95 protein-coding genes, 2 tRNA genes and 1 riboswitch (1 of these 98 only partly in view) are annotated in these 99,440 nt (G+C 66.2%); of the genes, 52 read left to right on the forward strand and 45 right to left on the reverse strand.

Annotated features, from left to right (window positions below):
• The 13 genes from ruvA to ftsH all read left to right on the forward strand — a co-directional run.
• Positions 1-489: the 3' portion of a Holliday junction branch migration protein RuvA gene (ruvA, locus tag OSH07_RS18975; RefSeq protein ID WP_266340247.1), read on the forward strand. It extends 129 nt beyond the left edge of the window; only the last 489 of its 618 coding nucleotides appear in the window; its start codon lies beyond the left edge, outside the window; its stop codon occupies positions 487-489.
• A gap of 28 nt (positions 490-517) precedes the next feature.
• Entirely contained in the window at positions 518-988 is a 471-nt protein-coding gene (locus OSH07_RS18980; RefSeq protein WP_266340248.1) for a hypothetical protein, read from the forward strand.
• A complete protein-coding gene (gene ruvB, locus OSH07_RS18985; protein WP_266340249.1) occupies positions 985-2,019 on the forward strand; it encodes a Holliday junction branch migration DNA helicase RuvB in 1,035 nt (344 codons plus the stop codon). Before OSH07_RS18980 ends, ruvB begins: the two co-directional genes overlap by 4 nt.
• Positions 2,020-2,094: 75 nt before the next feature.
• Positions 2,095-2,562: a tol-pal system-associated acyl-CoA thioesterase gene (ybgC, locus tag OSH07_RS18990; RefSeq protein WP_266340250.1), complete on the forward strand. Its 468-nt coding sequence runs from the start codon at positions 2,095-2,097 to the stop codon at positions 2,560-2,562.
• A gap of 74 nt (positions 2,563-2,636) precedes the next feature.
• Positions 2,637-2,795, forward strand: coding sequence for a hypothetical protein (locus OSH07_RS18995; protein ID WP_266340251.1), 159 nt, complete (start codon positions 2,637-2,639; stop codon positions 2,793-2,795).
• Between the two features lie 11 nt (positions 2,796-2,806).
• Entirely contained in the window at positions 2,807-3,502 is a 696-nt protein-coding gene (gene tolQ, locus OSH07_RS19000; protein ID WP_266340346.1) for a protein TolQ, read from the forward strand.
• 3 nt (positions 3,503-3,505) lie between these two features.
• On the forward strand, positions 3,506-3,958 hold the full coding sequence (gene tolR / locus OSH07_RS19005; RefSeq protein ID WP_266340252.1) for a protein TolR: 453 nt from the start codon (positions 3,506-3,508) through the stop codon (positions 3,956-3,958).
• A 3-nt stretch (positions 3,959-3,961) separates the two neighbouring features.
• Positions 3,962-4,954, forward strand: coding sequence for a cell envelope biogenesis protein TolA (locus tag OSH07_RS19010; RefSeq protein ID WP_266340253.1), 993 nt, complete (start codon positions 3,962-3,964; stop codon positions 4,952-4,954).
• Positions 4,955-5,036: 82 nt separating this feature from the next.
• Positions 5,037-6,416, forward strand: coding sequence for a Tol-Pal system beta propeller repeat protein TolB (gene tolB / locus OSH07_RS19015; RefSeq protein WP_266340254.1), 1,380 nt, complete (start codon positions 5,037-5,039; stop codon positions 6,414-6,416).
• 256 nt (positions 6,417-6,672) lie between these two features.
• On the forward strand, positions 6,673-7,185 hold the full coding sequence (gene pal, locus OSH07_RS19020; RefSeq protein WP_266340255.1) for a peptidoglycan-associated lipoprotein Pal: 513 nt from the start codon (positions 6,673-6,675) through the stop codon (positions 7,183-7,185).
• A 153-nt stretch (positions 7,186-7,338) separates the two neighbouring features.
• On the forward strand, positions 7,339-8,301 hold the full coding sequence (gene ybgF / locus OSH07_RS19025) for a tol-pal system protein YbgF (protein WP_266340256.1): 963 nt from the start codon (positions 7,339-7,341) through the stop codon (positions 8,299-8,301).
• A complete protein-coding gene (gene tilS / locus OSH07_RS19030) occupies positions 8,288-9,628 on the forward strand; it encodes a tRNA lysidine(34) synthetase TilS (protein ID WP_266340257.1) in 1,341 nt (446 codons plus the stop codon). Before ybgF ends, tilS begins: the two co-directional genes overlap by 14 nt.
• A 137-nt stretch (positions 9,629-9,765) precedes the next feature.
• A complete protein-coding gene (gene ftsH, locus OSH07_RS19035; RefSeq protein WP_266340258.1) occupies positions 9,766-11,688 on the forward strand; it encodes an ATP-dependent zinc metalloprotease FtsH in 1,923 nt (640 codons plus the stop codon).
• An 81-nt stretch (positions 11,689-11,769) separates the two neighbouring features.
• On the opposite strand, the gene OSH07_RS19040 is transcribed toward ftsH, so the two are convergent.
• Positions 11,770-12,330: a cysteine hydrolase family protein gene (locus OSH07_RS19040; RefSeq protein WP_266340259.1), complete on the reverse strand. Its 561-nt coding sequence runs from the start codon at positions 12,328-12,330 to the stop codon at positions 11,770-11,772.
• A gap of 308 nt (positions 12,331-12,638) precedes the next feature.
• Between OSH07_RS19040 and glmM the strand changes: the two genes are divergently transcribed.
• Positions 12,639-13,982 carry a phosphoglucosamine mutase gene (glmM, locus tag OSH07_RS19045; RefSeq protein ID WP_266340260.1) on the forward strand — a complete coding sequence of 448 codons (1,344 nt, stop codon included), beginning with the start codon at positions 12,639-12,641 and terminating at the stop codon, positions 13,980-13,982.
• A 278-nt stretch (positions 13,983-14,260) separates the two neighbouring features.
• Positions 14,261-15,046, forward strand: a complete 786-nt coding sequence (locus OSH07_RS19050) for an outer membrane protein (protein ID WP_266340261.1) — start codon at positions 14,261-14,263, stop codon at positions 15,044-15,046.
• A 119-nt stretch (positions 15,047-15,165) separates the two neighbouring features.
• Here the strand turns inward: OSH07_RS19050 and OSH07_RS19055 are convergent, their stop codons facing one another.
• A complete protein-coding gene (locus OSH07_RS19055) occupies positions 15,166-15,288 on the reverse strand; it encodes a hypothetical protein (protein ID WP_266340262.1) in 123 nt (40 codons plus the stop codon).
• A 169-nt stretch (positions 15,289-15,457) separates the two neighbouring features.
• Here OSH07_RS19055 and OSH07_RS19060 point away from each other — a divergent pair, with 169 nt between their 5' ends.
• Together OSH07_RS19060 and serA are read left to right on the forward strand one after the other, a co-directional pair.
• Positions 15,458-16,630, forward strand: coding sequence for a phosphoserine transaminase (locus tag OSH07_RS19060; protein ID WP_266340263.1), 1,173 nt, complete (start codon positions 15,458-15,460; stop codon positions 16,628-16,630).
• 207 nt (positions 16,631-16,837) lie between these two features.
• The gene (gene serA / locus OSH07_RS19065; RefSeq protein ID WP_266340264.1) at positions 16,838-18,424 is read left to right on the forward strand and encodes a phosphoglycerate dehydrogenase; all 1,587 of its coding nucleotides are present in this window, start codon (positions 16,838-16,840) and stop codon (positions 18,422-18,424) included.
• Positions 18,425-18,684: 260 nt separating this feature from the next.
• Here serA and OSH07_RS19070 read toward each other — a convergent pair whose 3' ends face one another.
• Positions 18,685-19,614: a DMT family transporter gene (locus tag OSH07_RS19070; RefSeq protein ID WP_266340265.1), complete on the reverse strand. Its 930-nt coding sequence runs from the start codon at positions 19,612-19,614 to the stop codon at positions 18,685-18,687.
• Between the two features lie 146 nt (positions 19,615-19,760).
• On the opposite strand from OSH07_RS19070, the gene OSH07_RS19075 reads away from it, so the two are divergent.
• The 7 genes from OSH07_RS19075 (at position 19,761) to OSH07_RS19105 (ending at position 28,364) form a co-directional block, all read left to right on the forward strand.
• Complete coding sequence (locus OSH07_RS19075; RefSeq protein ID WP_266340266.1) at positions 19,761-20,273, forward strand: ClbS/DfsB family four-helix bundle protein; 513 nt, start codon at positions 19,761-19,763, stop codon at positions 20,271-20,273.
• Positions 20,274-20,407: 134 nt separating this feature from the next.
• Positions 20,408-22,063, forward strand: a complete 1,656-nt coding sequence (locus OSH07_RS19080) for a mucoidy inhibitor MuiA family protein (RefSeq protein WP_266340267.1) — start codon at positions 20,408-20,410, stop codon at positions 22,061-22,063.
• Positions 22,064-22,213: 150 nt separating this feature from the next.
• The gene (locus tag OSH07_RS19085; RefSeq protein WP_266340268.1) at positions 22,214-23,506 is read left to right on the forward strand and encodes an adenylosuccinate synthase; all 1,293 of its coding nucleotides are present in this window, start codon (positions 22,214-22,216) and stop codon (positions 23,504-23,506) included.
• A gap of 49 nt (positions 23,507-23,555) precedes the next feature.
• A complete protein-coding gene (locus OSH07_RS19090) occupies positions 23,556-25,427 on the forward strand; it encodes a hypothetical protein (RefSeq protein ID WP_266340269.1) in 1,872 nt (623 codons plus the stop codon).
• A gap of 27 nt (positions 25,428-25,454) precedes the next feature.
• The gene (gene yegS / locus OSH07_RS19095; protein WP_266340270.1) at positions 25,455-26,372 is read left to right on the forward strand and encodes a lipid kinase YegS; all 918 of its coding nucleotides are present in this window, start codon (positions 25,455-25,457) and stop codon (positions 26,370-26,372) included.
• Positions 26,373-26,424: 52 nt separating this feature from the next.
• Positions 26,425-26,530: riboswitch (TPP riboswitch) on the forward strand.
• Positions 26,531-26,594: 64 nt separating this feature from the next.
• Positions 26,595-27,392 carry an ABC transporter permease gene (locus OSH07_RS19100; RefSeq protein WP_266340271.1) on the forward strand — a complete coding sequence of 266 codons (798 nt, stop codon included), beginning with the start codon at positions 26,595-26,597 and terminating at the stop codon, positions 27,390-27,392.
• A 27-nt stretch (positions 27,393-27,419) separates the two neighbouring features.
• Entirely contained in the window at positions 27,420-28,364 is a 945-nt protein-coding gene (locus OSH07_RS19105; RefSeq protein ID WP_266340272.1) for an ABC transporter substrate-binding protein, read from the forward strand.
• Positions 28,365-28,601: 237 nt separating this feature from the next.
• On the opposite strand, the gene OSH07_RS19110 is transcribed toward OSH07_RS19105, so the two are convergent.
• The 3 genes from OSH07_RS19110 to OSH07_RS19120 all read right to left on the reverse strand — a co-directional run bounded on the left by OSH07_RS19110 (position 28,602) and on the right by OSH07_RS19120 (position 32,645).
• A complete protein-coding gene (locus OSH07_RS19110) occupies positions 28,602-30,410 on the reverse strand; it encodes an adenylate/guanylate cyclase domain-containing protein (protein WP_266340273.1) in 1,809 nt (602 codons plus the stop codon).
• A 183-nt stretch (positions 30,411-30,593) separates the two neighbouring features.
• Positions 30,594-31,511 carry an RNA polymerase sigma factor RpoH gene (gene rpoH, locus OSH07_RS19115; RefSeq protein ID WP_266340274.1) on the reverse strand — a complete coding sequence of 306 codons (918 nt, stop codon included), beginning with the start codon at positions 31,509-31,511 and terminating at the stop codon, positions 30,594-30,596.
• Positions 31,512-31,634: 123 nt separating this feature from the next.
• A complete protein-coding gene (locus OSH07_RS19120) occupies positions 31,635-32,645 on the reverse strand; it encodes an RluA family pseudouridine synthase (RefSeq protein WP_266340275.1) in 1,011 nt (336 codons plus the stop codon).
• On the opposite strand from OSH07_RS19120, the gene OSH07_RS19125 reads away from it, so the two are divergent.
• Positions 32,644-33,027 (forward strand): hypothetical protein, encoded by a 384-nt coding sequence (locus tag OSH07_RS19125; protein WP_266340276.1) that lies wholly within the window; start codon positions 32,644-32,646, stop codon positions 33,025-33,027. The genes OSH07_RS19120 and OSH07_RS19125 overlap by 2 nt on opposite strands.
• Positions 33,028-33,167: 140 nt before the next feature.
• A tRNA-Glu gene (locus OSH07_RS19130) sits at positions 33,168-33,242 on the forward strand.
• Between the two features lie 84 nt (positions 33,243-33,326).
• On the opposite strand, the gene OSH07_RS19135 is transcribed toward OSH07_RS19130, so the two are convergent.
• On the reverse strand, positions 33,327-34,229 hold the full coding sequence (locus tag OSH07_RS19135; protein ID WP_266340277.1) for a LysR family transcriptional regulator: 903 nt from the start codon (positions 34,227-34,229) through the stop codon (positions 33,327-33,329).
• Positions 34,230-34,321: 92 nt separating this feature from the next.
• On the opposite strand from OSH07_RS19135, the gene OSH07_RS19140 reads away from it, so the two are divergent.
• On the forward strand, positions 34,322-35,302 hold the full coding sequence (locus OSH07_RS19140; RefSeq protein WP_266340278.1) for an NAD-dependent epimerase/dehydratase family protein: 981 nt from the start codon (positions 34,322-34,324) through the stop codon (positions 35,300-35,302).
• 6 nt (positions 35,303-35,308) lie between these two features.
• On the opposite strand, the gene OSH07_RS19145 is transcribed toward OSH07_RS19140, so the two are convergent.
• Both OSH07_RS19145 and OSH07_RS19150 read right to left on the reverse strand, forming a co-directional pair.
• The gene (locus tag OSH07_RS19145) at positions 35,309-36,418 is read right to left on the reverse strand and encodes a coiled-coil domain-containing protein (RefSeq protein WP_266340279.1); all 1,110 of its coding nucleotides are present in this window, start codon (positions 36,416-36,418) and stop codon (positions 35,309-35,311) included.
• A 242-nt stretch (positions 36,419-36,660) separates the two neighbouring features.
• Positions 36,661-37,236 (reverse strand): DUF1134 domain-containing protein, encoded by a 576-nt coding sequence (locus OSH07_RS19150; protein ID WP_266340280.1) that lies wholly within the window; start codon positions 37,234-37,236, stop codon positions 36,661-36,663.
• 241 nt (positions 37,237-37,477) lie between these two features.
• Here OSH07_RS19150 and chpT point away from each other — a divergent pair, with 241 nt between their 5' ends.
• Positions 37,478-38,254 carry a histidine phosphotransferase ChpT gene (gene chpT / locus OSH07_RS19155; protein WP_266340281.1) on the forward strand — a complete coding sequence of 259 codons (777 nt, stop codon included), beginning with the start codon at positions 37,478-37,480 and terminating at the stop codon, positions 38,252-38,254.
• A 191-nt stretch (positions 38,255-38,445) separates the two neighbouring features.
• Here chpT and ctrA read toward each other — a convergent pair whose 3' ends face one another.
• The gene (ctrA, locus tag OSH07_RS19160; RefSeq protein WP_266340282.1) at positions 38,446-39,147 is read right to left on the reverse strand and encodes a response regulator transcription factor CtrA; all 702 of its coding nucleotides are present in this window, start codon (positions 39,145-39,147) and stop codon (positions 38,446-38,448) included.
• 456 nt (positions 39,148-39,603) lie between these two features.
• Between ctrA and OSH07_RS19165 the strand changes: the two genes are divergently transcribed.
• On the forward strand, positions 39,604-40,014 hold the full coding sequence (locus OSH07_RS19165; protein ID WP_266340283.1) for a flagellar export protein FliJ: 411 nt from the start codon (positions 39,604-39,606) through the stop codon (positions 40,012-40,014).
• A gap of 59 nt (positions 40,015-40,073) precedes the next feature.
• On the opposite strand, the gene OSH07_RS19170 is transcribed toward OSH07_RS19165, so the two are convergent.
• Both OSH07_RS19170 and OSH07_RS19175 read right to left on the reverse strand, forming a co-directional pair.
• On the reverse strand, positions 40,074-40,709 hold the full coding sequence (locus OSH07_RS19170) for a GNAT family N-acetyltransferase (RefSeq protein WP_266340284.1): 636 nt from the start codon (positions 40,707-40,709) through the stop codon (positions 40,074-40,076).
• Entirely contained in the window at positions 40,706-40,999 is a 294-nt protein-coding gene (locus tag OSH07_RS19175) for a DUF3572 domain-containing protein (RefSeq protein WP_266340285.1), read from the reverse strand. The genes OSH07_RS19170 and OSH07_RS19175 overlap by 4 nt, the downstream gene beginning before the upstream one ends.
• Before the next feature lie 95 nt (positions 41,000-41,094).
• Between OSH07_RS19175 and OSH07_RS19180 the strand changes: the two genes are divergently transcribed.
• On the forward strand, positions 41,095-41,466 hold the full coding sequence (locus OSH07_RS19180) for a response regulator (RefSeq protein ID WP_266340286.1): 372 nt from the start codon (positions 41,095-41,097) through the stop codon (positions 41,464-41,466).
• 320 nt (positions 41,467-41,786) lie between these two features.
• Here OSH07_RS19180 and rpmG read toward each other — a convergent pair whose 3' ends face one another.
• From rpmG to OSH07_RS19195, 3 genes are all read right to left on the reverse strand, one after another.
• Positions 41,787-41,954 carry a 50S ribosomal protein L33 gene (gene rpmG, locus OSH07_RS19185; protein ID WP_018181260.1) on the reverse strand — a complete coding sequence of 56 codons (168 nt, stop codon included), beginning with the start codon at positions 41,952-41,954 and terminating at the stop codon, positions 41,787-41,789.
• A gap of 87 nt (positions 41,955-42,041) precedes the next feature.
• Positions 42,042-43,256 (reverse strand): MFS transporter, encoded by a 1,215-nt coding sequence (locus OSH07_RS19190; RefSeq protein ID WP_266340287.1) that lies wholly within the window; start codon positions 43,254-43,256, stop codon positions 42,042-42,044.
• Positions 43,257-43,350: 94 nt separating this feature from the next.
• A complete protein-coding gene (locus tag OSH07_RS19195) occupies positions 43,351-43,800 on the reverse strand; it encodes a DUF983 domain-containing protein (protein ID WP_266340288.1) in 450 nt (149 codons plus the stop codon).
• 188 nt (positions 43,801-43,988) lie between these two features.
• Here OSH07_RS19195 and OSH07_RS19200 point away from each other — a divergent pair, with 188 nt between their 5' ends.
• From OSH07_RS19200 to dprA, 4 genes are all read left to right on the forward strand, one after another.
• Entirely contained in the window at positions 43,989-44,945 is a 957-nt protein-coding gene (locus OSH07_RS19200; protein ID WP_266340289.1) for an aspartate carbamoyltransferase catalytic subunit, read from the forward strand.
• Between the two features lie 7 nt (positions 44,946-44,952).
• On the forward strand, positions 44,953-46,275 hold the full coding sequence (locus OSH07_RS19205; protein ID WP_266340290.1) for a dihydroorotase: 1,323 nt from the start codon (positions 44,953-44,955) through the stop codon (positions 46,273-46,275).
• Positions 46,276-46,348: 73 nt separating this feature from the next.
• Positions 46,349-46,969 (forward strand): glycerol-3-phosphate 1-O-acyltransferase PlsY, encoded by a 621-nt coding sequence (gene plsY / locus OSH07_RS19210; RefSeq protein WP_266340291.1) that lies wholly within the window; start codon positions 46,349-46,351, stop codon positions 46,967-46,969.
• A 4-nt stretch (positions 46,970-46,973) separates the two neighbouring features.
• Positions 46,974-48,188 (forward strand): DNA-processing protein DprA, encoded by a 1,215-nt coding sequence (dprA, locus tag OSH07_RS19215; RefSeq protein ID WP_266340292.1) that lies wholly within the window; start codon positions 46,974-46,976, stop codon positions 48,186-48,188.
• A gap of 64 nt (positions 48,189-48,252) precedes the next feature.
• On the opposite strand, the gene OSH07_RS19220 is transcribed toward dprA, so the two are convergent.
• Positions 48,253-48,411 (reverse strand): hypothetical protein, encoded by a 159-nt coding sequence (locus tag OSH07_RS19220; protein WP_266340293.1) that lies wholly within the window; start codon positions 48,409-48,411, stop codon positions 48,253-48,255.
• 296 nt (positions 48,412-48,707) lie between these two features.
• Here OSH07_RS19220 and topA point away from each other — a divergent pair, with 296 nt between their 5' ends.
• From topA to OSH07_RS19235, 3 genes are all read left to right on the forward strand, one after another.
• Complete coding sequence (gene topA, locus OSH07_RS19225) at positions 48,708-51,494, forward strand: type I DNA topoisomerase (RefSeq protein ID WP_266340347.1); 2,787 nt, start codon at positions 48,708-48,710, stop codon at positions 51,492-51,494.
• Positions 51,495-51,760: 266 nt separating this feature from the next.
• Entirely contained in the window at positions 51,761-54,010 is a 2,250-nt protein-coding gene (rnr, locus tag OSH07_RS19230; RefSeq protein ID WP_266340348.1) for a ribonuclease R, read from the forward strand.
• Between the two features lie 99 nt (positions 54,011-54,109).
• Entirely contained in the window at positions 54,110-55,753 is a 1,644-nt protein-coding gene (locus OSH07_RS19235; RefSeq protein ID WP_266340294.1) for an acyl-CoA dehydrogenase family protein, read from the forward strand.
• On the opposite strand, the gene ruvX is transcribed toward OSH07_RS19235, so the two are convergent.
• Together ruvX and OSH07_RS19245 are read right to left on the reverse strand one after the other, a co-directional pair.
• Positions 55,732-56,259, reverse strand: coding sequence for a Holliday junction resolvase RuvX (gene ruvX, locus OSH07_RS19240; protein WP_266340295.1), 528 nt, complete (start codon positions 56,257-56,259; stop codon positions 55,732-55,734). The two genes, OSH07_RS19235 and ruvX, sit on opposite strands and share 22 nt — an antisense overlap.
• A gap of 10 nt (positions 56,260-56,269) precedes the next feature.
• The gene (locus tag OSH07_RS19245) at positions 56,270-56,884 is read right to left on the reverse strand and encodes a YqaA family protein (protein ID WP_266340296.1); all 615 of its coding nucleotides are present in this window, start codon (positions 56,882-56,884) and stop codon (positions 56,270-56,272) included.
• A gap of 167 nt (positions 56,885-57,051) precedes the next feature.
• Here OSH07_RS19245 and OSH07_RS19250 point away from each other — a divergent pair, with 167 nt between their 5' ends.
• The gene (locus tag OSH07_RS19250) at positions 57,052-57,753 is read left to right on the forward strand and encodes a metal-dependent hydrolase (protein WP_266340297.1); all 702 of its coding nucleotides are present in this window, start codon (positions 57,052-57,054) and stop codon (positions 57,751-57,753) included.
• 338 nt (positions 57,754-58,091) lie between these two features.
• Here the strand turns inward: OSH07_RS19250 and sciP are convergent, their stop codons facing one another.
• Complete coding sequence (gene sciP, locus OSH07_RS19255) at positions 58,092-58,367, reverse strand: CtrA inhibitor SciP (protein WP_026303994.1); 276 nt, start codon at positions 58,365-58,367, stop codon at positions 58,092-58,094.
• A gap of 327 nt (positions 58,368-58,694) precedes the next feature.
• Between sciP and mnmA the strand changes: the two genes are divergently transcribed.
• From mnmA to OSH07_RS19270, 3 genes are all read left to right on the forward strand, one after another.
• A complete protein-coding gene (gene mnmA, locus OSH07_RS19260) occupies positions 58,695-59,888 on the forward strand; it encodes a tRNA 2-thiouridine(34) synthase MnmA (RefSeq protein WP_266340298.1) in 1,194 nt (397 codons plus the stop codon).
• 9 nt (positions 59,889-59,897) lie between these two features.
• Positions 59,898-60,587, forward strand: coding sequence for a class I SAM-dependent methyltransferase (locus OSH07_RS19265; RefSeq protein ID WP_266340299.1), 690 nt, complete (start codon positions 59,898-59,900; stop codon positions 60,585-60,587).
• A 79-nt stretch (positions 60,588-60,666) separates the two neighbouring features.
• A tRNA-Met gene (locus tag OSH07_RS19270) sits at positions 60,667-60,743 on the forward strand.
• Between the two features lie 377 nt (positions 60,744-61,120).
• Here OSH07_RS19270 and OSH07_RS19275 read toward each other — a convergent pair.
• From OSH07_RS19275 to OSH07_RS19310, 8 genes are all read right to left on the reverse strand, one after another.
• Positions 61,121-61,387, reverse strand: a complete 267-nt coding sequence (locus tag OSH07_RS19275; protein WP_266340300.1) for a hypothetical protein — start codon at positions 61,385-61,387, stop codon at positions 61,121-61,123.
• 83 nt (positions 61,388-61,470) lie between these two features.
• Positions 61,471-62,307: a carbohydrate ABC transporter permease gene (locus tag OSH07_RS19280; protein ID WP_266340301.1), complete on the reverse strand. Its 837-nt coding sequence runs from the start codon at positions 62,305-62,307 to the stop codon at positions 61,471-61,473.
• On the reverse strand, positions 62,304-63,176 hold the full coding sequence (locus OSH07_RS19285) for a carbohydrate ABC transporter permease (protein ID WP_266340302.1): 873 nt from the start codon (positions 63,174-63,176) through the stop codon (positions 62,304-62,306). Before OSH07_RS19285 ends, OSH07_RS19280 begins: the two co-directional genes overlap by 4 nt.
• A 62-nt stretch (positions 63,177-63,238) precedes the next feature.
• Positions 63,239-64,318, reverse strand: coding sequence for an ABC transporter substrate-binding protein (locus OSH07_RS19290; RefSeq protein WP_266340349.1), 1,080 nt, complete (start codon positions 64,316-64,318; stop codon positions 63,239-63,241).
• Positions 64,319-64,552: a hypothetical protein gene (locus OSH07_RS19295; RefSeq protein WP_266340303.1), complete on the reverse strand. Its 234-nt coding sequence runs from the start codon at positions 64,550-64,552 to the stop codon at positions 64,319-64,321.
• Positions 64,553-64,671: 119 nt separating this feature from the next.
• The gene (locus tag OSH07_RS19300; RefSeq protein WP_266340304.1) at positions 64,672-65,424 is read right to left on the reverse strand and encodes an SDR family NAD(P)-dependent oxidoreductase; all 753 of its coding nucleotides are present in this window, start codon (positions 65,422-65,424) and stop codon (positions 64,672-64,674) included.
• 3 nt (positions 65,425-65,427) lie between these two features.
• Entirely contained in the window at positions 65,428-66,456 is a 1,029-nt protein-coding gene (locus OSH07_RS19305) for a tagatose 1,6-diphosphate aldolase (protein ID WP_266340305.1), read from the reverse strand.
• Positions 66,453-67,760: a carbohydrate kinase family protein gene (locus tag OSH07_RS19310; RefSeq protein ID WP_266340306.1), complete on the reverse strand. Its 1,308-nt coding sequence runs from the start codon at positions 67,758-67,760 to the stop codon at positions 66,453-66,455. Before OSH07_RS19310 ends, OSH07_RS19305 begins: the two co-directional genes overlap by 4 nt.
• 161 nt (positions 67,761-67,921) lie before the next feature.
• Between OSH07_RS19310 and OSH07_RS19315 the strand changes: the two genes are divergently transcribed.
• Positions 67,922-68,656 (forward strand): DeoR/GlpR family DNA-binding transcription regulator, encoded by a 735-nt coding sequence (locus OSH07_RS19315; RefSeq protein ID WP_266340350.1) that lies wholly within the window; start codon positions 67,922-67,924, stop codon positions 68,654-68,656.
• 75 nt (positions 68,657-68,731) lie between these two features.
• Here the strand turns inward: OSH07_RS19315 and OSH07_RS19320 are convergent, their stop codons facing one another.
• Both OSH07_RS19320 and OSH07_RS19325 read right to left on the reverse strand, forming a co-directional pair.
• Positions 68,732-69,493, reverse strand: a complete 762-nt coding sequence (locus OSH07_RS19320) for an SDR family NAD(P)-dependent oxidoreductase (protein ID WP_266340307.1) — start codon at positions 69,491-69,493, stop codon at positions 68,732-68,734.
• Positions 69,494-70,474: 981 nt separating this feature from the next.
• Positions 70,475-71,272, reverse strand: coding sequence for an IclR family transcriptional regulator (locus tag OSH07_RS19325; RefSeq protein ID WP_266340308.1), 798 nt, complete (start codon positions 71,270-71,272; stop codon positions 70,475-70,477).
• A 118-nt stretch (positions 71,273-71,390) separates the two neighbouring features.
• Between OSH07_RS19325 and OSH07_RS19330 the strand changes: the two genes are divergently transcribed.
• The 6 genes from OSH07_RS19330 (at position 71,391) to OSH07_RS19355 (ending at position 76,203) form a co-directional block, all read left to right on the forward strand.
• The gene (locus OSH07_RS19330) at positions 71,391-72,224 is read left to right on the forward strand and encodes a transporter substrate-binding domain-containing protein (RefSeq protein WP_266340309.1); all 834 of its coding nucleotides are present in this window, start codon (positions 71,391-71,393) and stop codon (positions 72,222-72,224) included.
• Between the two features lie 136 nt (positions 72,225-72,360).
• Positions 72,361-73,023 carry an amino acid ABC transporter permease gene (locus OSH07_RS19335; protein ID WP_266340310.1) on the forward strand — a complete coding sequence of 221 codons (663 nt, stop codon included), beginning with the start codon at positions 72,361-72,363 and terminating at the stop codon, positions 73,021-73,023.
• A 5-nt stretch (positions 73,024-73,028) separates the two neighbouring features.
• Positions 73,029-73,685: an amino acid ABC transporter permease gene (locus OSH07_RS19340; protein ID WP_266340311.1), complete on the forward strand. Its 657-nt coding sequence runs from the start codon at positions 73,029-73,031 to the stop codon at positions 73,683-73,685.
• 11 nt (positions 73,686-73,696) lie between these two features.
• Entirely contained in the window at positions 73,697-74,464 is a 768-nt protein-coding gene (locus tag OSH07_RS19345) for an amino acid ABC transporter ATP-binding protein (protein WP_266340312.1), read from the forward strand.
• A 95-nt stretch (positions 74,465-74,559) separates the two neighbouring features.
• Entirely contained in the window at positions 74,560-75,819 is a 1,260-nt protein-coding gene (locus OSH07_RS19350; protein ID WP_266340313.1) for a D-amino acid dehydrogenase, read from the forward strand.
• A 24-nt stretch (positions 75,820-75,843) separates the two neighbouring features.
• On the forward strand, positions 75,844-76,203 hold the full coding sequence (locus OSH07_RS19355; RefSeq protein WP_266340314.1) for a RidA family protein: 360 nt from the start codon (positions 75,844-75,846) through the stop codon (positions 76,201-76,203).
• A 416-nt stretch (positions 76,204-76,619) separates the two neighbouring features.
• Here the strand turns inward: OSH07_RS19355 and OSH07_RS19360 are convergent, their stop codons facing one another.
• The 6 genes from OSH07_RS19360 to OSH07_RS19385 all read right to left on the reverse strand — a co-directional run bounded on the left by OSH07_RS19360 (position 76,620) and on the right by OSH07_RS19385 (position 82,689).
• On the reverse strand, positions 76,620-76,919 hold the full coding sequence (locus OSH07_RS19360) for a putative quinol monooxygenase (RefSeq protein WP_266340315.1): 300 nt from the start codon (positions 76,917-76,919) through the stop codon (positions 76,620-76,622).
• Between the two features lies 1 nt (position 76,920).
• On the reverse strand, positions 76,921-77,856 hold the full coding sequence (locus OSH07_RS19365; RefSeq protein WP_266340316.1) for an ABC transporter permease: 936 nt from the start codon (positions 77,854-77,856) through the stop codon (positions 76,921-76,923).
• On the reverse strand, positions 77,857-79,422 hold the full coding sequence (locus OSH07_RS19370) for a sugar ABC transporter ATP-binding protein (RefSeq protein ID WP_266340317.1): 1,566 nt from the start codon (positions 79,420-79,422) through the stop codon (positions 77,857-77,859). It lies immediately after the preceding gene.
• Positions 79,419-80,585 carry a levoglucosan dehydrogenase gene (locus tag OSH07_RS19375; RefSeq protein ID WP_266340318.1) on the reverse strand — a complete coding sequence of 389 codons (1,167 nt, stop codon included), beginning with the start codon at positions 80,583-80,585 and terminating at the stop codon, positions 79,419-79,421. Before OSH07_RS19375 ends, OSH07_RS19370 begins: the two co-directional genes overlap by 4 nt.
• A gap of 126 nt (positions 80,586-80,711) precedes the next feature.
• The gene (locus tag OSH07_RS19380; protein WP_266340319.1) at positions 80,712-81,833 is read right to left on the reverse strand and encodes a substrate-binding domain-containing protein; all 1,122 of its coding nucleotides are present in this window, start codon (positions 81,831-81,833) and stop codon (positions 80,712-80,714) included.
• Positions 81,834-81,876: 43 nt separating this feature from the next.
• Complete coding sequence (locus OSH07_RS19385) at positions 81,877-82,689, reverse strand: sugar phosphate isomerase/epimerase family protein (RefSeq protein WP_266340320.1); 813 nt, start codon at positions 82,687-82,689, stop codon at positions 81,877-81,879.
• 184 nt (positions 82,690-82,873) lie between these two features.
• Here OSH07_RS19385 and OSH07_RS19390 point away from each other — a divergent pair, with 184 nt between their 5' ends.
• Together OSH07_RS19390 and OSH07_RS19395 are read left to right on the forward strand one after the other, a co-directional pair.
• Positions 82,874-84,226 carry an ROK family protein gene (locus tag OSH07_RS19390; protein WP_266340321.1) on the forward strand — a complete coding sequence of 451 codons (1,353 nt, stop codon included), beginning with the start codon at positions 82,874-82,876 and terminating at the stop codon, positions 84,224-84,226.
• A gap of 10 nt (positions 84,227-84,236) precedes the next feature.
• Positions 84,237-85,268, forward strand: coding sequence for a substrate-binding domain-containing protein (locus tag OSH07_RS19395; RefSeq protein ID WP_266340322.1), 1,032 nt, complete (start codon positions 84,237-84,239; stop codon positions 85,266-85,268).
• A gap of 186 nt (positions 85,269-85,454) precedes the next feature.
• Here the strand turns inward: OSH07_RS19395 and OSH07_RS19400 are convergent, their stop codons facing one another.
• The 10 genes from OSH07_RS19400 to OSH07_RS19445 form a co-directional block, all read right to left on the reverse strand.
• Positions 85,455-86,504 (reverse strand): Ldh family oxidoreductase, encoded by a 1,050-nt coding sequence (locus tag OSH07_RS19400; RefSeq protein ID WP_266340323.1) that lies wholly within the window; start codon positions 86,502-86,504, stop codon positions 85,455-85,457.
• 5 nt (positions 86,505-86,509) lie between these two features.
• Complete coding sequence (locus OSH07_RS19405) at positions 86,510-87,538, reverse strand: trans-3-hydroxy-L-proline dehydratase (protein ID WP_266340324.1); 1,029 nt, start codon at positions 87,536-87,538, stop codon at positions 86,510-86,512.
• A gap of 13 nt (positions 87,539-87,551) precedes the next feature.
• The gene (locus tag OSH07_RS19410; protein ID WP_266340325.1) at positions 87,552-88,718 is read right to left on the reverse strand and encodes a M20 aminoacylase family protein; all 1,167 of its coding nucleotides are present in this window, start codon (positions 88,716-88,718) and stop codon (positions 87,552-87,554) included.
• Entirely contained in the window at positions 88,705-89,709 is a 1,005-nt protein-coding gene (locus tag OSH07_RS19415; protein WP_266340326.1) for an ABC transporter ATP-binding protein, read from the reverse strand. Before OSH07_RS19415 ends, OSH07_RS19410 begins: the two co-directional genes overlap by 14 nt.
• A complete protein-coding gene (locus OSH07_RS19420; RefSeq protein WP_266340327.1) occupies positions 89,706-90,710 on the reverse strand; it encodes an ABC transporter ATP-binding protein in 1,005 nt (334 codons plus the stop codon). Before OSH07_RS19420 ends, OSH07_RS19415 begins: the two co-directional genes overlap by 4 nt.
• A 2-nt stretch (positions 90,711-90,712) precedes the next feature.
• Complete coding sequence (locus tag OSH07_RS19425) at positions 90,713-91,711, reverse strand: ABC transporter permease (protein WP_266340328.1); 999 nt, start codon at positions 91,709-91,711, stop codon at positions 90,713-90,715.
• A gap of 3 nt (positions 91,712-91,714) precedes the next feature.
• On the reverse strand, positions 91,715-92,554 hold the full coding sequence (locus OSH07_RS19430; protein WP_266340329.1) for an ABC transporter permease: 840 nt from the start codon (positions 92,552-92,554) through the stop codon (positions 91,715-91,717).
• 73 nt (positions 92,555-92,627) lie between these two features.
• Entirely contained in the window at positions 92,628-94,349 is a 1,722-nt protein-coding gene (locus tag OSH07_RS19435) for a hydantoinase B/oxoprolinase family protein (RefSeq protein ID WP_266340330.1), read from the reverse strand.
• 2 nt (positions 94,350-94,351) lie between these two features.
• The gene (locus OSH07_RS19440) at positions 94,352-96,373 is read right to left on the reverse strand and encodes a hydantoinase/oxoprolinase family protein (RefSeq protein WP_266340331.1); all 2,022 of its coding nucleotides are present in this window, start codon (positions 96,371-96,373) and stop codon (positions 94,352-94,354) included.
• 18 nt (positions 96,374-96,391) lie between these two features.
• On the reverse strand, positions 96,392-97,828 hold the full coding sequence (locus tag OSH07_RS19445) for an ABC transporter substrate-binding protein (protein ID WP_266340332.1): 1,437 nt from the start codon (positions 97,826-97,828) through the stop codon (positions 96,392-96,394).
• A gap of 506 nt (positions 97,829-98,334) precedes the next feature.
• Here OSH07_RS19445 and OSH07_RS19450 point away from each other — a divergent pair.
• Together OSH07_RS19450 and OSH07_RS19455 are read left to right on the forward strand one after the other, a co-directional pair.
• Complete coding sequence (locus OSH07_RS19450) at positions 98,335-98,958, forward strand: helix-turn-helix domain-containing protein (protein ID WP_266340333.1); 624 nt, start codon at positions 98,335-98,337, stop codon at positions 98,956-98,958.
• A gap of 289 nt (positions 98,959-99,247) precedes the next feature.
• Positions 99,248-99,440, forward strand: a 193-nt coding sequence (locus OSH07_RS19455) for a hypothetical protein (RefSeq protein WP_266340334.1), incomplete at its 3' end; no start/stop codon positions are given.

Genomic DNA, 99,440 nt, shown 5'->3' on the forward strand with positions numbered 1-99,440 from the left:
GCGGCCCAACTCGCCATCGAGACCTATGTGCGCGAGGACATGATCAAGCTGTTCGGCTTCGGCGCCGATGTCGAGCGCGAGTGGTTCCGCCTGCTGATGACCGTGCAGGGCATCGGCTCAAAGGTGGCGCTCGCCATTCTCGGCATCCTGAAGCCGGCCGACCTCGCCAACGCGATCGCCCTGCAGGACAAGGCGCAGATCTCGCGCGCGCCGGGCGTCGGGCCGAAGGTGGCGGCTCGCGTCATCGCCGAGCTCAAGGACAAGGCGCCGGCCTTCTCGACCGCCGACCCGACCTTCGTCGCCCTGCAGGAAGAACTGCACGACAAGCGCGCGCCGCAGGCGGTGGCCGATGCCGTCTCGGCGCTGACCAATCTCGGCTATGCCCAGCTGCAGGCGAGCGCCGCGGTGGCCGCGGCGGCGCGTTCGGCCGGCGAGGCGGCGACGACCGAAACGCTGATCCGCCTCGGCCTCAAGGAACTGGCGCGATGATCCGGACCGTCGCGGGGAGGGGGCTGCCGTGACCGGGATCCGCGCGGCGCTCGCCCGGCGCTGGCCGACCATCGTGATCTTCATGCTGCTGGGACCGGTCCTCTTCATGCTTTTCGACATGGCCTTCGAGCAGATGAGCCAGGATCCGGGGCTGACGCTTGCCCGTCTCGGCAACTGGATCGCCGAGGATGTCTTCTTCGTGCCCCGCTTCGTCTTCATGCTCGGCGCGTTGCCGGCGGCGGTCGTCGGCGCGCTGGTCGCCTGGCGCGATTCGCGCGGGCTCGCCTCTGGCCGCTGGATCGGCGGTCTCTCGGCCGGTTTCGGGATCGTCATCGGAATTTTCTTCGCCCGGAACCTCTTCATCTTCACGCCGCCGCCCTTGGGTGCTCAGCTGGCGATCGGGGCGCGGGCTTTCGTCAGCGTGGTCCTTGCCGGCTTCCTCTGCTACGGACTGAGCCGACCATTCGCGCGGCCGCTGTTGTCGCAGGAGGAACGATGAGCGACGGCCGCCTGATAGATCCGGAAATGCAGAGCGAGGATTTCGACCGCACGCTGCGGCCGCAGGTGCTCGCCGATTTCGTCGGCCAGCAGCAGGCGCGCGCCAACCTCTCGGTCTTCATCGAGGCGGCGCGCAACCGCAAGGAAGCGCTCGACCATGTGCTGTTCGTCGGGCCGCCCGGCCTCGGCAAGACGACGCTGGCGCAGATCGTCTCGCGCGAGCTCGGCGTCAATTTCCGCGCCACTTCGGGACCGGTGATCGCCAAGGCGGGCGACCTCGCCGCGCTCCTGACCAACCTCGAGGAGCGCGACGTCCTCTTCATCGACGAGATCCACCGCCTCAGCCCGGCGGTCGAGGAAATCCTCTATCCGGCGATGGAGGATTTCCAGCTCGACCTGATCATCGGCGAGGGACCGGCGGCGCGCTCGGTGAAGATCGACCTGGCCAAGTTCACGCTCGTGGCGGCGACGACGCGTCTCGGCCTCTTGACGACGCCGCTGCGCGACCGTTTCGGCATTCCGGTCCGGCTGCAGTTCTATACCGTGCCGGAGCTGGAGCACATCGTCTCGCGCGGAGCGCGGATGATGGGCATCGGCATGACGCCAGACGGGGCGACCGAGATCGCGCGCCGCTCGCGCGGCACGCCGCGCGTCGCCGGCCGGCTGCTCCGGCGGGTGCGCGATTTTGCCCTGGTCGAGGGACCGGGCATGATCACGCGCGAGGTGGCCGATGGCGCGCTTCTCAGGCTCGAGGTCGACGGCATGGGCCTCGATTCGCTCGACCGGCGCTACATGTCGACGATCGCGGTCTCCTTCGGCGGCGGCCCCGTCGGCATCGAGACGATCGCCGCAGCCCTGTCGGAGCCGCGCGATGCGATCGAGGAGATCGTCGAGCCCTATCTCATCCAGCAGGGTTTCGTGCAGCGCACGCCGCGCGGCCGCCTGCTGACGCCGCACGCGTTCCGCCATCTCGGCCTCGCCGTGCCGAACAGCGCCATCGCCGACGCGCCGCTGCTCGATCTCGACGACTAGATCGCATAAAGGCTCTGCGACGGTGACCGCCGCCGCGGCGCGGCGTCGCAGCAGCATGGACAGGAGCCAGGATCGATGAGCCAGGCAGGCACTCCCGAGGACTATCCCCATCTCGCAGGCCGGCACACGCCGGACGGCCATGTACTGCCGGTCCGGATCTATTTCGAGGACACCGACTTTTCCGGCGTCGTCTACCACGGCTCCTATGTCCGCTTCCTGGAGCGCGGACGCAGCGACTATGTCCGCCTGCTCGGCGTCCATCACAGCGAGCTCGACGCCGGCGAGACGGGCGAGCCGATCGCCTTCGCCGTCCACAGGATGGAGATCGACTTCAAGCGGCCGGCGCGCATCGACGACGTCGTCGAGGTGCTGACCCGGCCGAAGGAGGTTCGCGGCGCGCGAATCCTGCTCTCGCAGACGATCCGGCGCGGCCATGAGATCCTGGTCGAGGCCGTGGTGACGGTGGTTCTGGTCAATCGGGCGGGCCGGGCGCAGCGAATTCCGGAGAGCCTCGCGCTGCGCTTCGCTGCGGCGCCGAAATAACCATTGCTTAACCATACGGACACTATACAGAAGGCGTCGCGACAGCCGGGGCGAACTGGCGGAAACGCCCTCAAATGAACAAATTTGAAGGCGAGACACCAAGTCGGATTGTTGTGTTCGGCCCGATGCTTGCAGGACTGGTTCCGGAGTGGGGATGGGTGCCGGATGCGCGTCCTGTCCTCGCGCTTCGCGAGATGCGAGAGATCAACTCCGAGAGGTTGCAAAGCGAATGAATCCGGTCGACGTGGGCCAGGTAGCGCTCGACGCGCCGGCAAATATGTCGCTTATCGCCCTGTTCTGGCAGGCGCACATCATCGTCAAGCTGGTGATGCTTGGCCTGCTCGTCTCGTCGATCTGGAGCTGGGCGATCATCATCGACAAGGTTCTGCTGTTCGGCCGCGTGCGCCGGCAGATCGACCGGTTCGAGAAGGTGTTCTGGTCCGGCCAGTCGCTCGAGGAACTCTACCGCTCCCTTTCCAACCGTCCCGCCACCTCGATGGCCGCGCTCTTCGTCGCCGCGATGCGTGAATGGAAGCGCTCGTTCGAATCCGGCGCCCGCTCGCCGATGGGCCTGCAGATGCGCATCGACAAGGTGCTCGACGTGACGCTGTCGCGCGAGGCCGAGCGGCTGGAAAGCCGGCTGCTTTTCCTCGCCACCGTCGGCGCCGCCGGCCCGTTCATCGGCCTGTTCGGCACGGTCTGGGGCATCATGACCTCGTTCCAGGCGATCGCCGCCTCGAAGAACACGTCGCTCGCCGTCGTGGCGCCGGGTATCGCCGAGGCGCTGCTCGCGACCGCGATCGGCCTGTTCGCCGCCATTCCCGCGGTTATCGCCTACAACAAGCTGTCGAGCGCCGCCGGCAAGATCTCGTCGCGCCTGGAAGGCTTCGCCGACGAGTTCTCCGCCATCCTGTCGCGCCAGATCGACGAGAGGGCCTGATCCATGGGCATGTCGGTCGGCGGACGGTCGGGAGGCGGTGGACGCGGCGGACGCCGGCGTCGGCGCTCGACCGGCGTGATGAGCGAGATCAACGTCACGCCCTTCGTCGACGTGATCCTCGTGCTTCTGATCATCTTCATGGTGTCGGCGCCGCTGCTGACGGCCGGCGTGCCGCTCGACCTGCCGCAGAGCCAGGCCAAGGCGCTGACCGCCGACAAGGATCCGATCTCGGTCAGCGTCAACGCCGAGGGCAAGATCTTCCTGCAGGAGACCGAGATTTCGCTCGACGAACTCATGCCGAAGCTGAAGGCGATCGCCGCCGCCGGCTATGAGGAGCGCATCTTCGTGCGCGGCGACAAGACCAGCAACTACGGCGCCATCATGCGCGTGATGGGCGCCATTTCCAGCGCCGGCTATCACAACATCGGCCTCGTCACCGAGGCGACGGACGGCTGATTCATGCGCGCCGGGCTCGCCCTTTCCGCCGCTGCCCACCTCGCGCTTTTGGCCTGGGGGCTCATCGGCCTGCCCAGCAGCAAGCCGTTCGACGTGACCATGGTCGAATCGATGCCGGTCGACCTGGTGCCGATCTCGGAGCTCACTAGCCTGCAGAAGGGCAAGAAGACCGCCGAGGTCAAGAACAAGCCCTCGCCGAACAAGCCCTCCGAGAAGGAAGCGCCGAAGCCGTCACCGACGCCGCCAAAGCCGACACAGGCGACGACACCGCCGCCGCCGCCGCCTCCGCCGCCGAAATCGGAACCGACGCCGCCTACGCCGCCGACCCCGACGCCGCCCGAACCCGCGCCTGCGCCGCCCGAGCCGCCGAAGCCCGAGCCGCCGAAGCCGGCCCCCGCAGAGGCGAAGCCCGAGCCGTCGCCCGATCCCGCGCCCGCGCCGACGGAAGCGGAGGCCACGCCGCCGCAGCCCGCGCCGAAGCCGCGCGTGAAGCCGCAGCCGCCGAAGCCGGTCGAGACCGCGGAAGCGCCGAAGAAGCAGCCCGAGAAGCCCGCGAAGCAGCCGTCGCAGAGCACGACTTCGTCCGACTTCGACCCGGACCGCATCGCCGCGCTGCTCGACAAGCAGAAGCCGACGGGCGGCGAGACGCGCAGCCAGGAGCCGGAATCCTTCGGCGCCGAGGAGGCACGCAATCCGAGCGCGACGATGACCCAGAGCGAGATCGACGCCTTGCGCGCGCAGATCCAGCGCTGCTGGAACATACCGGTCGGCTGGACGGATCCGAAGGACGTGACCGTGACGATCCGCTTCAAGTTGAACCAGGACGGCACCGTCAATGGCGTGCCGTCGATCCAGCAATACCCGGCCAGCCAGTATGGCACGGTCGCAGCGGATCGAGCGGTCGGCGCCGTTCTCCAGTGCGGTCCGTACCAGCTTCCGGCCGAGAAATACGATCTCTGGAGCGAGGTGCAGATGCGATTCTCTCCGCAAGGATGAGGATCGCCTGCGTCACTGCTCTGCCGTTATCTTCGGTCACAACCGGACCAGCACAGACGTTTTGGATTACAGGAACAGCATCATGACGGTTCACGCCCTCGACAAAGGCGCCGCGGCCGCTCCGCGTCGCCTAAGCCGCACCTCTCTCGGAGCGGCCCTGCTTTTCGCCGCTGCCTTCGTGGTGGCGACCGTCCCGTTCACCCAGCGCGCCGAGGCCCTGATCGAGCTCGACGTCACGCAGGGCAATGTCCAGCCGCTGCCGATCGCGATCCCGACCTTCATCGGCGGGACCCAGGCCGACGCTCAGCTCGCCGCTGACGTCTCCGGCGTCATCGCCGCCGACCTGAAGCGTTCCGGCCTGTTCCTGCCGCTCGATCCGGCCTCGTTCATCGAGAAGATCAGCAATCCGAACCAGACGCCGAACTTCCAGAGCTGGTCGGTGATCAAGGCACAGGGCCTCGTCACCGGCGGCGTCACCCGCCAGTCGGACGGCCGCCTGCGCGCCGAGTTCCGTCTCTGGGACATCTATGCCGGCCAGCAGATGGCGGGCCAGCAGTTCTACACCACGCCGGAAAACTGGCGCCGCGTCGCCCACATCATCGCCGATGCGATCTATGAGCGCCTGACCGGCGAGCAGGGCTATTTCGACAGCCGCGTCGTCTATGTCGACGAGAGCGGCCCGAAGGACAAGCGCGTCAAGCGTCTCGCCATCATGGATCAGGACGGCGCCAATTCGCGCTACCTGACCCGCGGCAACGACCTCGTGCTGACGCCCCGCTTCAATCCCTCGGCGCAGGAAGTCGTCTACATGTCCTACGGCTCCGATCAGCCGCGGGTCTATCTGCTTAACATCGAGACCGGGCAGCGCGAGCTGGTCGGCAATTTCCCGGGCATGACCTTCGCGCCGCGCTTCTCGCCGGATGGCCAGCGCATCGTCATGAGCTTCGAGGACCAGGGCAACGCCAACATCTATGCCATGGACCTGCGCTCGCGCCGGACGACGCGCCTGACCAACTCCGCCTCGATCGACACCAGCCCGTCCTACGCGCCGGACGGCTCGCGCATCGTCTTCACCTCGGATCGCGGCGGCAGCCAGCAGATCTACGTGATGGGCGCCGACGGCTCCAACCCGCAGCGCATCTCGTTCGGCCAGGGCTCCTATTCGACCCCGGTGTGGTCGCCGCGCGGCGATCTGATCGCCTTCACGCGGCAGTCCTCGAACGGCTTCGCCATCGGCGTGATGAAGCCGGACGGCTCCGGCGAGCGCATCCTGACCGAGGGCTTCCACAATGAAGGCCCGACCTGGTCTCCCAACGGACGCGTGCTGATGTTCTTCCGCGACACGCCTGGCGCGAATGGCGGACCTCAGCTCTGGTCGGTCGATCTGACCGGCTACAACGAGTTCCGCGTGCCGACCCCCGCTTTCGGCTCGGATCCGGCCTGGTCGCCCTTGATCAACTAGGTCAGCTTGGTTAATTTCCATGCCGTCGACGCGTCGCGCCGACGGCATTTTTTTATGCCGAAGATGAATCGGTAACGATGTTTTCCAGCCGCGTTAGGCATGGGAAACCCAGACGGGGCCTTGATTTCTTCACCATCGGACCGTGGGCGCGGGGACGGCGTTAACCTCCTCTCAACCACGTTTTTGAACCCGTGCTTAACCAACGGGCTGCTAAGAACGCGTCATGTCCGAGTATGGTGGACAAGGAGTTATCTTCATGACGAATACTCTACCCATTCTGCGCGGCGCCAAGTTCGTCGTGTTCATCGGCGCAGCGCTCGCGCTCGCAGCCTGCGCCAACAAGCCCGGCGCTGGCGCCGGTGCCGGCGGCTACGGTTCCGGTGGCATTGGTTCGGCGACGCCGGGCAGCGCCCAGGACTTCGTGGTCAATGTCGGCGACCGCATTTTCTTCACGACCGACCAGACCGAGATCACCGCCGCGAACCGCACCACGCTCGACAAGCAGGCGCAGTGGCTGCAGCAGTATCCGCGCTACCAGGTCACGATCGAAGGCCATGCCGACGAGCGCGGCACGCGTGAATACAACATCGCGCTCGGCGCGCGTCGCGCGACCAACACCAAGAACTACCTCGTGTCGCGCGGCATCAACCCGGCCCGTATCCGCACCATCTCCTACGGCAAGGAACGGCCCGTCGCCGTCTGCAACGACATCTCCTGCTGGTCGCAGAACCGTCGTGCCGTCACGGTGCTGAACAACGCCGGCTCGTGATCGCCGTCCACCATACGGTTTGACGGAAACGGCGGCCTCGGGCCGCCGTTTCTGTTTGTGCGGCGCCGCAATTTGGCCGAACTCGAACCCATCAGATAGACCGAGACGCAATGCAGTGGATCGTGCCGTGACGATCCCTCAACGGATGGGCCGATGAAACAGAGACTTCCAATCCTGGCCGCGGTGCTTGTCGCCGCAGGCTTGAGCTTCGCCTCGACGGGGCCGGCCGATGCAGGCCTGTTCGACCGGCTGAAGCGCGGCCCAGAGGAGCAGGTTCCGCCTGGCAATGTCGGTGACGGTGGCTACCAGCCGGCGCAATCGGGCGCCAACGAGGGGCAGGCAGGCCTGCGCATGGACCGCATCGAGCAGCAGATGCGCGAGATGACCGGCCAGATCGAGCAGCTCAACTTCCAGGTCCGCCAGCTGCAGGAACAGCTCAATCGTCTGCAGGGCGGCCAGGGCGCCGCCGATGGCGCCGGCAAGCGCTCGGAGGCGCCGCCGCTTCGGGCGCGCATGCCGGCGCAGGCTCCGGCCGCCGCGCAGGCCCCGGCACCCGGCGGCGATCCGATCGGCCAGGCAATCGGCTCCACCGATGGCGAGATGGGCGGCGGCGTGCCGGCCGGGCAGGGCGCCCCGCCGCGCGATCTCGGCCAACTGACGCTCGACCCCAACGCGCCGATCGACCTGTCGCAGGGGGGAGGCGCTGCCCCCACCGCCGCTCCGGCCTCCACGGGAAGCCCGCGCGGCGACTATGACGCCGCCTACAACCTCGTGCTGAAGGGCGATTACGACGTCGCGGAGACGTCCTTCCGCCAGTTCCTGCAGCAATATCCGCGCGACCCGCTTGCCGCCGACGCACAGTACTGGCTTGGCGAAAGCCTTTACGCGCGGCAGGATTATCGTGGCGCGGCGGATTCCTTCCTCTCCGGCTACAAGCAGTATCCGAAGAGCGGCAAGGCGCCGGACATGCTGCTGAAGCTCGGCATGTCGCTTGCCGGCCTGAAGCAGCGCGAGGCCGCCTGCGCCACCTTTGCGGAGGTACTGAAGCAGTACCCGAAGAGCTCGAATGCGCTGTTGCAGCGGGTCAAGCAAGAACAGGCCAGTGCCAGCTGCTGATCCTTCAGCGGCGGGAGGCGACGCGGCGCTCCTGGCACGGTTCGCGCCGTTCGCCGGGGCGAGGCGGCTGGCCCTCGCCGTTTCCGGCGGCGCCGATTCGCTCGCCCTTCTGATCCTCGCCTGTCGCTGGCGCGCCGCCCTGGCATCCGGCCCCGATCTGTTCGTCCTGAACGTCGATCATGGCCTCCGGCCCGAATCGGCGGCCGAATCCCGCTTCGTCGGCGAGGTCGCCGGGCGCTACGGTCTGGCTTTCCGCTCGATGCGCTGGGACGGTCCCGCGCCTGCGTCCGGCGTCGAGGCGGCCGCGCGAGGGGCGCGATATGCGCTGCTGCTCGACGCGGCGCGCGAGGCGGGCGCTACCCATCTCGCCACCGCCCATCATCGCGACGACCAGGCCGAGACCTTCCTGATGCGGCTCGCGCGCGGCTCGGGCGTCTACGGGCTGGCGGCGATGGCCGGGGACGTCGAGCGCGACGGCATCCGCCTGGTCCGCCCCTTGCTCGACGTGCCGCATGACCGGCTGGTCGCCGTCGTCCGGGAGGCGGGCCTAGTGCCGGTGGAAGATCCCCACAATGCCGATCCGGGCTTCGACCGGGTCCGTTTCCGCCAGCGGATGCCCATGCTCGCCGCCGAGGGCCTCGACGCCGCGACGCTTGCCGCGACGGCGCGACGGCTCGGACGCGCCGCCGCGGCGCTCGACGCCTATGTCGGACGATTGTTCGCGAACGCGGCGACGGCGGACGCCACAGGCGCCGTCCGGCTCGACGCGCAGGCCTGGCGCGGCGAGCCGGAGGAAGTGCGGCTGCGCGCGCTCGCCCGCATCCTGCGCGCCGTGGGCGGCGCCGCCTATGTGCCGCGTCTCGACAGCCTCGAGGGGCTGGAGGCCGCGATGCGGCTCGCGGCGGAAGGGCTCGCGGGCGAGGGCGCCGGCACGTTTTCGCGCACGCTCGCCGGCGTCGTGATCGATCTTCGGAAGGGTGATTTCCGCTTCCAGCGCGAGCCCGGACGCGACGGGCTACCGGAAATGGCGGTTTCGAACGGCTTCGACGGCATCTGGGACGGTCGTTTCGCCGTCCGCCTCGAGGTTTCGGGCGGCGGCGCGTTTACCATCGGCGCACTCGGGCCCGAGGGGCGGCGACAATTTGCCGTCTGTGTCCCCAAGGCCATGCCGCGCGCCATCGAGGCGCTGCCGGCACTACGGCGGAATGGCGAAATCGTCGCCGTTCCGGGGCTTGGCGTTGCGGCGGAAGCGGAGCTGGGCGTGGCTTTCTCGGCGACCTCGCGGGTCGCGGCGCGGTTGCAGGAGCCCGTCCGGCAGGCCGATTGAGGGGCCGGATCTAAACCATTGCCGCATTTTCCGCACTTTCATTGGCATAGCTCATATTGGCTTCAGCGGCCGGGCCACCTATCTTAGCCTCAAACGGGCGGCGCCTAGGCCGCAATCCTGCCCTTGAAGGGATTCTGATGAACGCGAATTTTCGCAACTTCGCAGTGTGGGTCATTATCGGCCTGCTGCTGATCGCCCTGTTCAACCTCTTCCAGAACCCGGGTCCGCGCGCGGCCGGTCAGGATATTGCCTATTCGCAGTTCCTGAGCGACGTCGACAGCGGCCGCGTCCGCAGCGTCGTGATCGCCGGACAGCAGATCACCGGCAGCTACACCGACAATGGGAGCTTCCAGACCTTCGCGCCGAATGACGCGGACCTGGTGAAGCGCCTCGAGAACAAGAACATCTCGATCACGGCGAAGCCGCCGACCGAAGGCGGCACCTCGCTGATCGGCGTGCTGATCTCGTGGTTCCCGATGTTCCTGATCCTCGCCGTCTGGATCTTCTTCATGCGCCAGATGCAGGGCGGCGCCGGCGGCAAGGCGATGGGCTTCGGCAAGTCGAAGGCCAAGCTTCTGACCGAGGCGCATGGCCGCGTCACCTTCGACGACGTCGCCGGTGTCGACGAGGCCAAGGAAGACCTGCAGGAGATCGTCGAGTTCCTGCGCGATCCGCAGAAGTTCCAGCGCCTCGGCGGCCGGATCCCGCGCGGCGTGCTGCTGGTCGGTCCTCCGGGCACCGGTAAGACGCTGACGGCGCGCGCCGTCGCCGGCGAAGCCAATGTGCCGTTCTTCACCATCTCGGGTTCCGACTTTGTCGAAATGTTCGTCGGCGTCGGCGCGTCCCGCGTCCGCGACATGTTCGAGCAGGCGAAGAAGAACTCGCCCTGCATCATCTTCATCGACGAAATCGACGCGGTCGGCCGTCATCGCGGCGCCGGCCTCGGCGGCGGCAATGACGAACGCGAGCAGACGCTGAACCAGTTGCTCGTCGAGATGGACGGCTTCGAGCAGAACGAAGGCGTCATCATCATCGCGGCGACCAACCGTCCCGACGTGCTGGATCCGGCGCTGCTGCGTCCCGGCCGTTTCGACCGCCAGGTCATGATTCCGAACCCGGACGTCGTCGGCCGCGAGAAGATCCTGAAGGTGCACGCCCGCAAGGTGCCGATGGCGCCGGACGTCGACCTGAAGACGCTTGCCCGCGGCACACCAGGCTTCTCGGGCGCCGACCTGATGAACCTCGTCAACGAGGGTGCCCTGCTGGCGGCGCGCCGCAACAAGCGCATCGTCACCATGGCCGAGTTCGAGGACGCCAAGGACAAGGTCATGATGGGCGCCGAGCGCAAGTCGATGGCGATGACCGCCGACGAGAAGCGCAACACCGCCTATCACGAGGCTGGCCACGCCATCATCGCGTTGCTGCTCGCCGGGACGATCGACCCGATCCACAAGGCGACCATCATTCCGCGCGGTCGCGCGCTCGGCATGGTGATGACGCTGCCGGAATCGGACCGCTACAACTGGACCTATGAGAAGGCCAAGTCCCGCCTGATCATGCTGTTCGGCGGCCGCGAGGCCGAGATCATGACCTTCGGCCCGGAGAAGGTGACGACCGGCGCCAGCGGCGACATCCAGATGGCGACCAACCTGGCCCGCTCCATGGTGATGGAGTGGGGCATGTCGGAGCGCCTCGGCCGCGTGCGCTACCGCTCGAACGAGCAGGAGGTCTTCCTCGGCCATTCGGTGTCGCAGTCGACCAACATCTCGGACGAGACGGCGAAGATCATCGACGAGGAAGTGCGCAAGCTGATCGAGGAAGGTGAAAGCGAGGCGCGCCGCCTCATCACCGAGAACCGCGACAAGTTCATCGCCATCGCCGAGGCGCTGCTCGAATACGAGACGCTCTCCGGCGAGGAGATCAAGAACCTGCTCGACGGCCAGCCGCCGATCCGCGACACCGGTGACGACGTGCCGCCGTCGCGCCCCTCGGTCGTGCCGACGACGCGCGGTCCGCGTCCGAAGGGCGATACCGGCCTGGAGCCGCAGCCGCAGGTCTGACCGCGGCGGAAGGAATGCAGAAAGGGCGGGACCTCGCGGTCCCGCCCTTTTTCGTTGTGCGCTCGTTGTGCCGGGCTGGCGCTAAGCCGCCTTGCTGATGTCGGCGGCGAGGATCGCCGAGGAGTCGGTGATCGTCGCGCCATAGATGGTGCGCAGATATTCGATCGCCGCCTGGTTATCGACGCCGTCGAAGACGCAGACGCCATCGGTCGGGATCTCGATGCCATAGCCGCGGATGAAGGCGCCGTAGCTGGTGTGGCGGACGCAGCAATGGGTGTGCTGGCCGACCACCACCACGTCGGTGACGCCGTATTCCTTGAAGATCGCGTCGAGGCCGGTCTCGTCGAAGGCGCCGTAGAAGCGCTTGGGCGAGACGATCTCGCGCGGCGCGCCGATCGGCGTCAGCGCGTCGATCACGTCGGCGCCGCGCGTGCCGGCCATGGCGTGCGGGCCCCAGATGGCGATCTCGGCATCCTCGGCGCGATGGGCGTCGTTGGAATAGACCACCAGCCAGTCCGTCCGGCTTCGCGCATGATCGATGAGCCGGGCGATCACCGGCACGATCTTCGAGGCATGCGCCTCGTTCTGCAGCACGCCGGTGTAGAAGTCGTTCAGCATGTCGACAATGATGAGGGCCTTCATGGATGGGCTCCGCTTGGGGAAGGAGAGTGCCCCCTTGCCATCCGTTCCCGCTCGCGAAAATGCACTTTGCGTGTCGGGCTGAAATATTCGGCGTCCGAACGGTTCTTCCGGCGCAGGAATCCGGATTCTCCAATCAAATCTGTACCTTGCGGTAAAAATACTGGAGCGGGCCGTCGGCGTCGCGAGAGCCCGCGCTGCACGCGCCGGCTGTGGCCTGGGGAGCGTGTAACAACTGCTCATGAATTTTGAACTGTTTCGCCGCAATGCTGGTCTATGACTGCCGGCGATTCAGGAGACGGATTCGACGCATGGCTCGCAAATTCTTCGGTACCGACGGCATTCGTGGCAAGGCCAACGCCTTTCCGATCACCCCGCAACTTGCGCTGCAGGTGGGGATCGCCGCGGGGCTCGCGTTCCGGAACGGCGGCCACCGGCACCGCGTGGTGATCGGCAAGGATACGCGCCTCTCGGGCTACATGATCGAGCCGGCGCTGACCGCCGGCTTCACCGCCGCCGGCATGGACGTGTTCCTGCTCGGCCCGATGCCGACGCCGGCCGTCGCCATGCTGACGCGCTCGCTGCGCGCCGATCTCGGCGTGATGATCTCCGCCTCGCATAACCCCTACGAGGATAATGGCATCAAGCTGTTCGGCCCGGATGGCTACAAGCTCTCGGACGAGACGGAAGCCAAGATCGAGGCGCTGATCGAGGAAGATCTTTCCGGCCGCCTGGCGGCCTCCGCCGATCTCGGCCGCGCCAAGCGCATCGACGGCGCGCAGGAGCGCTATGTCGAGTTCGCAAAGCGTACGCTGCCGAAGACGCTCGACCTCGCCGGACTGCGCATCGTCATCGATTGCGCCAATGGCGCCGCCTACAAGGTGGCGCCCGAGGTGCTGTGGGAACTCGGCGCCGAGGTCATCACCATCGGCGACAAGCCGAACGGCTTCAACATCAACCTCGATGTCGGCTCGACCGCGCCGGACGCGCTGCGCAGGAAGGTGCACGAGGTGCGCGCCGATATCGGCATCGCCCTCGATGGCGACGCCGATCGCGTCATTATCGTCGACGAGAACGGCGAAGTGGTCGATGGCGACCAACTGATGGCGGTGGTCGCCGCTTCCTGGGCCGAGGATGGTCTGCTGTCGCAGCCCGGCATCGTCGCCACCGTCATGTCCAATCTCGGCCTCGAGCGCTATCTAGACTCGCTCGGCCTGTCGCTGGCGCGCACCAAGGTCGGCGACCGCTATGTCGTCGAGCACATGCGCAACCACGGCTTCAATGTCGGCGGCGAGCAGTCGGGCCATCTGATCCTGTCGGACTTCTCCACCACCGGCGACGGCCTCGTCTCGGCGCTGCAGATCCTCGCCGTCGTGCGCAAGACCGGCAAGCCGGTCAGCGAGGTCTGCCGCCGCTTCGAGCCGGTGCCGCAGATCCTGAAGAACCTGCGCTTTGGCGGCGGCAAGCCGCTGGAGGTCGCTAGCGTGCAGGCGGCAATCGCCGAGGGCGAGGCGCGGCTCGGCCGTTCCGGCCGTCTTGTCATCCGTCCTTCCGGCACCGAGCCGCTGATCCGCGTCATGGCCGAGGGTGACGACCACGCCCTGGTCGAGGCGGTGGTCGACGACATCATCGGCGCGCTGAAAGAGGTTGCCTGAACGGCGGCGGCAGTTTGTCGCAGGGGCGCGATTCTGCCGGTCGGGCCATCTGCCCGGCCGCCTTCGCGTCCATTCCGGTCCGGATGACCGAATTGCGAGAGTTTCCACGGCGTATTCGGCGTTCGTCCTGTGCGAAGATGCTTAATCTTCCGTTACGGCAAGTGCATCGTGGTTAAAAGTTGTGGTTAATCCGATGTTAAATAGTTCCGGTTGAACTCCTGTCCCATGTGAATTGCGGGATCGCGCGCGCCGTGGCCCGACCTTGGATGGGGAATAGGATGACCAAGTCTCGGATACTGGCGCTCGCGATTGCCGCGGGCCTTTGCGGCAGTGTTTCGGGCGGGACGGCGGTGGCGGCGGATCTGCCCTATGTCGAGCCGGTGCCTGTGCCGCTCGCGGTCGGCGGCTGGTACCTCCGCGGCGCGATCGGCATGAGCAACCAGCGCCTCGGCAATCTCGACTACCAGTATTTCGAAACGCCCGGCTACGCGACCGAGTGGATCAACAAGGGCGATTTCTCCTCGGCCCCGACCTTCAGCCTCGGCGGCGGCTACCAGTTCAACGACTGGTTCCGCGCCGACGTGACCGGCCAGTATCGTGGCAAGGCGGACTTCCACGCTTCGCAGCGCGTGACCGACCTCGGCAACGAATCGGTCTACAGCGACGACTACACGGCGCGTAAGTCCGAGTGGCTGTTCCTCGCCAACGGCTATGTCGACCTCGGCACCTATCACGGCATCACGCCCTATGTCGGCGCCGGTATCGGTACATCGCGCAACACCATCTCAGGCTTCCGCGACATCAATACCGAACTGGGCGCGAGCGGCTATGCCGGCTCCGATTCGCAGTGGAACTTCGCCTGGGCGCTGCACGCCGGTCTGGGCTTCAAGGTCACCGAGAACCTGATCTTCGATCTCGGTTACTCCTATCTCGATCTCGGCAATGCGCGCACGGACACGGCCTACAACACCAATCCTGCCTATTCCCGTGCCAATGACGGCTTCAAGTTCAAGAACATCACCTCGCACGACGTGAACTTCGGCATTCGCTACCTGTTCAACTGAGCGGCAGCCGGCGCGCCGGAAGCTCCGGAGTCAGATGCATCGACTTGGAAAGCCCGTCGCCTCCCGGCGACGGGCTTTTGCCATTCCGGGCCGTGGCGATGCCGCACCCGTCGGCGCGGCTAGAACCAGCCCTGCGATTTGGCCGTCTGCAGGACCGTCAGGATGACGATGAGCACGAGCAGGACCAGTTGCCCGGACGGGCGATAGGGCGGGCGGCGCGGGGACTTGCCGTCGATCTGCATGGAACCTCTGCAAGGCGGGGGGGCGGATGTCAGCCTCGCTCCATGTAGGCGCCGAGGGGCCGTTCGACAAAATCTTCGTCCTCGTCTTGCTTTCCCTCCAGGCCAGGCGTAAACGCGTCGGCGGGACACGCCTCCCCAACGAGGCGCTCACTATCTGAGAGGGTAGATCATGGCTGATCTCGCCACGCCCGGCCGCCGGCCGGTGAACGCTAACTATTCTTCCGGCCCCTGCGCCAAGCGTCCTGGATGGACCTTCGAAGCGCTCAAGGATGCGGCCCTCGGCCGATCCCACCGGGCCAAGATCGGCAAGACCAAGCTCCAGAAGGCAATCGACCTGACCCGCGACGTGCTCGGCGTTCCCGCCGACTATCGCATCGGCATCGTGCCGGCTTCCGACACGGGCGCCGTCGAGATGGTGCTGTGGTCGATGCTCGGCGCCCGTGGCGTCGACATGCTCGCCTGGGAATCTTTCGGCGAGGGCTGGGTCACCGATGTCGTCAAGCAGCTGAAGCTTGAAGACACCCGCACCTTCAAGGCCGACTACGGCAAGCTTCCCGACCTCAATCAGGTCGATTTCGACCGCGACGTCGTCTTCACCTGGAACGGCACCACCTCGGGTGTCCGCGTTCCGAACGGCGACTGGATCGACGCCGACCGCGCCGGCCTGACCATCTGCGACGCCACCTCGGCCGCCTTCGCGCAGGATCTCGCCTGGGACAAGCTCGATGTCGTTACCTTCTCCTGGCAGAAGGTGCTCGGCGGCGAGGGCGCCCACGGCATGCTGATCCTGAGCCCGCGCGCCGTTGAGCGGCTCGAGACCTACAAGCCGGCCTGGCCGCTGCCGAAGATCTTCCGCATGACCAAGGGCGGCAAGCTGATCGACGGCATCTTCGTCGGCGAGACGATCAACACGCCGTCCATGCTGGCCGTCGAGGATTATCTCGACGCGCTCACCTGGGCCCAGTCGCTCGGCGGCTGGAAGGCGCTCGCCGCCCGTGCGGACGCCAACCTCAAGGTGCTGGCCGACTGGGTCGAGAAATCAGACTGGATCGACTTCCTGCCCGTCGTCGAGAATACGCGCTCCAACACCTCGGTCTGCCTGATCATCACCGATCCGGCGGTCAAGGCGCTCGACGACAAGGAACAGGCCGCCTTCGCCAAGGCGATCTCGACCGCGCTCGACAAGGCCGGCGTCGCCTATGATATCGGCTCCTACCGCGACGCCCCGGCGGGCCTGCGCATCTGGGCCGGCGCCACGATCGAGGCCTCGGATCTCGAAATCGTCACCGAGTGGCTCGACTGGGCCTTCGCATCGCAGAAGGCTGCCCTCCAGGCGGCCTGATTCCCAGCGCGTTCCGGCCGGGGTTCGCCCCGGCCATCATTTTCATTCCCCGTTTGATGCGCCAGCTTGTCCCTTTGGCGTCATCCCCGCGGAAGCGGGGATCCATCCAGTTCCAGGCTTCGGCCGGATGGATCCCGGATCTCCGCTTCGCTTCGTCCGGGATGACGACGGATGGTGACGACGGCGAACCCAAAGGAACCATTCAGCATGGCACCGCGCGTTCTCATTTCCGACAAGCTCTCCAAGACCGCCGTCCAGATCTTTAAGGATCGTGGCGTCGAGGTCGACTACCTGCCCGACCTCGGCAAGGACAAGGAGAAGCTGCTCGAGATCATCGGCAACTATGATGGTCTCGCCATCCGCTCGAATACCAAGGTGACTGAGAAGGTGATCGCCGCGGCGAAGAACCTGCGCGTCATCGGCCGCGCCGGCATCGGCGTCGACAATGTCGACATCCCGGCCGCGACCGCCAAGGGCATCATCGTGATGAACACGCCCTTCGGCAATTCGATCACCACCGCCGAACATGCGATCGCGATGATCTTCGCCACCGCCCGCCAGATCCCCGAGGCCAATGCTTCGACCCAGGCCGGCAAGTGGGAGAAGAACCGCTTCATGGGCGTCGAGGTGACGGGCAAGACGCTCGGCATCATCGGCTGCGGCAATATCGGCTCGATCGTCGCAGAGCGCGGCGTCGGCCTGAAGATGCGCGTCATCGCCTTCGATCCGTTCCTGTCGCCCGAGCGCGCCGTCGATCTCGGCGTCGAGAAGGTCGAGCTGGACGAGTTGTTCCGTCGCGCCGACTTCATCACCCTGCACACGCCGCTGATCGACAAGACCCGCGGCATCATCGACGCCAAGGCGATCGCGCAGATGAAGGACGGCGTCCGCATCATCAACTGCGCCCGCGGCGGCCTCGTCGTCGAGAAGGACCTGGCCGAGGCGCTGAAGTCCGGCAAGGTCGCCGGCGCCGGCTTCGACGTGTTCGAGGAAGAGCCCGCGACCGAGAACGTCCTGTTCGGCCTGCCCAACGTCGTCGCGACGCCGCATCTCGGCGCCTCGACCACGGAAGCGCAGGAGAATGTCGCGCTGCAGGTCGCCGAGCAGATGTCGGACTACCTGACCAAGGGCGCCGTCTCCAACGCGCTGAACATGCCGTCGATCACGGCCGAGGAAGCGCCGCGCCTGACGCCGTTCGTCAAGCTCGCCGAGCAGCTCGGCTCCTTCGCCGGCCAGCTCACCGAGAGCGGCATCAAGGCGATCCGCCTCGAATATGAGGGCGACGTCGCCGAGATGAACGTCCGCGCGCTGACGGCGGCGGCGCTTGCCGCCGTGCTGCGGCCGCAGCTGCAGACCATCAACATGGTCTCGGCACCGGCCGTCGCCAAGGAACGCGGCATCGCGGTCGAGGAAGTCCGGCGCGAGCAGCAGGGCGCCTATGAGAACTATATCCGCCTGACCGTGACGACGGAGCGCCAGGAGCGTTCGGTCGCCGGCACGGTGTTCGGCGACGTCAAGCCGCGCATCATCCAGATCAAGGGCATCAACATGGAGGCAGAGCTCGGCCCCCACATGCTCTACGTCACCAACAAGGACAAGCCGGGCTTCATCGGCCGCTTCGCCAGCCTGCTGGGCGGCGAGGGCATCAACATCGCCACCTTCAACCTCGGCCGCAAGGCCGCCGGCGAGGATGCGATCGCGCTGATCGGCCTCGACGAGGAAATCTCCGATAGCGTGCTCGACCGCGTCAGCGGTCTCGAGGGCGTCGTTCAGGCCAAGCGCCTGAACTTCTGAGATCCTCTCTCGGCACTGGAATGAAGAGGGCGACGGGCAACCGTCGCCCTTTTTTTGTCTTGGGCTCTCGTCGGCGGGACCAGACGTCTCCGTCATCCCTGCGAAAGCAGGGATCCATCCATCCGCACGAGCGGGCACTTCACGCGGCGGCCAACCCGGCTGCATGGATCCCGGGTCTTCGCCCGGGATGACGGCGAGGGTGCGGTTGGGGCAGGGGCGTTCGGCCGTGACCTGACAGTGCCCAGCGGCCGGTTCGAGAGTCACCGCCCGAAGGCGCGGATCCTGGAGAGGCTCAATTGCGCCAGCGCGATGCCGCCGATGATCAGCGCATAGCCGGCGCCGTGATACCAGCGCGGCTGCTCACCGAGGAAGAGGATGGCGATGATCGAGCCGAAGACCGGCAGCAAATGGAAGAACGGACCGGCGCGGTTCGGCCCGATCAGCGCGACGCCGCGGTTGAAGAACATGTAGGCGACGACGGACGGGATCACGACGACATAGGCGAGCACGGCGAAGGTGAGAGGCGTCGCGTGCATGAACTTGCCGGAGACCATCTCCCAGATCCAGAACGGCAGGATCATCGTCGCGCCGGCGGGAATGGTGAAGCCCAGCATCGACAGATAGTGGATGCGCGGCCCCTTCTTCAGCAGCGCCGAATAGAAGCCGTAGCAGCTGATCGCCAGCAGCATGATGATGTCGCCGATGTTGAGCGTCAGGTGCAGCAGCACCATCGGATCGCCGCGGCAGATGATCAGCACGACGCCGGAGAGCGACAGGCAGACGCCGGTGATCTGCGGTGCCGTCATGCGGTCTCGGAACAGGATCAGCGACCACACGCCGATGACGAGCGGGGCGATCGACTGCATCAGGAGGCCGTTCAGCGCCTCGGTATATTGCAGCCCGTAATAGGCGAGCGTGTTGTAGGCGCCGATGCCGGATGCGGCGAGCAGCAGCATGATGGCGAGGCTGCGGCGGATCGCCGGCCAGTCGCGCTTCAGATGCGGCCAGGCGAAGGGCAGGATGATCAGCGATGCCCCGGCCCAGCGCACCTGCGCCAGCGCCACCGGCGGGATCGAGCCGGCGACATAGCGTCCGAGCACGATGTTGATCGCCCAGAACAGGAAGGTGAGGGCGAGCAGCAGATAGGGCCGGTTGAACAGCCAGGCGAAGGCTCGCGAAAGCAATGACATGAACTGGCCCCGGACAGCGGAACGTCTGGATAGCCCCGACGGGGCGTCGCTGCCAAGCCTCAACCGTGCGCCCGGACGGGATCGACGGTTTGCGAAGCGCGGGCGCGAGGGCTATGCCATCCTGCAACCGAGGATGGAGGGGCTCGATGGCGGTTCCGGACGGCAAGGATGCACTTCTGGAGGCGATCGACGACGCCTATGCCAGGCTGATGCGGGAGCTCGCCACCATTCCCGCCGATCGGACCGGGGAGAAGACGCTCGACGGTCATGCGAAGGGGACCCGCATGAGCGTGCGGGACCTCGTCGCCTATCTGACCGGATGGAACGAGCTGGTGCTGAAGTGGCATACGCGGCGGGACGCCGGCGAGCCGGTCGACTTTCCGGAAACCGGCTACAAATGGAATCAGCTCGGCGCGCTCGCGCAGAAGTTCTATGCCGATTATGACGGCCTCTCCTTTGAACAATTGCTGCAGCGCCTGGCCCAAGCGAAGGATCGCCTCGTCGCGCTGATCGAACGCCATGACGACGCCGCGCTCTATGGGACGCCCTGGTACGAGAGCTACACGATGGGCCGGATGATCCAGTTCAACACGTCGTCGCCCTATGCGAATGCGCGCGGGCGGTTGCGCACGTGGAAGAAGGCGAACGGCATCGCCTGAGCGGCGAGGGGCGTTTTTCACGAGATCCGCGCAATTGTGGCGCGGCGATACCACAATCGCGCGTTATCCGGCGGAATGCCCGCCGGCAGGTCCATGGATGGCGGCGTTTCATCTTGAGGGGAATCCAGACGGCCATGAAGATCCTCGCTCTGTCCGTGGCGGCGCTTGCCGCCTGCAGCGCCCACGCCCTTGCCGCCGACCTGCCGCTCGGCAGCCGGGTTACCGCCGTGACCGTGCATCCGCAGGGGGCGGCCGTGCTGCGCGAGGCGACGTTCGCCGTGCCGGCCGGCGTCAGCGTGCTGGTGGCCGACGATCTGCCGGCTGACATGGTCGCCGACAGCCTGCGGGTGAAGGGCATGGCCGCCGGCGGCGTCACCATCCGCTCCGTCGAGACGCGACCGGGCAGGGCGGATGCCGGCGCCGATCCGGCCCGGCAGTCGATCGCCGTCGAAATCGAGGCGCTGCGCGACCAGGTCGCCGCGCTCGACGACCGGCTCGCCGCCCTCGACCTCCGGGTGAAGTTCATCGACCAGCTGGCCGAGAGCGTGCCCGAGGGGCTCGCCAAGGGCATGGCGGAAGGCAAGTCGATCGGCAATTGGGTCGAGACCGCCGAAGGCCTCGGGCTCGAGCGGGAGAAGATCGACCGCCAGCGCGCCGCGCTTCGCATCGAAAAGCGCGGCGTCGAGAAGACCATCGCCGAGCGGCAGAAGGCGATGGATGCGCTGCCGCCGTCCCTGCCGAAGCTGACGGCGCGGATCGAGCTGCAGGCCGACCAGCCGGCGACGGGCCAGCTGACGCTCGGCTACCGCACCGAGTCGGCCGGATGGAGCCCCGCCTACGACATCTCGCTGGCGCTGGGCGAGACGGCGGCCGAGCCGAAGCTGGAACTGATCCGGCGGGCCGAGCTGCATCAGGAGACCGGCGAGGACTGGTCTGGCGTGGCGCTGACGTTGTCGACGACGCGGCCGGCGGAAGGCACGCAGCCGCCGGAGCTCTATGAGAGCGTCGTTCGCTTCATGCCGCGCTTCGTTCAGGAGCCGGCGCGCGAATCGCTCGCCATCGCGCCGCCGGCCCCCGCCCCGATGGCGCCATCCCGGAAGATGGCCGCGGGTGGCGCGGATGCCGAGGCGGTGGGGCAGGCGGAGGCCGTCGCCGATTTCGGAGATTTCCGTGCCGAATACCGGATTGCCGAGCCGGTTTCGATCGCCTCGGGCGAGGGCGATCGCTCGGTGCGGATTGCGACCGAGACCCTGGCGCCGACGATCGAGGTGCGCGCGGTCCCGGCGGTGAGCGATGCCGCCTTCCTGACGGCGCGGTTCAAGAACCGGTCCGGCGCGCCCTATGTCGGCGGCAATGCCGTGCTTTACCGTGATGGCGTCTTCGCCGGCACGGTTCCGCTCGATTTCGTCGCGCCGGATGGCGAACTGAGGCTCGGATTCGGCATCGACGACAAGGTGAGCGTCACGCGAACGACGCTCGACCGCAAGACCGGCGAGCGCGGGCTGATCTCGTCGGAGAAGACCGACGAGCGGCGTTATCGCATCAAGGTCGAAAACCGCCACGCCCGCCCGATGGCGATCGTCGTGCTCGACCAGTTGCCGGTTTCCGAGGCGGCGGCCATCACCGTGCAGTCGCTCGCCGAGGCGACGCCGCCGACGGAGAGCGCCGTCGACGGGGCGCGCGGCGTGGTTGCCTGGCGCTATGATTATGCCGCCGGCGAAACAAAAGAGATCTTGAACGCCTTTGCCGTGCGTTGGCCGGCGGATCAGGACGTATTCTGGGAGAATTGAGGGGCTGAGATGCTCTCGCGGGGGTCGCGCGGGGCAGATGGAGTCTATATAGTCCGCGCGCCTCGTCCTGGCGGCTCGCCGGGGTGAGTCCTATCGCGTGCCGCGCAGCGTGGCATCAGCAATTGGCTTGACGTCGAAGAGGGAAGTTCAATGGCGAATGTAGTCGTCGTCGGATCGCAATGGGGCGACGAAGGCAAGGGCAAGATTGTCGACTGGCTCTCCGAGCGCGCCGACATCGTCGTGCGCTTCCAGGGCGGACATAACGCCGGCCATACGCTCGTCATCGACGGCGTCTCCTACAAGCTCAGCCTGCTGCCGTCCGGCGTCGTGCGTCCGGGCAAGATGGGCGTCATCGGCAATGGCGTCGTCGTCGATCCGCATGCGCTCGTGGCCGAGATCGGCCGCCTCGAGGCGCAGGGCGTCAAGGTCGGCCCCGACAATCTCCGCATCGCCGAGAACGCCGCGCTGATCCTGTCGTTGCATCGCGAACTCGACGCCTTCCGCGAGAACAGCAATGCCGGCACCCGCATCGGCACCACCAAGCGCGGCATCGGCCCGGCCTATGAGGACAAGGTCGGCCGCCGCGCCATCCGCGTCATGGACCTCGCCGACCTGCCGGCGCTGCGCGAGAAGATCGAGCGGCTGCTGGCGCACCACAATGCGCTGCGCCGCGGCCTCGGCCAGGAAGAGATCCTCGCCGAGACGCTCTACGAGGAGCTCGCCTCGGTCGCCGACAAGGTCCTGCCGTTCATGGATTCGGTCTGGCAGCTGCTCGACCGCGAGCGTCGCGCCGGCAAGCGCATCCTGTTCGAGGGCGCGCAGGGCGCGCTGCTCGACATCGACCACGGCACCTATCCGTTCGTCACCTCGTCCAACACCGTCGCCGGCCAGGCCTCGACCGGTTCGGGCGTCGGCCCGGGTGCCGTCGGCTACGTGCTCGGCATCACCAAGGCCTACACGACGCGCGTCGGCGAGGGGCCGTTCCCGACCGAGCAGACCGGCGAAGTCGGCGATTTCCTCGGCACGCGCGGCCACGAATTCGGCACGGTGACGGGGCGCAAGCGCCGTTGCGGCTGGTTCGACGCCGTGCTGGTTCGCCAGACGATCCGCACCTCCGGCATCACCGGAATCGCGCTGACGAAGCTCGATGTTCTCGACGGCCTTGAAGAAATCAAGATTTGCGTTGGATATAGGCTGGACGGCCGCGAGATCGACTATCTCCCGGCATCCCAGGCGGCGCAGGCCCGGGTCGAGCCGATCTACGAGACGCTGGAAGGCTGGAAGGATTCCACCGCCGGCGCCCGTAGCTGGAACGATCTGCCGGCGCAGGCCGTGAAATATGTCCGTCACGTCGAGGAACTGATCGGCGCGCCCGTTGCGCTCCTGTCGACCAGCCCGGAACGAGACGATACAATTCTGGTTCAGGATCCGTTTCAGGACTGAGGTTGTCGATCGCAGGCGCCGGTTCGGACGTAGTTAGTAGAATGGGACGATGACCGACTATTACGCGGTATTGAAAAAGGCGGTTTCCGGGTTCGAGAGCGAATCCGGCGACGCGCGTCGTTCAGTTTACGACAAGGCGCGCACGGCGCTGATCGGACAGCTGAAGTCCATCGACCCGCCCCTGACCACATCCGAGATTTCCCGCCAGCGCCTGGAACTGGAGGAGGCGATCCGCAAGGTCGAGCGCGAGGCGAGCGCCGCGCGCCCGGCCCCGGTTCGCGTCAGCGCCGCGGCGGCCGTTGCCGAGGCGCTTGCCGTCACGCCCGAGCCGGTCGAGCCGGAGCCGGTCGAACAGCTCGAAGAAGAGCTGGAGGCGGAGATCGCGCCGCCGCCGCCCCTGCCTACGCCGGCCTCGCAGCCGGTCGTGGCCCGCCCGCGTCCGGCCGCCGAGCCGCCGCGTCAGCAGCCCGCCGCGCCGACGCCGGCCCCGGCGCCCGTAGCGCCTCCGCCGCAGGCCGCCGAGGCCGAATTCTTCCATGACGAGGCCGACGAGGCGCATGCGTCCGAGCCCGAGATCGAGGCCGACTGGCACGAGCCCGAGCCGCCGCAGAAGCCTTCGCGCCAGCCGCCGCCGGTGCAGCCGCAATGGCCGCAGGTCTCGCCCACGCGCCCGAGCGCCTATGATCGCGCCGCGCCGCAGGGCCGTCGCGAGCCGACGATGTCGGCGCCGGAACCGGCCGACGAGCCGCGCTTCGACGCGGATCTCGAACATGACCACGACCATGACGACAGCCGTCATTTCAGCGCCGACGCCGACTGGGCGCCCGAGCCGCTGCGCGCCACGCCGATGGGGAATGACTCTTTCGACGAGCCGCGCGAGCGCCGTCCGTCGCGTCGCGAGCGCAACCGCGAGGCTGCCGAGCGTCCCGCCGTTTATGTCGAGCGCACCAAGCCTTCGCGCTGGCCGACGATCATTCTGCTGGTCCTGATCGCGCTGATGCTTTGCGGCATCGCGGCGCTGGTCTGGTCGCAGCGCAGCGTTGTCAAGGACGTGATCGGCGACCTGATCTCGTCCTCCGATACCGGCGCCAAGACCGCGTCGAACGAGGACGCGCCGCCGACGCTTTCGGCGCCCGCGAGCAGCAAGAATTCCGATCGCCTCGGCGGCGGCGCCGCGGAAGAGGCGCCGGCGAAGTCGGTCCGCACGGTCGATGCCCAGCCTTCGTCGGATGGCGAGGAAGCCGATCCGCTCGCCGGCGTGATGACGCCGGAGGGCACCGGCTCCGCCGCCCCGGCCCAGGCGCCGGCCGCGGCCGAGCCGGCCGATACGGCCCCGGCGGCCTCGGCTCCCGCCGCGGCGCCCGCGGCCGGAACGGCTGATGAGTCGCTCGTCGCGCAGAAGGCCATCCTCTACGAACAGCCGACCGACGGCACCCAGAACGTCAAGGTGGTTCCGGCCAATGTGACGTGGAAGTTCAACGCCAATTCGCCGAACGGCCCGGAGATCCAGGCCAATCTCGACGTGCCCGAGAAGGGCATGAAGGTGACTCTGAACATCCGCAAGAACAATGACAGCGCGCTGCCGGCGAGCCATCTGGTCGAGATTGTCGTGGATACGCCTGCGAATTTCGCCGGCGGCGGCGTCAAGTCGGTGCCGGCACTGGTGATGAAGCCGACCGAGGAATCGCGTGGCCAGCCGCTCGACGGCGCCGCTGCCAAGGTCGCCGACGGCTTCTTCTGGATCGCCTTCTCGAACGACGCCCAGCCGATGGCGCAGAACGTCGCGCTGCTTCGCGAGCGCAACTGGATCGACCTGCCGATCGTCTACAACAACGACCAGCGCGCGATCCTGACCTTCGAGAAGGGCACACCCGGCCAGCGCGTCTTCGACAAGGCGATGACCGCCTGGGGCAACAAGTAGCGCCACGCCAACCTCGCGGGATGAACCATGAAAGTCCGGCTCATCCTGCATGGCAAGGCGGCGCGCGATCCGCGCGTGCGTGAGGCCGTCGGCGCCGTCCGCGCCGATGGCCATGTGGTCGAGGTCCGCGTGACCTGGGAGGCGGGCGACGCCAGTCGTTTCGCCCGCGAGGCCGTCGCGGAAGCGCGCAAGGGCGCGATCGACTGCATCGTCGCCGGCGGCGGCGATGGCACGGTCAACGAGGTGTTCGCCGCCTCGCTCGCGGCCGAGCCGCCGGAAAGCTGCTCGTTCGGCATCCTGCCGCTCGGCACCGCCAATGATTTCGCCCGTTCCACCGGCATTCCCGTCGACGACCTGACGGCGGCGCTCCGGCTCGTCACCACGACCCCGGCGCGACGGATCGATGTCGGCAGCCTGAACGGTCGCGTCTTCGTCAATCTCGTCTCCGGCGGCTTCGGCTCGCGCGTCACCGTCGAGACCGATCCGGAGCTGAAGAGCCGGCTCGGCGGCCTCGCCTATGTCGTCACCGGCGTCACCCGGTTTCGCGAGCTCTCGGCCAATAGCGGCCGCTTCCGCGCCGAAGGCTTCGAGTGGGAAGGCAGCTTCCTGGCGCTCGCGATCGGCAATGGCCGCCAGGCCGGCGGTGGCATCGTGCTCTGCCCGGAAGCCCGCATCGACGACGGCCTGCTTGACCTCGCCATCCTGCCGGAACTCACCGGCGATGCTCGGCTCGAAGCCTTCACGCAGTTGTGGCGGCAGGGCGCGGCGGCCGTCGAGAACATCCAGATCAGGACCCGCAGCGCCTGGATCGAATATGATTCGCACGAGGAACTGCACGTCAATCTCGATGGCGAGCCGGTGAAGACGCGGCATTTCCGCGTCGAGTGCCGGCCCGCCTCCCTTCGCGTCCACCTCGGCTCCACCCCGCTCGACGGCACCGCATAGCAGCTCCGCTCGGCCGGCCCCTTGCACGGCGAAGCATCCTCGGCCATGCTCGCCCCATTCCGAGGGGTGTTCGCGAACGCGAGCTGAGATGGCCTGGGGCCGAACCCTTCGAACCTGATCCGGGTCATGCCGGCGAAGGGACGGGAAGCTGGTTCACGACGTCTGCTCGTTTCCATCGCCATGCGCATGGCCTCGTCCGATCTTCGGAGGAGCGGCTTCGCCATGGTGGCAAGGGCAGAGTTTGAGGGAACTGTGCGACGGCATGGCTGGGCCGGCGGCCTCGCGCGCGCGTTCGTCGTCGCCGTCGCCCTGATTGCCATCTGGCAGCTCGTGATCGTCGTCTTCGCGCCGCCGCCCTTCATGCTGCCGCCGCCCGCGCGTGTCTGGCGCGCCCTCGTCGAGCGGCCCGATCTCTGGCGCCGCGACGCCGTCACCACGCTGATCGAGACGATCTCAGGCCTCGTTACCGGTGCGCTCGCCGGCGTCGCGCTGGCGCTGGTCATGACCTTCGTTCCGGCGATCCGGCGCATCCTGATGCCGCTGCTGATCGTCACCCAGGCCTTTCCCGTCTTTGCCATCGCGCCGCTGCTCGTGCTCTGGTTCGGTTTCGGCATCGGCTCGAAGATCGTCATGGCGACGATCGCCATCTTCTTTCCCGTCGCGTCCGCTTTCCATGACGGGCTGGCGCGCACCGATGCCGGGCTGATCGACCTGAGCCGCCTCTACCGGGCCAGGCGCTGGCAGGAAATCCTCTATCTGCGCATCCCCGACGCGCTGCCGGCGCTGGCCTCCGGACTCCGCGTCGCCGCTGTCTACGCGCCCGTCGGCGCGCTGATCGGCGAATGGGTCGGCGCCTCGTCCGGGCTTGGCTACGCCATGCTGATGGCGAACGGCCGGGCGCAGACCGACGTCGTCTTCGCCGCGCTGGCGCTTCTCGCCGCCATGGCCGTGCTGGTGCGCGCCGCGGTCGAGATCGCCACGCGCCACATCGCCCCCTGGGCGCCCGAAACCATCCGCTAATCCCCTCGACCTGCAAAGGAAACGTCGATGAAACCCTTCCTCCGGCTCGCGGCGTTCGGCCTCGCCACTGCCCTGACGATCGGATCGGCCCAGGCAGCCGACAAGCTGACCGTCCTGCTCGACTGGTTCTACAATCCCGACCATGCGCCGCTGGTGATCGCCAAGGAGGGCGGCTTCTTCGAGAAGCACGGCCTCGACGTCGAGATGATCGCGCCTGCCGACGCCAGCGCGCCGCCGCGCCTCGTCGCCGCCGGCCAGGCCGATATCGCGATCACCTATCAGCCGGACCTTATGCTGCAGGTGAAGGAAGGGCTGCCGCTGACCCGCATCGGCACGCTGATCGAGACGCCGCTCAACGCGCTGATCGCGCTCAAGGACGGGCCGATCAAGACGCTCGCCGACCTGAAGGGCAAGAAGGTCGGCTATTCGGTGGCGAGCCTGCAGAACGCCTATATCGGCACCGTCCTCGCCTCCGTCGGCCTCAGCGAGAAGGATGTCGAGATGGTCAACGTCAACTTCAACCTCTCGACCTCGCTGATGTCCGGCCAGGTCGATGCGGTGATCGACGGCTATCGCAACGTCGAGCTGATCCAGCTCGGCCTCGAGGGCAAGCCGGGCATCGCCTTCTACCTGGAGGAGCACGGCGTTCCCGCCTATGACGAGCTGATCTACGTCACTCGCAACGAGCTTCGCGACGACCCGCGCATGGTCCGTTTCCTGGCGGCGGTCGAGGACGCGACGATCTTCCTGACCAACCATCCGGAAGAGGCGCTGGCGATGTTCCTGAAGTCGCACAAGGACCTGGATGACCAACTGAACCGCGACTCGTTCCTGGCGACGCTGCCGCGCTTCGCCAAGCGCCCTGCCGCCCTCGATATCGGCCGCTATGACCGCTTTGCCGAGTTCATGAAGGCGAGGGGGCTGCTCGATTCTATCCCGCCGATCGACAGCTACGCGATCGCGCCGCGATAGGACGGATCTGCATCGAGATGCCGGCGCAATCCGTCACCTCCCACTGAGGGAGGCCTTCGCCCAGCACTAACCTCAGTATTTTGAGGGGACCAGAGGCCCGTCTCGAAGCACGCAGGGCGGCGTCGGTACGGAGATTTTCCTCTCAGGTGGTGCGTCCTCCGAGACGGCTTGCAGCGCAAGCCGCCTCAGGATGCTGGAGATCGAGACCTGTAGAACCTCAAGGGTTGCGTGAGAGGTTCATTCCGGCAGGCCGGCCAGCTTCAGGCCTTCCATGTAGCGGTCGAGCTGCGGGCCGGCGAGATTCTTGATGCCGTCGCGGACGCCGGCGACCGTCAGGCCCGGGCTTTCGGCCAAAAGCCGACGCACGGCGTTGCGGGCGAGCGTCGTCTGGCCAGCGAGCGCCGCCGAGGTCGCCTGCAGGCGATAGGCCCAGACCATGCCGGGACGGCCATGCAGCGACTGGCCGGCCCAATGCGCCGCCTCGGCATAGTTGCCGAGCAGGAAATGGCAGGTCGCGATGCCGGCGAAGGCGTTGAACTGGATCGGATCTTCCGGGCTCAGCGCGATCGCCTTCTCGAAGCTCTCGATGCCGAGTTCCGGCCGCTCCGAATAAGCCTGCGCATAGCCCAGCCGGGTCCAGGCCCAGGCGAAGGTCGAATCGAGCGCGATGGCTCGCTCGATGAACTGCAGCGCGCGCGACTGGTCGGTGTTGAGGATCGAGAAGGTGGCGCCGATCGCGGTCAGGACAAGCGGATCGGGTTCGCCCAGCTCCGCCGCCAGCTCGGCGAGCGCAATCGCCTCGGCGCGGTCGGCGGCCGGATCGTCGGACCAGAGATAGGTGATCTGCTGACTGAGGCACCAGCCCTTCAGGCTGATCGCGGCGCTCGAACGCGGATCCGCGAGCAGTGCCTTCTGCAGCAGCGCCAGGGCGGCGGCATTGTCCTCGCGCCGATGCGCCCAGAAATGCGGCATCGCCTGCAGCACGAGCTCGTGCGTCTTCAGCGTTTCCGTCGCCTTGCGCCTCACCCGCTCGATTTCCGCCGCCCGGATGGCGGGGCGGAGCGCGCCGGCGACCAGCGTGGCGACTTCGTCCTGCAACGTCAGCGGATCATGGACGGTGCCATCTTTGCGGCCAGACCACAGATGCGCGCCCGTCTCTGCCTCGACCAACTGGGCCGTGACGCGCAGCGTTTCACCGGCCTGGCGAACGCTGCCCTCGATCACGTAGCGCACGCCGAGGTCGCGGCCCAGCGAGCGGACGTCGGTCGGCTTGCCCTTGTAGGTGAAGGCGGAATTGCGGGCGACGACGCGGATGTCGCGCACGCGCGACAGCGTGGCGGTCATCTCCTCGACGACCCCGTCGGCGAAGGCCTCGTGATCGCTGCGCGGCGACAGGTCGTCGAACGGCAGCACGACGGTGAGCGGGCGCAGGTCCGGCTGCTCGGCCGGCTGCAGTGGCGGCACCGCCAGGCTGGTCGGTGTCAGCGTCTGGCCGGCCGTCGGCACCAGGCGCGGCATCGGCTTGCCCTCGGGCATCCAGAACCAGGCCTCGACCGGGTAGGGGATGCTGCGCAGCGACAGGAAGCCGGCCGGCTTGAAGGCGGCGGCGGGTTCGCCGAGCAATTGCCAGCGGACGGAATGGGTGATGGCGATGCCGCCGGGCGGCGCGGCGGCCTGCAGGCGCATGGCGAAGCCGATGGCGGCGCCGAACCGGTCGTCTTCGGTGAGGATCAGGTCGGCGAGCACGATCGCCGCGCGCACCTCGATCGGCGGGCGGCCGCGGGTGGCGTTGCGCGCCGCCATGCCGTTCTGGAACGCCATCGTCCATTCGACCGCGTCAAGGACGCTCGGAAACTCGATCAGGCCGCCATCGCCCATCGTCTTGATGATGTGGGCGCCGAATCGGGGAATGGTGGGTCGGACGAGGCTGCGATAGATCGCGCGCATCTCGCGAATGGCGCCGAGCTCGTCACGCTGGATGAGTTCGGAATAACCGACCACATCCAAGGCAGCAATGACGGTCAATCGGCGACGCGGGCGCGCCATGATGATCCCTCGACACTGTGTTGTATGAGCTATCGGGCCTGCCGCAGATTACGCAAAGGCAAGTCACCTCTAGCCGCATACAGCATCAGCGAAACTTTCGCAACGGTTTCGTTTGTCGGGAAAGTCGAAAGTTACGCGCGTAGGCAGAAAGGACGCAACGCGCGAAACCGACGCCGGAGCGGGTCAGGCGTCGGTGTCGGCCAGTTCGTCGTCGGCGTGGCTGCGCTCGAGATCGCGCGCGCCACGCTTGACCGCCTTCTGCACCTTTTCGAACGCCCTGACCTCGATCTGGCGGACGCGTTCGCGGCTGACGCCGAATTCGGCCGAGAGTTCCTCGAGCGTCATCGGGTCGTCGGCCAGGCGGCGCGCTTCGAAGATGCGGCGTTCGCGCTCGTTGAGCACGCCCATCGCGTCGCGCAGCAGCTGGCGGCGATTGTCGGCCTCTTCCTGGTTGGCGAGGATGGTTTCCTGGTTGTCGCTGTCGTCGACCAGCCAGTCCTGCCATTCGCCGCCCTCGGTATCGGCGCGAAGCGGCGCGTTCAGCGACGCGTCGCCGCCAAGGCGACGGTTCATCGAGATGACGTCGTCGGTCGAGACGCCGAGCTTGGTGGCGATCTGCTCGACCTGGTGCGGCTTCAGATCGCCTTCCTCGAGTGCCTGGATCTGGCTCTTCATCTTGCGCAGATTGAAGAACAGGCGCTTCTGGTTGGCGGTCGTGCCCATCTTGACCAGGCTCCACGAGCGCAGGATGTACTCCTGGATCGAGGCCTTGATCCACCACATCGCATAGGTCGCGAGGCGGAAGCCCTTTTCGGGCTCGAACCGCTTCACGGCCTGCATGAGGCCGACATTGCCCTCGGAGATCACTTCGCCGATCGGCAGGCCGTAGCCGCGATAGCCCATGGCGATCTTCGCCACGAGGCGCAGATGGCTCGTCACCAGCTTGTGGGCGGCGCTGCGGTCGTCATGCTCCTTGTAGGCCTTGGCCAGCATATATTCTTCATCCGGCGCGAGCATGGGAAAGCGGCGGATGTCGTCGAGATAACGTGAAAGTCCGGCTTCGCCGGACGCGATGACAGGAAGACTTGCTCTGGCAGCCATACGTGCCCCCTCCATTCTTTTCGGCGTTCCCCGAAAGCCAACGCCGATCGCGGCCATGTTGGCCCGCATGGAGATATATAGGCACGAAATACAAGTTTAACAGGACCGATTGGTCCGACCCGATCACAGTCCGTTGAAGGCCTCGATCAGATCGGCCAGGTCTTCCGGCGGATCGCTTTCAAAATGCAGCGTTTCTCCGGTCGTCGGATGCTCGAAGCCGAGCAGCCACGCGTGCAGCGCCTGGCGGTGGAAGCGGGCGATCGCGCTGCGGGCCGGTTCCGGGATCCGCGCCAGCTTGGTAAGGAAGCCCTTGCCATATTCCTGGTCGCCGATCAGCGGATGCGCCATCGCGGCCATGTGGACGCGGATCTGATGGGTGCGGCCCGTCTCCAGCCGGAGGTCGAGCAGGCTGGCGATCGGATTGGCGGGATCGCCGAAGCGCTCCTCGACCGTATAGTGGGTGATCGCTTCCTTGCCGCCCGTCTTCACCACCGCCATCTTCAGCCGGCTCACCGGCGAGCGGCCGATCGGGGCGTCGACGAGGCCGTAGGGCAGGGACGGCACGCCCCAGACGATGGCGCGATAGCCGCGCTCGAGCGGACCGGAGCGGCCATGGTCGGCGAACTGGTTGGCGAGGCGCTTGTGGGCGCGGTCGTTCTTCGCCACCACCATCAGGCCGGTCGTGTCCTTGTCGAGCCGGTGCACGATGCCCGGGCGGCGGACGCCGCCAATGCCGGAAAGGCTGTCGCCGCAATGGGCAATCAGCGCGTTGACGAGCGTGCCGGTCCAGTTGCCGGCGGCCGGATGCACGACGAGGCCGGCCTGCTTGTCGATGACGAGCAGGTCGCTGTCCTCATAGACGACATTGAGCGGGATCGGCTCGCCTTCCGGCTCGGGTGCGACCGCCGGCGGCACGGCGACGCGGATGACGTCGCCCGCGTTGACCGCCTTTTTGGCCTCCACTATGGTCGCGCCGCCGATCGAAACGTGGCCGGCCTCGATCAGGGCCTTGAGGCGGCTGCGGGAGAGCTCGGCGATCGCGGCGGCCAGATAGGCGTCGAGGCGACGGCCAGCCGCATCCGGTTCGACCACGAGGTCGACGATTTCCTCGCCGTCATCCGGAAACTGATCCATGGTCAACCCTACTTCCTCTTCGAACGGCGCGCCGCAACAGGGTGGCGATACGCCCCTCGATCCCGCCGTCGAGCGCGTCCGGCAGAAGCTGAGACGACTGATTCTGGTATCGAGTCTGACGGTGGTGCTCGGCTTCGTCGCCGTGCTGTTCGCCGTCATCTATCGGATCGGCCCCGGCGGAAGCAAGTCCGGTCTTGCCCCGTCCTCGGCGGAACTGCGCATCGAGCAGGCCATACCGGCCGGCGGCCGCGTCGTTTCCTCGGCGCTGAACGGCGACCAGCTGGCGCTGACGCTCGATGTCGGCGGCGCGACGCGTGTCGTCATCCTCAACATCAACACTGGCAAGGTGCTGCGCAACATCAGCCTCGGCACCACGCCGTAGCGCCGGGTCGCGGGTTTCCGCCATCTTCTCCCCCATGCGGAAAAAGTTCTGCACAGGGAGTTTCAAAGAACTTTGGCGATGTGGCTTGCCAAGGTTCCGATCACCCGGTATATCGCCGTCATCCGAAAGCAAACGGATCCGCGCCCATCGTCTAGCGGTCAGGACGTCGCCCTCTCACGGCGAAAGCAGGGGTTCGATTCCCCTTGGGCGTACCAAAACCTCCGCATTCCAGAACTGAATACTGACCCGTCCAACACGGCATGTTTCGCGTGTGGGTTAGCCGCTTGTGCCCTTCAGGCTCAGGCGGGAGATGGCCTTCCGGCGACATAGTCGCCGAGCCCCGCGACCAGATGGTCGAAGGCGAGGCGCATGCGCCGGACCGTGCCGAGATCCTCGTGCATGGCGACCCAGCATTCGAGCGGATAGGCGAATTCTGCCGGCACGAGATGGACGAGCTCGGGATCGCGCGCCGCGAGCGGGCTCTGGCAGCCGCCGATGCCGAGGCCGGCCCGGATCGCGGCGAGCTGGGCGGTGTCGCTGTCGGTGCGCAGGCTGAACATCTCGCGCGAAAGCGGCAGGCCCAGCTGCTGCAGCGCCCGGATGGCGGGTGAATCGCGGTCGAAGCCGATCAGCGCATGGCCATCCAGCTCGGCCAGCGTCCCCGGCGTGCCCCGTCGCGCCAGGTAGCGACGATGGGCATGCAGGCCGATGTCGATCGTGCCGATGCGGCGGGCGAGCAGGGCGCCCTGCGTCGGCCGGGCCATCCGCACGGCGATGTCGGCCTCGCGCCGCACCAGATCCTCGTTGCGGTTGGAAACCACCAATTCGACGGCGATGCCCGGATGCCGCTCCATGAAGGGGGCGAGGATCGCCGGCAGGATTTCCGTGCCGACCACCTCGCTCGCCGTCAGACGCACCGTGCCGCGGTCCTCGGCCGCCTCGGCCGACGCCGCGCGCACCAGCGCCTCGGCGGCGGCGGCCATGGTTTCGGCATGCGGCGCCAGCTCCAGCGCCGCCTCCGTCGGCGTCAGGCCGGCGCGCGAGCGGGTGAACAGCACGACGCCGAGCGCCTGCTCCAGTTCGTCGACGTGGCGGCCGAGCGTCGGCTGGGTCAGCCGCAGGCTGCGCGCCGCCGCCGACAGGCTGCCGTCGCCGAGTACGGCGAGGAAGGAGCGGAAATGGTCCCAGGATGGCGTCATCATAGAAAAATGTATGACCGGCATCCAAAGTTCAACAATTTAAAATGGAATGCGCCAGCGCGATGTTCGTTTCCACGGCAACGAAGGAGCGGATCATGACCGAACAGAAACTGGCCCTGGTGATCGGCGCGACCGGCGGCGTCGGCGGCGCGGTGGCACGGGCGCTCTTGGCGCATGGCTGGCGGGTGCGGGCGCTGCAGCGCGACCCGGCGGCGGCCCGCCGCAAGCCCGGCGGTGACGGCATCGAATGGGTCAGGGGCGACGCCATGAACCCCGCCGACGTCATCGCCGCGGCGGAAGGGGCGTCGATCCTGTTCCATGGCGCCAACCCGCCCGGCTATCACAACTGGCGGGGTCTGGCCCTGCCGATGCTGGAAAGCACGATCGCCGCCGCGAAGGCTGTCGGCGCCCGCATCGTCTTCCCCGGCACCATCTATAACTTCGGGCCGGACGCGCGGCCTCTGATCGACGAGACCTCGCCGCAGCGGCCGACCACGCGCAAGGGGAAGATCCGCGTCGCCATGGAGCAGCGGCTGCGCGATACGGCGGCCGCGGGGACGCCGGTGCTGATTGTCCGTGCCGGTGACTTCTTCGGCCCGCATGCCGGCAACAACTGGTTTGCCGCCGGCATCGTCAAGCCGGGTAAGCCCGCGACGACGATTGCCTATCCGGGCAAGCGCGACATCGGGCATGACTGGGCCTATCTGCCGGATCTGGCCGAGACCATCGTCGAACTGATCGAGCGCGCCGACGAGCTCGGGCCGTTCGAGGTGTTCCACTTCCGTGGCCATTATTTCGAGCACGGCGTCGACATCGCGAAAGGGGTCGCGGCGGCGATGGGGCGGCCGGCAAGCCGGATCCGCGGCTTTCCATGGTTCGCCATCTATCTCGGCGCGCCCTTCGTCGAGATGTTCCGCGAGCTGATCGAGGTGCGCTACCTCTGGAAGGAGCGGCTGGAACTCGACAATCGCAAGCTCATCGCCTTTCTCGGCCGCGAGCCGCATACGCCCCTGCCGGAGGCGTTGCACACGACGCTGGCGGCGATGGGAGTACTGCCCGTGGCGTCTGCGCGCTGACGTTCCCTAGAGGCCGGTGCCGGCGTGCTGCAAGGCGCGGATGCGCTCGGCAAGGCCCTGGGCGGGCGCCGGAGACGGCGTCCCCTCGGGAGGCGGAGGCAGCATCGTGACGAGGCTCGGGCCTTCGCCGCGCTCATTGGCGAGGCGCGCCACGGCAGCACCGAACTCGATCAGCTTGCCGCGCAGCAACGCCGTCTCCTCGGCGCTCGCGGTGCCCGAACGAAGCTTCAGCGCCTCGATATCGGCTTCGAGGCCGGCATTGCGGGTTTCGAGCGCAGCGATGCGCTGCTCCAGCTCGCGCTTCTGGTCCTTGAGCGCCAGGGCGCCCATTTCGGCCGTCTCCGCCTCGACCAGGCGGATCGACAGGTCCTTGACCTTGGCGTGCGCCTCTTCGAGCTCGGTTTCGCGCAGCTTCAGTTCGGCGATCGCGGCGCGCATCGTCGCCTCGCTCTGGGCCTCGCGCTCGCTCTGCTCCTCGACGCGGCGGCGCTCGATCGCCAGATTGGCCTTCAGCGTCGACATCTCGCTCTCGATGCCGGCATTCGCCACTTCGTCGCCCGTCGTCGACATCTTCAGCGCCGCCAGCGCGTCGCGCATGTTGTCGAGCTCGGTGTCGCGGGCGATGATTTCCAGGCGCTGCGCCTCGCGTTCGTCGTTCGTCTCGCGAAGCGTCTCCTCGGTTTCGGCCAGCTTGAGCCGGATCTTCTCCAGCCGTTTTTCGTTTTCGGCGCGGTCAGTCGTAGCGGTGGCTGCGGCGAGTTCGGCGTCGGCGACGCGGACTTCCAGCTCGGCCCGGCGCGCTTCGAGCGCGACGATGTCATCGGCCGAAAGCGAACCCTGTGCCGTCAGATGTGTGATGACCTCGCGCTTGCGGTTGATGTCGATCATCTGCTCCATGACCTGCGCCTTCAGCCGCTCGACCGTCTGGTCGAGGGTGCGCGTCGACATGGCGAAACCGGCGCGGATCTGATCCTTCTCGGCCTGGATCTCGGCGCGCGTCATCGGCAGCGTCCGCTCCATGTTGCGGCGGGAGAGGCGGACGGCGCGGCGCCAGAAAGGGGGGATGAGGACCAAGGCCAAGATGCCTGCCGACAGGAAGCCGAGAGCGAAGTACATCAGAGATTCAATCAACGCACCGTCTCCGGATGTCGGTTGCGCCCGCGGAGCGCCTGGCGAGAACCGCTCCGCAGACATCGGCCTTCAGCGCCAGCCCACGCGCAGGCTTCCAGATGACATTGTCCGAACCCGAGAGTCCAGCCACAAGCACGTGTCGCCGGCCCGCAATGCCGGTTCTGACGCGGGTGTGGCTTTGTCGCGATGATCCCGGTCACAGCCCCGCCGGGATTCAATGGCCCTGGTCAGAAGGGGTTCCAGGTCTGACGGTCGGTGAACTTCAGGTAGCCGATGTTGAGACCGAGGCGGGCGCCGAGGCCGGAGACGATCGGGACGATGAAGACGTCGTCGCGCGACAGCACCGTCATGCCGACGCCGCCGACCAGGAAGGCCGAGCCGTTGACGCCGCCGAAGCGCGAATAGATCGCGTTGATCGAGGGCAGGTTGTAGACCAGCATCATGACGCGCGAGCCTTCGCCGCCGATGTCCCAGCCTAGCGAGGGACCCTGGAAGAACACCTGATGCTGGCCGGCGTTCTTGGTGTAGAGCGTGCCGTTGCCGTAGCGCAGACCCGCGAACAGCGCGCCCGAGCCCTGCTCGCCGAGAATGTAGCCGTTCGGCTGGCCATATTTGGAGACGGCGTGCTCGACGACGGTGGCGAGGCTGCCGGAAACCTCGCCGAAGAACTTGTGGCCGGTATTGACCAGCTCATCGGAAGAATACTGGTTCTGCGCCTGAGCCTGGGCGTGGCTGAGGGCAAGGAAGGGCGCCGCCAGGGCGACCAGCGCGAGCAGGAGGAAAAGACGCAGGCTGCGGGTCATGTCGGTCGGCTCCTTGTCGTGGCGGCTGTCATGGCACGGAACCCGATCCCCGATGGGCGGAAACCGGCAGTGGGCACGCGAATCACCTCAGGAAGTGTAAGTCAAAAAGGGGCGGCATCGGGGCACGCGGTGGGCTGCAGGAGCTGCGGGCCGCGACCGGCTGGCGGTTGGCAGCTTCGCTGGGCCGGTGTATCCCCGAAGCGCCTTTTTTACTGCGCTGATTCGTTCAGGGGGATCCGTCATGACCAATGAGATCGAACTCGAAGCCCTCGATCTCGCGGCGCTGCTCTGCAGCCGCGTCTGTCACGACATCATCTCGCCGGTAGGCGCCATCAACAACGGCCTCGAGGTCCTCGACGAGGAGACCAGCGAGGAGATGAAGGCGTTCGCCTTCGACCTGATCCGCAAGAGCGCCCGCCAGGCTTCTGCCAAGCTGCAGTTCGCACGGCTCGCCTTCGGCGCCGCCGGTTCCGCCGGCGCCGAGATCGACATCGGCGACGCCGAGAAGGTGGCGCGCGGCTACATGGAAGGCGAGAAGGCATCGTTCGAGTGGACGGCGCCCCGCGCGCTGATGCCGAAGAACCAGGTCAAGCTGATCCTGAACCTCGTGCTGATGGCGGTCGCGGCCGTGCCGCGCGGCGGCTCGATCAAGGTCACAATCGAGGGCGAGCCCACGAAGCCGGACGTCACCTTCCATTGCTCCGGCCCGAGCGCCCGCATCCCGGTTGCGTTCGAGAAGCTCATTCCCGGCGCGATCGTCGACGTCAACATCGATGCCCATGCCGTGCAGCCCTATTATGCGGGCCTGCTGGCGCGCAGCTGCGGCATGAGCGTCGCCGCCGTGCTCGACGGCGCCGATGTCATCATCACGGCGCGCTCCAGCGCCCCTGCGCCTGCGGCGGAAGAGGCTCCGGCCGAGGCGCCGGCGGTCGAGGCTCCCGCCACCGAGACGATGCTGGCGGACGCGCCCGAGGCCGCCGCCGAGGCTGCTGTCGCCGAGACCACCGGCCAGGCCTGATCCCGACTTGGACGCCCGGCGCGTCCGAGGCAACAAAAAAGCCGCGCGGCTTGATCCGCGCGGCTTTTTTGTTGCCTGCCAGTTGGTTGGTCCGGGGTGGGAAGCGCAGCTGATCGCCGCCGCCGCGCAGCCGGACAAGAAAAAAGCCCCGCAGGGGCGGGGCTTTCCAGTTTCGGCCGGGGGAGGTCCGGCTATGCGCTTGCGCGCATCTGGGTCTCATCCGGCTCGCGCAGCACGTAGCCGCGGCCCCAGACGGTCTCGATGTAGTTGAGTCCGTTGGTCGCGGTCGCCAGCTTCTTGCGCAGCTTGCAGATGAAGACGTCGATGATCTTCAGTTCGGGCTCGTCCATGCCGCCATAGAGGTGGTTCAGGAACATTTCCTTGGTCAGCGTGGTGCCCTTGCGGAGCGAGAGCAGCTCCAGCATCTGGTATTCCTTGCCCGTCAGGTGGACGCGGCTGCCATGCACTTCGACGGTCTTGGTGTCGAGGTTGACGGTCAGCTCGCCGGTGACGATCACCGACTGGGCATGGCCCTTCGAGCGGCGCACGATCGCGTGGATGCGCGCAACGAGCTCGTCCTTGTGGAAGGGCTTGGTCATGTAGTCGTCGGCGCCGAAACCGAGGCCGCGCACCTTGTCCTCGATGCCGGCCAGGCCGGAGAGGATCAGGATCGGCGTCTTGACCTTGGCGACGCGCAGCGACCGGAGAACCTCGTAGCCCGACATGTCGGGCAGGTTCAGGTCGAGCAGAATGATATCGTAGTCGTAGAGCTTGCCGAGATCGACACCCTCTTCGCCGAGATCCGTCGTGTAGACGTTAAAATTCTCGGACTTGAGCATCAACTCGATGCTCTGCGCCGTGGCGCTGTCGTCCTCGATCAGCAGAACTCGCATACCAATCCCCTCAATTGCCTATCCTGGGCTTGGCGCTCCGGCCTCGAAAACCGGTGCTTGGAAAACGGCTCACCCCGATTCGAAGGCTAACGCTTAATGGTTAACAAATTCTGATTCGTGCTCACAAGGGGTTCAGGCGAATTATTCGGAAATCGCCCAAGCTCTTTGAGATTCCGAGCGAATTGGTGTGGATTGCACCTCATCGCCCGAATGCACGCAATCCGGTAACCAATTGGTCGGACTCACGGAATTAGGATGAAGGCACCGCAGGATGGGTTTACCCGCCCTTAAGCCCTCCAGCGCATGATTAACGCGAGACGTAAACGAAAGGTTAGCGCGAGCCCGAAGGCTTAAGGTTTTGACAAGTCTGATGGCCGCAACCCACAGCGGCGATGCGCGCCTGCAAGGGCCGGCGTCGCGGCGCGTGTGCGTCTCAGTGTTCAGGGAGTAACGAGTATGAAGTCGCGTGATAGCATCATTCGGCTAAAGCGTTTCCAGGCCGAGGAAAAGCGTCGGCAGGTCAACCAGATCCAGACCATGGTCGCCGAGTTCGAGCGCATGGCCCGCGACCTGGAAGACCAGATCAATGTCGAGCAGGAACGGGCCGGCATCCGGGACAGCTCGCATTTCGCCTATCCGACCTTCGCCAAGGCGGCGATGGCCCGGCGCGACAATCTCCGCGCCTCGGCGCATGATCTTGAGGCGCAGCTTTCGGCCGCGCAGGCCGAACTGGACCTGGCGCTGGACGATCTCCGCAAGGCGGAGCAGATGGCGGCGCGCGACCAGGAGCGGAGCGCTTCGGTCGAGCTCGCGGCGGCGCGTCGTCCCGGTCGCTCCTCGACGGCGGCCGAGCGGCGGTCCTGGTAGGGGTTAACAGCGCACCAAGCTGGTAGCCTTCCGTCAACCCTTTCCTGCCGGCGCCGGCCTCAGCCGGCGGTGTCCGGATCGATCAACGCGACATGCGGGCCTGCCGAGCGCGGCAGGTGGCCGTCGAGGCGCGGGTCGGTCGACACCTCGATCGCGAACTTGAACGGCGCGAAGCCGGATCGCCTGTAGAAGCGCAGGGCGGCCGGATGGTCGAAGGAGCAGGTATGGAGCCAGACGCGCTCCGTGCCGCCGTCCCAGGCGACGGCAAGCGCCGCATTCATCAATTGCCGCGCCGCGCCGGTGCCGGTCGCCTCCGGCACGACGCCGAACATGGCGATCTCGACATTCGCGGGCCCGCCTTCGCCATGGTGCAGTTCGGCGAGGCCGATCGGCACGCCGTCCTGCTCGAGGAAGTGGATCTCGGTCGTCGGCTTCGCCAGCAGGGCGCGGAGTTCGTCGTCCGACATCACGGCGCGGGAAAACCACAGCCAGTCGGTGCCGATGCGGCGGTAGAGGTCGCGATAAGAATCGAGGTCCGGCTTTTCGACACGGCGCACCGTACGGTTACCGGCGCCGTCCGGCTCCGCCGAAGGGGCAGGGCGCTCCGTCATTTCCAGATAGGTGACGACATTGGCGATCCGGCCCGGCGGCAGGTCGGTGTAGCCGTCGAGGTCGAGCGCGATGGTTTCGGTCATTCCGTGATTTCCCGGTCGAGCAGGTAGCGGGCGGCGGCGATCATCGTCGGCCTTATGTTGGCGCGGGCGGCGAAGACAAGCAGCAGCGCCTCGTTCTCCATGAAATATTCGAGGACGCCGGCGAGGAAGCCGGGGTCGGAGGCAGCGTCGCGCAGCGTCTCAGGGCCGAGGCCGACCAGCGCCAGGAAGCGGCCCAGTTCCTCCGGTTCGGAAGCGAGGAACGCCAGTCCCTCGATCGCCAGCCTTTCCGCTCCCTCGACATCGAGCGGCGGCTCCTTCTGCCGGATCATGCATTTGCCTTTCCGAAACGAATCTTCGCTAATTTCCAGATCGATACCATCTAGTAGACGCCGTCGACGGGATCGAGGGCTGCAAGCAGGGACGAATGGCAAAGACCGTTCTCGTGGTGGAAGACAACGAGCTCAACATGAAGCTCTTCCACGACCTCCTCGAAGCGCATGGCTATAACATTATCCAGACCCGCAGCGGGCTGGAAGCGCTGGAGCTTGCCCGGACGCACCGGCCCGACCTGATCCTGATGGACATCCAGCTGCCCGAGGTTTCCGGCCTCGAAGTGACGAAATGGATCAAGGAGGATGACGAGCTGCGCGTCATCCCGATCATCGCCGTCACCGCCTTCGCCATGAAGGGCGACGAGGAGCGCATCCGCCAGGGCGGCTGCGAGGCCTATCTGTCGAAACCGATCTCGATCGCCAAGTTCATCGAGACGGTGAAGACCTATCTCGGCGACGCCTGAGGGCAGTTTCGTCCGATCCTCCCCGGAATTTCCGATCGCGGCGTGGTCAGGTGGCCCGCTGCGCCCCATATGATCTGCATGGGCATCGGGCCGCCGCTGCGGGCGGCCGGCGCCGGTGAGGACCGGCGCTTCTCGAAAACCCCGCGGAGCCCCAGGGCCGCATCTCCTGGGTCCGCGAGGCCGGCCCGGTCGGAGCGGCGAGAGTGGCCTCCTCCAAGACCCGCACCCGGCCGGGCCACGCTTTCCGTCGGCGGAGCCGAAATGAGGACAATAAAAAAGGCGCCGAAACGGCGCCTTTTTTGGTAATCTGCGTGCCGATCTTACTTGATCTTGGCTTCGCGGAACTCGACGTGCTTGCGAGCGACCGGGTCGTACTTCTTGGCCGAGAACTTCTCGGTCATGGTGCGCGAGTTCTTCTTCGTGACGTAGAAGAAGCCGGTGTCAGCGGAGCTCACGAGCTTGATCTTGATCGTGGTGGCCTTGGCCATGGTCAAACCTCAAAATTGTTGCGCGCAACGTAGCAAGAACTGGCCCGGCGCCTTTGTGCGCGCACCCTACGGATTCAGAAGTGAAAGTCAAGAAACGTTCTTGGAGACTCCCTTGGAAACTCCCTGTGAGTTGCCTCTGGGCAGGCGCGCCAACCCCATGCGGATGATCAGCATGGCAAGATAGGCGGCGAAGAAGATGCCGATGCCGATCGCGAAGCCATGCGGATCCCACATGTCCATCGCGACGCCGAGCGTGGCCGGGCCGACCAGGCCGCCGAGTGAATAGCAGAACACGAAGGCGGCGTTGGCGGCGGCGAGGTCCGAGCCGGTGAAGCGCGAGCCGAGATGGGCCAGGCCGACCGTATAGAGCGAGCCGATGACGCCGCCCCAGATGGCGAGCGCCACCATCAGGAGCCAGAAATGCGAGGCCACCATCGGCAGGATCGCCGCGCCGAGCAGGCCGAAGGCGGCGATGATCATCAGGAGCTTCCGCCGGTTCATCCGGTCCGACAGCATGCCCATCGGCATCTGCAGCAGGATGTTGCCGATGGTGACTCCGATACCGAGCAGGATCACCAGGTCACGGGTGTGGCCGACGCGCTGGCCGTAGATCGGCAGCAGCGCGAAGGCGCCGGTCTCGATCGTGCCGAAGAGCAGCGCGGCGCCGGTCGCCGCCGGGGCCAGGAACAGGAAGCGGCCGAAGGAGTGGCTTTCGCGGCGGTCGAGCTTGGGCGCCACCGGCATGCCGCAGAGGACCGGGATGATGCCGAGCATCAGCACGACCGAGCCGACCAGGAAAGGCAGCAGGCCCTGCGTGCCGGTCAGCGACAGAATGACGGGGCCGAGCGCGAAGCCGCCGGAAAGCACGGAGGCGTAGATGCCCATGATGACGCCGCGCCGGGCAGGCGGCGCGGCCGAGCTGATCCAGAATTCCGACAGCACGAAGGTGGTGGTGACGGCGGCGCCGCCGACGAGGCGCAGGATGAACCAGGCCCAGAAGGGCGAGAGATAGAAGAGCGGCAGCGCGGCCGCGAGCACGAGAATGGCGAGGGCCAGCAACTGGGCCGTGCCGATTCGCGCCGCGAGCCTGGAGACAAAGGGGGTGATGGCGATCGCCGCCAGGCCCCAGGTCGCCGTGTTGATGCCGATCCATGTCGAGGAGATGCCCCGATCTTCGAGCGTCAGCGCCAGCAGCGGCAGGGTGATCGAGAAGCCGAGGCCGACGGCCGCTACCGATCCGATCGCCGCGACGAGGCCAATCGTGCCTCCGCCATCGGTCCGCCGTTCGGATGCCATGGTCATATATTTGCCTCGGGTACTGAATTGCAGGGTCGCTCAAGGACGGCGCCGTTCTAGACGCTGAGCCGGCCGGGGTCGAGAGGGAGAGAAACCGGCGTCAGCCGGAATCCGCCCGCCACGCTTCTGCCGCGTGGTCGTCGGCGTCGCCGTCCGGGTCGAAGCCGTGCATGTAGAGCGCCCATTGCAGGCCGACGATGGCGCCCTTGACCGGCCGCAGCAGGCCGAGCGTCAGCACCGCCGTCAGCGGCAGCCAGATCGCCAGATGCGTCATGTTGGAGAGATGCCAGGCCATTTCCACGATCAGCATCAGCGGCACCACGATATGGGCGACGATGGTGATGGTGAAATAGGGTGGGGCGTCGTCGGCGCGCTGGTGCGACAGGTCCTCGCCGCAGGCCTCGCAGGCATCGACGACCGTGAGGTAGCCGTTGAACATGCGGCCCTTGCCGCAGGCGGGGCAGCGACACAGGAATCCGCGCGTCATCGCCTGCGCCCATGAACGCTGGGGTCGCGCGGTCGCTTCCGAACTGCTGATCCACTGGTCCATCAGGATCTCCTCGACGCGGCTAATATCGCGCCTCCGACCCATGATACAAGCCGACGCGGCAATCCACCGCGTCGGCGTCTGCCGGTTGCGGGCGTCACTGGCGCCGCGTTGGCCGACGTGCAAAACAGGCGTCGGATCGCCCCCGGTCTTGTCGCACGGTCCGACTCCCCATATAGGGATCGCTTCAAATGAACGAGCTCAAAGCCAGTCCCGCCGCAGTGTTCGCGCATCGCCACCTGCTAGGCATAGAAGGTCTCCTGCCTGCGGAGATCATCGCCCTTCTCGACCTGGCCGAGGAGGCCGTCGAAGTCAGCCGACAGGTCGAGAAGAAAAAGGCCGTTCTGCGCGGCCGCACCCAGATCAACCTGTTCTTCGAAGCGTCGACGCGGACGCAGTCCTCGTTCGAGCTGGCCGGAAAGCGGCTTGGCGCCGACGTGATGAACATGTCGGTCGGCTCGTCCTCGGTGAAGAAGGGCGAGACGCTCATCGATACCGCGATGACGCTGAACGCCATGAACCCGGACATCCTCGTCGTCCGCCACCACGCCGCCGGCGCGGTACATCTGCTCGCGCAGAAGGTCGGCTGCTCGGTGATCAACGCCGGCGACGGCGCGCATGAGCACCCGACCCAGGCCTTGCTCGACGCGCTGACGATCCGCCGCCATAAGGGCCCGATCCACGACCTGACGGTCGCGATCTGCGGCGATATCCTGCATTCGCGCGTCGCCCGCTCCAACATCATGCTGCTGAACGCGCTCGGCGCACGGGTGCGCTGCATCGGGCCGTCGACGCTGCTGCCGAAGGGGGTAGACCGCCTCGGCGTCGAGATCTTCACCGACATGCGCAAGGGGCTGAAGGACGCCGACATCGTCATGATGCTGCGCCTGCAGCGCGAGCGGATGGACGGCTCCTTCGTGCCGTCGGTGCGCGAATATTTCCACTTCTTCGGCCTCGATGCCGAAAAGCTGGCCTATGCCAAGCCCGGCGCGCTCGTCATGCATCCCGGCCCGATGAACCGGGGCGTCGAGATCGACTCTGCCATCGCCGACGGGCCGCAGAGCCTGATCCGCGACCAGGTCGAGATGGGTGTCGCGGTGCGCATGGCCGTGCTCGAGGCGCTGGCGCAGAACCTGCCGAACGGATGAGGGCGAGATGACCGATGAGCGTCTGAATCCGGCCGAGCGTCCGCTCGTCCTCACCAATGCCCGCGTGATCGATCCGTCGCGCAAGCTCGATGCCCGCGGCAGCGTGATCGTCGAAAACGGCGTGATCATCGCCGCCGGCCCCGAGGCCGACGCGGCCGCGTTCCCCGAGAGCGCCGAGATCGTCGATTGCCGCGGCGCCGCCGTGATGCCCGGCCTGATCGACATGCGCGTCTTCGTCGGCGAGCCCGGCGGCGAGCATCGCGAGACCTTCGCCTCCGCCGGCCATTCGGCCGCCGCCGGCGGCGTCACCACCGTCATCATGATGCCCGACACCGATCCCGTGATCGACGATGTGGCGCTGGTCGATTTCATCGCCCGCCGCACGCGCGATACGGCGCTCGTGCGCGTCATGCCGATGGCCGCCATCACCAAGGGCCTCAAGGGCCGCGAGATGACCGAATTCGGCCTGCTGCGCGACGCGGGCGCGGTCGGCTTCACGGATGGCCGCCATTCGATCACCAATGCGCTCGTGCTGCGCCGGGCGCTGACCTACGCGCGCGATTTCGGCGCGCTGATCATGCACCATCCGGCCGATCCCGACCTGACCGGCGCCGGCGTGATGAACGAGGGCGAGACGGCGACCCGGCTCGGCCTTTCCGGCATTCCGAAGGAAGCCGAGATCATCATGCTGGAGCGCGATGTCCGCCTCGCGGCGCTGACGCGCGGCCGCTATCACGCGGCGCAGATCTCCTGCGCGGAATCGCTCGAGATCATCCGCCGCGCCAAGAAGGCGGGCCTTGCCGTCACCTGCGGCGTCTCGGCGACGCATCTGGCGCTGAACGAACTCGATATCGGGCCCTACCGCACCTTCTTCCGCCTGTCGCCGCCGCTCCGCTCGGAAGACGACCGCCAGGCGATGATCGAGGGCGTCGCCGACGGCTCGATCGACGTCATCGTCTCGAGCCACGATCCGCAGGACGTCGACACCAAGCGCCATCCCTTCGCGGAAGCGGCCGACGGCGCCGTCGGCCTCGAGACCCTGCTGGCGGCGGCGCTCCGCCTCGTCAACAATGGCGACGTCGACCTGCTGACCGTGGCGCGCGCGCTGTCGACCCGGCCGGCCGAACTGCTCGGCCTGCCGGGCGGCCGGCTGACCGCCGGCGCTCCCGCCGATCTCGTCCTGGTCGACCCGGCCATGCCCTGGATCTGCGACGGCGAGAAGCTGCGCTCGCGCTCGAAGAACACGCCTTTCGAGGGCGCGCGCTTCGAGGGCCGGGTGCTCCGGACAATCGTTGCGGGCCGGACCGTCTACGCATACGCTGGCGACTGACGGGGTCTCTTCGCGACGCCGGGCTCCGGGAGCCGGCGTCGCTTCTTGTATCTGAGTTTCGGGGGAAGCTGCCATGCTGCCACAGCCGGTCGGCTGGGATCTCACTGCGTCGCTCGTCGTGGCGGCGCTGGTTCTCGGCTATCTCCTTGGCTCGATCCCGTTCGGGCTGATCCTGACCCGCTTCGCCGGGCTCGGCGACATCCGCTCGATCGGCTCCGGCAATATCGGCGCCACCAATGTGCTCAGGACCGGCAACAAGAAGCTCGCCGCCGCGACGCTGATCGGCGACGCGCTGAAGGGGACCGTCGCGGTGCTGGTCGCCGGCCATCTCTGGGGCCCGGAAGCCGCCATCTTCGCCGGCCTCGGCGCGTTTCTCGGCCACATCTTCTCGATCTGGCTGCGCTTCAAGGGCGGCAAGGGCGTCGCCACCTATCTCGGCGTGCTGATCGGACTCGCCTGGCCGATCGCGCTGCTCTTCGCTGTGGTCTGGATCGCCGTCGCCTATATCTCGCGCTATTCGTCGCTGGCGGCGCTGGTCGCCAGCGTCGTCGTGCCGATCGTGCTGTTCGCGATCGGCGACATTCCGAAGGGGCTGCTCTTCGCCGTCCTGTCGCTGATCCTGATCGTCAAGCATCGCGCCAATATCGGGCGGCTCCTCGGCGGCACCGAAAGCCGCATCGGCCAGAAGGGCTAAGGCGATGGCGGGCGGGGAAGACGGTTCTCCCCGCGACGCCAGGCCGGCCGGCGACGATCGTCTTTCGGAGCGGGAGCGGCTGGCCTGGCTGAGGCTGATCCGCAGCGAGAATGTCGGCCCGGTCACCTTCCGCCAGCTGATCCGCCATTTCGGCTCCGCCAGCGCCGCCCTCGACGGTCTGCCCGGGCTCGCCGCCCGCAGCGGCCGGCAGGCGCGCGTCGCGGGCCGCGCCGACGCCGAGCGCGAGATGGCGCAGCTCGCCCGGCTCGGCGGCCGCCTCGTCGCCATCGGCGAGCCCGATTATCCCGCCTGGCTGAAGGCGATCGACGCCGCGCCGCCCTTGATCTCGGTGCGTGGCGGCGTCGCCGTGCTCGCGCGGCCGATGATCGCCATCGTCGGCGCCCGCAGCGCCTCCGTCGCCGGCTGCCGGATGGCGCAGCGCCTGGCGCGCGATCTCGGCGAGGCCGGCTTCGTCGTCGTCTCGGGCCTGGCGCGCGGCATCGACGCGGCGGCGCACCAGGCGGCGCTGTCCCGGGGGACGGTCGCCGTCTTCGCCGGCGGCCTCGACCGGCTCTACCCGCCGGAGAACGCCGCGCTCGCCGACAGCATCCTCGAGGCGGGCGGCGCGCATGTCTCCGAGATGCCGCTCGGCTGGGAGCCGCGCTCGCGCGATTTTCCGCGCCGCAACCGCCTGGTGTCCGGCATGGCCTCCGGCACGCTCCTGGTCGAGGCGGCGCAGCGCTCGGGCTCGCTGATCACGGCGCGGCTCGCCGGCGAGCAGGGCAGGGCGGTGTTCGCCGTGCCGGGATCGCCGCTCGATCCGCGCGCCGCCGGCACCAACCAGTTGATCAAGCAGGGCGCCCATCTCGTCACCGAGGCCGCCGACGTGCTGGAGATCGTGGCGCCGATGATCGGCCCCGCCTTCGCGCCGAAGCCCGACTGGCTGGCCGATCGCGGCGACGGCATGGCCGAGCGGCTGGCGGCGCCGGAATTCTCCGGCGAGGCGCGCGACGACGGCGATCCGGATGGGGTGGAGGATCCGGCGCGGGGCGACCGCGAGCGGCTGGTCGAGGCGCTCGGGCCGGTGCCGACCGAGATCGACGCCTTGATTCGGTTCACGGGGCTGTCGGCGGGGCTGGTGCAGGTGCTGCTGCTGGAGCTCGACCTCGCCGGCCGGATCGAGCATCACGCCGGCCAGCGCGTCTCGCTGCTTGCCTGAGGCGGGGCGACGGCCTCGGACAAGGCCCCGGGCGTGTCGTCGCCCCGATGAATGCCGGGAGGTTCTAGCCGTGATAGTGTGTGCGCCGGCTCTGTTCGCGGGCTTCTTCCTCGGCGATGGCGAGGAGATAGGAAAGCAGCTCCAGGCCCACGCCGGCGGCCATGCCCCGCAGTTCCCGGGTCATGTCGGCGATGTACACGGCCTGTTCGTGCCGGAGGCTCATGCCGTCGAGCCTGGCCGTTCCGCCCGGGTCGCTGGTATCTTCCGGTTGCCACCCCATATCCATACCTCGACTGTTGGGAGACCAGGCTTACTTTCACATAGTTGCACGACAAATCAGTTGCAACCAATAAGAGCAAGCGCGTTTGGTCTGCCCGGCTTCATTGACAGTCAGGGTGCTTTCCGGGATTGTCCAGCCCGAATGCGCCCACCTCCGTGGGCTGGCGGGGTTTCCGCCTTGTTCCAAATCCCGTCGGACCGGGCTTCGTCGCTCGTTCGGCCTTTTCGTAAATGGCATTGATGAATCTCGTCATCGTGGAATCGCCCGCCAAGGCGAAAACGATCAACAAGTACCTCGGCTCCGACTACAACGTCGTGGCGTCCTACGGCCATGTCCGCGACCTGCCGTCGAAGGACGGCTCGGTGCTGCCGGACGAGGATTTCGCCATGAGCTGGGAGGCGGACCCGAAGTCCGCCAAGCGCCTCACCGACATGGCCGCCGCCGCCAAGGCCGCCGACCGCATCATCCTCGCAACCGACCCGGATCGCGAAGGCGAGGCGATCTCCTGGCACGTGCTCGAGGTGCTGAAGCAGAAGCGGGCGCTGAAGGACAAGCCGGTCGAGCGCGTCGTCTTCAACGCCATCACCAAGCAGGCCGTCCTCGACGCGATGAAGAATCCGCGTCCGATCGACGAGGCGCTGGTCGACGCCTATCTGGCGCGCCGCGCGCTCGACTATCTGGTTGGCTTCACGTTGTCGCCGGTCTTGTGGCGCAAGCTGCCGGGCGCCCGCTCGGCCGGCCGCGTCCAGTCGGTGGCGCTGCGCCTCGTCTGCGACCGCGAGAACGAGATCGAGGTCTTCAAGCCGCGCGAGTACTGGTCGCTGCTGGCGACGCTGGCGACGCCGCGCGGCGACGAGTTCGAGGCACGCCTCGTCGGTGCCGACGGCAAGAAGATCAGCCGCCTCGACGTCGGCACGGCCGAGGAGGCGGAAGCCTTCCGAAAGGCGCTCGACGCCGGCCGCTACACCGTGGCCGACATCGAGTCGAAGCCTGCGAAGCGCCATCCCTTCGCGCCGTTCACCACCTCGACCCTGCAGCAGGAGGCGAGCCGCAAGCTCGGCTTCGCGCCGAACCGCACCATGCAGCTGGCGCAGCGCCTCTATGAAGGCGTCGACATCGGCGGCGAGACGGTCGGTCTCATCACCTATATGCGTACCGACGGCGTCGACATGGCGCCGGAGGCGGTCGCCGCCGTCCGCGGCGTGATCGGCGAGGACTTTTCCGCCAAGCATTTGCCGGACGCGCCGCGTAAATACCAGGTCAAGGCGAAGAACGCCCAGGAGGCGCACGAGGCGATCCGCCCGACCGATCCGAAGCGCCGCCCGCGCGAGGTCGCCCGCTATGTCGACCAGGACCAGGCCCGTCTCTACGAGCTGATCTGGAAGCGCACCGTCGCCAGCCAGATGGAATCGGCCGAGATGCAGCGCACCGCCGTCGACATCCTCGTCGATGCCGGCGGCCGCAAGATCGACCTGCGCGCCTCGGGCCAGGTGCTGACCTTCGACGGCTTCCTTGCCCTCTACAATGAAGACAAGGACGACGACGGCGACGAGGACGAAGGTCGCCTGCCGCGCATGGAGAAGGGCGAGGCCCTGACCAAGAAGGCGATCGCCGCCACCCAGCATTTCACCGAGCCGCCGCCGCGCTACAGCGAGGCGACGCTGGTGAAGCGCATGGAAGAGCTCGGCATCGGCCGTCCCTCGACCTATGCGGCGACGCTCGGCGTGCTGCGCGACCGCGAATATGTGCGGATCGAGAAGAAGCGCCTCGTTCCCGAGGACAAGGGCCGCCTCGTCACGGCGTTCCTGCAGAGCTTCTTCGCCCGCTACGTCGAATATGATTTCACCGCCGATCTGGAAGAGAAGCTCGACCAGATCTCGGCCGGCGAAATCGCCTGGAAGGACGTGCTGCGCCAGTTCTGGCTGCAGTTCTCGACCGATGTCGGCGAGACCAAGGAACTGCGCGTCGCACAGGTTCTCGATGCGTTGAACGATCTGCTCGGTCCGCACATCTTCCCGGCCCGCGCCGATGGCGGCGACCCGCGCGCCTGTCCGTCCTGCGGCACCGGCCGCCTGTCGCTGAAGCTCGGCAAGTTCGGCTCGTTCATCGGCTGCTCCAACTATCCGGAGTGCCGCTATACTCGCCAGCTCGCCGTCTCCGGCGACGAGGCGACCCCGGGCGAGAATGGCGAGAACGGCTCCGCGCTTGGCGCCGACGGCGCCAAGGTGCTCGGCAAGGATCCGGTCACCGGCCTCGACGTGACGCTGCGCACCGGCCGCTTCGGCCCCTATGTCCAGCTCGGCGAGCCGGAGGGCAAGGAAAAGCCGAAGCGTTCCTCGCTGCCCAAGGGCTGGGAGGCGGGAAGCCTGGACCTCGAAAAGGCGCTGGCGCTCCTGTCGCTGCCGCGCGAAGTCGGCATCCATCCCGAGGACGGCAAGCCGATCCAGGCCGGCATCGGCCGCTATGGCCCGTTCCTCCTGCATGATGGCAAATACGCCAATCTCGACAGTGTCGACGAGGTGTTCACCGTCGGCATCAACCGCGCCGTCTCGGCGATCGCCGAGAAGGCGGCGCGCGGCGGCCGTCCGGCCCGGGCCGGCGCCGAGCCCTTGAAGACGCTCGGCGACCACCCGACATTGGGCGGGCCGATCACCGTGCATGCCGGCAAGTACGGTCCCTACGTCAAGCACGGCGCCGTCAATGCGACGCTGCCGAAGACGCTGGCGCCGGAGACCGTCTCGCTCGACGAGGCCGTCGCGCTGATCGCCGAGAAGGCGGGCAAGACGCCGGCCAAGAAGACGCGCGCGGCGGCGAAGCCGAAGGCGGAAGCCAAGACCACCACCAAGAAGGCGCCGGCCAAGAAGGCCGCCGCCAAGGTCGCCGACGGCGACGACGTGTCGGAAGACGCGCCGGCCAAGAAGGCGCCGGCCAAGAAGGCGCCCGCCAAGAAGACGGCTGCCGCCAAGAAGCCGGCCGCGAAGAAGGCCGCGCCCAAGAAATCGGCCGTCGAGGCCGACGCCGAGTAATCGGCCGCCGAGCACACAATCGAGGCCGGCTGTTGCCAGAACTGGCGCAGCCGGCCATTCTCATTTCTCCCCCTTGGGAGAGGACGGGCGAAGTCCCGGCCGCACCCCTTTCCGAATTGGACACAATCTACTTGGCCAAGAAGCCAGAAACTCCCCCCAAAGCCGCCAAGGTCCGGACGCCCGGCGCGAGATCCGCGACGCGTTCCGCCGCCTTCGCCAAGGCCTCCGGCAAGCCGGTCGCCCCCGTCGCGCCGCTCGCCAATGGCATGCCGTCGCGCGAGGCGATCCTTGCCTATATCGCCGAGCATCCCGGCAAGGCGACCAAGCGCGAGATCTCGAAGCATTTCGGCATTTCCGGCGGCGCCCGCATCGCGCTGAAGCGCCTGCTCAAGGAACTGAGCGAGGACGGCCTCGTCGAGAAGCATCGCAAGAAGCTGACGCGTCCGGGCGACATCCCGGCCATCACCGTGCTGCTCATCACCGAGCGCGACGACGACGGCGAATTCGTCGCCCAGCCCGCCAACTGGGACAGCGACCATGGCTCGCCGCCGCGCGTCCTGATCCGGCAGAACCGCGGCAAGCCGCTGGTTCCCGCGCCCGGCGTCGGCGACCGCGTGCTGGCGCATGTCGATCCCGCTGATCTCGGTGAAACCGGCTTCGCGCACACGGCGCGCATCATCAAGGTGCTCGAAAAGCGGGCGGCCTCGATCCTCGGCGTCGTGCGCATCACGCCCGGCGGCGCGCGCATCGAGCCGGTCGACCGCAAGCAGAAGGAAGCCGACGTCTCGCCGGACGACCTGAACGGCGCCAAGAACGGCGATCTCGTCTCGGTCGAGCCGAAGCGCGCCACGCGCTACGGCCTGCCGCGCGTCCGCGTCATCGAGGTGATCGGCGAGATGACGAGCGAGAAGGCGGTCTCGATGATCGCCATCCACGCGCACGACATCCCCTACATCTTCCCGGCGCAGGTGCTGGAAGACGCCGAGGCGGCGAAGCCCGCCAAGCTTTCCGGCGGCCGCGAGGACTGGCGCGACATCCCGCTCGTCACCATCGACCCCGCCGACGCCAAGGATCACGACGACGCCGTCTATGCCGAGCCGGATACCGACCCGGAGAATCCCGGCGGCTTCCTCGTCACCGTCGCGATCGCCGACGTCGCCTGGTATGTGCGGCCGAATTCGGCGCTCGACCGCGAGGCGCTGAAGCGCGGCAACTCGGTCTATTTCCCCGACCGCGTCGTGCCGATGCTGCCGGAGCGGATCTCGAACGACCTCTGCTCGCTGCGCGAGAGTGAAGACAGGCCGGCGCTTGCCGTCCGGATGCAGTTCACCGCCGAGGGCAAGAAGAAGTTCCACTGGTTCCACCGCATCATGATGCGGTCGGCGGCCAAGCTCTCCTACCAGCAGGCGCAGGCGGCGATCGACGGTCGCCCGGACGACAAGACCGGCCCGCTTCTGGAGCCGATCCTGAAGCCGCTCTGGGCGGCCTACGCGGTGATGAAGCGCGGCCGCGACAGCCGCGAGCCGCTCGATCTCGACCTGCCCGAGCGCAAGGTGATCGTCGGCGCCGACGGCGCCATCGACCGGATCGTCGTTCCCGAACGCCTCGACGCGCACAAGCTGATCGAGGAGTTCATGATCCAGGCGAACGTCGCCGCCGCCGAGACGCTGGAGCGCAAGGGATCGCCGCTCGTCTATCGCGTGCATGATGCTCCGTCGCTCGCCAAGCTCGAATCGCTGCGCGAATTCCTCGCCACGATCGAGATGAACCTGCCGAAGAGCGGCAATCTCAGGCCGAGCAACTTCAACACCATCCTCGACCGGGTGAAGGACAGCGAGCACGCCGCCCTCGTCAACGAGGTGGTGCTGCGCTCGCAGAGCCAGGCGATCTACAGCCCCGAGAACATCGGCCATTTCGGCTTGAACCTGCGCCGCTACGCCCACTTCACCTCGCCGATCCGCCGCTATGCCGATTTGATCGTGCATCGTGCGCTGATCCGCTCGCTCGAGATGGGCGAGGGCGGGCTGCAGGACGGCATCGACAAGGATCTGGAAGCGATCGCGCAGGAGATCTCCGGCGCCGAGCGCCGCGCCATGGCGGCCGAGCGCGAGACGATCGACCGTCTCGTCGCGCATTGGCTGGCCGACCGGATCGGCGCGCATTTCTTCGGCCGCATCGCCGGCGTCACCCGCGCGGGCCTCTTCGTCAAGCTCGACGAGACCGGCGCCGACGGCTTCGTGCCGATCGGCTCGATCGGCTCCGATTTCTACCAGTACGACGAGGCCCGCCAGGCCGTCATCGGCGCCCGCAATGGCGAGATGTTCCGGCTCGGCGATACGGTCGAGGTCAAGCTTGTCGAGGTGGCGCCGGTCGCCGGCGCGCTCCGCTTCGAGCTGATGTCCGACGGCAAGATGCTGCCGAAGGGCGAGCGCAAGGTCGCGGAGCGGGAGTTCCGCGGACGCGGCCGGCCGACGGGCGGTTCGTTCAAGGGACGGCCGGGGGGCAAGCGGCGGTAGATAATCTCGAATCCTTGAGGCAAGACACCGGCGCCTTTTGCCCCTATTAACCTTGGCGGGCCATAAGAGTCGCGGGCCGAGTTACGGGGCAGGAGAGGCATGGTTTCGCCGGATTACGAGACGCACGAAGTCATCAACCAGGTCGCGTTCCGCGTGGGCGCGAGCCTCTATGCGTCCGACCCGGTGCTGGCGGCCCTCGTCGAGGGATTGCCGCGGCCGGTCGTCGACGGGCTTGCAACCCATGGTCAGCAATGGGGTTCGGCCGAAATGGCCGACCTGGCGCGGCTCGCCAATGCCGTGCCGCCGGTGCTGAAGACGCATGACGCGTCCGGCCGCCGGGCCGACATGGTCGAGTTCCACCCCGCCTATCACGCGCTGATGCGGCGCAGCGTCGCCGCCGGCCTGCAGGCGTCGATCTGGGATGCCAGCGGCGACGAGGCCAGCGTCCGCGCCGTGGCGCGCGCCGCGCGCATCTACATGACCGCCCAGGTCGAGGCCGGCCATGTCGGCGCCATGTCGGTGACCAGCGCCAGCGTGGCGGCGCTCGCGCATGCGCCGAAGCTGGCCGAGACCTGGCTGCCGATGATCCGCTCGCGCCGCTACGATTCGCGCGTCATCCCCGCCGCGCAGAAGGCGGGCGCGCTGTTCGCCTTCGCCACCACCGAGAAGCAGGGCGGATCCGACCTGCGCGCCAGCTCCACCCGCGCCGACGCGTCGGGCGACGGCAGCTACCGCATCGTCGGCCACAAATGGTTCGTCTCCGCGCCGATGAGCGACGCGCTGATGGTCCTGGCGCAGACGCTGGAGGGGCTCTCCTTCTTCCTGGTGCCGCGCTTCCTGCCCGACGGCAAGCGCAACCCGATCCGCCTGACCCGGCTGAAGGACAAGCTCGGCACGCGCTCCAACGCGGTCGCCGAGATCGAATTCCCCGGCACCACCGGCTTCCTCGTCGGCGAGGCGGGCCGTGGCGTCGCCACCATCAACGAGACGGTGACGCTGACCCGCGTCGACAGCGCGCTCACCTCCGCCGGCATCTCGCGCGCGGCGCTGGCGGAGGCGGTGCACTATGCCCGCCATCGCAAGGCCTTCGGCGCGCCGCTGATCGACCAGCCGCTGATGACCCGCGTGCTCGCCGACATGGCGCTCGACGTCACCGCGTCGGCGGCGCTCGCCTTCCGTCTCGCCGAGGCGGTCGACCGCTCGCATGACGATCCGGTCGAGGCCGCCTTCGCCCGGCTGATGACGCCGGTGGTCAAGTACTGGATCACCAAGGTGACGCCGGCCGTGGTCGCCGAGGCGATCGAATGCACCGGCGGCAACGGCTTCGTCGAGGACAACCACCTGGCGCGGCTCTATCGCGACGCGCTGGCGCCGGCGCTGGCCGACGGTCCCGGCAACGTGCTTTGCCTCGACGTGCTGCGCATTCTGCGCCGTTCGTCGGATTCGCTCGAGGCCGTGCTCCGCGTGATCGAGGACGGGCTCGGCCAGGCCGCCCGCTCGACGCTCAACGTGCTGCGCGCCGCCACCGCCGTGGCGCTGGCGGACGAGGGCTCGGCCCGCATCCTGGTCGAGCAGCTCGCCATGACCGTCGCCGCCGCCGCGATGCGTCGCCGCTTTCCGGCCGTGGTCGCCGACGCCTTCCTGGAATCGCGCCTCGGCAAGCCGTGGCGTTCGACCTACGGCATGCTCGACGCGCGCTTCGATGCGCGCGCCTTCGTCGACTACATCTGCCCGAGGGGCTGATCCGGATCGTCCTCGCGCGCGGCCTCGGCGTCGCGCGCGAGCTTCTGCAGACGGTCGAGCGCGCCCTGCAGGATGAAGGCCGCCGCCATCTTGTCGACCAGCTCGCCGCGCCGCTTGCGGCTGGTATCGGCCTCGAGCAGCGTCCGCGTCACCGCCACCGTCGACAGCCGCTCGTCCCAGAACGACACCGGAATATCGATCTTCGGCAGCAGGTTGCGCACGAAGGCGCGTGTCGCCTGGGCACGCGGCCCCTCCGTGCCGTCCATGTTGAGCGGCAGGCCGATGACGATGCCGGCCACCTGGCGCTCGCCGATCAGCTTGATCAGCGTCTCGGCGTCCTGGGTGAACTTCACCCGGTTGATCAGGACCAGCGGCGAGGCGATGCGCCGGCCGAGATCCGAGATCGCGACGCCGATGGTCTTGGTGCCGAGGTCGAGCCCGATCAGCGCCGCCGCCGGCGGCAGGGATTCGCGAAGCTCGGGGAATTCCAGGATGGTGCCGGCCATGTCCGCGCCCTCAGATGTAGACGACGGCGACGAAGCCGAGGATGACGACGATGGTGCCGATGATCATTACCGTCGAGAAGTGCCGGTCGATGATGGCGCGCGCCTGCGGCCCGAAGGCGTAGAACAGCGCCGCCACCAGCAGGAAGCGCAGGCCGCGCGTGATGATGCAGGCGATGATGAAGGTCGCCAGGTTCAGATGCGCGACGCCGGAGGCGATCGTCACCAGCTTGAACGGGATCGGCGTCAGCCCCTTCGCCACGATGATCCAGCCGCCCCATTCGTCGAAACGGGTCTGGAAGGTGTGGAAGGCTTCCTGCAGATTGTAGAAATTGATTACCGGCTGGCCGATCGCCTCATAAAGGCCGGCGCCGATGGCATAGCCGGCGAGGCCGCCGAGCACGGAAGCGACGGTGCAGACGAGGGCGGCGACCCAGGCGCGCCGGCGATTGGCCAGCACGATCGCCGCCAGCACCGGATCGGGCGGGATCGGGAAGAACGACGCCTCGGCGAAGGACACGATCGCCAGCAGCCAGAGCGCATGCTTTCCGGCCGAGAGCACCATGATCCTGTCGAAGAGGCGCTTCATCAGCCCGTTGCGGCCGGCCTTCGGCGCGGTTGCTTCCATGTCCGTCACAGTCCCTCCGGTCGTTCGTTCCGCCCTTATCACGGATCGTGATCCGCGCGGCAACATGGCGCTCTGCCGCGCCGCGCGAAAGCGCCGTCCGGGGCTAGCCAATTCCGGCAGCCCGCCCATATTGGAGCGGGAATTCGACAGAAGGATGGACCTTACCCATGAAGCTCACCTGGCTCGGCCACTCGGCCTTTCACCTTGAAATCAAGGGCGCCGTCATCCTCATCGATCCGTTCTTCACGGGCAATCCGAGCTTTCCGGGCAATGAAGAGGCGTGGAAGCGCGGCGTCACCCATATCCTGCTGACGCATGGCCATGGCGATCATCTCGGCGACACCGTCGCGATCGCCAGGGCGACCGGCGCCAAGGTCGTCGCCGATGCCGATCTCGCCGGCTACCTCGCCCACAAGGGCGTCGCCCATGTCGACCCGATGAATTCGGGCGGCACCACCGACCAGGGCGCCTTCCGCGTCTCGATGACGGTGGCGCACCATTCCTCCGCCACGCTCGACGAAAACGGCGTCTCGCATTCGCTCGGTCATCCGCACGGCCTCGTCATCGCCGCCCCGGGCGAAAAGACGCTCTATCATGCCGGCGACACCGACATCTTCTCCGACATGGCGCTGATCGACGAGATCTACCAGCCGAAGATCGGCATCCTGCCGATCGGCGACCGTTTCACCATGGGCGGCAAGGTGGCGGCTCTGGCGGCGCGCCGGTTCTTCCATTTCGACACGGTGATCCCCTGCCACTACGCCACCTTCGGTCTGCTCGATGCGACGGCGGACACGTTCGTCGAGGCGATGCAGGGCGCCGATGCGAAGGTGGCGGTGCCGGCGGTCGGCGAGACGCTGACGCTCTGAGGCGGGAACAAGACCCTCACCCAACCCTCTCTCGCAAGCGGGCGACGGCTTCTATTGCGTATGCTTGCCCCACACTCGGCGTCATCCCGGGCGAAGACCCGGGATCCATTCCGCCGGGTTGGCAGGCATGCGAGCCGGAGAGGCTTCGGCTGCATGGATCCTCGCCTGCGCGAGGATGTGGTCCGGATCGAACGGCCGCTGGCAAGCGGCGCCGGGGCTCCCTCCCGCCTGCGGGAGAGGGCTGGGGTGAGGGCCTGCCGCGACCGACCAAAAGAAAAGGCCGGCGAAGCGCCGGCCTTTTCGGTTTTCGTGAGCGCTGCCCCGAAAGGCCGCGCGATCTACTGGCGATATTGCTGAATCCGCGTCGTCCGGAGCCCGGCGAGGCCGTGCTGGTCGATCGATTGCTGCCAGGAGATGAACTCCTCGACGGTCAGCGTATAACGCTGACACGCTTCTTCTAGGCTGAGCAGGCCCCCCCGCACCGCCGCGACGACTTCTGCCTTGCGGCGTATAACCCAACGCTTCGTGTCACGCGGCGGCAGATCGGCAATCGTAAGCGGACTGCCGTCCGGCCCGATGACGTATTTGACGCGCGGACGCATTTGATCGGTCATTCTACTCTCACACACTCAACCTGACCTTGCGATGGTGAGACTACGACGTCGGCTTTAAAAATTGACTAAGCGCTCGGCAACAATTCGGTAACGCCTGCAAGCACCTGCGGGAGGTGGAATCCGCCGCGGCGCATCGGTTTTCGTGGCCGCGCCGCCGCCGCCCCGGATCCGCCGATCCGCTTCCATTCAGGATTGTGGCGACGCTTGCGCCTTGAAGATGACGCGATCGCCGCTATAGTCCCGCCCTTAACGCGGCTTCGCCGCCCCATGCGTTTCTGCTGTCGCGGCGAGAAGTTGGCCGCGGCATCCCGGCAAGGCATCCCCACCATGCTCAACAGCCTCGATCTTCCCGGCCGCCCCGAGGACACGCGCATCGTCGTCGCGATGTCGGGCGGCGTCGATTCCTCGGTGGTGGCGGGGCTTTTGAAACGCGAGGGCTACGACGTCGTCGGCATGACGCTGCAGCTCTACGATCATGGCGAGGCGACGCACCGGAAGGGCGCCTGCTGCGCGGGCCAGGACATCCACGACGCCCGCCGCGTCGCGGAAAGGCTCGAGATCCCGCACTACGTGCTCGACTATGAGGAGCGCTTCCGCAAGTCGGTGATCGACAGCTTCGCCGCGAGCTACATCGCCGGCGAGACGCCGATCCCCTGCGTGGCCTGCAACCAGACGGTCAAGTTCTCCGATCTCCTGACCACCGCGCGCGAACTCGGCGCGGCGGCGCTCGCCACCGGCCACTACGTGCAGAGCCGGTTGCTCGGAAACGGCCATCGCGGCATGTTCCGTCCGTCCGATCTCGATCGCGACCAGAGCTATTTCCTGTTCGCGACGACGCCGGAGCAGCTCGATTTCATCCGCTTCCCGCTCGGCCACCTGACCAAGCCGGAAACCCGCGCCATCGCCCGCGAGCTCGGCCTCGAGATCGCCGACAAGCACGACAGCCAGGACATCTGCTTCGTGCCGAACGGCAAATATTCGGATGTCATCGAGCGGCTGAAGCCGGGCGCGGCCGAGGGCGGCGAGATCGTGCATATCGACGGCCGCGTGCTGGGCCGGCACGAGGGCATCATCCACTACACGGTCGGCCAGCGCCGCGGCCTTGGTGTCGCTTCCGCCGATCCGCTCTATGTCATCCATCTCGACGCCGTGCGCGGCCGCGTCATCGTCGGCCCGCGCGAGGCGCTCGCCGCCCGCCGGCTGGTGCTGCGCAACGTCAACTGGCTCGGCGACCTGCCGCTGGAGGCGGCCGGCGCCGAGGGGATGGAGATTTTTGCCCGCGTGCGTTCGACGCGCCCGCCGCAGCGCGCCGAGATCCGCCGGAAGGACGGCGAGATCCAGGTTTCGCTGCTGGACGGCGAGACCGGCGTCGCACCCGGCCAGGCCTGCGTCTTCTATGCGGGCGAAGGGGAGGGCGCGCGCGTGCTTGGAGGCGGCTGGATCGCCCGGGCCGAGCGCAACGCCGAGGCGGAGCAGGCGCTCCGCCGCCTGATCGTGACGGATAGCGTCGCCGCAGCCTGAGGGAGAGCAATGCCGGAGTTTTTCGAAGACGTCGCCCGCAAGTGGAAGTCCTTTGCCGGCAAGCGCCGCGCGTCGAACCGCATCGACGAGAACGCGGTCCGCAATACCTATGCCCGCTGGGCGCCGATCTATGACCGGGTCTTCGGCTATGTCTTCGATTCCGGCCGCCGCGCCGCGGTGAGCTTCATCAACGAGCTGCCGGCCGGCCGCATCCTCGAATGCGGCGTCGGCACCGGCATCTCGCTGCCGCATTACAGCCGCGACCACCGCATCACCGGCATCGACCTCTCGCCCGAGATGCTCGACGTCGCGCGCGAGCGCGTGGCCGAGGCGAAGCTTCCCCATGTCGAGGCGCTGGAAGTCGCCGACGCCGGCGATCTCCAGATGGCGGATGCGAGCTTCGACACCTCGGTCGCCATGTTCGTGCTGACGGTGGTGCCGGATCCGCGCGCGGTGATGGGCGAGCTCGCCCGCGTCACGCGGCCGGGCGGGGCCGTCGTGCTGGTCAGCCATTTCCCCGAGCAGAAGGGCTGGCGCGGCTGGATCGGCGAAAGGCTGGCACCGCTTTCCGCAGCGCTCGGCTGGCACATGGATTTCGACATCAACCGCATTCTCGGCCGCACCGATCTGCGCCTGGTCGACCGTCGCCGCGTCGGCCCGATCGGGTTTTTCACACTGCTCGTATTTGAGCGTGTGTGAAGCGCTGTCGAAGCTTGACAGCCCTCGGCCCGTCTCCCTATAAGCGGGCCATTCCAGCCGGCGCAAGCGCCGGCCCTGGGGCGGAGTAGCTCAGCTGGTTAGAGCAGCGGAATCATAATCCGCGTGTCGGGGGTTCAAGTCCCTCCTCCGCTACCAACATCCTCCAGGCGAGTTCGCCGGCGTCCAGGACGCGGCGAAATCCGTCGATCTCCCGCCATTTGTCGTCCCGTGCAGGGTTTGGCTGTCGCCGTGCAGCCAGGCGGCCGACAGGGTATCGGGCAGGGTAGCGAGGCATTCGCGAAGCGTTTGATGTCCTGCGGCGGAGGCGATGGCGCTTACGGATGCTGCGCGCAGGAACGCCAAGCCTGCCGAAAGAGGCTTCAAACTCCACGATTCCTGCCGGCTCTATGCGCTGGTTCGCCCCGATGGGTCGAAACTCCGGCGCCTTAACTACAGATTTCAGGGCAAGGCCAAGACCCTCTCCATCGGCGCATAGCTGATGGCGAAGGAAGGCCGCTGACGGGCAACGATCGTCATGCGCTTCTCTTCGGGAAGGACAAGCTGCTGCGGGCCGCGTTCTGGTCGATCCCCATGCGCGACATGGACGGCTCCAGGCGCCCAATGCCATCAACCGCTTCGGCATCGGCGGTTATGACAAGCTGACCCTCGACGAGGACGGCCCGCTCGGCAGGCCGGTACAGGCCGCATCGCCGGCGCGGACAAGGAGGCGAACTGGCTTCCGGCGCCCAAGGGACGGTCCAGCCCAGCATGCGGATCTGTTCGCCGCGCGTCAGCGACAATCGCTACGTCCTGCATTTCGCCAAGGACGAGATACCGCCGGTTCTCGGCTGCTGGCCGCTGTCCCGGTCAATCGTTTGCAAGGCTATTCTTTGACCGCGCCTTGGGTGAGCCCGTCGATGATATGACGCTGAAACAGGAGGACCAATAGCACCAGCGGGATGGTCACGACGATCGACGCGGCGGCAATGTCGCCCCAGGGAATGTAGTGGAGGTTGGTGAAGTTCGCGATTCCGACCGGCACAGTCTGATGGTCGATGTTCGACGTGAAGGCGAGCGCGAACATGAACTCGTTCCAGGCGGCGATGAAGGCCAGCAGGCCCGTCGTCACCAGGCTTGGCGCCGATATGGGCAGGATGATGCGCCAGAAGAGACCGAAGGAGGAACAGCCGTCCATCCGCGCCGCCTCGTCAATCTCACGCGGCAGCGTGTCGAAGTAGCCGAACATGACCCACGTGACGAGGGGGACTCCAAGCGCCACATAGGTAATGGCGAGGCCGGCATATGTATCGAGAAGCGAGAATTCGGAAGCGATGAGATAGAGAGGGCCCACGATCGCGATCTGCGGGAACATGGACACCGAAAGGATCGTCGCCAGAATGCCGAACCGACCGCTTATGTCGAGCCGCGACAGGGAAAAGCCGGCAAGTGCCCCCACCGCGAGGCAGAAAAAGGTGGTGAGACCGGCAACAATGAGAGAATTGCGCAAATAGAGCTGGAAGCTCTTCTCGACGAAGATGTTGAAGTAGTGGTCGAGTGTCAGTGGCGACGGAATGAAGGACGGGGTAGCCGCTGTCAATTCGACATCGTTCTGGAATGAGGTGGAAAGCTGCCACAGGAATGGAGCCGCCGACCAGAACAGGATTAGGAAGCCGCCGAGATAGATGAGGGCCACCTGCAGACGAGTGCGTTCGTAAATCATCTCGGCATCCGCATCTTGCGCATGATGAAGAATCCGAAGCCGATCGCGATCAGCATTTCGGTGATGAACATCGCCGTAGCCATGGCTGAGCCATAGCCAAACTGCAGCGCCGAGAAGAGCGTCTTGTAGGATAGGGTCGACAGAGTCTCCGTCGCATCTGCCGGACCGCCCCCCGTGAGCACGTAGACAAGATCGAAGACCCGGAAGGCGTCCAGCGCTCTGAACATCCCTGCAATCAACAGGGTCGGCATGAGAAGGGGCAGCCGGACATGGAAGAAGGTAGCGACGGCGCCGGCGCCATCCATGCGAGCCGCCTCAATCAGCGATTTTGGGATCGTCTGCAAGCCTGCCATCAGCAGAAGCGCCATGAAGGGCGCCGTCTTCCAGACGTCGGCAATGATGATCGTCGTCATCGCATGGTCAACCGAGCCGTACCAATTGATGTTTTCGGCGATGAGGCCCGTGCTGCGCAGCACCCAATTCACGACGCCATACTGGCCATCGAACAGCCAGCCGAACATCTTGGACGTCACGACGGTCGGCATCGCCCACGGTACGAGCATCGCGGCGCGCACCAGCGAGCGACCGGCGAAACGCTCGACGAGCAACAGGGCCATGATGAGGCCGAGAGCGGTTTCGGCCAGCGTGGAGACGAAGGTGAAATAGACGGTGTGCTGCCAGGCATTCCAGAAGAGTTCGTCGCCGAGCAGCTGCGCGTAGTTCTCGATGCCGACGAAATCGTTTTCCTGCGTCACCAGCGAGGTGTTGGTGAACGATAGCCGAATGCCGTTCAAGATCGGATAGAGCGATACCGTCCCAAGCGATACGGCGATCGGCAGCAGGAAGAGCCAGGGGGTGAGGCGCGGCATGTACCGGCCGATTCCCCGAAGGGAACCGGCCGGCGTCGCGGCAGGGAGGGTCCGCGCTGTCATTACTTCGAGACGATCGCGTCGATCTTCTTGCTCGCCGCTTCCAACTCTTCCTTGACCTTGCCGGTGACGAGGGCGCGGGAGATGCCGGACTGCGCGGCAAGTGAGACCTGCGGATATTTCGGTGTCTTGGGACGCGGCGTGGCGCCGGTGAATACCGGCTTGAGGGACTGCATGAAGGGTTGCTCCTTGCCCAGGGTCGCGTCGTCGAATACGGCGGGTCGGGTCGGGGCGATGCCCATCTTGAGCGCGAAGCGCAGCTGCGTCTCCGGCGACGCCATCCAGGTCAGAAATTCGACGGCGGCCTCACGCTGCTTCGTATTGGCATTGATGCCATACTGGTAGCCGCCGAGGCAGCCTGCGCTTTTTCCGCCGGGGAAATGCGGCAGCGGGGCGACGCCCACCTTGCCGGCGACCTTGGAGGCCTTTTCGTCCTGAGCCAGCACATAGACATAGGACCAATTGCGCAGGAAGGCCGCTTCGCCCCCGGTGAAGGGCGCGCGCGACGGTTCCTCATCCCATGACAGGACGTCAGCCGGGCTGATCTTGTATTTGTTGATCGTGTCGTGAAGAAACTGGATCGCCTCGACGGCCTTGTCCGAGCCGAGCGTCGCAGAGCGCCCGTCGGCCGACAGGATCGACGCATTGTTGGAGGCGAGCACCGAGACGGCGTCGCACACCAGCACCTCTGCCTGCTTGCCCTGCCACAGGAAGCCGAATTTGGTCTTCTTGTCTGCCTGAAGCTTCATGGCCGCGGCGACCATGTCGGCCCAGGTCTCGGGCACCTTGGCGCCGATCTCGTCCAGCAGGTCCTTTCGGTAGAACAGCATCCCCGAATCGATACCCCAGGGCAGCGCCGTCAACTTGTTGTCATAGGTGCAGGCGTCGATCGTACCGTCGAAGAACTGGCCCTTCACGGAACCGAAATATTCGTCGAGGGGCAACGCCCAGCCGGCCGCGGCAAACTCGGCGATCCAGATGACGTCCTGCGTAAAGACATCCGGTGAACCGTTCTTGCGCGCGAGCTGCTGCACCAGGCTCTGATGCACCTCGGTCGAGGAACTTGGCGGCGGAAGCTCGATTTATTTGACGAAGATCCTGCTCTGCGACTCGTTGAAGGTGTCGACGACGTTCCCGATCGTCTCGGTCCCCTGGAACTTGGCACTGGCAAAACTGATTTCGACGCGGTCGGCAGCGCGCGCAAAGCGTGGCATTCCGATCGCAGCGGTGCCCGCGGCAAGGCCTGCCCCCATCATGAACTGGCGACGGGCGATACCGCGGCTCCCTCCAGAGGAGGTCTTCGTTATCTTGGTCATTCCTCTCTCCCTGCTATGCCAACGATCCTTCGCCGGCTGTTTTTTGCATTATGCTCGCCGCGCTCCTCCGCGAGTCAAGCATAAAGACGCAAAATTATGCAAATATACGCTATTCGTGCCTAGAAGGCCCCGAGACCTCCGTTGATCTCCATGATCTCTCCGGCGATGAAGCCGGCCGCTGGCGAAGCCAGATAGAGCACGGCGCCAGCCACATCGGCCGGTGTTCCCTCGCGCCGCACCGGCGTGCGGTCGACCGTCGCCTTGCGGCCCTCCGGCGTCGAGAACCGATCATGGAACTGCGTGCCGATCAGGCCTGGCGCAACGCCATTGACGCGGATTCCATCGGGGCCGACTTCTTTTGCGAGCGCCCGGACGAATGTGGTCACGCCCCCCTTGGAGGCCGCGTAGTGGGAGGCTCCCATGCCGCCGCCATCATGAGCGGCGAGCGAACTCATCAATACGATCGCACCCGACTTGGCCTCGGTCATCTGCGGCAGCACCGCGCGCGCGAGCAGGAAGGCGCTGGTGAGATTGACGGCGAGTGCGTCATTCCAAAGCGAGATCGGGCAATCGATGACCTTGCTTCGCTTCAGCAGGCCGCCCGCATTGGCGACGGCAATGTCGATGCGGCCGAAAGCGGCGTTGGTACGGGTGACGGCGTCGGCGACGGCCGTCTCGTCGGTCGCATCCGCCGGCACGGCGAGCACGCGCGCTGCGCCATGGATGCCGACGAGCTCCGCAGCGGCGTCGCCGCTTGAGACATAGGTGAATGCGACGCGCGCGCCCGCCTCGACGAACGCCTCGACGATTCCCCGGCCTATGCCGGAGGCGCCGCCGGTGACGAGCACCGTCTTTCCTGCGAAATCCGGCACGCCTCAGCCCTCCTGCCAGCTGGAGTACCAACCGTCGGGGAAGGTGGCGGCGAGTTGGTCGCCGGTGACGGCCGGCAGATAGGGACGCCCGTGGCGGCGTGTGACCTCGGTAAGTTCGGCCAGGCGCGCGGCTGCCTCATGCGCCGCGATCGAGCGGGCCGCGGGATCACGGGTCGAGACGGCGTCCTGCCAGATCGAGCGGCCGCCCAGGAACCCGGATGCGCCGGCATCGCAGGCGACCTCGACCTGCGTGCGAAACTCCTCATAGCCGACGCCTGCGGAGAGGATCACCCAAGGTTGGGCCATGCCGTCGTTGAGGCGCTGGCAGGCCTTGGCGGCGGCCCGCCGTCCCTCTGGCGTCGAGACGTCGCCTGGAAACTCGACTTTCAGCATGTCTGCGCCGAATTCCGCGGCGATATGGGCGGATTCGATGATCCCTTCGACGCGGCGCTCGAGCCAGGCCGTGCTCTTGGTGTCCTCACCCGGCAACGCATACCAGATGGGCTCGACCACAAATGGTATCGACTGCTCCGCGCACTCGACGACAAGGTCGCGGACAACCTGTCGCTGCGCTTCGGCGGTCTTCGCATCGGAACGATAGAACCACAGCAGCTTCACCATATCCGCGCCGAGCAACTTGATCTTGCGCGTGGTCCAGTGATTGCGGAATCGCGTGCGCCGCTCGCCGTCGACCGTGTCGAAACCCTCGCCCTCGATCGACGAAATGAGGCCGACCGAGCCGGGCAAGGCACGGGACGCGATGACCTGCGCCAAGCTGAACTGCGCCTCCAGCAGAAAGGCGCTGGCCACTGGCGCGACCGCGCGCACGAGCTCCAGTTTTGCGTCCACCGCCTGCTGGTAGCTGACCTTGGAACGGTCGTCGGCCAGGAGGTCCTTGAAAGAGATCAGATGATCGAGCGCCAGCACGACGAAGAATCCATCGGCCGTGCTGATACGCTGCAGCCCCCGCATCTTGCCGGGATCGAGCGAGGGTATGGAGCCCTGGAGGCGGGAAGGGACAGGCGACGTCAAATGCTTAGCTCCTTGATGGGATGGTCCGGGAATGAATCGTCGTTCAGGCCGCTGCCGAGCGGCTGGGAAAGCACCAACATCGTCCCCGCGAGGAAGGTGTCGCCCAGCCCGATCGTGCTGGCCGGACGCCGAAGCCACGGCGCGGGGCAGGCAATGGTGTGGAAGTCTTCGGCAGCAGCGCCAAAATCGGGCAATCGGGAGAAGACGGCCTCGTCCGCCACGGCTGCGGGCAGCACTGGCTGGCCGGCCGCGGCTCGTGCGCCGGCCAACAGGCAGCCAGTGAGCAGGGCCAGCTCTTCCCGCTTCGGATCCCCCGCCGTCACCGCCAGCGCGAAATCGTCGGCGTGAATGCACAAGCGCGAAAGGCCGTGGCGACGAGCAAAGTCGGCGAGCGCCACCGACTCGACGGGTTGCCCACCACCGATCACCTTCCATTCGGAGAGGCTCATGCCGACCGAAGTCACGATGCCCGAGAGGGCCTCGAGGATCCGCATCGGCAGATGTGGACGGGGACCGTAGTCGGCGAGTTCGATGTGAACGAGCCCGAGCCCGGCCGAACGCCAGCTTCGGGCAAGGCCGGCAACGCGAGCCAGCACCGTGGGGAGAATGGCATCGGGCGTTGAGACGAGGCTCGACAGAGCGGCGGCGCCGCAATCCGCCGCCATCATCGCGCTGAGGACGGCGAAGTCGGGGTCGTTTTCCGGCGCGTCGTCAACGAGACGCACGATAACGCGGGTTGAGCGCTGCACGGTCTCGCCGGCTATTTCGGCGCCAGCCGTCGATTCGAAGATCCAGTGACGGGCCTTCGCATGGCCGGGGTCTGGCGCAACCTCGGCAAGGCGGCGCGGGCCTCCGCGCTCCGCGACGAGAATGTCGCCGGAGAGAACGTCGATCTGGGCGGGGCTTCGGTCGGCGAGCGCGAGCAATACCGGCGCGCCGAGCAGGGCGAGGGCCTTGGCGAGTTGGGCCGAGGTGCCGCCGGCGCCTGTGCTGTGCGCCAGGTTGGCCGCGAGCCACGCATCGCCAGAGGGCCAGTCGATGAGATATTCGCCGCCCGTCCCGGAGCGCAACCGCGCCACCAGTTCGCCGGCAAGCCGCACAGCCGGTTCCGGCGCATCCGGCGAGAAGAGCGCCGCCGCATCATCGAGGCGCACATAGGCATCCACGAAAGCCGAATAGCCTGCCAGCACCGGTCGGGCCGACGCGGCTAGAGCCGGCACGCTGGCCAGCAGCGAAGCGTAGCGGCGGCGCCAGTCCCGATCGTGGTCTCTCGGGCCCACGCTATCCAATTCCGAGGCATCCATGGTCGGCTCAATGCAGGTTTATATTCTTGTTTGCGGTATTTTGCTGTTTTATGACGAGACAGTGGTGTCGTCAAGCGAGTTCCGCTAGCATGGCCAAAAAATGGAGTTACAACATGCCAAGACGACCGGCCGCAGTTCTGCCGCTCAGTCGGCGTACGGAAATGACGCGACTTGTATCCGAGCGGGGTAGCGCTTCCGTGCCCGAGCTTGCTGATTTGTTTCGTGTCTCGACCGACACAATCCGCCGCGATCTCGATGCGCTCGCTGATGATGGGGCCGTCCTGCGCACCCATGGCGGGGCCGTGCGCGCGGATACCAGCAAGATCGTTCCCGTCGCGGACCGAATCATCGCGCAGGCTGACGCGAAAACCCGCATCGCTGCTGCGGCGGCCGCGTTGGTCGACAGCGGTGAGACGCTCATGGTGAATGGCGGCTCGACCACACTGGCCTTCGCCAAGATGCTACCGCCCGATCGCTCGCTCGGCCTCATCACCAATTCGGTCTCGATTCTCGATCAAGTCGATACGACTGCCTTCACCAACGTCTATGCGATCGGCGGTGAACTCCTCAGCATATCCGGCGTGATGATCGGTCCCGTCGTGTTTCCGCATTCTGATCGTATTCACGTAGATACCGCCGTCATCGGTGTCAGGGCGGTGCATCCCACGCGGGGCATCTCAACCGCAACGGTAGCGGAAGCCGCGATGATTTCCGACATGATGCGCGCCGCGCGCCGCACCATCGTCGTTGCCGATTCCACGAAGTTTTGGCAAAGCGCGTTCGCGACCATCGCGCCGCTGTCGGACATTCACATACTGGTCACCGACGAAGCGCCGCCGGCACCGCTTGTCGAGGCGCTCGATAAGGCCGGTGTACAGGTGATCATCGCCCGCTGACGGTGGCCTCGAGCGCGCCGGTCCGGGCCGGGCGCGCCTCGGAACGCCGCCCCTCGGCGGCTTTCGCCGTTGCCCTCAGACCCAGCCGCCGTCGACGACGTAGGATTGGTTGGTGCAGGCGGAGGCGTCGTCGGAGGCGAAAAAAAGTACGGGACGCGCAATGTCTTCGACCTGCAGTTTGCGCTTTAGGCATTGGCCCTGCATCAGGTCGGCTTCGCCTTCGGGCGTGAGGTAGAGACTCACCTGCCGCTCCGTCATGATCCATCCCGGCACGACAGAGCAGACGCGGATATTGAACGGGCCAAGATCGCGAGTGAGCGCACGAGTGAGGCCGACTACCGCAGATTTTGCGGAGGTGTAGGCGGGCATGCCGCCGCGGGACTGCATCCAGGAGTTGGAACCGATATTGATGATGGCGCCCTGGCCGGCGGCCTTCATGTCCTCCATCACCGCCTGGGCCGCGAAGAACTGATGGCGCAGATTGACCGCGTAACGCTGGTCCCAATATTCGGGCGTCACATCCTCGATGGCGTGGCGCGCGTCATGGGCGGCATTGTTTATCAGGATTGTCAGGGGGCCGAGCGATGCCCGTACCCGCCCGATGGCCGCCCGTAGCGCTGCGATGTCAGTGAGATCGCACGGCTCGAAGTGCACGGTTCCCTCGGTGGCCAAGCTTGCAACGAGCCTGGTGGAGCTATCGACGTCGACGTCCAGGAACCCGACCCTGGAGCCTTGGGCAACGAAATGCCTTACGATGGACGCTCCAATCCCCCCTCCGCCGCCCGTGACAAGGACGTTCCGACCTCTCAAGCTCGGATACACCGCACCTGTGCTCATGCTTCAGTCCTTCACCTTGCGACCGGAGTGGATTGGAAACGCGAACCTTGCCTGTCGAGTCTGCGCCGTTTCTCTTTTAAGAGCGGTTTCGCTGAAATAGGCAATCAGGCAATCGCATATTTCTCAGTTTATATGCCAGTTTATGCGTCAAATTGCATTTTTGTGAACGAGTTCTGTGTCGCGTCGACCCGTGCGGTGCGCCGCGGCTGGAACGGCGCAATACTCCTCCCCCGGCAACCGTGCGAGCGCCTGGCCGCCTCTGAAAAAACATGAGGCCAATGTGAATCATCGGCTATGCCTAGCGAATCTGCTGCATATAACTTGTAATTATTCGACCGAACGCGAATCTGTTACTACATTTTCAATGTATTTCTGAAATATATGGTCCGACATAATCGATGAAATCTGGCGAAAATCTCATACTATTGACGTAGGTGTCGCTAAATCTGCCAGGCGACATCTACTTCAAGGTGGGATGGATTGGCGCTATCGGAGTCTCGGCCGAGAATACCGTTCTGACCGGCGATTTCACCAGGGGCTGCTACGCTTGGGATCGTTCGTTGTCGAGGACCGCCGTCGGCGCTTCATGAGGGGCCGACCGGCTTCATGACCGCGTTGGCATTCGCGCTCGGCGTAGTCCTCCTTGCGATTGCGGCGGGCCGAGCGCCCCGTGTCCAAATGCCATTGGCACCGGCGATGGGTCGGTCAGATAATTATATGTGGTGAGCTCGGCAGTGAAATAATGGATGGTGGCCTACGACTATCCGCCAGACCGCCGATAAATATTCAGGCGGCCGTGGGGAGTTCAATAATTTCGGTGGCCGGCGTTTGAAAGCGCCCTGACAGGCCGCGATACTATCCGCGTAGATCGCATATGCGAGTTCTCTCAAACATGTCGGGAAGTTGGAGCCCTGTCGGCCGCAGCTTTCTGAGCAGATTGAAGAGCGTTTGCGCTGGACGTAGAGGCGTGGAACTGACTCGTCAGGCTTTCGCGTTCTTTATCTTGTCATACGCGCTTTGTCCCAGATCCCAGGGAGTCAGCTTGAGGAAATCGCTGATCTGTTCGGCGGTTCGTCTGAGTCTGTCGACGAGATTCTGTACGTCGGACTCCAGGTGCGACGTGGGCATGACGATGCTGACCGCTCCGATGCGCTCGCCCCTCTGGTTGTAGACGGGCACGGCGATCGTGCTCACGAAGTCGTCGATCAGCTTGTAGCCGACGAAATAGCCATCTTTCTTGGCTTGTTCGATCTCTGCCACGAATTCGTCCAGCGAGACCCGGTTGCCGGAGTTCAGGGTGAAATCGCTGGCGGGTACATGCCTTGCGATGATCGCAGCCGGGATGTCGGTGAGCAGGACACGCCCGGCCGCCGTGGCTGGTACCGGCACCATGGCACCTTCGACGGTGCGCAAATAGCTGTGCTCCTTGAGCGTGGCGGACAGAACGATCAACTGCTTCCAATTGTCGATGATGTTGAGCTCGATGACCTCGCCGGTCTCCTTGGCGAGATTGCCGATGATCTCGCGGGCGATCTGCTCGAACTTTGCATGGCGCGCGTAGGCGAATCCCATGCGAGCAAATTTGTTTCCTGGCGAAATCTGCCCATCGGAAGTCTGGTTCAACCAGCCGCGGTCGATCAACGTATCAACAAGCGTATAGAGCGTTGAGCGCGGACAGGAGATGGCCCCGGCGATGGCGTTTCTCGTCACTGGCCCATCCGAATTCTCGAAGAAATCGAGAATGTCCAGGATGCGGTCCGTTCCCTTTGCGCGCTGCATCTGATTCCCCCTGTCGGCTCCATTTTTCACAAACGCGCTTGACATGCCATATCCCCTATAGTGAATACTTGCCCTTACAAGGACATATGTCTCTTGTAAGAGAAAGAGGGGACGTGCAATGAAAAAAACGCTCGCAGCAACCTTGATCGCAGCCGCAGCCGTGGCCGCATCGGGCAGCGTGGCTTTCGCCGGCAAGCTCGAAGAAGTGCAGAAGCGCGGGAAGATCATTGTCGGCACCGGCAGCACCAATGCGCCGTGGCACTACATCGACGAGAAGGGCGAGCTGAAGGGCTTCGACGTCGCGGTCTCGAAGATCATCGCGAAGAGCCTGTTCAATGACGACACCAAGATCGAGTTCGTCGATCAGTCGGCCGACGCGCGCATCGCCAACCTCGTGACCGACAAGGTCGACATCACCTGCCAGTTCATCACGGTGACGCCGCAGCGCGCGTTGCAGGTCGAATTTACCGCGCCGTACTATCGCGAGGGCGTCGGCCTGCTGGTCAGCCCGAAGTCGAAGTACAAGACGCTCGAGGAGCTGAAGGCCGCCGGCAGCTCGGTGACGGTCTCCATGCTGCAGAACGTCTTTGCCGAGGAGTTCACGCACAAGGCGCTGCCCGAGGCGACCGTCGACCAGTACGAGAGCCAGGATCTGGTGGCCCAGGCCGTGAACAGCGGTCGTGTCGACGCGGCCGTCATCGACGCCTCGAACATCCGCTGGCTCGTCAAGCAGGATCCGGAGAAGTATATCGACATCGGCTATTACTGGCAGCCGATGACCTATTCCTGCGCCGTCAAGAAGGGTGATCAGGAGTGGCTGAACTGGCTGAACACGACCATCCAGGAGGCAATCGCCGGCGTCAACTTTGACGACTATGCCAAGGCCTATAACGAGTACTTCGGCATCGAGCTGGCGCCGCCGGCCATCGGCGTGCCCGTCGAATTCCGCTAGGCGGAACGGTTCGCTGTCCGGCCGCGCCACTTTGGCGTGACGCCCGGCAGGACTGAAGCAGGCGTGGGCGCCGCTCTCTCCGTTGCGGGGAGGGCGGCGCATCCGGTCACCATCGACAGCTTCGACGGAAACCTGAATGAACTACTCCTTTGACTTTGTGCCGATCTGGCGCAACTTCGACACCCTGCTGTATGGCCTCGGGATCGGTCTCTCGCTGGCGGCATTGTCGATTCTGATCGGCATCGTCATCGGCGGCGTCGTCGCATTCGGCCTGGTTTCGAAGAACAAGCCGACGGCTTGGATCGCTGGTCTGTATGTTTCCTTCATCCGAAACATCCCCATCCTTCTCGTCATCTTCTTCATGTTCTTCGCCCTGCCGCAGCTGGGCATCCGCTTCAGCAAGATCACGTCGTTCGTCGCGGCGTTGTCGATCTACGCCGGCGCCAATCTGGCGGAAGTGTTCCGCGGTGGCCTTCAGGCGATCCCGAAGGGCATGACCGAGGCTGGGCTGGCCGTCGGCCTGCGCCCGATGCAGATCCGCCTCTCGATCATCATTCCGCTGATGCTGCGCTCGACGCTGCCCTCGATGGGCAACGCGTTCATCTCGCTCTTCAAGGATACGTCGCTGGCGGCCGCGATCGCGGTTCCGGAGCTGACCTTCTACGCCCGCAAGATCAATGTGGAGAGCTTCCGCATCATCGAGACGTGGATCGTGACCAGCCTGCTCTACGTGGCGGCGACCTTCACCATTGCCTCGCTGCTCCGCCTCGTCGAGGCGCGTCTGGTCATCAAGAGGTGACGGTCATGGATCTTTCCGCCTTCTTCGCCGAACTGGCCAATGTCTGGCCGCGCCTGCTGCAGGGCTCGATCGCGACGATCACCGTCTCGTTCCAGGCCATCGCGATCGGCAGCGTCTTTGGCTCGCTGCTGGGCCTGGTGATGTTCTACGGCCGCATGCCGACGCGCATCTGCGGCTGGATCTATCTCGACTTCATCCGCGGCACGCCGGTTCTGGTGCTGATGCTGGCGAGCTTCTACATCGTGCCGCTCGTGGGGCTCGGACTGTCGTCGACAGGCGCCGGCATCCTGGCGCTGTCGGCCTTCTGCGCCGCTCATGTGGCGGAAGTGTTCCGCGGCGGCCTGGCGGCCGTTCCGCCGGGCCAGGCCGAGGCCGCCAAGAGCATCGGCCTGACCTTCCCGAAGATCCTGTTCTACGTGCTGCTGCCGCAGGTGCTGCGCCAGGCCCTGCCGGCCTGGATCAACGCGGCGGTCGAGATCGTCAAGGCGTCGTCGCTCCTCGCCGTCATCAGCGTTCCCGAACTTCTGCTCACGACGCAGCAGATCGTCTCGCGCAACTTCATGAACGCCGAGTTCTACCTGGTCTGCGGCCTGATCTATTTCGCCATCAACCTCACCCTGTCGAAGTTCGGCAAGCTGGTCGAAAAGCGTCTGGCATTTTGAGGAAATCCATCATGAACAGCATTCTCGAAATATCAGGCTTGCGCAAAAGCTATGGCCCGCTCGAGGTCATCAAGGGCGTCGACCTGTCCATGAAGCCGGGTGAGGTCGTCTCGATCATCGGCTCCTCCGGTTCCGGCAAGACGACGCTGCTGCGCTGCATCAACCTGCTCGAGGAGTTCCAGGGCGGCGATATCCGCATCGACGGACAGCTCATCGGCTACAAGACCAGCGACGGCAAGCGCATCTCGCTGCCCGAGCGCGAGAGGGCCAAGAACCGCGCCCTGACCGGCATGGCGTTCCAGCAATTCAATCTCTTCCCGCACATGACGGCGCTTGGCAACGTGACGCTCGGCCTGCGCAAGACCCGCGGCATGGGCAAGGACGAGGCGATATCCGTTGCCGAGAAGTGGCTGGAGCGCGTGGGCATGTCCCAGCGCAAGAACCACTATCCGATCCAGCTTTCCGGCGGACAGCAGCAGCGCGTGGCCATTGCCCGGGCGATCGCCATGAATCCGAAGCTGATGCTGTTCGACGAGGTCACCTCGGCGCTCGATCCGGAGTTGGTCAACGAGGTCCTGAACGTCATTCAGGATCTCGCCAATGACGGCATGACCATGCTTCTCGTCACCCACGAGATGCGCTTCGCCTACCAGGTGTCGAGCAAGGTCATCTTCATGGAGCACGGCGTGATCGCCGAAGAGGGCGATCCGAAGGAAATGTTCCACAGCCCGAAGTCGCAGCGCCTGGCCGAGTTCCTCGGAAAGTCGAAGTTCCAATAGCCGCGGCGGCGCGGGGCGGCTGCCCCGCGTTTGCCAATCCGGCCCGGTCTCCTGGGGCGGTTTCTCCGAGCACAGGTCATTCTGGAGTCTCTCATATGCGTATCATTGTGCTCGGTGGCGGAGTCATCGGCGTCACGACGGCCCATGCCCTTCGCCAGGAAGGACATGAGGTCGTCCTCCTGGAGAAGGAGCCCGCCGCCGGTCTCGGCACCAGCTACGCCAACGCCGCCCAGATCTCGCCGGCGCTGTCCGCTCCCTGGGCGGTGCCTGGCCTGGTCGGCAAGGCGCTGCACTGGATGTTCGAGAAGTATCCGCCGCTCATCATCAGCAAGTTTCCCGATCCCGAGATGGTCCGATGGCTGTGGCGCATGTGGCGCGCCGCGTCGCCGGAGCAGTATGAGCGCTCCAAGCGGGCGATGGTGGCGATTGGCGAGTACAGCCGCGACCGTTTCCGCGAGCTGCGCAATACCATCCCGATCGACTATGACGGGCGCGATCGCGGCACGCTGGTGCTCTTCCGCTCCGAGAAGCAACTCGGTATCTACGAGCGGGACATGAAGACCCTCGCGGCCATGGGCGTGCCGGCGGAGACGCTGCGTCCGGATTCTTTGGCACTGCGCGAGCCGAACCTCGCCATCCGGGAGAATGGCATCGTCGGGGCCGCCTTGCTGCCGGGCGACGAGACGGGCGACTGCCACCGGTTCACGCAGGCGCTGGCCGCGCTCTGCGAGCAGGACGGCGTCATCTTCCGCTATGGCGAGATGATCCGAGAGCTGAAGGTCAGCGGCGATCGCGTCCGCTCCGTGATCACCGACAAGGACGAATATACGTGTGACGCGGTCGTCACCTGCCTCGGCGTCGGAAGCGCCAGGCTGCTGGCGCCGCTTGGGATCAGGCTGCCGATCTATCCGCTCAAGGGCTATTCGCTGACCATCCAGGCGGACAGCGATGCGATCGGGCCGCACTCGACCGTCTCGGACGAGACGCACAAGATCGGCGTCACCTATCTCGGCGATCGCATCCGCGTCGGCGGAACCGCCGAACTGGCCGGCTACGACCTTTCGCGCCCGGAGCATCGCTACAAGGGTCTCGAATATGTGGCGCAGGCGCTCTATCCGAAGATCCCGCGCGAGGCGATCGCCAATGCCGAGCGCTGGAGCGGCCTGCGTCCGATGACGCCGGATGGCCCGCCCGTCATCGGCAAGACCGGCATCGGCAATCTCTACCTGAATACCGGGCATGGGACGCTCGGCTGGACCATGTCCTGCGGCGCAGCCGGCATTCTCGCCGACCTGGTCGCCGACCGTCGGCCGGCCGTCGACATCTCAGCCTTTTCGGGCACCCGTTACCAGTAACCCTTGAACGAGAGAGGACATTTCATGATCAACCGTCTGCACCAGAACCAGCGCATGAGCGGCGTCGTCACCTGGCCTGCCAATGGCTCGATGGTCGTCGTCTCCGGCCAGGTCGCCGACGACAGGTCGCTTGACGTCGCCGGCCAGACCGCCGATGTGCTGGCGAAGATCGACCGCCTGCTTGCCGATGCCGGCGTGTCGAAGGCCGATGCGCTCTACGCCTATATCTGGCTGCCGGACATTGGGGATTTTGACGCCATGAACAGCGTCTGGGACAAGTGGATCGTCCCTGGATCGGCGCCAGCCCGCGCCTGCGTCGAGGCCAAGCTCGCCGATCCCGCGCTGAAGGTCGAAATCCAGGTGTTCGCGCACAAGGCGTCGTAAGAGCGACGTGTGGTTAGCCGGTCCCAATGCGCGGCCGGCTAACCAAGCAAAATGATTCGATCACGGGCGGCATGGGCGGCGACCTTGGCGGTCACAAGGCAAGCTCCTTGCCCGATCAGCGGCGCTTGGGTGGCCGGGCCAGTGCGTTCAGCAACCTCCCGGAATCCGGAAGAACAGCCGCTTCCGCATCGGCTTTCCGCATGCCGATTGTGATGCTCCAGCTGGAGCATCAAGTCAGTATTCTCCGAGCAGCTGGGCACCTAAAAACGTGGGCAGATGTCCAGCCGCTTGGTCTTAACCCGAACGGTCAGCAGTTCTTCGTCCGTCGCTCAAGGAAGGAGCGATTTGCGAAGAGGTGGAGAGGCTCAAGTTTCGTTCTGGAGCCACAAGGCCGTGGCGCCCGGGCGCGAACTCCCTCAGGCCAGATCGCTGATCATCGTCAGCCTGCGGACATCGACCGGTTCGGCCAGCAGGGCATCGGCCTGCGCCAGGAGAGGCTGCAGATGCGGCATCTTCATATGCGCCTCGAGGTCGGCGTCGCTGCGCCAGTTCTCATAGAAGACGAAGACGCAGGGGTCGGCCGCATCGACATGGAAATCATAGTTGATGCAGCCGGGCTCCGCCCGCGTCGGCGCCACCATGGCGGCGAGGACGCCTTGCAGCTCATCGCGCCGCTCCGGGCGCGCCTTGAGGGTGCCGATGACGGTGATGGCCATGTCAGGCTCTCTTCTGGCTGAGGGCGACGGCGAGGATGATGATGCCGCCGCGGGCGATCAGCTGCTGGCTGAATTCGAGGCCCATGAGGATGAGGCCGTTATTGATGAGACCGATCATCAGCGCGCCGACGATCGTCCCGATCACCGTGCCCCGGCCGCCGAAAAGGCTGGTCCCGCCCAGCACAGCGGCTGCGATCACCGAGAGTTCGTCACCCTCGCCAAGCTGGAACCGGCCGGACTGCAGGCGGCCGGCATAAAGCATTCCGGCGAGCGCCGCGGCCATGGACGAGATGACCAGCACCTTGAACTTGATCGCCTTGGTGTCGATTCCCGAGTAGCGCGCTGCCGTCTCGCCGCCGCCGGTCGCCAGGACCCGCCGGCCGAAGCCCGTGCGGCGCAGGACGATGTGGCCGATCGCGCCGAGGATCACCATCCACAGCAGCAGGACCGGGACCGGCCCGACATTGCCGCCGCCGAACAGCCAGGAATAGCCGGGCGAGAGGATCGGCACGGCCGCCGTCGCGGAGATCCACATCGCGACGCCCTTGGCGATTCCCATCATCGCGAGCGTGGTGAGGAAGGAGGGAATGCCGACGCGCGTGGTGAGCCAGCCATTGAACATGCCGACGGCAAGACCGGTGGCGAGGCCGGCGATCACGCCGACGACCGGCCCGCCCACGGCGATCGCCATGGCGACCGTCACGGTGCTGAGGCCGGCGACGGCGCCGACAGACAGGTCGATCTCGCCGGCCGAAAGCACGAAGGTCATGGCGATGGCCATCACGGCGATCATCGCCGTCTGGCGCACGATGTTGAGCAGGTTGTTGGGGTTGAGGAACCCCTTGTCGGCCAGCGTCGCCGCGAAGACAACGAAGATCACCAGGAAGCCGATATAGATGATGTTCTGACGCCAGTTGGCGAAGAAGGCGCTAGCCATTTATTTCTCCTGAACCGCGAGGGCCTTCTGGATTTCGATCTGCAGCCGCTGTTCGGCTGCCTGGAGACGGTGTGCGAGGTCATCGGCGGGGACGTTCGGATCGTCCAGCGCCTCGCGCGGCATGTCCTGATGCACGCGCCCGTCGGCCATCACGAGGATGCGGTCGCAGGCTGTCAGCAATTCCGACAGTTCGGAGGAGATCATGATGATCCCTTTCCCGGACGCCGCTAGTTCACGCACGAGGCGGATGATCTCGGCCTTGGAGCCGATGTCGATGCCCGCCGTCGGCTCGTCGAGAATGAGGATGTCGGGATCGGTGGCGAGCCACTTGCCGATGACGACCTTCTGCTGGTTGCCGCCGGACAGCGTGGCCACGGCATGATCACGGCTGGCCGTCTTCACCTTCAGGCGCTCGATATTCGCATCGGTGAGCGCGTCGGCCGCCTTGGTGTCGACGAAGCCGGCCTTCGACAGGCGGTCGATGACGGCGAGGATCATGTTGGACGCGACGGAGTGGGCGGGAATGATGCCCTGCGTCGCGCGCGCTTCCGGCACCAGCGCGACGCCGGCCGAGATCGCGTCGCTCGGCTTGCGGATGGCGACGGCCTTGCCCTTGATGCGGATCTCGCCGCTGGCGACGGGATCGATGCCGGCTACCGCGCGCGCCAGCGACGAACGGCCCGAGCCGAGCAGGCCCGCAAGACCCAGCACTTCGCCGCGATGCAGCGTCAGCGAGACATGCTCGGGCTTGTGGACGCCGCTGACATCCTTCAGTTCGAGCAGCACCTCGCCCTTGTCCGCCTGGACGCGCGCGACGTCGGAAAGCCCCATCGAGCGCTTTCCGACGATATGCTCGATCATCGTGTCGATCGGCAGTTCGGAGAGCGGCGCCGTGATGACGTGGCGGCCGTCCCGCAGGATGGTCGCGCGGTCGGCGATGCGGGCGATCTCGTCCATGCGGTGACTGACATAGATGATCGCGACGCCCTTGGCCTTCAGCTTGCGCAGGAAGACGAACAGCCGCTCGACGTCGGAGACGGCGAGAGCCGTCGAGGGCTCGTCGAGCACCAGCACCTTCGCGTCCTGCGAGATCGCCTTGGCGATCTCGGTCAGCTGCTTCTGGCCGGCCCCTAGATCGCCGACGATCGCCTTCGGGTCCACGAAGACCTCGAGCATCGCGAAGATTTCCGCGGCGCGGCGCTCGGCCTCGGCATCGTCGATGAAGCCGACGCCGTCGCGCCATTCGCGCGTCAGGAAGATGTTCTGGGCCACGGTCAAGGTGGGGACCAGGCTCATTTCCTGATAGTTCATGGCAATGCCGGCGGCCCGTGAGGCCTCCGGCGTATGCGTCGTGAGCGGCACGCCGCCGACCTCGATCGTGCCCTGATCGGGGCGATGAACCCCGTTCAGGATCTTGAGGATCGTCGACTTGCCCGCACCATTGCCGCCGAGCAGCGCATGGACCTCGCCGGGAAGGACTTCGAGGTTGACGTCGTCAAGCGCCCGCACACCCCCAAAGGCCTTGGAGATGCCGGTCATGCGGACAGCGGCGGCAGTGGCAGTCATCCAACCTTCTCCCAGACGCCGCTTTCGCCCGAACGGATGAAGGCGTCGGCGACGAGTTCCGTCAGCAGGCCGTCGTTGAAGTTCGGGCTCGGCTGCTGCTTCTTCGCGATTGCGGAGAAGAAGTCATAGCACTCGACGATCTTGGTTTCCGAATAGCCGATGCCGAGTCCGGGGATCGGCCACAGGCCGGAGCCGTAGGGATGGGCCGGGCCGGTATAGATCGTGCGGAAGCCGCGCGCATCGGCCGGATCGTCGGCGAACATCACCTGCAGTTCGTCGCGGCGCTCGTAGTTGAAGTGGATCGAGCCCTTGGTGCCGTGGATCTCCAGCGTGATGAAGTTGTTGCGGCCATAGGCGTTGCGGGTCGCCTCGAGGCTGCCGATGGCGCCGTCCCTGAAGCGCAGCATCGAGACGAGTTCGTCGTCCACGTCGACTTCGCCGCGCTCCGCGTCGGCCGACTTTTCGGCGGCGCCCAGCTTGTCGACGCCGCCCTGCTGCAGCGGACGGGTCTTGTTGTAGGTCGGGGTCATGGCGATCACCTCGGCGATCGGTCCGACCAGGTAGTGCGCGAGATCGACCACATGCGTGCCGATGTCGCCGACGGAGCCGGAACCGGCGATCTTCTTCTGGAAGCGCCAGGACAGCGGCGAGTCGGGATCCGCGGACCAATCCTGCAGATAGGTGCCGCGGAAGTTCAGGATGCGGCCGATCCGGCCTTCCTCGATGAACTTCTTGGCGAGCGCCACGGCGGGCGTACGCCGGTAGTTGAAGGCAACCATGTGGATGACGCCGGCGGCCTTGACGGCCTCGACCATCGCCCGCGCCTCATCGACGGTGCGCGCAAGCGGCTTCTCGCAGATGATGTGCTTTCCGGCCTTGGCCGCCGCGATGGCGATCTCGGCATGGACGTTGTTGGGCGTGCAGATGTCGACGACATCGATATCCGGCCGTTCGACCACGGCGCGCCAGTCCGACGACGCCTCTTCGAAGCCGTAGCGGCGGCGTGCTTCCTCGGCCGCGCCGTCGGTCACGTCGACCACGACCTTGCGATGGGGAATGGCCGGGGCAGGCCAGAAGAACATCGGCATGGAAGCATAGGCCATGGCATGCGCCTTGCCCATGAATCCGCCGCCGATCATGGCGACGTTCATCACTTTGGTCATCGGTTTTCTCCTGAAAGAGAGCGGCTTTGGCAAGCAGCAGCCTTCCGCCGCTCTGGCTGAGGCCGGTGCAGGTCGGACCGTTCAATGCGGCACGGGGCGCCCAGTGGCGCCCCGTGCGCCCGGGCCTTACTGGCCGAGGCTCTTCTTGACGTTGTCGGTCGCTTCGGTCGAATAGACTGCCTTCCAGCCGTCGAGCAGCGTGTCGCGCGTCACCGGGAGAGCCGGAAGCGCGACGAAGGCGGGCGCCTCCTTGCCAAGCAAACCGTAGCCGGCGAGCTTCGCCTCGACGACGCCGGCGTCATAGGGACGCTGAGCGCCGAGGCCCTTCACGAAGCCGTTCTGGGCCATGGAGATCGCGACATTCTCGCCGAGGTCGATCGTCGTGATGACGAGGTCGTCACGGCCGGCGTTGCGCGCCGCCGAGATCACGCCCTCGGCCGGCACGTCCCAGACAGCCCAGATGCCCTGGACGTTCGGGTTGGAGGTCAGGATCGCCGAAGCGGCCTTCTCGGCGTCGCCCGAGAAATCGGGGCCGCCGATGCCTTGCTCCGCCACGATCTTGATGTCCGGATAGTCGGCGGCGATCGTCGCCTTGAAGGCGTCGTAGCGCTGCTTGGTGACGAAGAAATCGGCAGCATGGAACACCACGCCGATATCGCCCTTGCCGCCCAGCGCCTTGGCCATCAGATGCGCGGAGGCAACGCCGTTGCCGTAATTGTCGGCCGAAACCACGGACACATAGTCCTTGCCGCCCACGAAGCCCGTCGGGACGTTGTCCATGAAGACGAGCTTGGTTCCGGCTTCCGCCGCTGCCTTGTAGGCCGTGGCGGTCGCGGTCGGATCCGTCGGGATCGAGACGATGATGTTCGGCTTCTGGGCCAAGATCGTCTCGATGTCGGCGACCTGCTTCTCCGGCTTGAAGCCGGCATCGGTCACCGCGAGCACCTTGATGCCCATCTCGGCGAACTGCGTCTGCAGGCCGTTGATCTGGGCGCGCGACCAGTCATTGCCGCCGTAGTGCATCACGATCGCGGCGGTCGCGTTCATGCCCTTGATCTTGGCGAGCTCCTCCGGCGTCAGCACGACGCTGGATGCGGGCGAGGGGGCCTCGCCCGAGGGGCCCTTGGAAAGAACCGTCTTCTGCAGGTCGGCAAGCGCCTGGTCCGGATCGGCGAGTGCCGGCCCGGCACAGGCCAAGGCGAGCGTCAGCGCGGCGGCCGAACCCAAAAGGGTGCGTCTGGAAATCATTTCTAGTCCTCCCGGAAGTGGGGCCTCGCCCCGGTCGCGGCCCTCAGGCCGATTCGAGATAGCGCCTGCTGGCCTTCGCGCCCTCCAGCGGATCAGGCCAGGAATCAAGCTCCGTGCACACCCAGCCGTCGAACCCGATCTCGCGAAGCGCCGCGATGATCGCGTCGGTCGGAACATCGCCCCGGTCGAGGGGGGTGAAGGCGAAGGGCTCCCTCTGGAGGCCCTTGAGATGCACGTAGGAAATGCGCGCCGCATGCTCGCGGATCAGTGCGGCCGGATCGCCGCCGGCGCCGGCGAGATGGGCTGTGTCCGGGCAGAAGTCGATGCCGGTCAGCTCGAAGATCTTGCGCACTTCCTCGGGCCCCTCGACGATGGTCGACAGGTGCGGGTGATAGTGAGCGGTGAGGCCGCGCTCGTCGGCGATTTCCTTGACCCGGTCGAGCGCCGCGGCAAGTCGCGGGTAATCCGTCTCACGGATGCCGTCGAAGCGCTTGGCGCCGCCGCCAATGACGAGGTGAGGCGCGCCGAGCTCGGCTGCCCGGTCCGCCGCGCGGATGATACGGGCCAGCTCTTCCGGCAGGATGTCGTCGAAAATGAGATTGCCGCCGGCATAGGTCGCAACGAGCGTCAGCCCGTTGTCAGCGAGGAGATCGCGCATCTCATCGGCGGTGAAATCGAGAAGGTTGCCGTCGAAGAGCTCGACGCCCTGATAGCCGGCCGCCGCGATGTCGGCAAAGGCCTGACGCATGTCGCCGAAGGTGCGGTAGGTGAGGTTGGTGATCGACGTGACGCCGACGGCGTCCCCGCCGAGCTTCCCCCAGCAATTCGCATGATAGGCGAGCTTGAAGCTCGACATCGGCATCTCCTCCCAGTGCTTCCACGAACTATGCCGATGGCTTAAGGCGGTAAAAAATCGATGTCAACATTTTAGAATCATATAAGCTGCCACTTCTGCAGATTTAATGCATAAGTGTGTCGTTGCCAGCCGAAACGGCCGGTCTTATGAAGGAGCAAACGCGACGTCGAGGAGAGGACGAGACATGTCGACGCCGGCCCTTGCGGAACCCGCTTCCCCTCCGCGCCGGAAAGGCCGTCCGCGCGTGTCCGAGACGGCCTCCCCGAGCCTCGTCCAAATCCTCAATCTGGTCCGTTCCGAGCAGGCCACCACGCGCCAGGAAATCGAGCGCTACAGCGAATTGGGGCGCGCCGTCGTGGCGGATCGCCTCGGCACGCTTTGCGAACTCGGGCTGGTCAACGAGAGCGAACTCGGTGCCGCGACCGGCGGCCGCGCCCCGCGCCTGGTGCGGTTCAGCGCGGATCGCGGCAGGATCCTCGTCGCGACTCTCGATCAGACGGCGCTCGGCGTCGGGATCGCTGATCTCGACGGCGCCCTGATCATGGAACATCACGAGGCGAGTGAGCTCACACAGCCCGTATCGGCGCTTGCCGAGCGGCTGACCGCGCTGTTTCGCTGGATTCTCGAACGGCAGGGAAACCCGCCGCTCTATGGCATCTCGATCTCGGTGCCCGGTGCCGTGCCCGACGGCGGCGAGGCGCTCTTCCTCGGCACCACGCCCGCAATCCTGCCCGGTTGGGAAAGCTTCCCGCTTGTCGAAACGCTGGTCGAGGCCTTCGACGCCCCGGTCTGGCTCCGTTCCAGCGTGGAGACCATGACGATGGGTGAACTGCATGCCGGGGCCGGAAGTGGCCACCGGACCATGCTGTTCGTCAAAGTCGGCAAGCGGATCGGCGCAGGCCTCGGCAGCGACGGTGCGCTGTTCCGCGGCGCGCAGGGCGCCGTCGGCCTGATCGGGTCCGTTCCCGTTTCGGCGGCAGGCGGCGCCGGCACGCTCGAAGCCATGGCAGGCTCGGATCATATCGCCCAGGAAGGCAGAAGCGCCGCCGAGCGCGGGGCCAGTCCGGTGCTTGCCGAACATCTGCGCCGCGGGGGCGAGATAACCGCCCTCGAGGTGGCGCAGGCGGCGCAGATCGGCGACGCGGCCGCGATCGAGATTCTCTCGCAAAGCGGCCGGTTGATCGGTCAGGTCGTTGCGACGCTCGCGAACATGCTGAACCCGGCGCTGATCGTCCTCTCCGGCTCGATCGCCCAGACAAATGACATCCTTCTCGCCTCCGCGCGCGAGGCGATCTATGGCGCCTGCCACCCGCTGGTGAGCCGGGATCTGCAGGTCGTCCGTTCCCAGATGGGAAGCTCGGCAGGCCTTGTGGGCGCGTCCATTGTCGCAGTCGAAGGCATGTTCTCCCCATCCATCCTGAGGGACTGGATCATGGCGGGACGGCCCCAGGCGCATCCGCTCTTCCAGCGGATGAAGGACGAGATCGCGCGGAAGCGGGACGTGCAGGCGAGCACGATCCGGCCGCCGGAGGCGTGAGGAGGAAGGAATGACGATTTCTGGTCTCGGCCCTCACGGGGAGCGGGCGTCGGCTCCCGAACAGATCCTTCTCCTGCCGGAGGACATCGTAAAGGCGCGGGCGGGCGGCTTCCGCGTTGCGATCGTGCTGCACACATTCGCGAGCGACTGGGCCAAGCAGCAGCTCTCGGGAATGATCGGCATGTTCGGCGACTGCGGTGTCGCGGTCATCGACGTCGTCGACTGCTCCTTCACGCCGGAGGTGCAGATCGATGCGCTCGACCGTCTCATTGCCGAGGCGCCGGACGCGATCGTCTCGCTGCCGGTCGCCAACGCCAAGGTCGCGGCCGCCCATGCGCGCGTCGCGGCGGCCGGCATCAGGCTGGTCCTGCTCGACAACGTGCCAACCGGCCTCCTGCCCGGCAAGGACTACACCTCGCTGGTCTCGGCCGACAATTTCGGCCTCGGCAAGATCGCGGCCGAAAGTCTGTCGCCGCACGTCCCTGAAGCCGGTGAGGTTGGCGTCCTCGGCTATGAGGCGGACTTCTTTGCGACCAACGAGCGCGAAATCGCGTTCCTGAAGTGGATGCGGATCAACCGCCCCGATGTGCGGCTGCACGTTCGGCGCTTCCCGTCTCTCGCCGACGCGGGCCGCGTGACGCGCGCGCTTTTCGACGATCATGCCGCCATCGCCGGCCTCTTTGTCGTATGGGATACGCCGTCGATTGCCGCGGCCGGCACGCTGACCACGATGGGTCGTACAGTTCCCATGGTGACCGTGGATCTCGGCCAGGACGCCGCGATCGGCCTGGCCGCGAACAATTCGCTCGTCGCCATCGCGGCCCAGCAACCGTTCCGGCAGGGAGAGACGGCGGCTTCGGTCACGGTCAGCGCCCTTCTCGGACGCCTGACACCGGATTGGGTTGCGCTTCCCGGCCTTGCCGTCACGGCCGAGAACGTCGTCGAATGCTTCCAGACCGTCTGGCGCAGGCCGGCCCCCCGAGAGGTGCTGCAGATGCTGAGCCTGGTCAGTCCAGCCCTGCAGCGAGCCATGCCGCCGTAACGAAGGCGGAGCGCTGGTTGTGTCAAACCTCTTGCGATGCAACCCCGCAGATCATGATCACGCGGCGGAGGCTGCGTTGGCAGCCACCGGTACGTCAACGAACACGCCAAGGTCGATCGTCAGACTGCCAGATGCGAGAGTTGGCACGCTACGCCTCAGCCAAATGGGCACGATCGGGAAGCCGGATCAGACGCCATCGGCCCGTCGACGCAGGTCCTCCAATTGCTGCAGGGGCATCACGATCCCGTCGCGCAGACTGCGCCGCCTCGTCACCTGGCGCCGGTCACCGGGGAGCCGGCTGACGCCGCTCATGCGCAATTGCTCGACGAGCCCGTTCACGCGCCTTCCGAAACTGCTGTCTCGCCGGCCGAAATCCGGCGAGATCACGATCAGCACCTGTCCGGTATGGGGGGTCTGCGCCCCGCTATGGGTCGACCAGTCGACTTCGAAGGAGAATTTTCCGCCGGTCAGGGCCGCCCCGAAGATCTCGATCATCATCGAGATCGTGCTGCCCTTGTAACCGCCAAAGGGCAGCAGGGCGCCGCCGTTCAGCACGGCTGCGGGGTCGGTGGTGGGACGGCCGGCACTGTCGACGCCATGCCCAGGGGGCAGGGAGCGCCCCTCGCGGAAAGCGATCTGCACATCGCCATTGGCCATGGCGCTGGTGGCGAGATCCGCCACCAGCGGAGGCGCATCGGCGCGCGGGGCGGCAAAGGCGATGGGGTTGGTGCCGAAGACGGGAGAATGGCCGTTGAACGGGACCGTGCAGGCGAAGCTGTTGACCATTGTGAGAGCCAGCAATCCCGCTTCCGCCAGCGGCTCGACATCGGGCCAGAGGGCGCTGAAATGATGCGAGTTGCGGATCGACAGCAAGGCGATGCCGTCATTGGCGGCTTTTTCGATCAGTATGGGCGTCACCAGCTCAAGTGCGGGCTGCGCAAAGCCGTTCATGGCGTCGACACGCACGACGGCGCCTTCGGCGCTTTCGATGCGTGGTTCGGCCCTGGCATCGACCCAGCCACTGGCGATCGATGCGAGATAGCCCGGTATGCGGAACACGCCATGCGAGGTTGCGCCGTCGCGCTCGCAACCCGCACAATTGGCCGCCAGCAGGCTGGCCACCGCGGGGCTCGCGCCCGCGTGGCGAAATATCGTCGCCAGCAGTTCTGCCAGATCGCCATAGGAAATCGTGGCCGTGTTGCGCGGCGTTCCGAAAATCTCTGGGTTTGCTGTCATGCTGTTCAGGCGCCGGGCCAGGTGTCGCCAACCCTGTAGCCCCTTGGGAACGGATCGGACGGATCGAGCAGGAGCTGTTTGGTCTCGGTGATCCAGGCTCTGCCGGAGATGGAGGGAATGATCGCGGGAGTGCCGGCCAGGCTGGTGATCGCTTCGATCCGGCCATCGAACCGGGTGCCGATAATGGAAAGCCCGCGATAGGTTTCGCCTTGCTCGAGCAGCCCGCGCCGGTGGAGCACCGCCATGCGGGCCGAGACGCCGGTGCCGGTCGGCGAGCGGTCCAGCTTGCCCGGCTCGATCGCAACCGTGTTGCGGCCGGTCTTGATGCCGTCCACGACTTCGACGGGGCCCGTGAACTGGGTGAAGGATATGTGCGACCAGTCCGGATGCTCGGGATGAACAAAGCCGAGTTGTTCGGTCGCCGCGCGGGTGATCTTCATGCCGGTTGCGGCGAGGTCGGGCGCTTCGTCCGGCGTAAGATTGAAACCGAGCGACCGGGCATCGACCAGTGCGAAGGTGTCCCCGCCATAGGCGGTGTCTACGCGAATCGTGCCCAATCCGTCGACTTCCAGCCTGGCATCCAGTTGACCGACAAAGCTCGGATGGTTGGTGACCCGGATGGAGCGGGCTTTGCCGTCTCGGCATTGTGCGACGACTTCCACCAATCCCCCCGGGGCCTCCAGGAAGAAGCGCGTCTCGGGCTCGGACATCGGCACCAGGCCGATATCGAGCGCGACCGTCGCCACGCAGATCGAGTTGGAGCCCGACATTGGCGGCGTATGGACCGGCTCCATGATGATGAAGCCCGCCGCGGCGCGCGGGTCCTTGGCCGGGACGAGAAGATTGACGTGGCGGAAGAGCCCGCCTCTGGGCTCATTGAGGACGAAGTCGCGCAATTCGCCGTCGGCGGCGATGAACCTCGATTGATCCCACAAGGTTTCGCCCGGCGGCGGCGCGACACCACCGGTAATGACGTCGCCAACCTCTCCCTCGGCATGGCAGCCGACGATGTGAATGACCTTGCTCGAACGCATGACGAGGCTTTCCTTACAGCGATGAGGACGAGGCGGCCTGGGCCAGCCGCACCCAGTAGGCGACGCCGAGCGGGATCAGACGATCGTTGAAGTCGTACTGGACGGTGTGCAGCGCAGCCGTATCGCCGTTTCCAACGAAGACGTAGCTGCCGGGCCGATGGTCGAGCAGATAGCAAAAGTCGTCCCCGCCCATCAGCGGATCCATGTCGGTCGTCACCTTTTCAGCGCCCACGAGCGCTGTCGCGACGTCGGCGCAGAACGCCGTCCGCGACGGATCGTTGGCCACGACGCCGCAAATCCGATCGATCGTGACCGTCGCCCGGACGTTGAGCGCAGCCGCAATACCCTCGCTGATTTCGACCAGCCGCTTCTCCACCCGGTCTCGCACGCTCGTGTCCAGCGCACGGAACGTACCGGACAGCCGCGCGGAATCGGGCATGACGTTGTAGGCGCTACCCCCCTCGAGCCGCGTCAGGGACAACACGGCCGACTTGAGGGGGTCTGTCTCGCGGGAAACGATGGTCTGCAGCGCGGCGATGATCTGGCCTGCCGCAACGATCACGTCCGCGATCGTGTGAGGCCATGCGGCGTGGCCTCCCTTGCCCTCGATGACGATGTCGAACGTGTCGGCTGAGGCCAGGATGGCATTTGGCCGGGTCATGAAATGCCCTTCCGGGACGCCGGGCATATTGTGCAGAGCGTAGACCTCCTCGATCGGCCAGCGCTGGAACAGGCCATCCTCCGCAATGGCGCGGCCGCCGGCGCCTCCCTCCTCGGCCGGCTGGAAGATCAGCGCGACGCTGCCGGCGAAGTCACGCGTCTCGCTCAGATATTTCGCCGCGCCGAGCAGCATGGCCGCATGGCCGTCATGACCGCAGGCGTGCATGCGGCCCGGATAGGTCGAGGCATAGGGAAGCCCCGTCGCCTCGGTCATCGGGAGGGCGTCCATTTCAGCCCTGAGGCCGATGGTCTTGCCAGGCCGATTTCCGTGCACGATGCCGACGACACCGGTGCCGCCGATGCCGGTCGCGACTTCGTCGACCCCGAAGCCGGTCAGGAGCTCCGATATACGGGCCGCCGTGCGGTGCACCTCGTAGAGGACTTCCGGATGGGCATGAAAATCGTGACGCCAGGCGGCGGCTTCGTGAGCCAGGTCGGCGATGCGGTTATTGAAGGGCATGTACAGGCCTCGGCAGGATGTCGTCGCGGATGCAGGCCTTGAAATGGCCCGGCCCGGCCTCGGCGAGAGGCGGCACGGCCGCCGCGCAAGCCGGCAGGGCATAGCGGCAGCGGGTACGCAGCACGCATCCGGACGGTGGATCGATGGGAGACGGAACGTCGCCTTGCATGACGATACGCTCGCGCCGTTGCGCAGGGTCGGGAATTGGCGCCGCTGAGAGCAGGGCCTCGGTGTAGGGATGGCGCGGCTGCGCGAAGAGAGTCTCGCGCGGCGCCAGTTCCATCAGCCGGCCGAGATACATCACGGCTACCCGGTCGCAGAAATGCTCCACCACCGCCAAGTCGTGGCTGATGAAGAGTATCGTGAGGTCGAGTTTTTCCTTGAGATCCTGGAGCAGGTTGAGAACCTGTGCCTGCACGGACACGTCGAGCGCGGATACCGGCTCGTCCGCCACCAGCACGTCGGGCTTGACGGCAAGGGCGCGCGCGATGCCGATACGCTGACGCTGGCCGCCCGAGAATTCGTGCGGAAATCGGTTGGCCGCATCGGAAGGCAGCCCCACGAGGTCCAGCAGGCGGGACACCTCGGCGCGCTGCTCGGCCCGGGTGCCGATCCGCTGTATCTCCAGGCCTTCGGCGATCAGGTCGCCCACCCTGCGCCGTGGGTTGAGGCTGGCGAAGGGATCCTGGAACACCATCTGGATGCGGCGGCGGACCGACAACAGCTCCGCCCTCGTGCCTCCGCCGATCTCCCGCTCGTCGAACAGAATGGTTCCCTCGGTGGGCTGTTCGAGCCCCATGATCATGCGACCCACCGTGGTCTTGCCGGAGCCGGATTCGCCCACGAGGCCCAGCACCTCCCCCTTTGCCAGCGAGAAGGAGACGGATTCCACCGCATGGACCTGCCGGCGCGGGCCGAAGAGACCGGATGGCGCGGCGAAACGCTTGGTCAGGCCGACGGCTTCGAGCAGGGGACGTCCCGGCCTCGTCATCGCTTCACCTCCTGCCAGCGAATGCACCGCGCCTTGTGTCCCGGCGCCACCTCGGTCAGCTCCGGAACGCCGGAAAGGCACGCGTCGACCGCCAGCGGGCAACGCGGCGCGAAGCGGCAGCCGGCCGGCCGCGACATCGGGCTGGGCGGTGCGCCGCCGATTGTCGGCAGCCGCCGATCGGCGGTCGGCTTCGCCGTTCCGGGAATGGAAGCCAGCAGGCCGGCCGTATAGGGATGGAGGGGAGTGGCAAAGATCTGCGCGACAGGGGCCTCTTCCACCACCTGGCCGGCATACATCACCGCAACCCGGTCCGCGATCTCGGCGACCACGCCCAAATTGTGGGTTATGAACAGAACCGACATGCCGATCTCGGCCTGCAGGCGGCGGATGAGATCGAGAATCTGCGCCTGTATGGTGACGTCGAGCGCCGTCGTGGGCTCGTCGGCGATGAGCAGGCCGGGCCGGCAAGACAGGGCGATGGCGATCATCACCCGCTGGCGCATGCCGCCGGAGAGCTGATGCGGATAGTCGTCCACCCTCCGCTCCGGCGCCGGAATGCCAACCAGCCGCAGCATTTCAATGGCCTGCTGTCGGGCTCGCGACCGTCCCGCACCCTGATGCAACCGCACCGATTCTGCGATCTGGGCGCCGATCGACCACACCGGATCGAGCGATGTCATCGGTTCCTGGAAGACCATGGCGATGTCGCGGCCGCGCACTTTTCGCATCGCCGCTTCGGGCAGCGTAGCCAGATTGATGACGTCGCCGTCGCGGCCCTTCAGCGATATGGTGCCGCCATCGATCCGCCCTCCGCCGCGCTCGACCAGCCGCATGAGCGAGAGGCTGGTGACGCTTTTTCCGGAGCCCGATTCCCCCACAAGGCCGAGGGTCTGGCCGCGCGCTATGGAAAGGCTGACGTCGTCGACACTGACCACCTGGCCGGTTGGCGTGTCGAATACTGTCCGGAGATGGCTCACGTCGAGCACGGGGCGATCCGACATCTTCAGCTCCGTCTCACGCGGGGGTCGACATAGCCGTAGAGCAGGTCCACGGCCAGATTGACCACGATGTAGATCATCGCGGAGAGCAGGATGAAGCTCTGCACGACAGCATAGTCCTGACGTGTGATCCCCTCGATCACCAGCGTGCCGATGCCCGGCCAGGTGAAGATCTGCTCGACCAGCACCGATCCCCCGATGAGCTGTGCCAGGATCAGGCCGCCGGCGGTCAGGGTGGGGAGGAATGCATTGGGCAGGATGTGCCGGAAATGGGTGTCGACCGGTGCGACACCCTTTGAATGCAGCACCGTGACGAACGGTTCGTGCACGACGTCGAGCAGATTGGCGCGCAGCAGGCGCACCAGATAGCCGAAGGATCCGAGCGCGAGGGCAAAGGCGGGCAGGGCCAGATACCACAGCGCGCGCACCGCGCCCGGCACGTCGCCGGCCAGCAGGTAGTCGATTGTATAGAAGCCCGTGACCAGGCTGGGAGCGGGGCCTCGGCCCACCGGGCCCGGAAACCACCCCAGGCGCTCGAAGAAGAACATCAGAAGGAGCAACGAGATCCAGAAGGGTGGCACGCCGACGCTCATGAAGGAGACCATGCGCAACATGCCGTCCAGCAGGCGCGAACCGGTGAAGCTCACCAGCACGGTCAGCAGCACGGTGGCGGCGAAGGCGCCGATGAAGGCCACGACGGCGAGTTCGGCGCTCGCCGGCAGGCGCTCCATGATCAGAGGGAGGACCGGTTTGCCGGAACCATAGGAGAAGCCCCAGTCGCCGCTGAGGAAGTTCAGGATGTAGTTGAGGTACTGAACCACCAGCGCTTTATCGAGTCCCATCTGAGATCGCACCGTGTTCAGCACCTCGTCCGTGGCGAACGGGCCGGCGATCAACCGGGCGGGGTCCGTCGGCAAGGCGCGCAGGACGATGAAGGCGAGGATCGAGGCGCCCAGAATGGTAAGGATGGCCGAGCCGATGCGCTCGAGGACGAATCTGGCCATGGTCTAGCCTCTCATTCCAGATCTCGGGTCGTAGAGGTCGCGCATCCGGTCGGCGATGACATTCCCGGCAACCGCGAGGGCGAAGATGCCGAGGCCCGGAAAGACGCCCAGCCACCACTGGCCGGTCAGCGCATAGGCCAGCCCCTCGGTGATCATCGTTCCCCATTCGGGAACAGGCGGCTGGATGCCGAGCCCGACGAAGCCCAGCGCCGCCATCGTGATGATCGAGAAGGAAAATACCGACGACGCCTGCACGAGAACGGTGGAGAGCGTCTGCGGCAGGATGTGGAGGCGGATGAGGCGCATATTGGTGGCGCCGAGGGCGCGCGCGCTCTCGACATACATCAGCCCGCGCAGGCGCATGACCTCACCGCGCAGCAACCGGAAATACCAGGGTATGGCGGCCAGGACGACGCCGATCATCGCCGAGACCATGCCGGCACCGAGGCCGATGGCGACCGCCATCGCCAGGATCAGCGGCGGAAAGGCAAGGACGGCATCCATGATGCGGGACAGGACGGCATCCACCCAGCCCCCGGTGAGGCCGGCGAGAAGGCCCAGCAGCCCGCCGATCACCGTGCCGACCAGCGTGACGGTCAGCGCCACGCTCATGGAGACCTGCGCGCCCCATATGAAGCGGGCGAACACGTCCCTGCCCACGTCGTCCGTGCCCATCGGATGCTGGAGCGAGGGCGGGGCCAGGGAATCGAGGACGCTGACCGCGAGCGGATCGACACGCCAGAGCAGGGGGCCGAGCACCGCGATGAGGATCAGCGCCACCAGGATCAGAAGGCCCAATGCCAGTTCGGGGTCGCGCAGGGTCTGGACGATCAATCGCGGCACAGGTGCGGCTTTCCGTTGCTCGGGATGTGGCGAGGAAGGGCAGCGCGGAAGCGAGGCCGCGCTGCCCCGGACCTTAAGCGAAGGCGTGAGGATAGTGCCGGCGGGCAAACGCCTCGCTGATGTAGCCTTCGGCGATGTCTTCCAGCACCGCCTCGACCGGACGCTCCGTTGGATCGCCGTAGCCGCCCCCGCCGCCGGTGCGCATGTTGAGCACGGTGCCCTTGGGCATGTGGAAATGGGTGGCCTTGGAAATCAGCTGCTGCTCGCCGTCCGGCATGGTGGCGAGGCACTGGTTCGGCCTTGCCTCCTTGCCGCCCAGGAGGCCCCAGGGAGCATTGAGGGTGCGCTCGAAGACGGTGGTGATCAGATTGTCCTCGGTCATGCGAATGTCGAGGTTGAGACCGGGGCCTCCGCGCCACCGGCCTGGCCCAACCGAATCCTCGGCCAGTGCCAGTTGCTCGACGATCCAGGGGTTGCGGTGTTCCCAGACTTCGGCCGGGGTGAAGCGGGTGGCGGACTCGGAGATGTGCAGCATGATGCCGCCATCGCCGCCGTTCCAGGCGCCCTGTCCGGTCGGCAGGGGGGTGCCATCGGCCCAGGGGGCGCCGCTCTCCTCGCGATGGCCCCACGCCACGAGCGAGCAGATGCAGCCGCCGGAGCAGGCCGGGACTGCCGTGGGCATGGCGCTCGCCACCGCGTTGTAGATCACCTCGATCGCCTGCAGTCCCGGCCAGCCATAGATGAAGGACGGCGCCGGCGGCAGCGGGTCGAACATGGAGCCGGGCCGGGTAATGACCTTGAGCGGCCGGAAGTGACCCTCGTGCGGCGCCTCGCCATAGCCGGCGAGCATGGTGATGGCGACGCGGCTGGCCGAGATGGTCGTGGGCAGCGGTGAATTGGTCGGGCCACCCTGCTGGTCGGGGACGCCGGAGAAGTCCAGCGTCACGTCGGATCCCTTCACGTCGAGCACGATCTCGAAGGGGATGCGATCCTTGGTGACACCGTTATTGTCCATTTCGCCGCGGCCGACATAGCGGCCATCGGGGATCTTCTCGAAATAGGAGCGGACGATGCGTTCGCCATGGTCGAACATGTCGTCGACCGCGGCCATGTAGGTATCGAGGCCGAAGCGCTCCACCACTTCGAGCAGCGACTTGACGCCGACCCGGCAGGCGGTGACCTGGGCGTCGAGATCGCCGCGAACCATCTGCGGCACGCGGGTGTTGGCCATGATCATGCGGAAGATGTCCTGATTGAGGACGCCCTCCTTGTAGATCTTGACGCCGGGGAAGATGCAGCCTTCCTGGAATACGTCGGTGGTGTCGGTGCAGTAGGGATCCTTGGCGCCGATGTCGAGCCAATGGCCCTTGATGGCGGTGTAGCCGATCAACTCGCTGCCGAGAAACGCCGGCATGATGATGACCATGTCCTGCGGGTGCGACCCTGTGCCGAACGGCCAGTTGTAGATGAGCGCATCACCGGGGTTGAGGCTGTCCGGGCCGCCATTTTCCTTGACCGCGAAGTCGATGCAGAACGAGAGCGTGCCCATGAACATCGGCAGGGACGGCGCCTGGCTGAGCAGGCGGATGTCCTTGTCATAGATCGCGACGGCGAAATCGAGGACTTCGTAGATGATGGGCGAGAAGGACGTGCGGATCAGCGCGCGCTTCATCTGGTTGGCGGCCGAGTTGAGGGCATGGCGGATCACCTCGGTGGTGATCGGATCCGCCTTGGCCTCGGTGATGCGGCCGAACCTGCCCGCATTATGGACGACGGGCTCGTATGTCTTGGCCATGATTATGCAATCCGCTCCAGAATGAGTTCGCCGGCCTTGCCGCTGGAAACCGTCCATTCCACGTCGACATAGGTCGTGCAGGTTTCTTCCGTGATGATGGCGGGGCCCTTGACCTGTCCCAGGATCCGGCCGCGGGGAATGATGCGGAAGGGGACGCGCGCCTTCCGTTCGAAGGAGTAGACGTCCATCATCCGATCGTCGGCGCCATCGGCGCGTTTCGGCGTGTAGCTCAGCTCGCGGCGCGGCAGCAGAACCGTCGTGGAGGCGCGGGTCGAAACCAGCTCCACGTCCTGGTTCATCGTCGAGCCGAAGGTGCGGGCATATTCGCTGATGAAGCGGTCGAGAACGGTCGGTTCCGTTTCCGAGAGCTTGCCGCCCTCGACTGCGACTTCAATGGAGAGCGTATGCTCCTGCCCCTTGTATCGCAGATCGAGGCGGGCCGACTTGATCGAGCCCTCGGCATGCGCGGTGCTGCGTTCCTCCAGCGTGGCGAAGAGCTCACCCAGAAGGGCATTCACCGTCTCGAAGGCGCCGGGCACGAGATCGAGCACGCGGGTCCTTGCCGCCGATTGCACCATGTCGGCGCCCAGCAGGCCCCAGGCCGAGAAATTGCCGGCCAGTGGCGGAACCACGATGTGGTTCATGCCGAGTTCGTCCGCCAGAAGCGTGCCCATGAGGGGGCCGGCTCCGCCGAACGGCAGCAGGGTCATCTCGCGCGGATCGAGGCCCTGGTCGAGCGAGATCTCGCGCATCGCATTGGCCATCGCGGCCGAGGAAATGCGCATGACGCCGGCGGCCGTCGCCTCGGTGTCCTGCTCGATATGCACGCCGACGCTGTTGATGGCAGCCTCGGCCTTGCCGATGTCCAGATGGATGCCGGAGGCGAGATCGCCGGGGCCAAGCATACCGAGCCAGGCGGCCGCGTCGGTCATGGCCGGCTCGACGCCACCCTTGCCATAGCAGGCCGGGCCCGGCACGGCGCCCGACGATCGGGGGCCGACGCGCATAAGCCCGCCGGCATCGATGTGGGCGATCGATCCGCCGCCCGAACCGATGGAGCGCACGTCCACCCAGGGGGACTGGATGGGCATGTTGTCGATCATGCCCTCGAACAGCACCTGCGGCTTGGTGTCTATGACCAGCGCGGTATCGAAGGAGGTACCGCCGACATCCGCCGTCACCAGTTGCTTGATGCCGAGCATCTTGGCGAGTTCGGAGGCACCCTGGGCGCCGCCGACCGGGCCGGACATGATCGTCTCGAACGGCCGGTCCTCCGCCTCCTCGAAGGTCATGGAGCCGGAGCCTGAGCGCGTGATCAGCGACGTGCCCTTGAAGCCGAGCTCGCGCAGCTTTCCGTCCAGGCGACGCAGATAGTTGGCCATGCGGCCGCGCACGAAGGCGTCGATGCACGTGGTCGACGTGCGCTCATATTCCCGATACTCGCCGGAGATCTTGTAGGACAGCGAGATACCACCGGCGAACCCGGCCGCGCGTATCATCGATTCGATGCGGATCTCATGTGCCGGATTGGCATAGGAATTGATGAGACACACGGCGATGGCGTCGACCTTTTCCGCCATGAGCGTTGCGATGGCGGAGGCGACGTCGTCTTCATCGAGCGGAGCATATTCAGCACCCGAGCCGAGCATGCGGCCGCCCACTTCCAGACGCAGGCGCCGCGGCACAAGCGGCACCGTCTGCTTCCAGAACAGGTTGTACATCTCGGCCCGGTCGCCGCGACGAATCTCCAGGACATCCCGGAAGCCCTTCGTCGTGATGAGGCCCACCTTGGCGCCGCGGCGCTCCAGCAGTGCGTTGAGTCCGACCGTGGTGCCGTGCAGGAAGAACTCCGCCCGGTCGATGACCTCTTTCGGCACATGCCCCGTGATCGCCGCGACGACGCCCTCCTCGGGCGCCGACGGGACGGTTGGGACTTTGCCTTCCACGGTCTGGCCGGTCGCCTCGTCGAAATAGACAAGGTCAGTGAACGTGCCGCCGATATCGACGCCAATACGAGTAGCCATTGAAAGGAATATCCTTGCTTACTTCTTCGCCCAATAGCGGTAATCGGGCAGCGGCGAGAATGTGAAGCTGGTCACGGCATCGCTGAGAACAACCACGGGCTTGTCTTCGTAGAACAGGATCTTTGGATACTGTTCGCGCCACATGGTGGTGACCTTGTCCATGATCTCCTGGCGTTTTGCCGTATCGGAAGACGCGCGCATCTCCGCTATGAGCGGATCGGCGGCCGGCAGGCAGGTGTCGGTCAGGTTGAACGAGATCCCGCAGATCAGGTCATATCCCCAGTAGTAGCCGGTCTCGAAGACGCCCGGGCCGTCGAGGCGCATGAAGGCGGGGATCTTGTGGCCCTGGGTCAGGTCCTGGAACTCGGCCGCCGGCGCGACGCGGATCGAGAGGTCGATGCCGATTTTCGCCCAGGTGCTCTGGACGATGGTGGCCAGTTGCTGCTGGGCGGCGTCGCCTTCCTGGATCGTCAGCTCGGCCTTGATCGGGGTCGCGACGCCGCTCTCGGCGATGAGCGCCTTGGCCTTCTCGATGTCGAAGCCGAGCGGCTTGGAAAGCTCCGCATTGAAGCCGGGCAGGCTCGGCGGGATCGGGCCGTAGTAGGCGGTGCCCCAGCCATAGGCCAGCTTCTTGACGATATCGTCATAAGGTATCGCGAGAGCCGCGGCCTCGCGCACCTTCACATTGTCCCAGGGCGCCTGCTTGTTGTTGATCATCAACTGCTGCACGAAGGGATTGGAATAGGCGATGACCCGGGTGCCGGAATTGCCTTCGAGGGAGCGTGCCGCCTGCTTGGAGAGGTCGAACGTGATGTCGGCCTGCCCGGTACGGGCCTGCAGCAGCAAGGTGGGGGCGGCCGAGATCCAGTTGACGTTGATCGCGGACGATGCGGGAGGCGTGCCGGCGAAGCCGGGGTTGGCCACCATGCGGGCCTTCTGGTTGGGCGAATAGCTCTCCAGCAGGAAGGGGCCGGACGGAGCCACGTTGGACGACATCCACTCGTTCGGTGCGCCGGCCTTCACTCCGCCATTGGCTTCAACCAGCGACGGATCGACAATGGAGCCCGCATGGGTCGCCAGGTCGCCGAGCATGTTCCCGTTCGGGGCATTGAGCGTGATCTTGACCGTCTTCGGGTCCACGGCTTCGATCTTCTCGATGATCACCGGGTCCAGGTGGCCGTCGGTCAGGAAAAAGCGGCCGCAGCCGGCCATGTCCAGCACGCGTTGCAGCGAGTAGCGCACGGCCTCGGCGTCGACAGGCTTGCCGGACGGAAACTTGAAGCCGTCCTTGAGGTGGAAAGTATAGACGAGGCCGTCGCTGCTCTGGTCCCACGAGGCGGCGAGATAGGGCTCGATGGTGGAGTAGTCGACTTCCTTCGTATTCTGCGGCCCGTCCTTGACGCCGTGCTGCACGAGGCGAACGTAGAAATTCTGCAGGAAGCTGATCTCGGGCAATCCGCAGGCCCAGGCGGGATCCAGCGTCGACGGGGCAACGCCAGCATTGACGACCAGATCAGAAGACTGCGCGAAAGCACCTGGGGCGGGCCAGGCCAGGCCCGAGGCCAGTAGAAGGCCGACGGAAGCCCGGACGGCAGGGTCCTTGATTCTGCGTAGCGACGACATGAACGATCCTTTCAGGAGCGATTTCGACTGACCTAGGCCGCCGGGGTTGCATCCGGCACATCGTGATCTGGAAACAATTTTTCCGATACGACAAATTTACGGCATAGTTCTTTGGTGCTGTCAATTCTGAAAAGTCGTTCCCTGTCTACCAAGGGACACGAATATTTGTTGTCTAGATGCGATCAGGCATGGTCCGAAACGGCAATTCGTGGCACAGCTTGGACAAGTTGGGTAGCTTGCGTCGCGGAATAATTTTCATATGATAAAATTTTCAGCATGGTGGCTATGCGCTATGCATATCGCGACGTTCTAGATCGGCAGTGAAAGGTACTTGAATCATGTCCGACGACGCTTCCGCCCCTGCGGCCGTCTCTTCCCTGAGGCGGCGCGGGGAGCGATCGATTGCCAAGACGCTTCGGGCCTTGCGCAAGCGAGCGGATTTGACGTTGAACGACCTGGCTCAGCGCGCGGGTCTGGCCGTCTCGACTCTCTCCAAGATCGAGAACGACCAGATGTCGCCTACCTACGACACGCTACTGGGTCTGGCGGAAGGGCTGGATGTCGACATCAGCGAACTGGTGACGGGAGGGCGCGGCCTCTCGGTCAGCGGTCGTCGTGCGGTGACCCGCAAGGGGCAGGGCGTCGTGCATTCCACGTTGCTCTACGACTATGAAATGCTTTGCAACGACATCGCCAATCGACAGTTCGTGCCGCTGCTCGCCGAGGTCAAGGCGCGGTCCCTGCATCAGTTCGAGGGACTCCTCAGTCACCCCGGCGAGGAGTTCATCTACGTCCTCAAGGGCAAGATCGAGCTCCATACCGAACACTATGCCGTCACCTTGCTGGACGTCGGCGACTGCGCCTATTTCGACAGCACGATGGGGCATGCTCTCGTCAATCCTACGGACGATCCCGCGCAGGTGCTTTGGATCTGCTCGCGCGTCGTGGCGCCGTTGGCTTGAGGTAGGCAGAGTCTCTGCTTCGGCCCGCGGTCGAAAGTCCTGTCTCGAATTCTGAGGGCACGACTTTCAACGGGGGATGGGGCAGGGCCGCTACCGCCCGGGTAAGTCGTGCTCGTGTCCCCGGCGCGGCGCGGGCGTCGCGGGCATCCATGCTGGATCGGGCGCGTGGCAGTGCCAGAACGGATGGCAGGGCAACGTCGGCCGTTGCTGCCAGATGTATTTTCGTCTCGACACTTCACATGGCGATGCACATGGTGTTGGTGACCGGCGGCGGGATCGCGCCGCCGGCGTGGTTCTGCTGGTCGCCAGGCTCCGGGGTGGCGCTCCGGCGGTATTCGCTTTTGCGGTCAAGCTGTTCATGCCAGTCTGGGCGCTGGTCGCCCTGGCCAATCTCTGGGTCGGCGTGACGCGCGCCGGCTATTCGGTGAAGCAGGAGCTGCCGATCCTTGTCATCGTCTTCACGGTGCCGGCGGCGCCGGCTC

The organism is Kaistia nematophila (assembly GCF_026343855.1).
Taxonomy (GTDB): Bacteria; Pseudomonadota; Alphaproteobacteria; order Rhizobiales; family Kaistiaceae; genus Kaistia; species Kaistia nematophila.

Bases quoted from the DNA above. Each gene is read 5' to 3' on its own strand.
- OSH07_RS19295 (WP_266340303.1), bottom strand. From the start codon at position 64,552: ATGACCAAGATAACGAAGACCTCCTCTGGAGGGAGCCGCGGTATCGCC.
- ftsH (WP_266340258.1), top strand. From the start codon at position 9,766: ATGAACGCGAATTTTCGCAACTTCGCAGTGTGGGTCATTATCGGCCTG.
- OSH07_RS19205 (WP_266340290.1), top strand. From the start codon at position 44,953: ATGACCGATGAGCGTCTGAATCCGGCCGAGCGTCCGCTCGTCCTCACC.
- OSH07_RS19010 (WP_266340253.1), top strand. From the start codon at position 3,962: ATGCGCGCCGGGCTCGCCCTTTCCGCCGCTGCCCACCTCGCGCTTTTG.
- OSH07_RS19375 (WP_266340318.1), bottom strand. From the start codon at position 80,585: ATGACCAAAGTGATGAACGTCGCCATGATCGGCGGCGGATTCATGGGC.
- OSH07_RS19245 (WP_266340296.1), bottom strand. From the start codon at position 56,884: ATGGAAGCAACCGCGCCGAAGGCCGGCCGCAACGGGCTGATGAAGCGC.
- OSH07_RS19060 (WP_266340263.1), top strand. From the start codon at position 15,458: ATGGCTGATCTCGCCACGCCCGGCCGCCGGCCGGTGAACGCTAACTAT.
- serA (WP_266340264.1), top strand. From the start codon at position 16,838: ATGGCACCGCGCGTTCTCATTTCCGACAAGCTCTCCAAGACCGCCGTC.
- ruvB (WP_266340249.1), top strand. From the start codon at position 985: ATGAGCGACGGCCGCCTGATAGATCCGGAAATGCAGAGCGAGGATTTC.
- OSH07_RS19165 (WP_266340283.1), top strand. From the start codon at position 39,604: ATGAAGTCGCGTGATAGCATCATTCGGCTAAAGCGTTTCCAGGCCGAG.
- OSH07_RS19340 (WP_266340311.1), top strand. From the start codon at position 73,029: ATGGATCTTTCCGCCTTCTTCGCCGAACTGGCCAATGTCTGGCCGCGC.
- OSH07_RS19175 (WP_266340285.1), bottom strand. From the start codon at position 40,999: ATGATCCGGCAGAAGGAGCCGCCGCTCGATGTCGAGGGAGCGGAAAGG.
- OSH07_RS19150 (WP_266340280.1), bottom strand. From the start codon at position 37,236: ATGACCCGCAGCCTGCGTCTTTTCCTCCTGCTCGCGCTGGTCGCCCTG.
- OSH07_RS19040 (WP_266340259.1), bottom strand. From the start codon at position 12,330: ATGAAGGCCCTCATCATTGTCGACATGCTGAACGACTTCTACACCGGC.
- OSH07_RS19385 (WP_266340320.1), bottom strand. From the start codon at position 82,689: ATGTCGAGCTTCAAGCTCGCCTATCATGCGAATTGCTGGGGGAAGCTC.
- OSH07_RS19145 (WP_266340279.1), bottom strand. From the start codon at position 36,418: ATGTACTTCGCTCTCGGCTTCCTGTCGGCAGGCATCTTGGCCTTGGTC.
- ybgC (WP_266340250.1), top strand. From the start codon at position 2,095: ATGAGCCAGGCAGGCACTCCCGAGGACTATCCCCATCTCGCAGGCCGG.
- OSH07_RS19135 (WP_266340277.1), bottom strand. From the start codon at position 34,229: ATGATGACGCCATCCTGGGACCATTTCCGCTCCTTCCTCGCCGTACTC.
- OSH07_RS19365 (WP_266340316.1), bottom strand. From the start codon at position 77,856: ATGGCTAGCGCCTTCTTCGCCAACTGGCGTCAGAACATCATCTATATC.
- OSH07_RS19285 (WP_266340302.1), bottom strand. From the start codon at position 63,176: ATGCCGCGCCTCACCCCCTGGCTCTTCCTGCTGCCGATCGCCGTATCG.
- tolB (WP_266340254.1), top strand. From the start codon at position 5,037: ATGACGGTTCACGCCCTCGACAAAGGCGCCGCGGCCGCTCCGCGTCGC.
- OSH07_RS19410 (WP_266340325.1), bottom strand. From the start codon at position 88,718: ATGCCCTTCAATAACCGCATCGCCGACCTGGCTCACGAAGCCGCCGCC.
- yegS (WP_266340270.1), top strand. From the start codon at position 25,455: ATGAAAGTCCGGCTCATCCTGCATGGCAAGGCGGCGCGCGATCCGCGC.
- OSH07_RS19450 (WP_266340333.1), top strand. From the start codon at position 98,335: ATGTCCGACGACGCTTCCGCCCCTGCGGCCGTCTCTTCCCTGAGGCGG.
- OSH07_RS19320 (WP_266340307.1), bottom strand. From the start codon at position 69,493: ATGAGCACAGGTGCGGTGTATCCGAGCTTGAGAGGTCGGAACGTCCTT.
- OSH07_RS19360 (WP_266340315.1), bottom strand. From the start codon at position 76,919: ATGGCCATCACCGTCATCGGCACCCTCAAGGCGCGCCCGGAGCGGCGC.
- OSH07_RS19315 (WP_266340350.1), top strand. From the start codon at position 67,922: ATGACGCGACTTGTATCCGAGCGGGGTAGCGCTTCCGTGCCCGAGCTT.
- OSH07_RS19250 (WP_266340297.1), top strand. From the start codon at position 57,052: ATGAAGCTCACCTGGCTCGGCCACTCGGCCTTTCACCTTGAAATCAAG.
- plsY (WP_266340291.1), top strand. From the start codon at position 46,349: ATGCTGCCACAGCCGGTCGGCTGGGATCTCACTGCGTCGCTCGTCGTG.
- OSH07_RS19070 (WP_266340265.1), bottom strand. From the start codon at position 19,614: ATGTCATTGCTTTCGCGAGCCTTCGCCTGGCTGTTCAACCGGCCCTAT.
- OSH07_RS18995 (WP_266340251.1), top strand. From the start codon at position 2,637: ATGAACAAATTTGAAGGCGAGACACCAAGTCGGATTGTTGTGTTCGGC.
- OSH07_RS19220 (WP_266340293.1), bottom strand. From the start codon at position 48,411: ATGAGCCTCCGGCACGAACAGGCCGTGTACATCGCCGACATGACCCGG.
- rpmG (WP_018181260.1), bottom strand. From the start codon at position 41,954: ATGGCCAAGGCCACCACGATCAAGATCAAGCTCGTGAGCTCCGCTGAC.
- OSH07_RS19140 (WP_266340278.1), top strand. From the start codon at position 34,322: ATGACCGAACAGAAACTGGCCCTGGTGATCGGCGCGACCGGCGGCGTC.
- OSH07_RS19330 (WP_266340309.1), top strand. From the start codon at position 71,391: ATGAAAAAAACGCTCGCAGCAACCTTGATCGCAGCCGCAGCCGTGGCC.
- dprA (WP_266340292.1), top strand. From the start codon at position 46,974: ATGGCGGGCGGGGAAGACGGTTCTCCCCGCGACGCCAGGCCGGCCGGC.
- OSH07_RS19200 (WP_266340289.1), top strand. From the start codon at position 43,989: ATGAACGAGCTCAAAGCCAGTCCCGCCGCAGTGTTCGCGCATCGCCAC.
- OSH07_RS19180 (WP_266340286.1), top strand. From the start codon at position 41,095: ATGGCAAAGACCGTTCTCGTGGTGGAAGACAACGAGCTCAACATGAAG.
- OSH07_RS19425 (WP_266340328.1), bottom strand. From the start codon at position 91,711: ATGGCCAGATTCGTCCTCGAGCGCATCGGCTCGGCCATCCTTACCATT.
- ybgF (WP_266340256.1), top strand. From the start codon at position 7,339: ATGAAACAGAGACTTCCAATCCTGGCCGCGGTGCTTGTCGCCGCAGGC.
- OSH07_RS19370 (WP_266340317.1), bottom strand. From the start codon at position 79,422: ATGACTGCCACTGCCGCCGCTGTCCGCATGACCGGCATCTCCAAGGCC.
- OSH07_RS19085 (WP_266340268.1), top strand. From the start codon at position 22,214: ATGGCGAATGTAGTCGTCGTCGGATCGCAATGGGGCGACGAAGGCAAG.
- sciP (WP_026303994.1), bottom strand. From the start codon at position 58,367: ATGACCGATCAAATGCGTCCGCGCGTCAAATACGTCATCGGGCCGGAC.
- ctrA (WP_266340282.1), bottom strand. From the start codon at position 39,147: ATGCGAGTTCTGCTGATCGAGGACGACAGCGCCACGGCGCAGAGCATC.
- OSH07_RS19415 (WP_266340326.1), bottom strand. From the start codon at position 89,709: ATGACGAGGCCGGGACGTCCCCTGCTCGAAGCCGTCGGCCTGACCAAG.
- glmM (WP_266340260.1), top strand. From the start codon at position 12,639: ATGGCTCGCAAATTCTTCGGTACCGACGGCATTCGTGGCAAGGCCAAC.
- chpT (WP_266340281.1), top strand. From the start codon at position 37,478: ATGACCAATGAGATCGAACTCGAAGCCCTCGATCTCGCGGCGCTGCTC.
- OSH07_RS19440 (WP_266340331.1), bottom strand. From the start codon at position 96,373: ATGGCTACTCGTATTGGCGTCGATATCGGCGGCACGTTCACTGACCTT.
- OSH07_RS19110 (WP_266340273.1), bottom strand. From the start codon at position 30,410: ATGGCGCGCCCGCGTCGCCGATTGACCGTCATTGCTGCCTTGGATGTG.
- OSH07_RS19125 (WP_266340276.1), top strand. From the start codon at position 32,644: ATGGTCAACCCTACTTCCTCTTCGAACGGCGCGCCGCAACAGGGTGGC.
- rnr (WP_266340348.1), top strand. From the start codon at position 51,761: ATGCCGTCGCGCGAGGCGATCCTTGCCTATATCGCCGAGCATCCCGGC.
- OSH07_RS19235 (WP_266340294.1), top strand. From the start codon at position 54,110: ATGGTTTCGCCGGATTACGAGACGCACGAAGTCATCAACCAGGTCGCG.
- OSH07_RS19075 (WP_266340266.1), top strand. From the start codon at position 19,761: ATGGCGGTTCCGGACGGCAAGGATGCACTTCTGGAGGCGATCGACGAC.
- pal (WP_266340255.1), top strand. From the start codon at position 6,673: ATGACGAATACTCTACCCATTCTGCGCGGCGCCAAGTTCGTCGTGTTC.
- OSH07_RS19395 (WP_266340322.1), top strand. From the start codon at position 84,237: ATGACGATTTCTGGTCTCGGCCCTCACGGGGAGCGGGCGTCGGCTCCC.
- OSH07_RS19380 (WP_266340319.1), bottom strand. From the start codon at position 81,833: ATGATTTCCAGACGCACCCTTTTGGGTTCGGCCGCCGCGCTGACGCTC.
- tolR (WP_266340252.1), top strand. From the start codon at position 3,506: ATGGGCATGTCGGTCGGCGGACGGTCGGGAGGCGGTGGACGCGGCGGA.
- OSH07_RS19355 (WP_266340314.1), top strand. From the start codon at position 75,844: ATGATCAACCGTCTGCACCAGAACCAGCGCATGAGCGGCGTCGTCACC.
- OSH07_RS19100 (WP_266340271.1), top strand. From the start codon at position 26,595: ATGGTGGCAAGGGCAGAGTTTGAGGGAACTGTGCGACGGCATGGCTGG.
- OSH07_RS19335 (WP_266340310.1), top strand. From the start codon at position 72,361: ATGAACTACTCCTTTGACTTTGTGCCGATCTGGCGCAACTTCGACACC.
- OSH07_RS19170 (WP_266340284.1), bottom strand. From the start codon at position 40,709: ATGACCGAAACCATCGCGCTCGACCTCGACGGCTACACCGACCTGCCG.
- OSH07_RS19310 (WP_266340306.1), bottom strand. From the start codon at position 67,760: ATGGATGCCTCGGAATTGGATAGCGTGGGCCCGAGAGACCACGATCGG.
- OSH07_RS19280 (WP_266340301.1), bottom strand. From the start codon at position 62,307: ATGATTTACGAACGCACTCGTCTGCAGGTGGCCCTCATCTATCTCGGC.
- OSH07_RS19190 (WP_266340287.1), bottom strand. From the start codon at position 43,256: ATGACCATGGCATCCGAACGGCGGACCGATGGCGGAGGCACGATTGGC.
- OSH07_RS19405 (WP_266340324.1), bottom strand. From the start codon at position 87,538: ATGCGTTCGAGCAAGGTCATTCACATCGTCGGCTGCCATGCCGAGGGA.
- OSH07_RS19080 (WP_266340267.1), top strand. From the start codon at position 20,408: ATGAAGATCCTCGCTCTGTCCGTGGCGGCGCTTGCCGCCTGCAGCGCC.
- OSH07_RS19345 (WP_266340312.1), top strand. From the start codon at position 73,697: ATGAACAGCATTCTCGAAATATCAGGCTTGCGCAAAAGCTATGGCCCG.
- OSH07_RS19055 (WP_266340262.1), bottom strand. From the start codon at position 15,288: ATGCAGATCGACGGCAAGTCCCCGCGCCGCCCGCCCTATCGCCCGTCC.
- OSH07_RS19105 (WP_266340272.1), top strand. From the start codon at position 27,420: ATGAAACCCTTCCTCCGGCTCGCGGCGTTCGGCCTCGCCACTGCCCTG.
- OSH07_RS19120 (WP_266340275.1), bottom strand. From the start codon at position 32,645: ATGGATCAGTTTCCGGATGACGGCGAGGAAATCGTCGACCTCGTGGTC.
- OSH07_RS19090 (WP_266340269.1), top strand. From the start codon at position 23,556: ATGACCGACTATTACGCGGTATTGAAAAAGGCGGTTTCCGGGTTCGAG.
- OSH07_RS19325 (WP_266340308.1), bottom strand. From the start codon at position 71,272: ATGCAGCGCGCAAAGGGAACGGACCGCATCCTGGACATTCTCGATTTC.
- OSH07_RS19435 (WP_266340330.1), bottom strand. From the start codon at position 94,349: ATGGCCAAGACATACGAGCCCGTCGTCCATAATGCGGGCAGGTTCGGC.
- OSH07_RS19400 (WP_266340323.1), bottom strand. From the start codon at position 86,504: ATGACAGCAAACCCAGAGATTTTCGGAACGCCGCGCAACACGGCCACG.
- rpoH (WP_266340274.1), bottom strand. From the start codon at position 31,511: ATGGCTGCCAGAGCAAGTCTTCCTGTCATCGCGTCCGGCGAAGCCGGA.
- OSH07_RS19265 (WP_266340299.1), top strand. From the start codon at position 59,898: ATGCCGGAGTTTTTCGAAGACGTCGCCCGCAAGTGGAAGTCCTTTGCC.
- OSH07_RS19420 (WP_266340327.1), bottom strand. From the start codon at position 90,710: ATGTCGGATCGCCCCGTGCTCGACGTGAGCCATCTCCGGACAGTATTC.
- OSH07_RS19390 (WP_266340321.1), top strand. From the start codon at position 82,874: ATGTCGACGCCGGCCCTTGCGGAACCCGCTTCCCCTCCGCGCCGGAAA.
- ruvX (WP_266340295.1), bottom strand. From the start codon at position 56,259: ATGGCCGGCACCATCCTGGAATTCCCCGAGCTTCGCGAATCCCTGCCG.
- topA (WP_266340347.1), top strand. From the start codon at position 48,708: ATGAATCTCGTCATCGTGGAATCGCCCGCCAAGGCGAAAACGATCAAC.
- mnmA (WP_266340298.1), top strand. From the start codon at position 58,695: ATGCTCAACAGCCTCGATCTTCCCGGCCGCCCCGAGGACACGCGCATC.
- OSH07_RS19350 (WP_266340313.1), top strand. From the start codon at position 74,560: ATGCGTATCATTGTGCTCGGTGGCGGAGTCATCGGCGTCACGACGGCC.
- OSH07_RS19050 (WP_266340261.1), top strand. From the start codon at position 14,261: ATGACCAAGTCTCGGATACTGGCGCTCGCGATTGCCGCGGGCCTTTGC.
- OSH07_RS19195 (WP_266340288.1), bottom strand. From the start codon at position 43,800: ATGGACCAGTGGATCAGCAGTTCGGAAGCGACCGCGCGACCCCAGCGT.